The 112,034-nt window shown below is 60.3% G+C and carries 107 protein-coding genes and 1 pseudogene (1 of these 108 running past the window's edge); 56 read left to right on the forward strand and 52 right to left on the reverse strand.

Features of this window, described 5'->3' with window-relative positions; translation table 11 throughout:
- Window positions 1-442: 442 nt before the first annotated feature.
- Window positions 443-760: a PTS system regulator TmaR gene (tmaR, locus tag G5154_RS09510; protein WP_005336024.1), complete on the forward strand. Its 318-nt coding sequence runs from the start codon at window positions 443-445 to the stop codon at window positions 758-760.
- 208 nt (window positions 761-968) lie between these two features.
- On the forward strand, window positions 969-4,052 hold the full coding sequence (locus tag G5154_RS09515; protein WP_421250720.1) for a transglycosylase domain-containing protein: 3,084 nt from the start codon (window positions 969-971) through the stop codon (window positions 4,050-4,052).
- 108 nt (window positions 4,053-4,160) lie between these two features.
- On the opposite strand, the gene yidA is transcribed toward G5154_RS09515, so the two are convergent.
- The 4 genes from yidA to G5154_RS09535 form a co-directional block, all read right to left on the reverse strand.
- Window positions 4,161-4,970, reverse strand: coding sequence for a sugar-phosphatase (gene yidA, locus G5154_RS09520; RefSeq protein ID WP_421250721.1), 810 nt, complete (start codon window positions 4,968-4,970; stop codon window positions 4,161-4,163).
- Between the two features lie 114 nt (window positions 4,971-5,084).
- The gene (locus G5154_RS09525; RefSeq protein ID WP_421250722.1) at window positions 5,085-6,752 is read right to left on the reverse strand and encodes a DUF342 domain-containing protein; all 1,668 of its coding nucleotides are present in this window, start codon (window positions 6,750-6,752) and stop codon (window positions 5,085-5,087) included.
- A 255-nt stretch (window positions 6,753-7,007) separates the two neighbouring features.
- The gene (locus tag G5154_RS09530; RefSeq protein ID WP_337073172.1) at window positions 7,008-8,156 is read right to left on the reverse strand and encodes a CinA family nicotinamide mononucleotide deamidase-related protein; all 1,149 of its coding nucleotides are present in this window, start codon (window positions 8,154-8,156) and stop codon (window positions 7,008-7,010) included.
- Between the two features lie 53 nt (window positions 8,157-8,209).
- On the reverse strand, window positions 8,210-9,448 hold the full coding sequence (locus G5154_RS09535; RefSeq protein WP_216980032.1) for an HD-GYP domain-containing protein: 1,239 nt from the start codon (window positions 9,446-9,448) through the stop codon (window positions 8,210-8,212).
- A 144-nt stretch (window positions 9,449-9,592) separates the two neighbouring features.
- Here G5154_RS09535 and metA point away from each other — a divergent pair, with 144 nt between their 5' ends.
- Entirely contained in the window at window positions 9,593-10,540 is a 948-nt protein-coding gene (gene metA / locus G5154_RS09540) for a homoserine O-acetyltransferase MetA (protein WP_042053667.1), read from the forward strand.
- Here metA and G5154_RS09545 read toward each other — a convergent pair whose 3' ends face one another.
- Window positions 10,541-11,059 carry a cyclin-dependent kinase inhibitor 3 family protein gene (locus tag G5154_RS09545; RefSeq protein WP_266134717.1) on the reverse strand — a complete coding sequence of 173 codons (519 nt, stop codon included), beginning with the start codon at window positions 11,057-11,059 and terminating at the stop codon, window positions 10,541-10,543. It lies immediately after the preceding gene.
- Between the two features lie 143 nt (window positions 11,060-11,202).
- Between G5154_RS09545 and G5154_RS09550 the strand changes: the two genes are divergently transcribed.
- On the forward strand, window positions 11,203-11,673 hold the full coding sequence (locus tag G5154_RS09550) for an Lrp/AsnC family transcriptional regulator (protein ID WP_005336001.1): 471 nt from the start codon (window positions 11,203-11,205) through the stop codon (window positions 11,671-11,673).
- Window positions 11,674-11,764: 91 nt separating this feature from the next.
- Here the strand turns inward: G5154_RS09550 and G5154_RS09555 are convergent, their stop codons facing one another.
- Entirely contained in the window at window positions 11,765-13,729 is a 1,965-nt protein-coding gene (locus G5154_RS09555) for an LTA synthase family protein (protein ID WP_337073173.1), read from the reverse strand.
- 257 nt (window positions 13,730-13,986) lie between these two features.
- On the opposite strand from G5154_RS09555, the gene G5154_RS09560 reads away from it, so the two are divergent.
- The 3 genes from G5154_RS09560 to G5154_RS09570 all read left to right on the forward strand — a co-directional run bounded on the left by G5154_RS09560 (window position 13,987) and on the right by G5154_RS09570 (window position 18,192).
- Window positions 13,987-14,244, forward strand: a complete 258-nt coding sequence (locus tag G5154_RS09560) for a DUF2442 domain-containing protein (protein WP_337073174.1) — start codon at window positions 13,987-13,989, stop codon at window positions 14,242-14,244.
- A gap of 246 nt (window positions 14,245-14,490) precedes the next feature.
- The gene (locus G5154_RS09565) at window positions 14,491-16,458 is read left to right on the forward strand and encodes a TonB-dependent copper receptor (protein ID WP_421250724.1); all 1,968 of its coding nucleotides are present in this window, start codon (window positions 14,491-14,493) and stop codon (window positions 16,456-16,458) included.
- Between the two features lie 108 nt (window positions 16,459-16,566).
- Window positions 16,567-18,192 (forward strand): alpha-amylase family glycosyl hydrolase, encoded by a 1,626-nt coding sequence (locus tag G5154_RS09570; RefSeq protein ID WP_421213300.1) that lies wholly within the window; start codon window positions 16,567-16,569, stop codon window positions 18,190-18,192.
- Between the two features lie 63 nt (window positions 18,193-18,255).
- On the opposite strand, the gene G5154_RS09575 is transcribed toward G5154_RS09570, so the two are convergent.
- Together G5154_RS09575 and G5154_RS09580 are read right to left on the reverse strand one after the other, a co-directional pair.
- Window positions 18,256-18,795, reverse strand: a complete 540-nt coding sequence (locus G5154_RS09575; protein ID WP_203118327.1) for an MgtC/SapB family protein — start codon at window positions 18,793-18,795, stop codon at window positions 18,256-18,258.
- Window positions 18,796-18,822: 27 nt separating this feature from the next.
- Entirely contained in the window at window positions 18,823-20,265 is a 1,443-nt protein-coding gene (locus G5154_RS09580; RefSeq protein WP_421244081.1) for a RimK family protein, read from the reverse strand.
- 187 nt (window positions 20,266-20,452) lie between these two features.
- Here G5154_RS09580 and G5154_RS09585 point away from each other — a divergent pair, with 187 nt between their 5' ends.
- Genes G5154_RS09585 through G5154_RS09595 form a run of 3 tightly spaced genes read left to right on the forward strand, consistent with a single transcriptional unit; the run spans window position 20,453 to window position 21,978 of the window.
- Window positions 20,453-20,917, forward strand: coding sequence for a GNAT family N-acetyltransferase (locus G5154_RS09585; protein WP_421250725.1), 465 nt, complete (start codon window positions 20,453-20,455; stop codon window positions 20,915-20,917).
- A gap of 11 nt (window positions 20,918-20,928) precedes the next feature.
- The gene (locus G5154_RS09590; RefSeq protein WP_421250726.1) at window positions 20,929-21,174 is read left to right on the forward strand and encodes a DUF3624 domain-containing protein; all 246 of its coding nucleotides are present in this window, start codon (window positions 20,929-20,931) and stop codon (window positions 21,172-21,174) included.
- 57 nt (window positions 21,175-21,231) lie between these two features.
- Window positions 21,232-21,978, forward strand: a complete 747-nt coding sequence (locus G5154_RS09595; protein WP_104016563.1) for an SDR family oxidoreductase — start codon at window positions 21,232-21,234, stop codon at window positions 21,976-21,978.
- Window positions 21,979-22,039: 61 nt separating this feature from the next.
- On the opposite strand, the gene G5154_RS09600 is transcribed toward G5154_RS09595, so the two are convergent.
- Window positions 22,040-23,512 carry a C69 family dipeptidase gene (locus G5154_RS09600; RefSeq protein ID WP_216976082.1) on the reverse strand — a complete coding sequence of 491 codons (1,473 nt, stop codon included), beginning with the start codon at window positions 23,510-23,512 and terminating at the stop codon, window positions 22,040-22,042.
- 471 nt (window positions 23,513-23,983) lie between these two features.
- On the opposite strand from G5154_RS09600, the gene G5154_RS09605 reads away from it, so the two are divergent.
- Complete coding sequence (locus G5154_RS09605) at window positions 23,984-24,439, forward strand: hypothetical protein (RefSeq protein WP_033115559.1); 456 nt, start codon at window positions 23,984-23,986, stop codon at window positions 24,437-24,439.
- 187 nt (window positions 24,440-24,626) lie between these two features.
- Here G5154_RS09605 and G5154_RS09610 read toward each other — a convergent pair whose 3' ends face one another.
- Window positions 24,627-25,208: a hypothetical protein gene (locus G5154_RS09610; RefSeq protein ID WP_421250727.1), complete on the reverse strand. Its 582-nt coding sequence runs from the start codon at window positions 25,206-25,208 to the stop codon at window positions 24,627-24,629.
- A 237-nt stretch (window positions 25,209-25,445) separates the two neighbouring features.
- Between G5154_RS09610 and G5154_RS09615 the strand changes: the two genes are divergently transcribed.
- Window positions 25,446-26,597 (forward strand): iron-containing alcohol dehydrogenase, encoded by a 1,152-nt coding sequence (locus tag G5154_RS09615; protein ID WP_421250728.1) that lies wholly within the window; start codon window positions 25,446-25,448, stop codon window positions 26,595-26,597.
- A gap of 89 nt (window positions 26,598-26,686) precedes the next feature.
- On the opposite strand, the gene G5154_RS09620 is transcribed toward G5154_RS09615, so the two are convergent.
- From G5154_RS09620 to G5154_RS09635, 4 genes are all read right to left on the reverse strand, one after another.
- A complete protein-coding gene (locus G5154_RS09620) occupies window positions 26,687-27,145 on the reverse strand; it encodes a methylglyoxal synthase (protein ID WP_005363178.1) in 459 nt (152 codons plus the stop codon).
- 88 nt (window positions 27,146-27,233) lie between these two features.
- Window positions 27,234-29,339 (reverse strand): DUF885 domain-containing protein, encoded by a 2,106-nt coding sequence (locus G5154_RS09625; RefSeq protein ID WP_421250729.1) that lies wholly within the window; start codon window positions 29,337-29,339, stop codon window positions 27,234-27,236.
- A 202-nt stretch (window positions 29,340-29,541) separates the two neighbouring features.
- Complete coding sequence (gene bfr, locus G5154_RS09630) at window positions 29,542-30,021, reverse strand: bacterioferritin (protein WP_042053647.1); 480 nt, start codon at window positions 30,019-30,021, stop codon at window positions 29,542-29,544.
- 142 nt (window positions 30,022-30,163) lie between these two features.
- Window positions 30,164-30,370: a bacterioferritin-associated ferredoxin gene (locus tag G5154_RS09635; RefSeq protein WP_216980044.1), complete on the reverse strand. Its 207-nt coding sequence runs from the start codon at window positions 30,368-30,370 to the stop codon at window positions 30,164-30,166.
- Between the two features lie 136 nt (window positions 30,371-30,506).
- On the opposite strand from G5154_RS09635, the gene G5154_RS09640 reads away from it, so the two are divergent.
- Together G5154_RS09640 and G5154_RS09645 are read left to right on the forward strand one after the other, a co-directional pair.
- Window positions 30,507-30,818: an HlyU family transcriptional regulator gene (locus G5154_RS09640; protein ID WP_335828513.1), complete on the forward strand. Its 312-nt coding sequence runs from the start codon at window positions 30,507-30,509 to the stop codon at window positions 30,816-30,818.
- On the forward strand, window positions 30,815-32,881 hold the full coding sequence (locus tag G5154_RS09645; RefSeq protein WP_421260180.1) for a tRNA(Met) cytidine acetyltransferase TmcA: 2,067 nt from the start codon (window positions 30,815-30,817) through the stop codon (window positions 32,879-32,881). The genes G5154_RS09640 and G5154_RS09645 overlap by 4 nt, the downstream gene beginning before the upstream one ends.
- On the opposite strand, the gene G5154_RS09650 is transcribed toward G5154_RS09645, so the two are convergent.
- Window positions 32,868-33,587 (reverse strand): SDR family NAD(P)-dependent oxidoreductase, encoded by a 720-nt coding sequence (locus G5154_RS09650; protein ID WP_335828515.1) that lies wholly within the window; start codon window positions 33,585-33,587, stop codon window positions 32,868-32,870. The two genes, G5154_RS09645 and G5154_RS09650, sit on opposite strands and share 14 nt — an antisense overlap.
- Window positions 33,588-33,790: 203 nt before the next feature.
- On the opposite strand from G5154_RS09650, the gene G5154_RS09655 reads away from it, so the two are divergent.
- The 3 genes from G5154_RS09655 (at window position 33,791) to G5154_RS09665 (ending at window position 36,093) form a co-directional block, all read left to right on the forward strand.
- Window positions 33,791-34,807, forward strand: coding sequence for a chemotaxis protein (locus tag G5154_RS09655; protein WP_100644989.1), 1,017 nt, complete (start codon window positions 33,791-33,793; stop codon window positions 34,805-34,807).
- Between the two features lie 174 nt (window positions 34,808-34,981).
- Window positions 34,982-35,461 carry a hypothetical protein gene (locus tag G5154_RS09660; protein ID WP_005354955.1) on the forward strand — a complete coding sequence of 160 codons (480 nt, stop codon included), beginning with the start codon at window positions 34,982-34,984 and terminating at the stop codon, window positions 35,459-35,461.
- Between the two features lie 17 nt (window positions 35,462-35,478).
- On the forward strand, window positions 35,479-36,093 hold the full coding sequence (locus G5154_RS09665) for a superoxide dismutase (RefSeq protein WP_421250731.1): 615 nt from the start codon (window positions 35,479-35,481) through the stop codon (window positions 36,091-36,093).
- Window positions 36,094-36,177: 84 nt separating this feature from the next.
- On the opposite strand, the gene G5154_RS09670 is transcribed toward G5154_RS09665, so the two are convergent.
- The 9 genes from G5154_RS09670 to G5154_RS09710 form a co-directional block, all read right to left on the reverse strand.
- A complete protein-coding gene (locus tag G5154_RS09670; RefSeq protein ID WP_421260181.1) occupies window positions 36,178-37,125 on the reverse strand; it encodes an ElyC/SanA/YdcF family protein in 948 nt (315 codons plus the stop codon).
- 186 nt (window positions 37,126-37,311) lie between these two features.
- The gene (locus tag G5154_RS09675; protein WP_421260182.1) at window positions 37,312-40,071 is read right to left on the reverse strand and encodes a collagenase; all 2,760 of its coding nucleotides are present in this window, start codon (window positions 40,069-40,071) and stop codon (window positions 37,312-37,314) included.
- Window positions 40,072-40,287: 216 nt separating this feature from the next.
- Window positions 40,288-41,715: an o-succinylbenzoate--CoA ligase gene (menE, locus tag G5154_RS09680; protein ID WP_421250734.1), complete on the reverse strand. Its 1,428-nt coding sequence runs from the start codon at window positions 41,713-41,715 to the stop codon at window positions 40,288-40,290.
- Window positions 41,708-42,637 (reverse strand): o-succinylbenzoate synthase, encoded by a 930-nt coding sequence (gene menC, locus G5154_RS09685; RefSeq protein ID WP_335865351.1) that lies wholly within the window; start codon window positions 42,635-42,637, stop codon window positions 41,708-41,710. The genes menE and menC overlap by 8 nt, the downstream gene beginning before the upstream one ends.
- Window positions 42,637-43,497: a 1,4-dihydroxy-2-naphthoyl-CoA synthase gene (gene menB, locus G5154_RS09690; RefSeq protein ID WP_042081860.1), complete on the reverse strand. Its 861-nt coding sequence runs from the start codon at window positions 43,495-43,497 to the stop codon at window positions 42,637-42,639. The genes menC and menB overlap by 1 nt, the downstream gene beginning before the upstream one ends.
- The gene (locus G5154_RS09695; protein ID WP_258224330.1) at window positions 43,490-43,615 is read right to left on the reverse strand and encodes a hypothetical protein; all 126 of its coding nucleotides are present in this window, start codon (window positions 43,613-43,615) and stop codon (window positions 43,490-43,492) included. Before G5154_RS09695 ends, menB begins: the two co-directional genes overlap by 8 nt.
- A complete protein-coding gene (gene menH, locus G5154_RS09700) occupies window positions 43,608-44,405 on the reverse strand; it encodes a 2-succinyl-6-hydroxy-2,4-cyclohexadiene-1-carboxylate synthase (protein WP_421250735.1) in 798 nt (265 codons plus the stop codon). The genes G5154_RS09695 and menH overlap by 8 nt, the downstream gene beginning before the upstream one ends.
- Entirely contained in the window at window positions 44,365-46,113 is a 1,749-nt protein-coding gene (gene menD / locus G5154_RS09705; RefSeq protein WP_421250736.1) for a 2-succinyl-5-enolpyruvyl-6-hydroxy-3-cyclohexene-1-carboxylic-acid synthase, read from the reverse strand. The genes menH and menD overlap by 41 nt, the downstream gene beginning before the upstream one ends.
- Before the next feature lie 32 nt (window positions 46,114-46,145).
- The gene (locus G5154_RS09710; protein WP_216980054.1) at window positions 46,146-47,468 is read right to left on the reverse strand and encodes an isochorismate synthase; all 1,323 of its coding nucleotides are present in this window, start codon (window positions 47,466-47,468) and stop codon (window positions 46,146-46,148) included.
- Window positions 47,469-47,676: 208 nt separating this feature from the next.
- On the opposite strand from G5154_RS09710, the gene G5154_RS09715 reads away from it, so the two are divergent.
- A complete protein-coding gene (locus G5154_RS09715) occupies window positions 47,677-48,582 on the forward strand; it encodes a 1,4-dihydroxy-2-naphthoate polyprenyltransferase (RefSeq protein WP_421250737.1) in 906 nt (301 codons plus the stop codon).
- A 75-nt stretch (window positions 48,583-48,657) separates the two neighbouring features.
- Here G5154_RS09715 and G5154_RS09720 read toward each other — a convergent pair whose 3' ends face one another.
- Entirely contained in the window at window positions 48,658-50,052 is a 1,395-nt protein-coding gene (locus tag G5154_RS09720; RefSeq protein ID WP_421250738.1) for a PepSY-associated TM helix domain-containing protein, read from the reverse strand.
- A 268-nt stretch (window positions 50,053-50,320) separates the two neighbouring features.
- Here G5154_RS09720 and G5154_RS09725 point away from each other — a divergent pair, with 268 nt between their 5' ends.
- A complete protein-coding gene (locus G5154_RS09725; RefSeq protein WP_421250739.1) occupies window positions 50,321-50,725 on the forward strand; it encodes a hypothetical protein in 405 nt (134 codons plus the stop codon).
- Here the strand turns inward: G5154_RS09725 and G5154_RS09730 are convergent.
- Window positions 50,722-51,012: a YkgJ family cysteine cluster protein gene (locus G5154_RS09730; RefSeq protein WP_216980058.1), complete on the reverse strand. Its 291-nt coding sequence runs from the start codon at window positions 51,010-51,012 to the stop codon at window positions 50,722-50,724. The two genes, G5154_RS09725 and G5154_RS09730, sit on opposite strands and share 4 nt — an antisense overlap.
- A gap of 88 nt (window positions 51,013-51,100) precedes the next feature.
- Window positions 51,101-52,480, reverse strand: coding sequence for an ATP-dependent RNA helicase DbpA (gene dbpA, locus G5154_RS09735; RefSeq protein ID WP_005335919.1), 1,380 nt, complete (start codon window positions 52,478-52,480; stop codon window positions 51,101-51,103).
- 542 nt (window positions 52,481-53,022) lie between these two features.
- On the opposite strand from dbpA, the gene G5154_RS09740 reads away from it, so the two are divergent.
- Window positions 53,023-54,228, forward strand: a complete 1,206-nt coding sequence (locus G5154_RS09740; RefSeq protein WP_005341473.1) for a NupC/NupG family nucleoside CNT transporter — start codon at window positions 53,023-53,025, stop codon at window positions 54,226-54,228.
- Between the two features lie 64 nt (window positions 54,229-54,292).
- Here the strand turns inward: G5154_RS09740 and G5154_RS09745 are convergent, their stop codons facing one another.
- The 4 genes from G5154_RS09745 to G5154_RS09760 form a co-directional block, all read right to left on the reverse strand.
- Window positions 54,293-54,793, reverse strand: a complete 501-nt coding sequence (locus G5154_RS09745; protein ID WP_421250803.1) for a metal-dependent hydrolase — start codon at window positions 54,791-54,793, stop codon at window positions 54,293-54,295.
- 89 nt (window positions 54,794-54,882) lie between these two features.
- A complete protein-coding gene (locus G5154_RS09750) occupies window positions 54,883-55,443 on the reverse strand; it encodes a cytochrome b/b6 domain-containing protein (protein ID WP_421250740.1) in 561 nt (186 codons plus the stop codon).
- A 44-nt stretch (window positions 55,444-55,487) separates the two neighbouring features.
- On the reverse strand, window positions 55,488-55,757 hold the full coding sequence (locus tag G5154_RS09755; protein WP_005341469.1) for a PepSY domain-containing protein: 270 nt from the start codon (window positions 55,755-55,757) through the stop codon (window positions 55,488-55,490).
- 109 nt (window positions 55,758-55,866) lie between these two features.
- On the reverse strand, window positions 55,867-56,319 hold the full coding sequence (locus tag G5154_RS09760; protein WP_421250741.1) for a YaiI/YqxD family protein: 453 nt from the start codon (window positions 56,317-56,319) through the stop codon (window positions 55,867-55,869).
- Window positions 56,320-56,459: 140 nt separating this feature from the next.
- Here G5154_RS09760 and zntB point away from each other — a divergent pair, with 140 nt between their 5' ends.
- Entirely contained in the window at window positions 56,460-57,425 is a 966-nt protein-coding gene (gene zntB, locus G5154_RS09765; RefSeq protein WP_421213313.1) for a zinc transporter ZntB, read from the forward strand.
- A 13-nt stretch (window positions 57,426-57,438) separates the two neighbouring features.
- Window positions 57,439-57,951 (forward strand): mechanosensitive ion channel domain-containing protein, encoded by a 513-nt coding sequence (locus G5154_RS09770; RefSeq protein ID WP_181269319.1) that lies wholly within the window; start codon window positions 57,439-57,441, stop codon window positions 57,949-57,951.
- A gap of 173 nt (window positions 57,952-58,124) precedes the next feature.
- On the opposite strand, the gene G5154_RS09775 is transcribed toward G5154_RS09770, so the two are convergent.
- Window positions 58,125-58,538 (reverse strand): hypothetical protein, encoded by a 414-nt coding sequence (locus G5154_RS09775; protein ID WP_005341466.1) that lies wholly within the window; start codon window positions 58,536-58,538, stop codon window positions 58,125-58,127.
- 262 nt (window positions 58,539-58,800) lie between these two features.
- Between G5154_RS09775 and pulA the strand changes: the two genes are divergently transcribed.
- Window positions 58,801-62,835 carry a pullulanase-type alpha-1,6-glucosidase gene (gene pulA / locus G5154_RS09780; protein WP_421250742.1) on the forward strand — a complete coding sequence of 1,345 codons (4,035 nt, stop codon included), beginning with the start codon at window positions 58,801-58,803 and terminating at the stop codon, window positions 62,833-62,835.
- 210 nt (window positions 62,836-63,045) lie between these two features.
- Here pulA and G5154_RS09785 read toward each other — a convergent pair whose 3' ends face one another.
- Window positions 63,046-65,499: a zinc/cadmium/mercury/lead-transporting ATPase gene (locus tag G5154_RS09785; protein WP_421250743.1), complete on the reverse strand. Its 2,454-nt coding sequence runs from the start codon at window positions 65,497-65,499 to the stop codon at window positions 63,046-63,048.
- Window positions 65,500-65,683: 184 nt separating this feature from the next.
- On the opposite strand from G5154_RS09785, the gene tpx reads away from it, so the two are divergent.
- Window positions 65,684-66,184 (forward strand): thiol peroxidase, encoded by a 501-nt coding sequence (gene tpx, locus G5154_RS09790; protein ID WP_021230929.1) that lies wholly within the window; start codon window positions 65,684-65,686, stop codon window positions 66,182-66,184.
- Between the two features lie 58 nt (window positions 66,185-66,242).
- Here the strand turns inward: tpx and G5154_RS09795 are convergent, their stop codons facing one another.
- On the reverse strand, window positions 66,243-67,070 hold the full coding sequence (locus G5154_RS09795; RefSeq protein WP_421250744.1) for an ABC transporter substrate-binding protein: 828 nt from the start codon (window positions 67,068-67,070) through the stop codon (window positions 66,243-66,245).
- Window positions 67,071-67,209: 139 nt separating this feature from the next.
- Between G5154_RS09795 and G5154_RS09800 the strand changes: the two genes are divergently transcribed.
- Window positions 67,210-68,430: a DEAD/DEAH box helicase gene (locus tag G5154_RS09800; RefSeq protein WP_421250745.1), complete on the forward strand. Its 1,221-nt coding sequence runs from the start codon at window positions 67,210-67,212 to the stop codon at window positions 68,428-68,430.
- A gap of 2 nt (window positions 68,431-68,432) precedes the next feature.
- On the opposite strand, the gene G5154_RS09805 is transcribed toward G5154_RS09800, so the two are convergent.
- The 3 genes and pseudogenes from G5154_RS09805 to G5154_RS09815 form a co-directional block, all read right to left on the reverse strand.
- The gene (locus G5154_RS09805) at window positions 68,433-69,218 is read right to left on the reverse strand and encodes a hypothetical protein (protein ID WP_421250746.1); all 786 of its coding nucleotides are present in this window, start codon (window positions 69,216-69,218) and stop codon (window positions 68,433-68,435) included.
- Window positions 69,215-70,532: pseudogene (locus tag G5154_RS09810) on the reverse strand (sphingomyelin phosphodiesterase). The gene G5154_RS09805 and the pseudogene G5154_RS09810 overlap by 4 nt, the downstream one beginning before the upstream one ends.
- A 194-nt stretch (window positions 70,533-70,726) precedes the next feature.
- Entirely contained in the window at window positions 70,727-71,557 is an 831-nt protein-coding gene (locus G5154_RS09815; RefSeq protein WP_421250747.1) for a CPBP family intramembrane glutamic endopeptidase, read from the reverse strand.
- 120 nt (window positions 71,558-71,677) lie between these two features.
- Here G5154_RS09815 and G5154_RS09820 point away from each other — a divergent pair, with 120 nt between their 5' ends.
- Window positions 71,678-72,415 (forward strand): substrate-binding periplasmic protein, encoded by a 738-nt coding sequence (locus tag G5154_RS09820; RefSeq protein ID WP_421250748.1) that lies wholly within the window; start codon window positions 71,678-71,680, stop codon window positions 72,413-72,415.
- 67 nt (window positions 72,416-72,482) lie between these two features.
- Here G5154_RS09820 and G5154_RS09825 read toward each other — a convergent pair whose 3' ends face one another.
- Window positions 72,483-72,779, reverse strand: coding sequence for a hypothetical protein (locus G5154_RS09825; protein ID WP_005348860.1), 297 nt, complete (start codon window positions 72,777-72,779; stop codon window positions 72,483-72,485).
- A 53-nt stretch (window positions 72,780-72,832) separates the two neighbouring features.
- Window positions 72,833-73,207 (reverse strand): YacL family protein, encoded by a 375-nt coding sequence (locus G5154_RS09830; protein WP_026034971.1) that lies wholly within the window; start codon window positions 73,205-73,207, stop codon window positions 72,833-72,835.
- A 209-nt stretch (window positions 73,208-73,416) separates the two neighbouring features.
- On the opposite strand from G5154_RS09830, the gene G5154_RS09835 reads away from it, so the two are divergent.
- The 7 genes from G5154_RS09835 to G5154_RS09865 all read left to right on the forward strand — a co-directional run bounded on the left by G5154_RS09835 (window position 73,417) and on the right by G5154_RS09865 (window position 80,844).
- Window positions 73,417-74,532: a sugar diacid recognition domain-containing protein gene (locus G5154_RS09835; RefSeq protein WP_421250749.1), complete on the forward strand. Its 1,116-nt coding sequence runs from the start codon at window positions 73,417-73,419 to the stop codon at window positions 74,530-74,532.
- A gap of 118 nt (window positions 74,533-74,650) precedes the next feature.
- Complete coding sequence (locus G5154_RS09840; protein WP_005340326.1) at window positions 74,651-75,913, forward strand: GntP family permease; 1,263 nt, start codon at window positions 74,651-74,653, stop codon at window positions 75,911-75,913.
- Between the two features lie 9 nt (window positions 75,914-75,922).
- Window positions 75,923-77,056: a glycerate kinase gene (locus G5154_RS09845; RefSeq protein ID WP_421250750.1), complete on the forward strand. Its 1,134-nt coding sequence runs from the start codon at window positions 75,923-75,925 to the stop codon at window positions 77,054-77,056.
- A gap of 232 nt (window positions 77,057-77,288) precedes the next feature.
- Complete coding sequence (locus G5154_RS09850; protein ID WP_216976857.1) at window positions 77,289-77,852, forward strand: NnrU family protein; 564 nt, start codon at window positions 77,289-77,291, stop codon at window positions 77,850-77,852.
- Window positions 77,853-77,910: 58 nt separating this feature from the next.
- Window positions 77,911-78,447, forward strand: a complete 537-nt coding sequence (locus G5154_RS09855; RefSeq protein ID WP_076495785.1) for a glutathione peroxidase — start codon at window positions 77,911-77,913, stop codon at window positions 78,445-78,447.
- Window positions 78,448-78,529: 82 nt separating this feature from the next.
- Entirely contained in the window at window positions 78,530-79,465 is a 936-nt protein-coding gene (locus G5154_RS09860) for a LysR family transcriptional regulator (RefSeq protein ID WP_162515184.1), read from the forward strand.
- A gap of 182 nt (window positions 79,466-79,647) precedes the next feature.
- Entirely contained in the window at window positions 79,648-80,844 is a 1,197-nt protein-coding gene (locus tag G5154_RS09865) for a NupC/NupG family nucleoside CNT transporter (RefSeq protein WP_005357935.1), read from the forward strand.
- Between the two features lie 101 nt (window positions 80,845-80,945).
- Here G5154_RS09865 and G5154_RS09870 read toward each other — a convergent pair whose 3' ends face one another.
- The 5 genes from G5154_RS09870 to G5154_RS09890 form a co-directional block, all read right to left on the reverse strand.
- Window positions 80,946-81,365, reverse strand: coding sequence for a DUF4426 domain-containing protein (locus tag G5154_RS09870; RefSeq protein WP_331379216.1), 420 nt, complete (start codon window positions 81,363-81,365; stop codon window positions 80,946-80,948).
- 43 nt (window positions 81,366-81,408) lie between these two features.
- Complete coding sequence (yggU, locus tag G5154_RS09875) at window positions 81,409-81,711, reverse strand: DUF167 family protein YggU (RefSeq protein ID WP_021230942.1); 303 nt, start codon at window positions 81,709-81,711, stop codon at window positions 81,409-81,411.
- Window positions 81,711-82,262, reverse strand: coding sequence for a YggT family protein (locus tag G5154_RS09880; protein ID WP_047436998.1), 552 nt, complete (start codon window positions 82,260-82,262; stop codon window positions 81,711-81,713). The genes yggU and G5154_RS09880 overlap by 1 nt, the downstream gene beginning before the upstream one ends.
- Window positions 82,263-82,273: 11 nt before the next feature.
- Entirely contained in the window at window positions 82,274-83,098 is an 825-nt protein-coding gene (gene proC, locus G5154_RS09885) for a pyrroline-5-carboxylate reductase (protein ID WP_421244053.1), read from the reverse strand.
- A gap of 142 nt (window positions 83,099-83,240) precedes the next feature.
- Complete coding sequence (locus G5154_RS09890; RefSeq protein WP_421250751.1) at window positions 83,241-83,942, reverse strand: YggS family pyridoxal phosphate-dependent enzyme; 702 nt, start codon at window positions 83,940-83,942, stop codon at window positions 83,241-83,243.
- A gap of 39 nt (window positions 83,943-83,981) precedes the next feature.
- Between G5154_RS09890 and tapT the strand changes: the two genes are divergently transcribed.
- From tapT to G5154_RS09910, 4 genes are all read left to right on the forward strand, one after another.
- The gene (tapT, locus tag G5154_RS09895) at window positions 83,982-85,016 is read left to right on the forward strand and encodes a type IVa pilus ATPase TapT (protein ID WP_421250752.1); all 1,035 of its coding nucleotides are present in this window, start codon (window positions 83,982-83,984) and stop codon (window positions 85,014-85,016) included.
- A gap of 28 nt (window positions 85,017-85,044) precedes the next feature.
- Window positions 85,045-86,154, forward strand: coding sequence for a type IVa pilus ATPase TapU (tapU, locus tag G5154_RS09900; protein WP_201937783.1), 1,110 nt, complete (start codon window positions 85,045-85,047; stop codon window positions 86,152-86,154).
- 47 nt (window positions 86,155-86,201) lie between these two features.
- On the forward strand, window positions 86,202-86,975 hold the full coding sequence (yaaA, locus tag G5154_RS09905; protein ID WP_201937767.1) for a peroxide stress protein YaaA: 774 nt from the start codon (window positions 86,202-86,204) through the stop codon (window positions 86,973-86,975).
- A gap of 194 nt (window positions 86,976-87,169) precedes the next feature.
- Entirely contained in the window at window positions 87,170-87,595 is a 426-nt protein-coding gene (locus tag G5154_RS09910) for a hypothetical protein (RefSeq protein WP_005340360.1), read from the forward strand.
- Between the two features lie 359 nt (window positions 87,596-87,954).
- Here G5154_RS09910 and G5154_RS09915 read toward each other — a convergent pair whose 3' ends face one another.
- Window positions 87,955-88,446, reverse strand: a complete 492-nt coding sequence (locus tag G5154_RS09915) for a methylated-DNA--[protein]-cysteine S-methyltransferase (protein WP_216980070.1) — start codon at window positions 88,444-88,446, stop codon at window positions 87,955-87,957.
- Between the two features lie 25 nt (window positions 88,447-88,471).
- On the reverse strand, window positions 88,472-88,888 hold the full coding sequence (gene arfB, locus G5154_RS09920; protein ID WP_021230947.1) for an alternative ribosome rescue aminoacyl-tRNA hydrolase ArfB: 417 nt from the start codon (window positions 88,886-88,888) through the stop codon (window positions 88,472-88,474).
- 201 nt (window positions 88,889-89,089) lie between these two features.
- On the opposite strand from arfB, the gene glnK reads away from it, so the two are divergent.
- The 5 genes from glnK (at window position 89,090) to G5154_RS09945 (ending at window position 94,485) form a co-directional block, all read left to right on the forward strand.
- Window positions 89,090-89,428: a P-II family nitrogen regulator gene (gene glnK, locus G5154_RS09925; protein ID WP_005341406.1), complete on the forward strand. Its 339-nt coding sequence runs from the start codon at window positions 89,090-89,092 to the stop codon at window positions 89,426-89,428.
- Between the two features lie 258 nt (window positions 89,429-89,686).
- Complete coding sequence (locus tag G5154_RS09930) at window positions 89,687-90,694, forward strand: Fe(3+) ABC transporter substrate-binding protein (protein WP_257690845.1); 1,008 nt, start codon at window positions 89,687-89,689, stop codon at window positions 90,692-90,694.
- 39 nt (window positions 90,695-90,733) lie between these two features.
- A complete protein-coding gene (locus tag G5154_RS09935; RefSeq protein ID WP_421250753.1) occupies window positions 90,734-92,359 on the forward strand; it encodes an ABC transporter permease in 1,626 nt (541 codons plus the stop codon).
- 82 nt (window positions 92,360-92,441) lie between these two features.
- Window positions 92,442-93,476 (forward strand): ABC transporter ATP-binding protein, encoded by a 1,035-nt coding sequence (locus G5154_RS09940; RefSeq protein ID WP_421250754.1) that lies wholly within the window; start codon window positions 92,442-92,444, stop codon window positions 93,474-93,476.
- A gap of 103 nt (window positions 93,477-93,579) precedes the next feature.
- Window positions 93,580-94,485, forward strand: coding sequence for a Dyp-type peroxidase (locus G5154_RS09945; protein WP_040067425.1), 906 nt, complete (start codon window positions 93,580-93,582; stop codon window positions 94,483-94,485).
- 90 nt (window positions 94,486-94,575) lie between these two features.
- Here G5154_RS09945 and argR read toward each other — a convergent pair whose 3' ends face one another.
- Window positions 94,576-95,046, reverse strand: coding sequence for a transcriptional regulator ArgR (gene argR / locus G5154_RS09950; protein ID WP_005340378.1), 471 nt, complete (start codon window positions 95,044-95,046; stop codon window positions 94,576-94,578).
- Window positions 95,047-95,249: 203 nt separating this feature from the next.
- Here argR and G5154_RS09955 point away from each other — a divergent pair, with 203 nt between their 5' ends.
- The 6 genes from G5154_RS09955 (at window position 95,250) to G5154_RS09980 (ending at window position 100,207) form a co-directional block, all read left to right on the forward strand.
- Window positions 95,250-95,990, forward strand: a complete 741-nt coding sequence (locus G5154_RS09955; RefSeq protein WP_416033002.1) for an ATP-binding cassette domain-containing protein — start codon at window positions 95,250-95,252, stop codon at window positions 95,988-95,990.
- A 24-nt stretch (window positions 95,991-96,014) separates the two neighbouring features.
- Window positions 96,015-96,752, forward strand: a complete 738-nt coding sequence (locus G5154_RS09960; protein WP_019445594.1) for a transporter substrate-binding domain-containing protein — start codon at window positions 96,015-96,017, stop codon at window positions 96,750-96,752.
- Between the two features lie 3 nt (window positions 96,753-96,755).
- Window positions 96,756-97,406 carry an arginine ABC transporter permease ArtQ gene (gene artQ / locus G5154_RS09965; protein WP_421250755.1) on the forward strand — a complete coding sequence of 217 codons (651 nt, stop codon included), beginning with the start codon at window positions 96,756-96,758 and terminating at the stop codon, window positions 97,404-97,406.
- 3 nt (window positions 97,407-97,409) lie between these two features.
- Window positions 97,410-98,072, forward strand: coding sequence for an arginine ABC transporter permease ArtM (gene artM, locus G5154_RS09970; protein WP_005348902.1), 663 nt, complete (start codon window positions 97,410-97,412; stop codon window positions 98,070-98,072).
- Window positions 98,073-98,294: 222 nt separating this feature from the next.
- Window positions 98,295-99,230, forward strand: a complete 936-nt coding sequence (gene mdh, locus G5154_RS09975) for a malate dehydrogenase (RefSeq protein WP_108541556.1) — start codon at window positions 98,295-98,297, stop codon at window positions 99,228-99,230.
- 392 nt (window positions 99,231-99,622) lie between these two features.
- Window positions 99,623-100,207, forward strand: a complete 585-nt coding sequence (locus G5154_RS09980; protein WP_041202422.1) for a tetratricopeptide repeat protein — start codon at window positions 99,623-99,625, stop codon at window positions 100,205-100,207.
- 99 nt (window positions 100,208-100,306) lie between these two features.
- Here the strand turns inward: G5154_RS09980 and hmpA are convergent, their stop codons facing one another.
- A complete protein-coding gene (gene hmpA / locus G5154_RS09985; protein ID WP_421250756.1) occupies window positions 100,307-101,500 on the reverse strand; it encodes an NO-inducible flavohemoprotein in 1,194 nt (397 codons plus the stop codon).
- Between the two features lie 111 nt (window positions 101,501-101,611).
- Between hmpA and G5154_RS09990 the strand changes: the two genes are divergently transcribed.
- On the forward strand, window positions 101,612-102,082 hold the full coding sequence (locus G5154_RS09990) for an Rrf2 family transcriptional regulator (protein WP_005340388.1): 471 nt from the start codon (window positions 101,612-101,614) through the stop codon (window positions 102,080-102,082).
- Window positions 102,083-102,122: 40 nt separating this feature from the next.
- Here the strand turns inward: G5154_RS09990 and G5154_RS09995 are convergent, their stop codons facing one another.
- Both G5154_RS09995 and G5154_RS10000 read right to left on the reverse strand, forming a co-directional pair.
- On the reverse strand, window positions 102,123-103,403 hold the full coding sequence (locus G5154_RS09995; RefSeq protein WP_005341388.1) for an HlyC/CorC family transporter: 1,281 nt from the start codon (window positions 103,401-103,403) through the stop codon (window positions 102,123-102,125).
- A gap of 34 nt (window positions 103,404-103,437) precedes the next feature.
- Window positions 103,438-104,229: a cytochrome C assembly family protein gene (locus G5154_RS10000; RefSeq protein ID WP_041233962.1), complete on the reverse strand. Its 792-nt coding sequence runs from the start codon at window positions 104,227-104,229 to the stop codon at window positions 103,438-103,440.
- A 205-nt stretch (window positions 104,230-104,434) separates the two neighbouring features.
- On the opposite strand from G5154_RS10000, the gene ffh reads away from it, so the two are divergent.
- From ffh to rplS, 5 genes are all read left to right on the forward strand, one after another.
- Window positions 104,435-105,811, forward strand: a complete 1,377-nt coding sequence (gene ffh, locus G5154_RS10005; protein WP_421250757.1) for a signal recognition particle protein — start codon at window positions 104,435-104,437, stop codon at window positions 105,809-105,811.
- 182 nt (window positions 105,812-105,993) lie between these two features.
- The gene (rpsP, locus tag G5154_RS10010; RefSeq protein WP_216952849.1) at window positions 105,994-106,242 is read left to right on the forward strand and encodes a 30S ribosomal protein S16; all 249 of its coding nucleotides are present in this window, start codon (window positions 105,994-105,996) and stop codon (window positions 106,240-106,242) included.
- Window positions 106,243-106,266: 24 nt separating this feature from the next.
- The gene (rimM, locus tag G5154_RS10015) at window positions 106,267-106,788 is read left to right on the forward strand and encodes a ribosome maturation factor RimM (protein WP_421250758.1); all 522 of its coding nucleotides are present in this window, start codon (window positions 106,267-106,269) and stop codon (window positions 106,786-106,788) included.
- 34 nt (window positions 106,789-106,822) lie between these two features.
- Window positions 106,823-107,572, forward strand: coding sequence for a tRNA (guanosine(37)-N1)-methyltransferase TrmD (gene trmD, locus G5154_RS10020; RefSeq protein WP_005340400.1), 750 nt, complete (start codon window positions 106,823-106,825; stop codon window positions 107,570-107,572).
- A 32-nt stretch (window positions 107,573-107,604) separates the two neighbouring features.
- Complete coding sequence (gene rplS / locus G5154_RS10025) at window positions 107,605-107,952, forward strand: 50S ribosomal protein L19 (protein WP_005313505.1); 348 nt, start codon at window positions 107,605-107,607, stop codon at window positions 107,950-107,952.
- A 108-nt stretch (window positions 107,953-108,060) separates the two neighbouring features.
- Here rplS and G5154_RS10030 read toward each other — a convergent pair whose 3' ends face one another.
- On the reverse strand, window positions 108,061-108,384 hold the full coding sequence (locus G5154_RS10030) for an isoamylase early set domain-containing protein (protein ID WP_005348910.1): 324 nt from the start codon (window positions 108,382-108,384) through the stop codon (window positions 108,061-108,063).
- Window positions 108,385-108,464: 80 nt separating this feature from the next.
- Window positions 108,465-109,139 (reverse strand): DNA mismatch repair endonuclease MutH, encoded by a 675-nt coding sequence (mutH, locus tag G5154_RS10035; RefSeq protein WP_005341375.1) that lies wholly within the window; start codon window positions 109,137-109,139, stop codon window positions 108,465-108,467.
- 733 nt (window positions 109,140-109,872) lie between these two features.
- Here mutH and rppH point away from each other — a divergent pair.
- Window positions 109,873-110,400 carry an RNA pyrophosphohydrolase gene (gene rppH / locus G5154_RS10040; RefSeq protein ID WP_005341374.1) on the forward strand — a complete coding sequence of 176 codons (528 nt, stop codon included), beginning with the start codon at window positions 109,873-109,875 and terminating at the stop codon, window positions 110,398-110,400.
- Between the two features lie 14 nt (window positions 110,401-110,414).
- Window positions 110,415-112,034, forward strand: partial view of a phosphoenolpyruvate--protein phosphotransferase gene (ptsP, locus tag G5154_RS10045; protein ID WP_421250759.1) — the 5' portion only. Its footprint extends 660 nt past the window's final position; 1,620 of the gene's 2,280 nt are visible here — the first part of the coding sequence; its start codon is at window positions 110,415-110,417; its stop codon lies off the right edge, out of view.

The raw sequence follows: 112,034 nt of genomic DNA on the forward strand, positions 1-112,034 counted from the left end.
GGGGTCGCGGGTTCGAGTCCCGTCCGCTCCGCCACTAATTTGAAGGCCTTCCCGATTGGGAAGGCCTTTTTGCTATGTAAGGTTTTCACCGTGACCTCCAGATTTGCACACCAGAATCAACACAAAGCCCGGGTTCATAACCGGGCTTTGTATTTTTAGCGTGTTAAACAGCCAGTGTTAGCATTTATCTGCAGGAAGAGAACTAAAACCCTGTCACCTCCACCATTTTCTATCTATATCAACCCCTTATCTGATGGATTACTGGCCATTTTAACTGGTTTACTTTTGGCCAAACTCTGTTCATGGCGCGCGATTAGGGTTGTATCTCGCTTATAACTCGGTAGAGTAAGGGCATCTTGAGTTTGCCTGTCCCGCGCCGAGTTTGCCGGGTTCCAGGTGTAACTTGGCCAGTTTTTATCAACCTTAAGTCAGTGGTATCGATATGGAACAAGTAAACAAGTCCACCTTCAGCGATGTACTGGAATATGTGCGTATGTCCCGTCGCCAGAACAAACTCAAGCGTGAAATTGCGGATAACGAGAAGAAGATCCGTGACAACCAGAAGCGCGTACTGCTGCTCGACAACCTGAGCGACTACATCAAGCCGGGCATGAGCATTGATGATGTACAGGCGATCATCGCCAACATGCGTGCCGACTATGAAGAGCGCGTGGATGACCACATCATCAAGAACGCCGAGCTCTCCAAAGAGCGTAAAGAGCTGAGCACCAAACTGAAGGGCATGAGCTCTCACAAATAAGCGTTGCGCTTTCGCTTAAGAGACACCGGCCACTGGCCGGTGTTTTGTTATCAGCTCGGATCTCTGCCACTCCTGCAACAATCGGCTCCCCTTTTTAGAATTGCCCTGTTACCATCACCACAAAGCGGTCAATAGTTTCAAGCCATTGACTTGAAAAGACTAAGCTTGAGTGAAACACAATAAATTGCGCAACCATGGTGGGGCTGATATGGGCGCATCAGAACAGACGGATTTGACACAAGTGGCATCTCAAGATTCATCTGTCCAGACCTCGGACGGGAACCCAAAGCGCAAGCGTCGTCCCTGGTGGCGTTGGCTGTTCTGTTTTCTCTTTTTATTGTGCCTGGGGGCGGTGATCGCTCTGGTTGGCTATGAGATGAAAACCTCGAAGCTGCAATCTCAGGAGATTTCCCGCTATGCCGCCAAGCTCACGTATCAGGTCGAACCTGGTCAGAGCAAGCAGATCGCCTTCCCTGAGGATGGCCCGTTCGACAAGCGGCTCGGCTATGTGCAACTGCCGATGATGCAGGAGCGTTTGCTGCAGCGGGGCTATGAAGTCAGCAAACAGGTGCATTTCTCCGACGCACTCTATGACTATGCCAGTCGTGGCTTCTTCGTGCCCTATACCGAGAAGGTGCAGGCCGGTTTGACGCTGCACGATTGCCGCGCCGAGCCCTTCTATCAATTCAAGTATCCGACCCATCACTATCCGGATTTTGATTCCATTCCGCCGCTCGTCATCCAGTCGCTGCTGTTTATCGAGAACCGCGACTTGCTGAGCAACGAAGAGCCGTTGGCCAACCCGGCGGTCGACTGGCCCCGTTTTGCCAAGGCCGCGCTCTCTCAAGTGGGCAAGGCGCTCGATATGCAGGATCAATCTGCCGGTGGCAGTACCCTGGCGACCCAGGTGGAGAAGTATCGCCACTCGCCGGATGGCCTGACCCTGTCGCCGACCGAGAAGATCCGTCAGATGGCCTCTGCCAGCGTGCGGGCCTATCGTCTCGGGCCGGAAACCCTCGAAGCGCGTAAGCTGGTTGCTTGGGCCTACCTCAACTCGGTGCCGCTCTCGGCTGCGCCGGGATATGGTGAAGTACATGGTCTGGGAGATGGCCTCTGGGTCTGGTTTGGTGCCAATGTCGATGACGTGAACCGTCTGCTGGATCCCGCCCGCAACCAGAATGCGCCGCTGGCCGAACAGGGGCTTGCCCTGCGTCAGGTGGTCTCGCTGATGATTGCGCACCGCCGCCCCTCTTACTATCTGGCTCAAGGGCGAGAGGCGCTGGCTACCCTGACCGACAGCTACCTGCGCCTGTTTGTGCAGGAGGGGATGATCACGCCACCTCTGATGGAGGCGGCGCTCAAGGCCAAGATTACGTTCCGTGACTTCCTGCAGTCCCCGGCTATCACCCGGGTGAACAATAACAAGGGATTGCAGGTTGCCCGTACTCGCTTGAGCCGCCAGCTCGGGGTGCAGCTCTATGACCTCGACCGGATGGATCTGACCGCCGATACCAGCCTCAACATGCCGTTGCAGAACGAAATCTCCCGTTATCTGCAACAGCTGGCCGACCCGACGTTTGCCGCCCAGGTAGGGCTGTTTGGTGAGCGCCTGCTCTCGCCGGAGAAGACCGGCGATGTGCGCTACAGCTTCACCCTGTTCGAGAAGTCGCCGGAAGGGTTCAAGGTGCGGGTGCAGACCGACAACACCGATCAGCCGTTCGATATCAATGAAGGCTCCAAGCTGGAGTTGGGCTCAACCGCCAAGTTGCGGGTGCTGACCACCTATCTGGAGATCGTGGCTGAGCTGCACGACAACTATGCCGGGATGCCGGTCGAGAATCTGCGCAAGCTGGCCGCCGTCTCTCAGGACAACCTCAGCCGTTGGGCCATCTCCTATCTGATGACGGCTCAGGACAAGAGCCTGCCTGTAATGCTGGAAGCGGCGCTGGATCGCAAATACTCCGCCAGCCCCAACGAAGGGTTCTTTACCGGTGGCGGCATGCACACCTTCAACAACTTCCGCCGCGAGGATAACAATCGCATTCCGACGTTGCGTGACTCTCTGCGTGAGTCGATTAACTTGCCCTTTGTGCGGCTGATGCGCGATATCGTGCGCTACAGCCTCTACAAGGAGGGCAACCGTGCCCAGTTGCTGAAGGATGACAAGGATCCCCGTCGTCAGGAGTATCTGGCCAAATTTGCTGACAAAGAGGGCCAGACCTATCTGCTGCGCTTCTGGCGCAAATATCGCGGCAAGACCCCCGAGGAGCAGCTCGATACCTTCCTCGACGGTCTCAAGCCGAGTGCGGTACGTCTGGCGGCGGTTCACCGCTACCTGATGCCGGAAGCCAGCGAAGCGGCTTTTGCTGCCTTCCTGGCGGAGCGGTTGCCGCGGGAGAAGCTGAGTGCCAAGCGGATTAATCAGCTCTATGTGAGCTATGGCCCGGGCAAGTATTCACTGCCGGATCAGGGCTACATCGCCCGGGTTCACCCGCTGGAGCTGTGGTTGCTGGCCTATCTCAAGGAGTTTGACAAGGCAACCTTTGCCGATGCCGTTGCTGCCAGCCGTGACGAACGCCAGGAGGTCTACAGCTGGTTGTTCAAGACCCGTCATCGCAGTGCTCGTGATAGCCGGATCCGCACCATGCTGGAGGTGGAAGCGTTTCTCGATATTCATCAGCGCTGGGCCAAGCTTGGTTATCCGTTCGACCATCTGGTGCCGTCCTTGGCGACCGCCTTGGGGAGCTCCGGTGATCGTCCGGCTGCACTGGCCGAGCTGATGGGCATAATCCAGAATGGTGGCATCCGTTCGCCGACCCTGCGGATCGAGCACCTCTCGTTTGCCAAGGGGACTCCCTTCGAGACCGAGTTTGAGCCACAACACACCGAGGGAACCCGAGTGATGCCGGCAGAGGTGGCGGCAGCCCTGCGCAGTGCGCTCTCCAAGGTGGTGGAAGGGGGCACAGCAAGACGTATCGCCGGTGCTTTTACTCTGCAGGACGGCACTGTGTTGCAGATGGGGGGCAAGACCGGCACCGGTGATAACCGGATTGAAACAGTAGGCCGTTATGGCAATGTGACCAGCTCGCTGGCGCGCAACCGAACCGCGACCTTCGTTTTCTATCTGGGGGATGATCACTTCGGTACCCTGACCGCCTATGTACCGGGTAGCCAGTCCGACAAGTTCCGCTTCACATCTGCACTGCCGGTGCAGGTGCTCAAGGGCATGGCTCCCCTGCTGATGCCTTACCTGCAACCAGGTTCCCATACCCAGTGTCTGGCGAACCAGTGAAACGAGCGAATTACCGCTCATCACGCAGGTAACTGACCAGAAAAACGGGGAGGCTGACAGCCTCCCCGTTTTCATTTCCTAATCGGGCGCAGCGGCGATCGATTGCGATCAGGTGTTCAGTACGAACTGCTCGATCACCTGGGCCACACCATCTTCATCGTTGCGGGCAGTGGTGTGCTGGGCGAGATCCTTGATCTCGTCGGTGGCATTCCCCATCGCAACCCCGAGGCCAGCGTACTCGATCATGTGGCGATCGTTACCCGCATCTCCGACGCAGATCACCTGAGCGGCGGTCAGGCCAAGGTGCTCGGCCAGCGCGGCAACGCCGGTCCCCTTGTTGCTGTGCTTGTTCATGAACTCGAGGAAGAAGGGGGCGCTCTGTACCACGGTATAGCGTTCATAGAGCTCTGCGGGCAGTCGCTCGATGGCGCGGGAGAGCTGGGGCGGCTCGTCGATCATCATCACCTTCATGATCTGCTCGTCGGCAGGCAGGGTGGCGAAGTCGATCAGATTGATCGGCATGCCGATCAGGCGGGATTCGTGCTCGGTGTAGGTGCTGACACGGGGGCTGATCAGGCCACGGGTGACCGAGAAACCGTGGACGTTCACCTCCAGCTCGTCGGCCAGTTTGGCGATGGCGCTGGCGTCACTGCCGGTCAGCAGCTGGCTGCGGATGATGCGCTGATCGGCAACCTGTTGTACCAGGGCGCCGTTGTAGCAGATGACGTAGTCATGCTCTGAGGTGAGGCCGAGTTCTTCCAGATAGCGGCTCATGCCTTCCAGTGGACGGCCAGAGGCCAGCACTACGGTTACCCCTTTGGCGCGCGCGGCGCTGATGGCGGCGTGGGTGCGGGGAGTAATTTGGCCCTGCGGGTTGAGCAGGGTGCCATCCATATCCAATGCGATCAGCTTGTACATCTCTCACTACCTGAGTCTGGGTGGCCCGCCCGGTGGGGCCAAGGAAGTGGCGAGTGTAGCGAAAATCGGCGTCGGGATCACGGCCGGCACAGCGAGCTGCCGGTGTCGGTTGATCTATTTGTGCCCCTCGTAAGGGGTCATCTCCAACGTGTCATCATGAATGGTCAGACGGGTGGGGCCTCGGGTGATGGTAACCTTGCGTTTAAAGCAGGCCATCTCGACCTCGATGCCGGAGAACAGATGCTGGGTGGCAATGACCTCCATTTGCGCCATCAAGTTCTGCATATCTTCATTGTTTGCCGTGATCTGTTCGTGGATGAGGGTCAGCTCCGCCAGCTGGTGATCGCGGATTGGTTTGAGCTTGCGCAAGGTATCAGGATTGCGTTTATCGCTGGGCAGTTGCAGCAGTTTCATCACCAGTGCCTTGATCTTGTCGAGCTGAGCCTGACACTCCAGCTGGCGCAACTTGAGTTGGTGTTCCTGTTCCTTGTGGGTGAAGTAGCCACCGAGGATCTGCAGCCGGGTATGGTTGGCGGCCTCGGCCCCCAGGCTGGGGGCCATGATTAGACGATTGGCAATGCTGGTTCCACCCAGCAGATTGCCTTTACGCATGTTAGTGTCACCCACCTTGATATCCCGTCCACTGCGGGTGTAGCAGTGGCTGAGCTGGCTCTGGATTTGTATATCTCCACCCGCTTCCAGCTGCGCGTATTGGGCATAGCTGGCGTGGATCTCCCCTTGGGCATTGAGCTGGCAAAGGTACTCTCCCTGCTCGTTGCGGCGGCCAATGATACCGTGCCGTACCGTAATGCTGCCCCCTGCTTCGATCCAACCTCCTTCGATAAATCCACCGATGACGATGTCACCGCTGACCCGTATTTTCATGCCCGGGTTGACGTCGCCGCTGACGATTAATCCCCCCTCAAACGCAATGTGGCCGTGGCGGGCATCCACCTGCTTGACACTGAGTACCTCGTCCACTTTCATACCTGCTTTCTCCTGGCAGGGCAGGCCAGCCCTACTGGCGATCAACAAGTCGGGATCGTCGGGGGAGATGAAGGTTCCCTCGCCAGCACTCATTGGACTGTCTTTACCATCCTTGGCAGGCAAGTCCTGACCTGTCACGGTAAAGCCGGGCACCCCGACGGTGGCAGGATGGCGGCGCATCAGCTGGGCCCCTGCCTTGACGGTGACGATGGAACCAAGATCTCGCAGATCGACTTTGCCATGCTCCAGTTCTTGCGGCTTGAGGATCCGCTCGGCCGGTGTCTCCACCAGCCGCTCATAGCGAGTGTCCTGACCATTGACGGCAGGCTGGCCGTTGGCAATCACCAGCTTGAGCTGACTGCCGGGGGCGGCCTCCTTGGCTGACTGGATGGCAGCGGTGAGCAGTTGCTCACTCACCCCCTGTTTGATTTCGCTGATGGCGATCGTCTCTTTCAGCTGTTCCAGCGTCACATACTTGCCCCCCCAGTCGGCAGTGATCTGGGCGATGGCGCTCATGCGATCCTTCTCCACTATTACGGCGAGTCGGGCATCCTGACGCTTGCCGATGGGGATGGGGTTGGCAGGGACGGGGGCGGCAGGGTTGGTGAGCAGGGTATTAAGCAGGCTGATTGCCTGTTTGATCCCCTCGGGCAGCGGCTGATAGCGGCGACAGTTGGAAGCGAGCAGCAGAGCCTGCACATCCTGTTCCGTGACAGGTTTGGTGAGACCGGCGGCAATCCGCAGGCAGACCAGTTCCATATCGCTTGATAGCAGCAACCACTCTTTGCTTAACACCGCATCTCCTTGCTGGATGAGAACGGAACGCTCTGCTCGTTCCTCTACTGTCATTTAATCTCTCAATGATTAATAAAGCGAGTCGCCAACCCTGAGAGTGGGCAGTATTCAGATATTTCCTCTGAATGGTCAATGAATTGAAGTCAAATCGGTGATGGCGGCCAGATAAATGTGGGCGCTGTTTGGAAACGGAGTGAAAAGACGGATCGCAGCGCCAGCGACATAGGGTTGCTGGCAGGGGAGTGGCGGTTCTTATCAGCTGCGCTGGGCTGTTCTGGCCAGGGTGAGGTAATCGCCGAGCACCGGCTCACCCAGCATATGGCGGCGCAGCATGTCGAGGGCGGCAAAGGCGAGGATCTTGCGGCGACTCTCCGGGTCGGGGTGGCTGACCTTGACCGTCTGACCGACGTGTTTTCCATCGGCGCTTAGTAGCAGTGGTACACCCTCAGTGCCCTCTCGCCCTATGGTCAGTTGCAGGCCCGCATCGGCGGTCGGCAGTTGCGCCAGCTCATCGGCCAGTTGCGTACTGAAGTTGGCCTCCAGCCTGGGATGGCCGTGACAAAGCGCCAGCAGGGCGCCGCCACTCTCTCCCTCCAGCAGAGCCAGCGGTTTGCCTTGCAGCAGCGCCAGGATCTGCTGCGCCGGTTCCGTATCTCCGCTGCCAACCAGCCAGGGACGGATCGTATCCAGCAGTCGGCGCTCGGCACTCTCCATGTCAGCGGTACTGGCGTCGTGGCCGATCAGTTTCAGCTCGATAAGGGGCATGGAGGAGCGGTAACCCAGCTCGATGCCGGCTGGCCAGGGTTCGGCATCCAGCATATCGCTGAGCGCCGACTCCGAGACGCCGAAGGTGTAAAAGCGACGCAGCTCGGTATCGATCTGCGCACCGGCCAGCTGTTTGAGGCGCGGCAGAATTTGCTCGCGCACCATCTGTTTGAACTCGAACGGCACGCCCGGGGTGAAGAAGAGCTGACTCTGGCCACTTCGCACCACAAAGCCGCAGGCGGTGCCGACCGGGTTGTCGAGGATCTCGCTCCCCTGTGGCAGCCATGCCTGTTTGGCATTGCTTTGTGCCATGGGGCGGCCACGGCTGGCGTAGCGCGCTTCGATGGTAGCGAGCCATTCGGGGAAGAGGGTGAGTGGCTGGTCAAAGGCTTCAGCTGCCGCCTGAGCGGTCAGGTCATCGGCAGTGGGCCCGAGTCCGCCACACACCAGCACCACCTCGGCGCGGCTGGCACTCTCTTGCAGCACCGTTTTCAGGTCGGTGAGGTTGTCCCCTACCGTCAGGCGACGGCGCACCTGCCAGCCCTGCTCCAGCAGCAGAGCGCTGAGCCAGGCCGCGTTGGTATCCACCACCAGACCCGTCACTATTTCATCTCCGGTACTGATGATCTCGATACGCATGGCTGGCTCCTTGGATTAAACGGGTGGCAACGGTTGGCCTCGGGCCAACACAATCAGGCTTTGTTGTGCTCGAAGTAGTAGCTGATCCGGGTACGCGGATTGAGGTACTCGAACACGGCGGGCGGCAGCCGTTTGGGGTGGATCACCTTGGCGATCGACAGTTCGGCTTGCTGCAGGTCGATGATGGCGGCTTCCTGACGGGGAATGCGCGGATCGTAGACCAGCACCGAGGGGTAGAGCAGGCGGGAAGCGTTGACCGACATCACCAGTCCCACCTGACCGTTGGAGAGCTGCACCACGCTGCCGGGGGGGTAGATCCCCATCAGCCGGATCAGCATGCTGAGGTACTCCGGATTAAACTGCGCCTTGCGCTGCTTGTAGAGGCCGCTCAGGGCCGAGTAGGGTACCTTGGCCTGCATGTGGCAGAGGTTATCGTACTCGTTGATCAGTGACACCATCTGAGTCAGCGGATCGAGCTGGCCACCCTTGAGCCCTTCCGGCCCGCTGCCATCGAGATATTCGTGGTGATGGAGCACGATCCCCTTCGCCTCGGCCGGGAAATCCTTGGCCAGATTGAGCAGATCCAGCCCGTAGCGCGGGTGCTGGGCCATCAGGTTTTGCTCCGGCTTGGTCAGCGGTTCGGTCTTGCGCAGGATCTGGCTCGGGATCTTCAGCTTGCCAATATCGTGGAACAGCGCCCCCATGCCGACTTGACGGATCTCGTCGGCCGTCATGCAGCACTCCTTGGCCAGCAGCATGCTGAGCACGCTCACATTGAGGGAGTGGAAGTAGAGGTTGTTGCCATCCTCGCTGTCGGAGACCAGATGGAGCACCATCTCGTCCACCGAGAGCAGTTGCTCGGTCATGGCGTTGACCAGCTCCTGTGCCTCGCCGATGGCATTGAGGGGGCGGGACTGGATCTTGCTCATCACGCTGCGCACCTGTGCCAGCGACTGCTGGAACTGCTTCTCGCACTGCTGCAAATTGCGGCGATACTGTTGCAACTGCTCTATACGCTGATCCTTCTCCTGCTGCATTCGGGCTTGCCGCTGTGCGGCGTCTGCGCTCTCTTGTTGCTGAGGCTGTACCTGATTGAGGGGCTTGGGCGGAACGTCGCTCTTGTCGGGAATGATGGTAACCAGTTTCAGGCCGAGACGGCGGATCAGCTCGATCTCTTCTTCACTTTTGATCTTGAAGCTGGAAAACAGGAATGGGTGTTCACGCCACCCCAGTGGCAGGGATACATAGTTGCCGACTTGCAGTCGATCTACGGAAATCTTGATACCGGTCATTATCTTGGATGCAGGGGAGATACTGAGCCGTATGCTAGTCAAAGGTGGGGGTGAATACAAAAGGTATCTGATGACAGTGCGTGAGCTTTATTATAGGCTTCTGGATGTCCAGACATATTTACCGATGCAGTACAGGGAGTAAGCATGCCGATCAAGATCCCGGATCAGTTACCCGCCGCCGAAGTGCTGGGGCAGGAGAACATCTTCGTGATGACGGAATCCCGGGCCGTCACCCAGAACATCCGCCCGCTGCGGGTGTTGATCCTCAATCTGATGCCCAAGAAAATTGAGACCGAGATCCAGCTGATGCGGATGCTCTCCAACTCGCCGCTGCAGGTGGATGTGGATCTGCTGCGCATTGATGACAGGGAGTCAAAGAACACACCTCAGGCCCACCTCGAGAACTTCTACCACGACTTCGAACAGGTGCGTGGCAACAACTACGACGGCATGATCATCACCGGGGCGCCGCTTGGGCTGGTGGAGTTCGAGGAGGTGGTCTACTGGCCGCGCATTGTCGAGATCATCGAGTGGTCCCATCAGCACGTGACCTCCACTCTGTTTCTCTGCTGGGCGGTGCAGGCGGCGCTTAAAGCCTTGTATGGCATGGAGAAGCAGACCCACGGCGAGAAGCTCTCCGGGGTTTATCGCCACCACCGCCTCGACGAGCATGAGCCGCTGCTGCGCGGTTTCGACGACGAGTTTGTCGCCCCCCACTCCCGTTATGCGGCGTTTGATGGCGATCTGATCCGTGCCCAGACCGACTTGCAGATCTTTGCAGAGTCAGAAGAGGCGGGGGTTTATCTGGCTGCGACCAAGGATTGTCGTCAGGTGTTTGTCACCGGGCACCCGGAGTACGATGCTTTGACACTGGATGGGGAGTATCAGCGTGATCTAGCGGCGGGGCTCGACCCGGCCATTCCGGTCAACTACTACCCGAATAACGATCCGAGCCGGACGCCGCGCGCCAGCTGGCGCAGCCATGGTCATCTGCTGTTTGCCAACTGGCTCAACTACTACGTCTATCAGCTCACCAGTTATCGGGTGGAGGATATCGGCAAGGTCTTCACCTACGACCAGGGGGGCAAGTAGTCAGTCGCCCTGCTCCAGCCGCTCGGCCAGCTGGTCGAGCCATTGGCGGTGGCAGGCCAGGATAAACGCCTTGGGTCTGTGGGCCTTGATGGCGGCCATCGCCTCTTGCTGTGGCTGGCCGAGGGTCATCAGCAGCGCGGCGGCGACCAGACCGGTACGACCGCTGCCCCCTTTGCAGTGGATGACCAGATGTTTGCCATCCCCCAGCAGCTCGCGCAGCTGTGGCAGCGCCTGTTGCCAGGCAGCTTCGAAGGCGGCATCGGGGGCCAGATCATCCTCGATGGGCAGATGGAACCAGCGCATCCCTTCGTGCTCGACCTGCTGGCCGAGCTGCGCCAGTTCGAGTCGGATTAACTCGGCGCTTGTCATCAGGGTCACCACTCCGTGGGCACCGGCCAACCGCAGTTGATCGAGCGCCAGAGTCAGCGGCACCTGCTGGGTGCCGGGGCAGGGGGTCAGCAGCAGCTGACCGTCGACACGGGGAACTTCAAGGCTCCAGAAGGGGTGATACGGGTGCATGGCGGATCCTCGCGTGGTGGCCGCAGGGTTGCGGCCGGTGAATGGCGCCAAGGATAGGCGGGGCAGGGGGGATGTCAATGGCCGTTGTGTTTGCCCCGGTTTACGGGCAGAGTCTAAAAAATTGAGCGGTTCAAGGAGTTAAGATGAGAAACCTGGATCAACTGGATTTGGATATCCTGGCCCATCTGTTTCGGGATGCGGGCATGACCAACAAGGATCTGGCCGCGCTGGTGGGCGTTGCCCCCTCCACCTGTCTGGAGCGGGTGCGTAAGTTGCAGCAGGATGGCGTGCTCAAGGGAGCGCACTGTGAAGTGGATTATCAGGCCCTCGGGGGTCACATTCAGGCAATGGTCTCCCTGCAGCTGGCCCGCCACAGCCGCCAGATCATCGATGCTTTCCGCGATGCCATTCTGGCGCTGCCCGAAGTGATCAGCCTGTTCCACATGGGGGGCAAGGATGATTTTCTGGTGCACCTCTGTGTCTCCGATACCGAGCACCTGCGCAACTTCGTCTTCGATCACTTCACCTCCCGCGAAGAGGTGGTGCACCTCGAAACCTCGCTGGTATTCGAGCACAAGTTCAGCCGCTCCCTGCCCTGCTTTCCCCAGCCATAACGGCCTGTGGGCCGACGGTATGGATAGATGGAAAAAACCGCCAGCTGGCGGTTTTTTCTATTCTGCTATGGGTTGAAGCAGCACGAGCGGCTCAATTGGCGGCGGTGCGTTCATCCTTGGCCGTCTGATAGAGGCTCTTCTGATAGGCCATGCTGCCCCACAGGGCAAGACCGAGAGCATCCTCCTTCAAGGCGTCCGGCTGCGCCGCCAGAGTCAGCTTCTCGCTGGCATTGTCGTAGACATAGCCCTCTGCTGCCCGTTCCGGTTGCAGGATCACCACATCCTTGCCGCGCATCAGGGCGAAGTTCTTGTCGTACTGCATGATGGCGCGCCCCGGCCAGTCGGCGGGCATGCGCGTCAGATCCTTGCCGAGCATGGGGTAGTCGGCACTGATCCCCATCAGGGAGAGCAGGGTCGGCGCCATGTCGATCTGGCTGACGATGCGCGGATCCTTCTTCGGTGCAATGCCGTCACCGACGATGACGCCGGGGATATGGAATCGGGGGATGGGCACCAGGCTGGCGCCACCGACCCGGCTGTCGTGGTCGGCGATGACCAGGAACAGGGTATCCTTCCAGTAGTCGGACTGTTTCGCCCTCTTGAAGAACTCGCCGATGGCGTAATCCGCATACTTGGCCGCGTTGTTGCGGGTTTGTTTGGGCTGCTCGAAGAGTTCGATGCGGTTGTCCGGGAATTCGAACGGATCGTGGTTGCTGGAGCTGAACACCAGACTGAAGAAGGGTTTGCCCTCCTTGTGCAGCGCGTTGAAGGTGTCGTCGGCCTTGGCCATCAGATCCTCGTCGGACGCGCCCCAGGAGCCCTTGAACACCGGATTGTCGAAATCTTTCTGCTCGATGATGGTGGTGAAGCCGTTGCCGAGGAAGAAGCTGCGCATGTTGTCGAAGTGGCTCTCGCCGCCGTAGATAAAGCTGGTGTCGTAACCCCGTTGCTTGAGCAGATCCGCGATGGTGAAGAAGTTGGTCTGGCTCTTGCCGAGTTTGACCACCGCCTGCGCCGGGGTCGGGGTGAAGCCGGTCAGTACCGCTTCGATACCGCGTACCGAGCGGGTGCCGGTGGCGTAGAGCTGCTCGAAGGCCCAGCCTTGCTGCGACAGGGCATCGATGTTGGGGGTAAGCGGCAGGCCGCCGAGAGAGCCGACAAACTGGGCGCCCAGGCTCTCCTGCAGCAAGATCACCAGATTCTTCGGCTTGCCCTTGAAGCTCGCCTCGTTGAAGGTCTGGCTGGGTAGCAGATCGGAGTTGAAATCACTGGACGGACGGCCACTCTCTCTGCGCATGACCTCGAGCACTTTCTGCTCCGTCATCTTGCCGTAAAAGCGGCTGGCATCCTCCTCGGCGCCCATCTGCTTGATGGCAAAAAAGAGAGAGTAGGCGGAGTTGACGGTCAGTGCGTTGACCAGCGGATCCTCGGCAAAAGCGACCATGGCCGGGTTGAGGGCGCGGTGGCCGAGGCTGGAGCGGGCACCTAGAAAACCTATGGCCAGAATGAGCAGGGCGAATGCCGGACGCAGGTACCAGCGGGGGAAGCTGAGGCCACGTACCAGACGGCCGCTCAGCCACCATCCACCGGCCAGCACGGCACCACTGAAGAGCACCGCCAGCAGTAGCTCAGCCTTGCGGCCCGCCCATAGCATGGCGAATACCTCTTTCGGATAGATGAGGTACTCCACATAGAGGCGATTGGGGCGCACGCCATATTCGGTGATAAACGAAGGGGTGGATATCTCGAGGAACAGCATCAGCCAGAGTCCGACAGTCAACCAGACGCGCATCAGTTGCATCCAGCCGCGACCGATGGTGTGGGGGCCGGCCAGCAGCAGGGTTAGCATAGCGGGGACTCCCCAGACCCAGCAGAGGGTCGCAAAATCGACCCGGATCCCTTGCAGCAGCATCTCCTGCCAACCGGCCACGGCATCCACCCGTTCCAGTTGCCAGAGACCGAGGGTGAGCCTGCTGAAAGAGAGAGAGAAAAGCGCGAAAACGCAGAAGACGGCAAAGGGCCAAAACGGGCCGAGTCGCTGTTTTAGTACTGTCATCTTTATTCCTGATTAAGACTGAAGACGTCTGTCCACAGACGTGTTTACTTGCTGTGAGCTTATGACAGATCGAATTGGTTAAGGTTGCATTCAAGTTTGTTAAAAGTCGAAACCAGCACATTTGTCATCTAAAAATGTGATGTCGCACAGCGAATGAGCACAGCATAACCAGCTGGATAAAATGTGACCCGCAGCGCGAATAGGGGTGGGATCGCGATTTATAATTGCCGCGAATTATCTCAATCGGAGCCGAAGGGATGCCGGTCTTTATCGATGTCGAGTATGTGCAGGGATGGCGCCTGTTTCTGGTGTTATCGGACGGCACCACAGGCGTGCTGGATCTGACCCCCTGGCGCATCCAGCCGCTGTTTGCAAAGCTGGAGAGCGAGCGTCACTGTGCCCGGGTCTTTATCAATCGCTACCATCAGCTGGAGTGGCCCGTCGGATGTACCTTGTCTGCCCACGAGGTCTATCACCTCATCTCTCCCATCGATGAGCGAGAAGCCTTCAGTTAATCCCCATTTTTTGTGAGCCAATGCCAGATTACTGTTACTGGAATGTTTGCCTGTTTGCCTTTCTGAGTCAACTTGGGTAAAACCTGCGCAACATTTTGCCAACTAGTCTTCGCTTCACCTGACAGAGGCTTGCCGCTTTCGCGCCGCAGGCCTTTTTTGCGGCTTGATGGTAAACCTTTCTGTTACTGAAAGGTTTGGTCGGTTGAATGAAAAAAATAAAATAAACAAATACATAAGGACAAATGTATGGCTTGTCATATGCGCACTCCTCTTGCCCTGCTGGTGGGCGGGCTCGCCTGTCACGGTGCTGCCGGTCAGGAAGCGGTTCAACAGTTGGATCCTATGGTGGTGGTGGCAACCCGCCCCGCCAGCACTCTGGAGGTGACGCTGGACCCCAAGAAGCCCGGTTCCCCCATGCCCGCTGCCGATGGCGCCGGTTATCTCAAAAACGTCACTGGCATGAGCATGGTGCGCAAAGGGGGGCTCGGTGGCGATCCCGTGCTGCGGGGGATGGGGATGTCCCGCCTCAACGTGCAGATGGATGGCGGTATGTTGGCTGGTGGCTGTGGTGGCCGGATGGACCCGCCCACTGCCTATGTGTTCCCCCAATCTTTTGACCGGATCAGAGTGCTCAAGGGGCCGCAATCCCTCGAGCAGGGGGCAACCCTGGCGGGAACCGTGCTGTTTGAGCGGGACCGGCCAGAGTTTATGGCACCGGGCTTCAAGAGCGACGCCTCGGCCCTCTTTGGCAGCTTCGGCCGCGATGACCAGATGGTCGACATGACGGCAGGCTCGACCGATGGTTATCTGCGTGGTCAGTTTACCCACTCCGACAGTGACGATTACCGCGATGGCCACGGTGACAAGGTGCGCTCCTTCTATCGCCGCGAGAACGGCACCGCCCAGCTGGGCTGGACGCCAGGGGAGCACACCTGGCTGGAATTCACCGCCGAGCGCAGCAATGCCCGCGCCGCCTATGCGGACCGCACCATGGATGGCCCTATGTTTGACCGCGAATCCTTCGGGCTGAAGCTCAAGCAGGAGGAGATCACCACTCACTGGCAGCGCAGCGAGCTGACCCTGTGGGACAACTACATCGACCACATCATGGACAACTTCAGTCTGCGGCCAAACAGCGGCATGAAGATGCTCTCCAACCCGGATCGCCGCAACACCGGCGGGCGTTGGGCCAACGACATCGCTCTGCCAGCCGACTGGTTGCTGACCGCCGGGCTCGACAGCAACCGGGATCAGCACCGCAGCCGGGGCGGCGTCGACTATGCCACCAAGGATCGCCAGCGCACCCTGCGTTTCGAGCAGCAGGGCGGTTTTGCCGAGCTGGGGCGCCAGCAGGGGGCCCACAGCTACAAGGGGGGGTATCGTCAGGATCGGGTCGAGACAACCCGTTATGGTGCGGGTGATCAGACCCTCTACAGCGAGACCGAGCACCTCGACAGCGGTTTTGGTCGCTATGAGTACCAGTGGTCGCCCCGCTGGTCCAGCTATCTGGCGTGGGGACAGGCAGAGCGGGCGCCGGACTACTGGGAACGCAGCAAGGACAGCACCCCGTTCACCCTCAACCCGGAGCGCAGCCGCCAGTGGGACGCAGGGCTGGCCCTGCGCAGCCGCGAGCTGGATCTGACCCTCTCCCTCTTTAGCGCCAACATCAAGGACTACCTGCTCTATAACAACAAGTCGAACAAGGTGCGCAATATCGACGCCCAGACCCGCGGTGGCGAAATGGAGGGGCGCTGGCAGTTTGCCGAGCAGTGGCGTCTCGATGGCGGCCTGGCGGTGGTCTACGGTGAAAACCAGAGCGACAACAAGCCGCTGGCCCAGATGCCGCCGCTCGATGGCAAGTTGGCGCTGGGCTGGCAGCCAGCCGAGGCGTGGAATCTGACCCTGTTGGGCCGCGCCGTGGCCGCGCAGGATCGGGTCGATGTGGGCTCCGGCACGGTCGCCGGTCAGGATCAGGGTGAGACCCCGGGCTTCTTTACCATGAACCTGAGCGGTGCCTGGCAGTTTGCCAAGGGGTGGCAGCTCTCGGCCGGGGTAGACAACCTGTTCGACACCTTCTACTACGAGCACCTCTCCAAGTCGGTGCACAGCAGTCAGGCCGGGTTGGGCTATGAGCAGGTGGGGCGGATACCGGAACCGGGCCGCGCCTACTGGCTCTCGGTCAGTTACCGCTTCGCCTCGGTCGGTGTGCTCTAACCAGTTGAGTCAGATAACGTTTTCAGTCACAGACACCGCTGTGTGAGCATCGTTATCATGGTGAAAACAGGCGTATCAGACGCCTGCTCTCACAGCGGGAACACAACAATGAAACAGGGAACGTTACGCTATGGCGGCCTGCTCGGGGCCGCCCTGTTACTGGCGGCTTGCGGCGGCAGTGGTAGTTCGGGCGGGGAGAGCACGCCCCCCGTGGTCAATCCGCCGGTCACCCCGCCGCCGGCCACCGCCAGCCGCGCCTGCTACGGCAATGATCAGCCGGCCTGCAACCTGCGCACCTATCAGGTGATGGTGGAGTCGTTTATCGACGGCGACGACAGCGCCAACTATGGTGTCGGCTACGGCCCCTCCCAGCACAACGGCGATCTGCAGGGGATCATCGACAGCCTGGACCACATCAAGAGCCTCAACGTCAACGCCATCTGGCTCACCCCGGTGTTTGATTCCTGCGCGGGGCAAGGCGGTGACGACAAGCTGGATGCCACCGGCTACTTCGCCTGCGACTTCTTCAACGTGGACCCTAACTTCGGCAGCAACGTCCAGCTCAAGAAACTGGTAGACGGTGCGCATCAGCGCGGCCTCTACGTCTTCCTCGACGGGGTGTTCGGCCACGTCAACAAGGTGGGGGTGAGCAAGCCCTCGCCCGAGGGACGGCTGCCCGCCCTCAAGAGCGGCGGTGCCGGTTATCCCGGCCAGCTGGTGGATTACAGCCAGCCCCAGAGTCTCGCCTACTTCAAGGAGGTGGCCCGCTACTGGGTCGAGCAGTACGGCATCGATGGCTGGCGCCTCGATCAGGCCTATCAGCTTGGGCTGGATGATTGGCGCGCCATTCGCAGCGAGGTGGAGCGGGTCAGCGCGGCGCGCAAGAACGCCGGCCAGCAGTGGGGTACCCTCGGCTACATGGTGGGTGAGGTGTGGAAGGGCGCCGACGAGATCCGCGCCCAGGCGTATGGGCCGAGCGACAACCCGGCGCTCTCTTCGGCGTTCGACTTCCCGTTGCGCTACGGCCTGGTGCAGGCGCTGGCGGTGGAGGAGTCCGGCAAGGGGGGGCAGGGGGCCAGCGTGCTCGACGCCAGCTGGAACAAGGTGGAGAACTACCCGGATCACGCCATGCCCAATCTGATGCTGGGCAACCATGATCTGGTGCGCTTCGGCGATCTGCTGGAGCGCGGCAACTTCAATCCGGCGGACTACTGGCAGCGCCACAAGGCGGCCTTCAGCTTCCTGGCGGCCCGCTCCGGCCCCATCACCCTCTACTACGGCGAGGAGTTTGGCGACGAGGTGCCGGACTTTGCCCAGCAGGTGGGGGGCGACTGTGCCGCGCAGGGGCTCTGTGACGATCACGTGGCCCGCAGCGATGGCAAGGTGCCAGGTGCCACCGGCTTCGTGCCGAGCAGCGAGCAGAGCGAGCTGAAACAGTGGCTCAGCCAGTTGCTGGCCCTGCGCGCCGCCCACCCCGCCCTCTATCAGGGGGAGCGGGTCAAGCTGGTGGCCGAGGGAAGCGTCTATGGCGACATCAAGCAGACGGCGGCGGAGCAAGTAGTCTACCTGCTCAACGTCTCCGGCACGCCCCAGAGCTATGCTGTGCCGGCCAGCAAGTTGCGCAGTGGCAGCGCGCTGGTGGATCTGCAGAGCGGCGAGCGCCTGGCCATCGGCGGCAGCAGCGTGACGGTGGAGTTGCCACCCCTCACCGGTCGCTTCCTGTTGCTGCAATAGTGCGACCTCGCCCCAACGCAAAGGGCTCCATAGCGGAGCCCTTTTTTCATTTGCGACGCCGTCCTACTTCTCGATGCTGCTGCCCAGCTCATCCGGGCGGGGAGCGGCTGGCGGGTGACCATTGCCGTTGCCATTGCGCCAGCTCTCCAGCCGGTTGTGCACCCCGCGGCGCAGGCTCTTGAAGCTGGTCTCCAGATAGTCGACGCCGACCAGGATGGAGAGGGTGACGCCGGTGAGCAGCAGCGCCTGATGGAGCATCTGCATACCGATGAGGGCGCCGAGGGCGGCCAGCATCCAGACGGTGGCGGCGGAGGTGACCCCCAGCACCTGACCATCCCGGGTCATCATCACCCCGGCACCGAGAAAGCCGATGCCGGTGATGAGCTGGCCCAGCACCCGTGCCTGATCGGCGCTCTGGGGGCTGAGGGCGGCGCCGATGGCGAGAAAGCAGTAGGTGCCGAGGATGATGAGCGAGGAGGTGCGTATGCCGACCGGCTTGCCGCGCAGCTGGCGCTCCAGCCCTACCAGAGTGCCGCACACCAGACAGACCAGGATGTTCTCCCAGCCAAGGGGTGCAATGTCCCACCAATCAGTCGTCATCATATCCACCTCTGCAATCGATGCTTGTTGTTATCCGGCCGCGCTCTGCCCCCGGTTCTCCAGCCGCTGGCGGAAGGCACGGGCCAGTCGCTCGTAGAGATCCTGCGCCTCCTTGTCTTCAATATCGCCACGTATCCAGGGATTGTCGATGATTTCCAGCAGCACGCAGTCGCGCCCCTGCTGGCGCAGGTCGACCCCGAACAGGCCGTTGCCGAGCTGATGGACGGCGCGGCGGGCGGTTTGCAGCACCCGTTCCGGTACCTCGTTGAGCGGCAGCGCCTCAATGCGGCTCATGTCGAGAGGGTGTTTGCGGCGGCGAATGCGGTTGCCGGGCTCGGGCCGGAAACGGCGGCAGGCAAACAGCGGCGAACCGTCGAGAAAGCCGATGCGCCAGTCGAACTCGGCGGGGATCCGGCTCTGCACCAGCAGCAGGGCGGAGCGGGCCAGCCCCTCGTCCAGCAGGCGAGCCAGCTGCTGCTCGTCGCTGGCCATGGCCAGATCTCGCCCCTGCGCCCCGTCGGGCACCTTCACCATCAGTGGCAGGCCGAGCCGTTGCACCAGCTCGTCCACGTGGTGGCGGCCGCGGCGGGTCACCACCATGGTGGGCGGCATGGGCACGCCGCTGCGCACCATCAGCTCGTAGAGATAGAGTTTGTTGCTGCAGGCGAGGATGGCGCGGGAGCTGTCGATCACCGGCATCTTGAGCTGCTCGGCGCGGCGGGCAAATTCGAAGGTGTAGTGGCCGACCGCCGTCTCGGAGCGCAGCCAGAGGGTATCGAACTCCGGCAGCCGCTCGATGGCTGACGGCGCCAGGATCTCGGCCCGGATCCCCTGCGCCGCGGCCGCTTTGATAAAGCGCTCCAGCGCCACTGCATCGCTGCTGGCGCGGCCGTCGTTGGGGTCGACCAGAATGGCGAGTTGGTAGAGTGGCGCCGCCTGCTCCTCGTCGCCGGTGCCCACCAGTGCCTGGGCGTGGTGCAGCATCAGCTCTTTCTCGCTCGGGCTCAGCGCCAGCGGTGACAGGCTCTGCTGCTGGCGCACCGACCAGCCGTGGCGGCCGCGCTTGAGGGTCAGCTCCTGCAGCGGCAGCTGGCTGAGGCCATAGTAGTAGCGGGCCAGCCCCGCCAGCTCGCTCAGTTCGCTCTGGCCGAAAATGGCGCGTACCCGGATCCTGTCTTCGCTCTGCTGGGCCAGCCAGCCCTGCAATTTTCGCCACAGCTTGGCCGGTGGCTGTTGGGGCTGCAACTGGCTGATGGCCTGCAAACCCGGCAGACAGTGGTGGCCGCGGGCCTGGGCCAGCAGCGAGCAGTAGTAGCCGGCGCTGAGGTGTTCCAGATTGCGGCAGAGGTTGATGATGCGGGGGCGGCCGCCGGTGGTGGGCACCCCGTGTTGCAGATAGGTGCGGGCGGTCAGCAGATAATCGGCATGGCAGGGCCAGTCGCCCAGCTCTTCGACGATGACGTAGGTACTCATATTTTTCGGCTCCACAGATGAAACTGCCTTAAGCGGCAGGATCCCCAGTGGGCTTCGATGCACCGACAAGCACGACAATGGCGCGAGGGGAAACAAGAGGTTACAGTGCCTAATATTCTGCCTTGGTAACTTGTGATACAAGTCGCATTTTTGGTGCTGAGGATAAATAACCGAACAAGGACTCCCCGTGTTGACCGTCCGCGCCGCCCGACCCAGCGATCTGGGCGCCATCGTTAAACTGGAACGCTACTGTTTTCCTCCCGAGGTCGCCTTTGGCCGCAGTCGCTGGCACTATCTGCTCGCCCAGGCCAGAGGCCGCACCCTGCTGGTGCTGGATGAGAAGGAGCAGTTGATGGGCTATCTCTGCCTGCTGGAGCACAAGGGGTGGGATCGCCTCATCGTGCAGACCCTCGCCATCCGCTGGACCATCCGTCGTCAGGGCTGGGCGCGGCGCCTGCTGGAGCAGGTGATCCGCGAAGGGCAGGAGGCTGGCTGGGGGGCGATCCGGCTGGAGGTCGGCGATGCCAACGCCGAGGCACTGGCGCTCTATCGGGGGCTGGGGTTCAAAGCCACCCAGCGGCTGCCCGACTACTATGGCCCGGGTCAGCATGCCCATCGGCTGGTGCTGAAGCTGGCCGGAGAGAGGAGATAAGAGGAGAGGGGATGAGCTGCGACAACTGTCTTGCCACCGCCATCAGGGCCAAGCTGGGGCGCTGCCCGGTCTGCGCCGGCCAGACCTTTGCCATCGGCATGGTCGGCTGGCTGGTCTGGTGGTGGTTTGGTGCCGACACTTCGGTCAACGCCCTCACCGCCCTGCTGTTTGCGCTGGGGGGCTCGGCACTCTTTCTGCTCCATCTGGCGGTGTTTGTCTGGCGCAAGGCGACCGGACGTGAATTGAGCGATGAATAAGTCAGATTGGTTTCAACAACATAAATAACAATATCGGTTGAGATAATGGAGGTTCAGATGATAGCAATGGTAACGGGCGCCTCGTCCGGGTTTGGTGAGTCCATCAGCCGCCAGCTGGTGCAGGCGGGCTACAAGGTGATCGGTACCGGTCGTCGCGCCGAGCGGCTCGCTGCGCTGGCTGACGAGCTGGGCGCGCAGTTCCTGCCGCTGGCGTTCGACGTGCAGGACAAGGCGGCCACCCGCGCTGCCATCGCTGCTCTGCCAGCCGAGTGGAGCGAGGTGGATCTGCTGGTAAACAACGCCGGTCTGGCGCTGGGGCTGGAGCCGGCCCACAAGGCGGATCTGGAAGATTGGGAGCAGATGATCGCCACCAACATCAGCGGTCTGACCCTGCTCACCCGATTGCTGCTGCCGGGCATGGTGGCGCGCAATCGCGGTCACGTCATCAATATCGGTTCGATTGCGGGCACCTACCCCTATCCGGGTGGTAACGTCTACGGCGCCACCAAGGCGTTCGTGAAGCAGTTCAGCCTCAACCTGCGCGCCGATCTGGCGGGTACCGCCATCCGCGTCACCAACGTGGAGCCGGGCCTGTGCGGCGGCACCGAGTTCTCCAACGTGCGCTTCCACGGTGATGATGCCAAGGCGGCCTCCGTCTATCAGGGGGTGGAAGCGATCCAGCCGGAAGACATCGCCAATACCGTGCTCTGGGTGAGCCAGCAACCGGCCCACGTCAACATCAACAGCATCGAGATCATGCCGGTGGCGCAGACCTTCGGCCCGCTCAATATCAGCCGTCGCTGATCGCCGCATTGGCTGAAACAAAAGAGGCTCCCTTAGGAGCCTCTTTGCGTTGGCGAACCGATTACAGGCTCATGATCTTCTTGAACTCCTCCGGCGAATACTTCTTCTCGGTGCGCTTGGTGAGATCCGTCATCAGCTTGTAGCGCAGCGTTTTGGCCATCTGATAGGTCTGCTCCAACTGGCCATAGGAGTAGTCGGCGGCTAGCCCGATGGCGGTAGCCTTGTCGCTGGCATAGGCCTGCTTCAGGCTCTTGTCGAGCAGGGCTACCTCCTTGTAAAGCTTGCTGCTCTCCTTGCTCCAGACGCCGCGCAGCAGCGGCAGGTACTTGTCCGGATCGGCGCTGGCCAGCGCGGTCAGGCTGCGGAACTGCCAGTAGGCAGAGTCATCGGAGTAGCTGTCGCTGCCGGTGCGATAGGGCTGGGGGTAGGATTCCAGGGTGTTGTATAGCGGCACCATCACAGATTCGGCCAGCACGCCGTAGCTCTGCCAGATCAATCCCTGCAGCTCTTTGGGCATCTCCTTGCGCAGCTGGATGACGTGGGATTCCAGCTGGCGATCGATGCGGATCGGCCGCTCAGCCTTGCCCGCCAGCGGCGTGCCCTCATAGGTGGCGCTCAGCAGTTTGGCCACGTCCGGCACGGCGATGGGATCATCCGGCTTCATAAAGAGCGGATATTGCGCCTGCCGGGTCGGCTGCGGATGGCTGGCGGTCAGCATTTTCTGGCCGAGCCACTCCCGATCCACGTTATACGGGTCAGCGATGACCCCGAACGCCTTGGCGAAGTTGAACTCTTTCGGGTCGGCGTTATCCAGCAGTTTGTGCTCGCGTACAAACTCCAGCAGCTTGGGCGAGTGCAGCACATCGGCGCTGTCGAGATTGACGCCGTGGATGCGCAGGCCGTTGGCCACCATGGCGTAGCTGTCGTCCGGCACCCGCACCGCAATCCAGTGGTGGCCGGAGCCGATCTCCATCAGCCAGGCCTCGTTCACATCCGCCAGATAGAGGCTGTTGCCCTCACCGGCGCCATATTGCTCCACATAGCTGCCGAGCAGCTCGACCCCCTCTTTGGCCGTTTTGGCCTGCGGCAGGATCAGGGTCGGGATGATGGCTTCAATCACTCCCTTCTCGATCAGCGGATCGGCTTTCTGGGCCTTGTCGTTGACCTCGGCACTGGTGGTGGCCGAAATGGCGACGTTGAACTCGTTGATGCCGCGCTCCTCGTAATACTTGCCGTCGGGGTCGCTGGCTGTGGCATCCCAGTCACGAATGGCGGAGTAGGCGAAAAACGCCTTGGGCATCGGCACTTCCAGCCCGTTACCCAGTTTCCAGACCTTGCCCTCGTTCTGCTGCGCGGGCCGGAAGGCGAGGTACTTGTTCCAGTTGTTGACGCCAAAATCCTCGTTTCTGGCGATCATCACGCTGCCATCGGCACTGGCCCCCTTGCCGACGATAAGGCCGGTACAGGCGTCGGCACTGGTGCCAAGCAGGGTGAGCAGGGTGGCGGAGAGAAGACTCAAGGTGTGTTTTTTCATCGTTATGCCCGAAAGGTTGCGGTGAGTGAGAGTCAGACGAGGGGATGAGGTGTGGGGAGGCCGCAACTCCGAACTGGCAGCGGAGTGCGCTCGGCAGATTGGTCTGCCTGTTATTGGTTTTACGAACAGATCATCCATGACACGGCTGGCTGGTTGTGATGTGCGCCAAAATTGTATGCCTCGCTGGTTGTTTGTTTTGTGATCGACGGAGCGTTCCTGCGGTTTATAGGGTGCAGCGTTTTTGAGGCAGCGGTATGTGTCGGAAATTGGGGGAAAGCAGCGGATGAGTCATGATTCTGACGCTGCGTCGGGGCTGTAACCGCTGGCAAGCTTGCCAGCGCGGGGATCTCGACCAATCTAACAAGTTGGCCTGTAACTTGCTGGTTTTATTGTCAAAGGTGGGGCCAGACCCCATACCGCCGCATTCAGTCGGCCCGCTCCGGCGGGTCGGCACACAGAACGGGAGTCTTCATGGATATCAAACCCTACAGCCAGCAGCTTGCCCAGAGCGCCTCCAACAACCGCGCCCTCGCCACCCTCAACAGTGCCAGTAGCGGTGGTCAGGGTGGTGGCTGGGAGGAGATGGTCAGCCTCTCCACCCAGCGCATGACCGGTCAGGCCCAGCAGGTGCTCACCTATGAACATCTGGCCAAGAACAGCAAGTTGCCGCCGGCGCTCGACATGAGCTCCGACAAGGGGGGCGTGGTGCAGCAGCTGGTGGATAAGGCACTCGGGTTTGATCGCAAAAAATTCAACGAGATAGAAGACAAGCTCAAGGCTATCGCCGACAACAAGAAGCTGACCCCGGAAGAGCGGGCTGAGCAGAGCAAGCCGCTCAATGAGCAGAAAGATGCGATGCTGAAAGAGGCAATGGATCGCCTGACCGGCAAGAAGAGCTCATCCAAAGATGAGGCCAAAACCGCCTGAGGGGTTGCCGGCACGACTCAAACGGCAATTCGTGGCTAGGGGGGCAAGCACTTGCCCCTGTCGGGGTTAAGTGAACTGCGCCATGCAACAAGCTGCGCAGTAAAAAAGGGAGGGCAGATGCCACTCCCTTTCTGTTTGAGCAAGAGCGGGGCTGGAACAAGTCAGCCACGCTATCTCTTTTCAGGCGCTATTTCTTTTCAGGTACTATGCCAATCCCCACTGCCTGGGTCTGGACGGCCTTGATCTGATCCCCCTGGGCGATCAGGGCAAGCTGCGCCGGGTCGTGTACCTTGAGCATCAGGGTGTGATCCACCCCTTTGACCGTGATGGTCTGCTGCGCCTTGTCGACGGCGATGACATCACCATAGAGGGTCACTTTTCTGGCCACGCCGGCTCCCGGTTTCTCACCTGCTCCGGCCTTGTCGGCAGCCACCTCCACGATCCGCTGTCTGACGCCCGCCCCGCCCTTGATGAGCTCCAGATCCAGCATCTGCAGATATCTGAGCGCCACCGTATCGCCCACCTTGAGGTTGGCCAGATTGGTGACCTGTTCACCGGCGATGATATCGAACGCTTCACTGGCGGCATTGGTCAGGCTCACCTTGCGACTGGCAATGTCGATGGCGGTCACCTTCGCCTGGGCGTATACGGCCTCCACTATGTTGGCCTTGCCGGGGGCCGTGGCGACGTCGGCGGTGACCTCGGCGGCCTGCGTCAGCGTGGTTGAGAGGGAGAGCAGAGCGGCAATCCATGCATGTTTTAGTTTCATGTGTCAGACCTTGTGAGCAAAGGAGTTGGAAGGGGCAGCGCCGGGATGGAGCAAGGCAGCACTCCCAGCTCCCGAAGAGACCATAGCAAAGCTGCCAGGAGACCATAGCAGAGCCGTCGCTCTTTATTTCGCAGGCAGCCTGCTCAATATGCAATTTGATAGCCGGCTCCCGTTTTTTGACCTGTCGGGATCGTGGGCGCACAATGTCCCCGCATTGATCAAGTCGAGGAGCCCGCCGTGTACAACTTCCAATATGCCAATCCGACCCGCATCTGTTTCGGCGAGGGGCAGATCGCCTGCCTGCCCGAACTGATCCCGCCCGGCAGCCGGCTGCTGGTGCTCTACGGCGGTGGCAGCATCAAGCAGAACGGGGTGTATGAGCAGTTGACCCGGGCGCTGGAGGGGGTGACGTGGCAGGAGTTTTCTGGCATCGGTGCCAACCCCAGATTCGAGCTGTTGATGGAGGCGGTGGCGCAGGTGAAACGCGAGCGCATCGACTTCTTGCTGGCAGTCGGGGGCGGCTCGGTTGTCGATGGCACCAAGTTTGTTGCGGCCGCAGCCTGCTACGAGGGGGATGATCCCTGGGATATCTGCGGCAAGCAGGCGAGCGTGCACAAGGCGCTGCCGATGGGCTGTGTGCTGACCCTGCCGGCGACCGGCTCCGAGAGCAATCCCACCTCGGTGGTGAGCCGGGGAGATGTGAAGATCTCCTTCAGAAGCCCGCTGGTGCAGCCGCAGTTTGCGGTGCTCGACCCGACCACTACCTACAGCCTGCCGCCGCGCCAGACCGGCAACGGGGTGGTGGATGCCTTCGTCCATATCGCCGAGCAGTACCTCACCTTCCCGGTGGGAGGCGAGGTGCAGGACAGACTGGCGGAGGGGCTGCTGCAGGTGCTGGTGGAGAACGGCCCCAAGGCGCTGGCGGAGCCGACCAACTATCAGGTGCGGGCCAATCTGATGTGGGCGGCCAGTCTGGCGCTCAACGGCCTTATCGGTTGCGGGGTGCCACAGGATTGGGCCTCCCACGCCATCGGCCATCAGCTGACGGCGCTTTACGGGCTCGACCATGGTCAGAGTCTGGCGGTGGTGCTGCCCGCCCTGCTGCGGGAGCGGGCTGCGCAGAAGCAGGAGAAACTGGCCCAGTTTGCCGAGCGGGTGTGGCATTCGACCCGCGAGGACAAGGCCCTGCGCATCGAGGAGACGATCATCCGTACCGAGCAGTTCTTCCAGAAGATGGGGCTGGGCACCCGGCTGGCCGACTATGGCCTCAGCGAAAGCTGCATTCCGGCGGTCTGCTCCAACCTCAAGCGGGTGGGGCGCACTGCGCTCGGTGAACAGCAGGATATCGATCCGGATCGGGTGGCGCGCATTCTCGCCCGTGCGCTATAAGCCTGCGCCGGTTTGTTTCCCTGGCTGATTCATTTTCCCAATTAAAGAGGGCCGCTTGTTGCGGCCCTCTTGCATGACGGGTTAGCCGATCACTCGGTACGCGCCTTGAGGTAGCCGGCGTAGTCCGGGATCTGCACGCTGAACGCCTGGCGCATGTGGGGGCTGTCCATGATGAAATCAGCGGTCGCCTCGTTGGTGGCGACCGGGATGTTCCAGACTGCCGCGAGGCGCAGCAGCGCCTTAACATCCGGATCGTGGGGCACCGCATTGAGGGGATCCCAGAAGAAGATCAGCACGTCGATCTTGCCCTCGGCGATCAGGGCGCCGAGCTGCTGGTCGCCCCCCATCGGGCCGGAGAAGAGGCAGGTGATGGGCAGTTGCGCCTTCTTGCCGAGCATGGTGCCGGTGGTGCCGGTCGCATAGAGATGGTGGAGCTTGAGCTCCTCCTTGCGGCGCATCACCCAGTTCAGCAGAGGGGTCTTCATGTTGTCGTGAGCCACCAGTGCCACCCGTTTGTGGGGTGCCATCTCGCGTGCAATCTGTTCCATGGAAATCGTCCGTAGCATTGTTATTGGCAGAGAGCCGTATCCTAATCGAAAGCGGCGCCCATTGCCTTGCCGGGCGCCGTAACTGTGATCACTTCGACTGTTCAATCCACTGCTGGTTCTTCTGCTCCAGCACCGAGATGGGCAGCATGCCGTATTCCAGCACATGGTGGTGGAACGCCTTGAGGTCAAAGCCTGCGCCCAGCGCCTGCTCGGCCGACTCCCGCATCCGGATCAGCGCCAGCTGGCCAGCCTTGTAGGAGGTCGCCTGGCCGGTGTAGGCCATGTAGCGCGGCACCTCGGAGCTGATATCCCCCGCCCCCAGCGCCGAGTTCTCCTTCATGTAGTTGACGGCCTGGTCGTGGCTCCAGCCATACCAGTGAATGCCGGTATCCACCACCAACCGCATGGCCCTCAGCATCTCCTCGTTGAGGCGACCGAAGTACTGCAGCTGGTTGTTGAAGGCGGACGATCCCTCGACCTTCACGTCCCCCACCTCCGGATCATAGAGACCGCGCCCCTGATAGAGCCCCATGTCGTGATCCGCCAGGTATTCGGTGTAGAGCGCCCAGCCCTCCGCATAGGCGGTGTAGGAGGCGTTCGCCACGTACTGCGGGAAGTCGGGATCCTTCGCGGCCAGCTCCTGGGCGATGGTGATCTGGAAGTGGTGGCCTGGCGCCGCCTCGTGGGCCAGCAGGGTGCTGATGTTCCAGCTCTGCAGACCATAAGGGAAGTAGGTGTTGAGGAAGAACTGCCCCTTGCGGCCGGTCTGCGGGTTGCCGTCCTGATACCAAGCCACCCCGCCGTATGGCGCATCTTCATAGGAGACGGGCACCACCTCGTAATCCAGCTTGGGAATGGTACGCTCGGCATCGAAGAAGTCCGGCAGCACCAGCGCCGCCTTGCTCTTGAAGGCGTTGTACTCCTGCAGTGCCCGCTCGTGTTCGGCCAGCGCCTGTTGCTGCGGCCCGCTCAGGGTCGCCCCGGCTGCATTGTCCGGGTTGAGGCCGGCAGACCAGACCGCCAGCGGATTCTGGTAGAAGAAGGCCGGCTCGTTCAGATAGCGGAAGAAGGCGTAGATCTGGCCGCTCTGCTTGCTCTGGGCCACGTCGTCGCTGTCACACTTGCCGACGGTATGGCACACCTTGACCATGGCGCCGAAGATCCGCTCCACCTCGCTCAGCCCCAGCGCATGCACCTGCTCCGGCGTCATGTCGGTGGTGGTGTGCTTCTTCAGCAGCCAGCGATACCAGTCGCGCCCGTTGGTCATGCCGCAGAAACCGTCGTCGCACTCGCCGCTGCCAAGGCGCACCGCATAGGCGCCGCCATGCTGGTAATCCAGGTAGTCGCGCAGCGCCAGATAGCGGCCGTTGATGCTGTCCAGCACCCCCTTGTACTCGCTGCGCAGCGCCTCGTCCGCCTCTCCCGGCAGTTGCTGCCAGCCGAGATAGGCGCCGGCGATCGCCTCCCCATCCAGCTTGCTGTTGAGCTGGGCCAGCAGCCGGTCCACCAGCTCGTCCGGCAGGGTGTTGCCCTGAGCGCTGCCCAGTTCGAACTGGTGCTTCACCTCGGCAAGGTAGCCGTTATAGGCCTTGAGCCAGGTGAGGTGCTCCTGATACCAGGCCAGTGGCGCGGTAGCGGCCCTCGCCTTGCTCACCGGAACCGGGGCTGCGGCCGGGCGATCGATATCGCGCCGCCAGGCGGCATCCCCCGGTGCGACCCGCTCGGCCGAACTCTGCTCGAAGTAGTCGAAGCCACCCTCGACGGTGCGGGCGGCCCTGCCACTGGCCGGGGCGGCCCCCACCTCATCGGCCAGATCCACCACCCGGTTGCGGAAGTGATGGATCGGGATCTGGGACTGGGGCAGATCGTAACCCGCCAGGTTGATCTGCAGATCCCAGCGGATCATGTCGTAGAACAACCGGTCCCGTTCGCTCAGCACGCTCACGTCCAGAGCATCCAGCCGCTTGAGCAGGGCGTTGTCGAGGGCCTTGCGCTTGGCGATGCTAGCGGCATCGATGGCAAAACCGTAGGGGTCGAGCGCCTGGCCTTCGCGCAGGGCCTCGTCCATGGTCTGCATCAGAGAGGCCTTGGCGGCGGCGGGATCCGCCGGGGCGTTGGAGCTGTTGTCGTTGCAGGCGGCAAGAGAGAGGGCAATGGCGCAGGCTAGCGCGAGCTTGTTGGGTAGGAAGTGCATGATGTAGTCCTTTCACATGTTGTTATTGTATGTCCCTGTGAGGGGCTCCAATAGTGCAACTCCCAAGCGTCTGTTTTTGCGATCTGATTAACAAAAATACGCTTATTTTTCATGCTGATAAGTGGTGTGAAAAGCTATGCAGCCAGACATTAAAAAACCCGCCGTAGCGGGTTTTTTAACCGTTTTTTCATGCCATAACTATTCAGGATGAACTGTGGTGCAGTTGCGACTGCTGGTAGTTCTCCAGCCCGATGCGATCGATGAGATCGAGCTGGGTCTCCAGCCAGTCCACGTGCTCCTCCTCGTCTTCCAGGATCTCCTGGAACAGGTCGCGGCTGATGTAGTCTTGTACCGACTCGGCATAGGCGATGGCTACCTTGAGGTCGGGGATGGCATCCATCTCCAGCGACAGGTCGCAGCGCAGCATCTCCTCCACCGTCTCGCCTATGCGCAGCTTGCCCAGATCCTGCAAGTTGGGCAGTCCTTCCAGAAACAGCACCCGTTTGACCAGCTCGTCGGCGTGTTTCATCTCATCGATGGACTCGTGATACTCCTTGTGCCCGAGCGCCTTGAGGCCCCAGTCATCGTAGATGCGGGCATGCAGAAAATATTGGTTGATGGCTATCAGCTCATTGGCCAGTACCTTGTTGAGGTGGGCAATGATCTTGGGATCTCCTTTCATCGACAGTGCTCCTTGGTTCGTGCCTGAGGCTGAGATCCTTAGAGCTTAGTCCAGAAAAGTGACAACAAGAGGTCCAGCGAGCTAGCTCGCCTGCGGAAAGGGATTGAAAAGACGGGCCGGTTTTACCGGCGACAGGCCCTGCTCAGGCCACCTCGTAGTAGAGCGGCGCCTGTTCCAGCTCGGCCTTGTCCAGTTCGGCGGCGATGATCTCCATGGTCATGCGCACGCATTTGCCACACTGGGCGCCCACCTCGAGCGACTGCTTGAGCTGGCGGAATTCGCTTTTACCTGACTGCACCGCCTTGCGGATCTGGGTATCTGTGATGCCGCGGCACAAACAGACGTACATGATGATTACCTCTTGTGGAATGACATGAAATCTAAATGAGAATGGTTCGTAGTGCAAATAACCGTTGGTAATAAGATCCCCCGCTTGCCAGCCATCAACCCCTTGGTGACAATGCCCTGTCACTGAGGAAAACATCATGCTCAAGAAACTGTTCACTGCCCTGTTTGGCGGCCAGCCCGCTGTGGTCGCCGAAGTCACTCCCACCGAATATGCCGGCTATCTCATCTACCCCGAGCCAATGGCGGAAGGGGGCCAGTACCGGTTGGCTGGCCGCATCACCAAAGAGCTGGACGGCGTGCTGCAAACCCACCGTTTCATCCGCTCCGATCTGTTTGTCAATCCGGCCGATGCCGAGCGTTTCATGGTGCAGAAGGCCCACACCTTTATCGATCAGATGGGAGATCGCATGTTCGAGCCCCGCAAACCGGCTGACAGCCAGGCTTCATGACTCTGCAAGAGGTCGCCTTGCTGCGCGAGGCGCTGGCCCGCGCCGGTGAGCGGCGCCTGATCTGGCTGGAGGGGGAGGAGGCCGACTGCATTGCCCGCGCCCAATCCCTGCTCGGTGAGACCGTCTTCTGGCTGGGTGCCGGGCCCGAGTGTTATGCCCCGCAACCCGCCGCCAAGGCGCTGCAGCGGCTCGGTCAGGAGTGCGACACGCTGGTGTTCAACGCCTTCAGCGGCTTTCACCCCGATGCGTTCGGGGCGCTGGCTGGCACTCTATGCGCTGGTGGCTTGCTGTTGCTGCTGACCCCGCCCAGAACACAGTGGCCTGCATGGCCGGATCCTGACCGGATCCGGCTGGTGGCCCAGCCGGAGGAGGCGGGCCGGGCCGGCCACGGCTTTATCGCCCGACTGGTTCGGTTGCTGGAAGGTGATCCAGCCCTCTCTCTGGAGCCGCCGGTTTGCGCGCAGCCGTGGCAACCGCTTGGGCCCGAACGCAGGCTGAGCAGCGATCAGGCACGGGCGCTGCCCGCCATCCACAAGGTGTTGCACGGCCATCGTCGTCGGCCACTGGTGCTGAGCGCCGACCGCGGTCGTGGCAAGAGTGCGCTGCTGGGGCTGGCTGCCGCCGAGTTGCTGCGCCAGCAACCCTCGCTGAACATAGTGGTGACGGCCCCCTCACAGGCAACGGTAGCGACCCTGTTTGCCCACGCCGCTCGCGGGCTAGATACTACGCCTGAACAGCTGACCGGACTGAGCTACTGCTCGCCGGATCGGCTGGTGCACGAGGCGATGAATCCCGATCTGCTGCTGGTGGATGAAGCGGCCGCCATTCCGACCCCGCTGCTCGAGGCCATGCTTGCCCGCCACAGTCGCATCGTGTTTGCCACCACCGAGCACGGTTACGAGGGGACGGGGCGAGGTTTTCACCTGCGCTTCAAGCGTGTGCTCGATAGCCAGACCCCGGAGTGGCAGGAGATCCGCCTCTCTGAACCCATTCGCTGGAGTGAGCGTGATCCACTGGAGCCGCTGATTTTCCGCCTGCTCGGCCTCAATGCCGAAGTCGCAATGCCCTTGCCGCCGACCAGCCCGAGCTGGCGTCTGGTCAATCAGGAGGCGCTGGAGAGCGACGAGACGTTGCTCAACCAGCTGTTCGGCCTGCTGGTGCTGGCTCACTACCAGACTACGCCGAGCGATCTCAGATCCCTGCTGGAGAGCCCGGATCTCGACATCCATCTGCTGGAGCAGGACGAGAGCCTGCTGGGTGTGGCCTTGGTGGCGCGGGAAGGGGAGATAGAGCCCGAGCTGGCCGAGGCGATCTGGGCCGGTCGCCGCCGTCCGCGCGGCCATCTGCTGCCCCAGTCGCTGCTGGCCCACGCCGGTTTCAAAACGGCGGGGGGGCGCAGATACGCCCGGGTGATGCGTATCGCCATCCATCCCGAGCTGCACCGGCACGGACTGGGTTCGCTGCTGCTTGGCAGGCTTGAAGAACATTATCGTCAGGTGGGGATCGATTACCTCGGTTCTGCCTTTTCGGCCAGCGCCGACCTGCTCCCTTTCTGGCGCAAGGCCGGGCTGGAGGTGCTGCGCATCGGCCTGCAGCGGGATGCCGCCAGCGGCTGCCACGCAGCCCTGCTGCTAAAGGCGCTGAAACCCGAGCATGAGACCGAGTTGAATCAGTGGCAGCTGCGTTTTGTACGCCAGCTGCCGACCCTGCTGGCGGGTGAGCTGAAAGGATTGGAGCCCGAGCTGGTATGGCAATGCCTGCAAGGCAGCACCGTCACCGCGGCTGAGCTTGGCGAGTTCGAGCGTGACGAAATTGAGTGCTTTGCCCTGCATCACAAGCCGTTCGAACTGAGCCAATCCAGCTTGCAGCTGTGGCTGGCGCGCAATCTGGCTGTGCTGGGTTCACTGACTCCTGAAGAGCGTTATCTGCTGATTGCCCCCATCTGGCAATATGCCGACTGGGGAAGACTGGCTGCGAGGTTGCAACTGGCGGGCAAGCCCGCCGTGATCAAGAGGTTGCGGGCGCTGCTGGCGCGTCTCCTGATCTCCTCTACCACTCGATAGGTTTGCCCTGCCAGTCGAGAAAGCTCAGCTCGCCATCCGGTTGCAGCCGGCTCATCAGGTTAATCAGATGGTCGGCTACCAGTTCGGGACTCTGCACATTTCCTGGCGGTACATTGGCGTGAAACGGGCGAGAGAGTTGGGTATCCACTGTGCCGGGATGGAAGGCCAGCAATTTGACGCCGGGGGCCCGCCGGGCCAGCTCGATGGCGGCACACTTGAGCAGCATGTTGAGGGCGGCCTTGGATGCACGATAGCCATACCAGCCGCCCGCTCGGTTGTCGCCAATGCTGCCGACACGAGCGCTGAGAACGGCTAAAGTGCAGGGCTCGCGGCCAAACAGCGGTAACAACTGGCTGATCCAGCGCAGCGGCAGCAAGGCGTTGGTCTGGTAGAGGCGGGTCATGGCATCCAGATTGATTGCTTCTAGTCGCTTCTCTGGCTGGATCTCCCCCTGATGCAGTATGCCGTTGCAGATCACCACCCTGTGCGGTTTCGGTGCAAACTCCGCGATTCGGGCTACCGCAGTTGCCATCTGCTCATCGCTGTAATCACAACATAGCCAGTGCAGAGCCGGCGACGAGAGGCCCGCAGGTGCGGGCTGACGGCTGATGGCAATCACTGGCCCGACACCAGCCGCCAACCAATGTGTCACCAGAGCTGCCCCGGTCCCGCCAGAAGCGCCAATCACGATTATGCCTTCACTCATCTCAGGCTCCTTGTGAGTGCATGATGGATTTCACCATCCGCCAACTTTGTCCTGATTGGCAGATACGCTCGTGCCAGCCTGCGGGATCAAGCGGTTAACGCTGCAATCTTGCCGAGATCCGAGCTACTGGGCGAATTCCATTCCTATACTGAGGGAAAACCGCAGCAGAGTGCTGCCTGCGCAACCAGAACATGAGAGTCACCATGATGGCCAAAGACGGGGAAGAGCGTAAATCCATTCTGACCGAGAGCGGCACCAACGAGCTCGAGATCATCGAATTTCACCTCAAGAAGCAGCTGCCGGACGGGCGCGAAAAGATCGCCTACTACGGGATCAACGTTGCCAAGGTGCGCGAGGTGATCCGGGTGCCGGAGACTACAGATTACCCCAATGCCCAGCGCCACATGGTGGGGGTATTCTCCCTGCGGGATCGGCTGATCCCGCTGGTGGATCTGGCGGGCTGGCTTGGCATCAAAACCAACCCGGATCCCAGCCACAAGGTGGTGATTGTCACCGACTTCAACAAGATGGCCAACGGCTTCCTGATCGACAGTGTCAGCAGGATCCACCGAGTCTCCTGGGAGGATGTGGAGTCCCCCAGCCAGTTTCTGGAAGCGGGTGAAAACGACTGTGTGGTGGCCGTGGTCAGGCGCGATGGCAACCTCATCATGATCCTCGATTTCGAGAAAATCATCGCCGACATCAATCCCGAACTTAGCATGGAGAAGTACGACGTCACCCAGGACCGCAAGGTGCTCATCGACGATCGCATGATGGCGCTGCGCCAGGGCAAAACCATTCTGGTGGTGGACGACTCGGCCTTTATCCGCAAGATGATCGAGACCACCCTGCGCACCGCTGGCTACAACGTGATCACGGCCAAGGACGGGGGAGAGGGACTGGAGATGATGACGGATTTCGATCGTCTGGCCCAGGAGGAGAGAATGCCGGTGACCGGCTTCGTCAATGCGGTGATCACCGATGTGGAGATGCCGCGCATGGATGGCATGCACCTGCTCAAGCGGCTGCGGGACACCCCCTCCTACAAGGAGATGCCCATCGTGATGTTCTCCTCCCTGATGAGCGATGACAACCGTCAGAAAGCGCTGCAATTGGGGGCCAACGATACCATCACCAAGCCCGAGATAGGGCGCATGGTGGGGATGATGGATCACATGCTGCTGGGAATTGCCCCGCCTTCGCCCGCCAACAACATCTGACCTGCCATTAACTTCCAATTGGCCGGTCGAATCCACTGACCGGTGCCTCAAGCGGCCACTCCTTGCCAAGGGGTGGCCGCGCTGTTTTGGCTATTTGCTGCGATCCCGACGCCCCTTGTCTCCCGGATACGACTCGTGTAATGATAATTATTATCATTTGTTGGTGTGAAGCATATGACAGCAACCTGGGTGAAGGGGTGGGTCGAGTCGACCGAAGGTGGCAGCAGCATGAGTCACTGGAAACAGCAGACCCGAGAGGGTAATCGGCTGTTTGACTGCGGCGAGTATCATCAGGCGTTGGCTCATTATCAGCAGGCGCTCTGGCTGGCTCGTCAGCAGTTGGTTCAGTGGCACGACGCGGATGAGGCGGTGGCTGCGCTGGTTGTGGCTCACCACAATCTGGCGGATCTGCTGGTGGCCATGACTCTGCCCGATCGCGCCGCCGACCTGCTCTGCTATGTGCACGACTGCCTGCTGGCGACCTGTCACTCCCCCGCTTGCTCCTCTCGCCTGCGAGAGGCTGCATTGCGCCATACCCGCACAACTCGTGCCGAGTTGCTGACGTTCGTACAGCGCCACGGCAGCCACGCCGGGATCATGCGTTCGCTCGGTCACTGCCTGTGTCAGAGCGAGCCCTCATCCCGGCTCCATTAATCCGAACAGAGGTCATCATGAGCCATACTCTGCCAGCCCTGAACTATGCCTACGACGCACTGGAACCCCATATCGATGCACTGACCATGGAGATCCACCATAGCCGTCATCACCAGACTTATATCAATAACCTCAACGCCGCACTGGAAACGGCGCCCGATCTGGCCGCACTGCCGGTAGAGGAGCTGCTGAGCCGCTTCGACACCCTGCCAACCGCCCAGCAGGGAGCGGTCCGCAACCATGGCGGCGGCCATGCCAACCACTCCCTGTTCTGGCTGGTGATGAGCCCGCAGGGGGGCGGTGAGCCGGGCGGTGAGCTGGCTCTGGCCATCGAGCGGGAATTGGGGGGATTCGATGCCTTCAAGCAGGCTTTCACTCAGGCGGCTCTGAGCCGCTTTGGTAGTGGCTGGGCCTGGCTGGTGGTGGACAAGGCGGGCAGATTGCAGGTGGAGAGCAGTGCCAACCAGGATAGTCCCTTGATGCATGGCCATACCCCGATCCTGGGGCTGGATGTGTGGGAGCACGCCTACTATCTCAAGTACCAGAACAAGCGTCCTGACTATATCGCAGCCTTCTATCAGGTGGTGGATTGGGCCGAAGTGGCCCGCCGCTATCAGGCGGCGCGAGGCTGACCTGGTCGCTGGGAATGGGTGTGCAGGCTCACCGCTACAACCCGCGCTGTAATAACAAGACCCGCCAGTTGGCGGGTCGTCTGTTTATGGTGTGGCAGTGCTGACGCTGGCGGCTGAAGGGGTCATCGGCAATGTGGGCAAGGCCGTGCTGGACGCCTCTGCGGCGGTTTCCATCGCGGGTTGGGCGGGAGTGACCAGCTCAGTCGTTGCCGCTGCGGATACAGCAGGAGTGACTTGTTCAGTCACGGCCGAGGCAGATGGAGTAGCCGACTCGGTGGCAACCGCGGCAGAGACTGCCGCTGGCTTGGCCTCATCCACCGCCGGTTTGGGTTGTTTGAGGCAGGGTTGCAGGCTGCCGATGGTGCTCAGTGACTGGCAAGGCACAGGCAGACCGACGGGCACTGGCTCTCCGAGAAATTTGGGCCCCTTGTCCAGCACGTAGAGATCGACCAGCCCCATCAGGCGGGCAAAGACTTCCCGCACCCGGGTGCGGATCCCCTGATAGGCGCTGGGATCCTCGGCATTGAAGCCAACCGCATCGATACCGAAATGGCGGGCGATGAAAATGGCCCGCTCGTTATGAAAGCCCTGGGATACCACGGTAAAGCGCTCCTGACCGAACACCTCCTTGGCGCGAACCACTGAGTCTAGGGTGCGGAATCCGGCGAAATCCATATAGATTGCGGAAGCGGGGATACCCGCCTTGATCAGGGCGCGACGCATCTGGCGTGGCTCGTTGTACTGCACGGTGGCGTTGTCACCGGAGACGATGATGAAGTCCACCTTGGCATTGTTGTAGAGCTCGGCCGCCGCCTTGATGCGGTATTTGAAGTAGTGGTTGGGGCCGCCACCGGAGAGATATTTGGAGGTACCCAGCACCACCGCAACCCGGTTGTAGGGCACCTCGTCCACCTGATCGTAGGTGTAGTGGCGGGCATCCGAGACGATCCATTCGCTATAGGCCAGCACCGAGGCAATCAGTGCCAGCAGTATCAGCAGGCAGGCGAGGAGGATCTTGGCAAACTTCTTCATGCGTGGTGCGGTCAGGGTCTGAAAAGGGGGTGGCTCTCGGCATTCTATTACAACTCGGCCGCCGGCGTCAGGCTTGATAACGGGCGGGCACCTCATTCGGGCAGAGGTTGTCGCAGCAGAGGTCGGGAAAGCGGGAGGATAAAGCGAGGGGCTGCGGTGGCAGCCCCTCTGGTCGGTGAAGGTCTATCAGTGGGCGGAGTCGTTACCCTTGCAGGCGTCTGACTCCTTGTTTGCTTGCCACCAGGGCAGCAGATCCCGGGCGAGCCATGCCTGATAGGCGTCGCTGTCGTTGGCGATCAGCCGGTCCAGCTCCCCTTCGAAGTCGCTCATCGCCTGCTGCCGATCCGGATTGCGCAGCGCCTGTGCCAGCGTCAGCCAGCTGGCGCCGCGACCGGTGTCGTTAAGGAAGCGGTGCACGGTATAGGACCAGGAGTAGACCATCTCGCCACCTTGGTCGTAGTCAAGGTGGAGGATAGCCGCCAGTGTCGGACGCTGGTTGGCGGGGCGGTTTGCCACGTTATCCAGACCCCGGGCAAAGCACTGGCCGTGGGCGATGTACTCAGCAATCCCCTCGGCCCACCAGGTGGTGCGGTTGAGCGGATAGTGGCCGAAGCTGCCGTACTGGTTGAAGCGGCCATCCAGATAGTGAACGTACTCGTGGCGCAGGTTCCACACCTGGAAGGCAGGGCGTTTCCACTCTGCCTCATAGGCGAAGAAGCGGGCCTGATTGCCGGGACGAGCTGGATCCCCCTCGATGTAGATGCCGCCATTGTCAGTGGAGACACCAAACAGCGCGCTGCCGTAGCGGCCCCAGTCGGCGGAGGAGTTGAAGATCACCAGCTCCAGCGCCTCGTTGTGATCATCGGCCACCGGTTGCCAGCCTGTCTCCATCTGCTGGTGGAAGCGCTGCTCTTCATCACCCAGCTCGCGGCAGATCCCTTCGGCCTGAGCCTGGGTCAGATCCTGAGCACGCAGACGCAGGGTTGGCGAGCAGGTGTGCTCGAACGGCAGAATATCTTCCATGCGGATCGGGGTACAAAGCTCGGCGAACTCACCGCTGACACAGGCTTCGCTGGTGCGATCCGTGTAGGTGAGGTAGTAGCTGGAGAGGGTCAGGGAGACCTCTTCCAGCATGGCAGCCGGATGCTGTCCACCCGGGATCAGCCCTTGCTGGCGCATGATGGCGATGACATCGCGATCCAGCTGCTGGCGATAGGCGATCGCCTTATCCAGGCTGGTGTGATGGAGATAGCGCATCATCTGGTAGAGGCGGCTGTGGGCATCGAGGATGTTGTTGAAGATAAAGAGATCCCGTGAGCCATCGCGCTGTTTCCAGAGGGCCAGCTCGCTCAGGCCCAGTTGCAGCAGGCTCTGGCGCAATGCCGCCTCCTGTTGCAGCACAGCTGCGCTGAAGTCTGCCTGCTGACCGTAAGAGGCGCTCTGATCGACCAGATTGAGCAGCTCGAACAGGCCATCGGCCCAGGGTTTGTGGCCATTGATCTGTGCCGCATGTTGCACCGCATAGCCGAGCGCCTGGTTGAGCTGGGCCAGCATGGGGGCGGCACTCTGGCGGAAGGCGGCTTGGCCAAGTTGTCCCTGCGCCGCTACGCTCCAGGCTTCCAGCACTGTGCCAGCCTGATCCTGTGGTTCGGCACCCAGCAGCAGGGGGTGGTTGAGCAGATCAATCATTACCCCGGCTAGAGCCCGGGCGGCCTGATCACTCTCTTTGCCAACGCCGCCATGGTAGTTATGGGCGCGCACATAGTAGAGCAGCTTGTCCATTGCCGGATGGGTCGGCTGGTTGGCCGCCAGCAGGGCACGCATGCCGCGAACCACCGCCATCAGCTTGGCGTCATCGTGGCCGTAATCCGCCTGCCAGGCAGGGCTGTTCTGGCCGCTCACGTCGGCCACCAGTTTGGCGGCATCGCTGTCGAGCAGATCCACATCGGGCTGCTCTGGCTCGGAGCAGAGACGACCGTTGGCGCGGCGGCACTCCAGCTGCTCCTCCTTGCTGGCCAGCACGATGGGGCGATTGAGCACCCGACTCTCCTGCCACGCTTTGCTCTCTGGCAGGGGTTGCCACTCGCCGCCAGCGACCGGGTATTGGTAGCCGCTATCTTGCAGCGTTACCTGAACCTCGCTGCCTGCAGGGATCACCTGACGGCAGATGCGATAGCGGATGGTGTTGCTCCCCTCCTTGCGTTCCTGCGGCTCATCACACTCCTGCTGAGGCGTGAGCTGATCCAGCTGCCACTGATAGCGGCGCCAGACGTGGATCTCGCTGACCTGAGCGGCAGCCTGACTGCCTGCCACCGGTTGCAGACGGAAAAAGATCTGCTCCAACCGGCCATCCCGCTCACTCGGGGTCTCTTCAAGTACCTGCAACTGCTGCCAATCCTGCGGCTGATAGTGCCACTCCGACTCGGTGCAGCGGCCCTGCGCGTTGAGTTCGCAGCGATCCAGCTCCCTTTCGCTCTGACCCAGGATGATGGCTTGTGGCAGCGGCAGACGATCCTGCCGCTGGGCGGTCGGCGTGCCCGCCAGCTGCTCCCAGCGACCCTGCTTGAGGCCATAACCAAAGTCATAACTGCTGGCGGGAATGAGCTTGCCCGCCGGAATCCGATCTTCACAGCGTACGAAGCGGATCTGCCAGCCCGCATCTACCTTGAGCTGCGGCTCGCCACACTGCTGTTCGGCCAGTGCGGCGAGATCGCTGCTCTGCCAGTCGAAGCGACGGTAGACCCTGAGCTGCTGATAGGGGGCGTTGCTGCTGCGCGCCTTGAGCTCGTAGGTGATCTCGGTGATGCGCGCAGCCAGTTGCCGGCTCGATTCGCCAGTCAGCTGATACTGTCGCCAGTCATTGGGGGAGTAGTTGGCTTGCGCCGAGGATGTAGCCAAAAGCAGGGGGCCTGCCAGCAGCAGCCACCCGGTACCTGAACGGTTCATTTTTATCCCTTTGTTGTTTGTGTATTGTCTTGCGAGTAATCGCAAAGCAATCTAAATGGTTCCAAAGGGATATCAACTTTCAATTTTAGGCCATATAAATCAATAAGATGTCATGGCCTAGCATCTATGCGGATTATCGGGAGCTGCCGCCGCAGTGAAGACTCACATGTTTCCTTTTCTGTTTTCAGAGCAGATCGGTAAATTGTGAGTCCGATCTCATTCAGCTTGTTGTGCCCGAGTGGTCAGCTGTCGGGCAATCTTGCCCAACTGTTGGCGTGAGGGTTTGAGATTGCCGCCAAGATCGGGCCAGGGGAGCCAGTGGTCGGGCACCATAAAGCCGGGCAGGGCGCTGCGGATCCAGGCTGCCAGTTCGGAGTCGGGAACCGGTCCGCCGTGCCAGTCGATAAAGGCGGCGGGGCGTTGCCCCCATTCGTCGCTCGGTACCGGCACCACCAGCGCCTGGGCGACGGTGGGATGATCCACCAGTCGCTGTTCTATGGTCTCGGGCTGGATATTCTCACCGCCCGAGATAAAAAGGTTGTCGAGCCGACCCTCTACCAGCAGTTCCCCTGCCGCAGTGAACCTCCCCTTGTCGCGGGTATGAAACCAGCCTTCGTTATCGAGGGGCAGTTCCAGCTCGCCATCTCGGTAGTAACCGGCAAACAGGGTGGCGCCGCGCACGCAGATCTCCTGCTCCCTGATGCACACTTCCCGTCCCGGTAGCGGTTTGCCAACTACGCCTGCATCGCCGGGGATAGCGGTGCAGACCTGACTGCCCATCTCGGAGAGACCATAACTCACCTTGGGTTCGAGCCCCATGGCGCAGAGGCGGCTCACCAGCGGCTGCGGGATGGCGGCGCCACCGAGCAGCAGCTCACGAAGGCGGGTACGGGCGGGGTCAAAGCCCTCTGCCAGCAGGCGCCAGAGCTGGGTCGGCACCAGCGAGAGGTGAGTGATGGGCTGGCACTCCAGCCGCTCCTTGAGGGAGCGTTCACGTTGATCCAGTACCAGAGTTGCGCCCGCCAGAAAGACCCGAAACAGGATGGCGTAGCCGCCGACATGGAACAGTGGCAGGGAGAGCAGCCAGCCGGACTTCTCATCGAGGGGAATGAGGGTGGCAGAGCCGCGCGCCGAGGCAAGGTGGTTGCAGAGCCGGTGCACCACCGCTTTCGGCGTACCGCTGGAGCCCGAGGTGAGGATCATGTTGTTGAGCTGGGTCGATTCCAGCGGCCATGTTTCCTCGCTTGCCGGCAGTTCGTGCGTGAAGTCGAGCTGCAAGGGCTGCCAGTTGCCTGCCGGGATCTCCCCTGCCGACCAGAAGGCATCGGCATCGAGTTGTACCGCCAGCTCGCGCTGCTTTTCGAGAGGAAAGGCGGGGTTGAGCGGGCAGAACACCACACCGCTGCGCACGCAGGCCCACGCCAGCAGCACATCTTCCAGCGCACCGCGCACCACCGCTACCAGATGATCGCCACGACGCACTCCGGCTTGTTCCAGCTGTTGGCACAGGCTGTTGAGGCGAGCATCGAGCTGGCGATAACTGAGAGGCGAGGCGGTGTGGATGGCAATGTGGTTCGGGGCTGTGATTGCCCGGTGGCGTACCGGGCAAGGCGTCTGTTCGGGTGAACGGGAGGGGTCAATCACGGTAATACAGTTGCTCCAGTCGGCTCAGATCCGGTTTGCCATCTTCCCCCAGCAGATTGCCAGCCATCCAGCGGCGGGTATCCAGACCCGGCGCCTGTTCCGGCGCCCATTCGCCTGCCAGATGAAAGAGCTGGTTCAGGCCCAGATCCGATTCGAAGCAGGAGGAGATGATCACCTTGAGCCGCAGTTCGCGGGCGCGGGCGATCAGCGCTTCGCAGTTGGCGAGTGAACCGAGCAGGGTAGGCTTGAGCACCAGCGCGCGCAGTTGCGGGATCGGCTCCCACGGCTTGCCTTGTGCCAGCAGTTCGTCCAGCGCCACCGGCATGCCGGTGCGGTTGGCGACAAAGGCGATGTCGGCAAAGTTGGCGCAAGGGTCTTCCAGATATTCGATGCGATTCGGGTCGAGGTGGCCGCAGAAGGTCCACGCCTCCTCGCGAGTCCAGCCCTGGTTGGCATCCAGTACCAGCTTGAGGGAGGGGAGGCGGTCGCACAGCAAGCGGATCAGCGCCAGCTCGTCACGCATCGGGTAGCGTGCCACTTTCAGCTTGGCCTTGCCGGGTGTGCGGTGCAGCCACTCTTTCCAGTTGCGCAGTAGCTCCTGGGGGGAGCCTTGAATGAGGGGATAGGGCTCCGGCAGCGGGTTGCTCTGTTCGGGCCATGTCCGGCGCGCGCAGTCGAGGCCAAATTGCACCGACGGCAGCACGGGGTTCGGGGTATCGCCGGCGGCCAAGACCGCCAGCGTGGCAAGGGCTTCTGCCTCTGCCTGTTGCAGGCTCTCTTTCGAGAAGCCGGGCAGGGGGGCGATTTCCCCCCAGCCGTCGTTGATGCGCACCAACAGCCCCTCTCGCGCCACCTCCACCTTGCCGTGAAAGGTCAGTGGCTGGGTAAAAGGCAGTTGATAGCGATACAGGGCGAGTGTCATCAGGGGTTCCGCTTGTATTTGGAGAAGTCGGGGCGACGCTTTTCGTTGAAGGCGTTGCGGCCTTCCTGACCCTCTTCGGTCATGTAGAACAGCATGGTGGCATTGCCCGCCAGCTCCTGCAAGCCCGCCTGACCATCACAGTCAGCGTTGAGCGCTGCTTTCAGGCAACGCAGCGCCATCGGGCTGTTTTGCAGCATTTCGCGGCACCAGCGCACGGTTTCACGCTCCAGATCCGCCAGCGGCACAACGGTGTTGACCAGACCCATGTCGAGGGCTTGCTGGGCATCGTACATGCGGCAAAGGAACCAGATTTCGCGGGCCTTTTTCTGGCCGACGATGCGAGCCATGTAGGAAGCACCCCAACCACCATCGAAGGAGCCTACTTTCGGGCCGGTCTGGCCAAACTGGGCGTTGTCGGCGGCGATGGTCAGGTCACACATCATGTGCAGCACGTGGCCGCCACCGACCGCGTAACCGGCCACCATGGCAACCACAGGTTTCGGGCAGGTGCGGATGTCGCGCTGGAAGTCGAGCACGTTGAGGTGGTGAGTCCCCTCGTCATCGCGGTATCCACCGTAGTCGCCACGGATCTTCTGGTCGCCGCCGGCGCAGAAGGCTTTCTCGCCAAAACCGGTCAGGATGATGGTGCCGATCTGATCGTCATAACGGGCATCGGCCAGCGCCTGCAGCATCTCTTTGACGGTGCGGGGGCGGAAGGCGTTGCGTACCTGGGGACGGTTGATGGTGATCTTGGCAATGCCATCGTTGGACTTGTGATAGAGGATGTCCTCGTAACCGGCGGAGCAATCCTGCCACTCAACCGGAGCGTACAGTTCCGCTTCCGTCATTGCTTCAATCATGGTTTTTTCCTTCTGATCTGGGAGAGTGCAGTTGAGCACCGAGTTGAACACTGAGTTGAGCAATCCCGGCATGTTGAACAGGTGCATACAGTTCAGCTTCCGTCATTGCTTCAATCATGACTCGTCTCTTCTTGTTGGTTGACCCACTCCGCGAGGAGTCGGGCAAAGTTATCAGGCTGATGGGCGTGCAGATTATGGCCGCCATCCAGCACCAAGTGGTTGATTCTGCGATCCTGGTTCGCCAGCTGGCAAGCCAGCTGATGGAATTTGTGATCCCGCTTGCCACTCACCCAGGTGACCGGCAGCTGGCTCGCCATGAGCCAGGGGGCGAGATCCGGCTGCTTGCCGAGCGAGGTGGCGCGCAGCATGGTGGCGATGCCCTGACTGTCGTTGCCAAGGCGGCGGGCGATCTGGCTGGCCCGGGCCGCATCGTCAAGATCGGCAAACACCCCTTGCCGGTACCAGTCTGCCAGCACGTCAGCCAGGGGCTCCTGCTCGAAGCGCCGCGCCCACTGTTCATCGTGCTGGATGCGGGCGGCTCGCTCACTGGCCGGTAGCCCCGGGTGGCAGTTCTCCAGCAGCAGCCCCCGTAGCCCGGCGGGCTCGCGGCTGGCGTGATAGAGGGCCAGTCGCCCGCCCAGCGAGTAGCCGACCAGCAGGTAGTGCTCGATACCGCGACTGGCTAGCTCGCGGCACAGCCACTGGTGACTCTGCTCGAAGTCGTTGACCCGCAGCTCGTGATGCTGGCCGTGACCCGGTAGGTCGAGGGCGATGCAGTGGATGGCGGGCAGCCGGTCGATCACCGGTTGCCAGTCGCCGCCATCCCCCAGCAGGCCGTGCAGCAGAACCAGCGGCATATTGGCATCTTTATTCGCCACGGATGGCGGCCCCCAGCGCCTTGAGATCATCGGCCACCTGCTCGCTCGGTACCCTGATCTCGATCAGGGTAACGCCACCCTTGAGGGCCAAACCGTACTCCTGCTCGAACTCGGCCAAGGTTGTCGGAGCGCGGTAGGCGAGGCCAAACATGGCGGCGGCATGTTCAAAGCCGAGGCCGTGGGGCAGCCGATAGTAGCTCTCCAGCAGCTCCCCTTCGGTGGGCACCGGCAACATGCGAAAGATGCTGCCGCCATCGTTGTTGAGCAGGATCACCACCAACGGCTGGCTCGCCTTGCTGAGCAGGGCCAGGCTGTTGAGATCGTGCAGGGCGCTCAGATCGCCGATCAGCAGGGTGGTGGGTTGGTTGCTGCTTTGCGCAAATCCGTAAGCGGTGGCGATAAGGCCATCGATGCCGGAGGCGCCGCGGTTGGTCATCACCCGGCTCGGCCCCTTGCCCGTTTCGCCGAGCATGTCCATCAGTCGGGCTGGCATGCTGTTGCCGACAAAGAGCTGCCCCTCGATAAGGCGATTGATGCGATGGCAGACTCCGAGCTCGGAGAAGCGATCGCAGGCAGCGGCTATCGCCTGACCGACCGGTTGCAGCAGAGTTGGCAACCGATGCCAGGGAGCCTTGCTGGCCGTGACCGGATGGGCAGAGGCAAAAGCGCTGGCACTGCAGAGTAGCCGGTTGCGCAGCCGGTAGTCGGGATCGAGCCGCGCCGGTTGCGGATCCACCAGCCAGTAATCCTGCCATGAATGGTGTTTTATGAACTGGCCAAGCCGCTTGGAGACAAGCCGCGCGCCAAATTGCAGCAGCACCTCGGCGCGGCCCAACTCGGCGACAAATTCAGGGTCGTTGAGCGCCAGATCCATATGGATTAGGTTGCGGCTATCGAAACGGATCTGGCTCTGCAGATCTGCCAGCAGCGGCCAGCCGAGTTGCTCCGCCAGCGCGGCGGCGGCCTGTGCCTGATTCGGGTCGGTAATGCGGCCAGCTACAACGATGCCGCGCTGTTGCCGAAAGGTTTCCCACTCCGCCTGAGGTGGGCAGGTCGGCTCGTTTTGCTGCCACGGGCTCCAGGGCTTGTGCGAGCCGAGCCAGTCACCGAGGGGGGCCAGATAGTCGGAGAAATCCTGATAGTGCTCCCCCGGGTAAAGGGGCTCCGGGTACATGCAGTTGAAGTGCACCACCCCGGGGGTGAGCGCCTGTTTGGCCAGCGCCTGATCCACCGAGCTCAGCACAAACGCCGCCGGAATAGTCGGGGTGGGGCTCGGCAGGTTCTGCTGATAGACGGGGTAGCGGCCGAAGATCCCCTGCTGGTCGATCGCCTGATTGGCGCCGTTGTCGATAAGCTCGTGAGGGCGATCGGCGGAGAGAATAATCAGCGGTACGCCGGTGAGCTGGGCCTCTGCCACGGCGGGCCAGAGGTTGGCTACCGCGGTGCCCGACGTCATGATCACCGCCACGGGCCGGTTGCTCCCCTTGGCAAGACCCAGCGCCATAAAGCCGAGACCGCGCTCGTCAAAGTGCAGGTGACGACGAAAGCCCTGATGGGCGGCGGCTGCCATTGTCAGCGGCGCAGAGCGGGAACCGGGGGCCAGCGCGATGTCGCGCACCCCGAGGCGAAAGAGCTCCTCCAGCAAGAGGGAGGACCAGACGTGGTTGAAGGTGGCGTGCTGGCTCGAAAACGGGGGGCAGGAAAACTCTTCGCTGGCAGGCTCTTTACGGGTGGGCATAGGGGCTCTCGTAGCGTGAAAAGGGTGAATGACTATCCCAGCAGGGAGAGCACATTGGCGATCTTGTTGTCGAGCTCGGCCCACTCGGCGACAGGCTCGGAACCGGCGACAATGCCGGCACCGGCAAACAGGGTGACGCTGCCCGGCTGAATGCGGGCGCTGCGAATGGCGACCGAGAACTCGGAGGTCTCCCTACTCAGCATGCCGCAGGCACCGGCGTACCAGCCCCGATCGTAGGGCTCGAACTCGCGGATAAAGGCGAGCGCCGCCTCGCGCGGGGCACCGCCCACCGCAGGAGTCGGATGAAGGGCATCGAGCAGCTGCCAGTCGCAGACGCCGGGCTTGAGCTCGGCCTCAATATCGCACTTGAGGTGTTGCAGCAGCCGCAGTTTCAGAATGCGTGGCTCGGTCAGGGTGGCATCGTGGGTCAGTGGCGCCAGTCGGCTGAGGATGTCGGCATGTACCAGCCGGTTCTCCAGCCGGTTCTTGCTGTCGGCCAGCAGCTCGGCGGCCAGTTGGGCATCCACCTCTTCATCGCCGGAGCGGCGAATGGTGCCCGCCAGCGCCTCGGTAAAGAGGTGGCGATCTTCCCGGCGGTAGAGCCGCTCGGGGGAGCAGGCGATAAAGGCCTGCTCGGGGGAGAATTGAAAACCGAAGTGGAAGCAGTCCTGGGCGTGGCGGGCCCACTGGTCGAGCATGGCCCAGGGATTGATATCCGCATCGTGGTTCGGACTGGTCAGCACGCTCTCCCGCGACAGCACCACCTTGGGGGTGTGGGCCTGAAAATCGGGGGCGGTGACGCGCTCCACCAGCGTCTGCCACTGGGCGGGGCCGGGGCAATCCTGTCGCTGCCAGGGCTGCTTTTGCAGGGCGGGCAGCGCAGCTTCCGGACGCAGGGCATCGAGGGCGGCTTCGGCCGCCTGCAGTTCGGCCTCGAGATTGTTTTCATCCAGCCAGAGGTTGAGGCAGAGACTGACGCACTCACCACGGCGCACCAGCTCGATGCGGGGCAGCACGAAACGGCAGGGGCCAAACCCTTGCCAGCCGGACTGGGCCGGATCGAACGCCAGTCCACCATAGTAGCGAGGGCTGTCGTCATGATGCTGGTTGGCTGTGTTCGTGCACACCTGCTTGATGGCGTGCGGTTCGGTCAGTTCATGGATGGCGCCCAGCGCGACATACTCGGGACGAGCCTCTCCACGGGCCTGCCAGTAGATGCGGGGATAGAGGGTTTGCGCCGCGAGCCAGCCCAGAAAGGAGCGGATTTCGATCGCCACTCGCAACCGTACGAAGCCGCTGACGTTGCTGTGACGCAGGGCGTCCAGTTGTTGCTTGATATGGGTCTGAGCCAACATGGATTCTTGTCTGAGCCGGGTAGTAACGAGCGATCCGGTAGCTGGATGCCGTAGGTTTATGCCAAAGGGCGATGATTTCCTATATATTATCTGCCCATTCGTCCATGTAAATCGCCCGCGGGAGCTTCACTCTCCGGGGTCAAGTATACCCAAATCCTGTTCGATAACCCTTAACACGATCAATATCCGATTGTTTGGCCATCACAAAATGACAAATACCTTCTCTGTTTGGTTGCTGGCGGCGCGTTTGCGAACACTGCCGCTCGCCTGCTCTTCCATCCTGCTGGGCTCGGGGCTGGCTGCCAGTCGTGGCGCCTTCGATGGCACCATCATGGCGCTCTCCCTGCTGACCGCCATCCTGCTGCAGATCCTCTCCAATCTGGCCAACGATTACGGCGATGCGGTCTCCGGCGCCGACAACGGTGAGCGGATCGGCCCGCAGCGGGCGGTGGTCTCCGGTCTTATCACCAAAAAGCAGATGTGCGTGGCGATGGGGCTGACCGCGCTGGCGGCGGTGGCCAGTGGCCTGATGCTGCTGGGCTGTGCCTTCGGCGGCCAGTGGCTGCAGATTTTGGCATTTGTGGTGCTGGGTGGCGCGGCCATTGTCGCGGCGGTGACCTACACCGTCGGCAAGACCCCTTACGGCTATCGCGGGTTTGGCGATATCTCGGTGTTCCTCTTCTTCGGTCTGCTGGGGGTGCTCGGCTCCTACTACCTCTTCACCAAGAGTCTGGAGTGGGATCTGCTGCTGCCTGCCACCGCTTGTGGTCTGCTGGCCACCGCCGTGCTCAATATCAACAATGTGCGCGATATCGAGACCGACGCCGCCAGCGGCAAGATCACCCTGGCAGTGCGCCTTGGCCGCAACCGTGCCATCGCCTATCACTGGGTGTTGCTGGGGGCGGCGCTGCTGGCAACCATCGCCTTTATCCTGATCCAGCCCGCCAGTTTCTGGCCGTGGATCTTCCTGCCCGCCATGAAGCCCCTCAGCGATGCGGCGCGCACCTTGCGCGAAAGCTACGATGGCGAGGTGCTGACTGGCGCCCTCAAGAAGACCGCCATCAGCGCGTTTCTGTTCAGTCTGCTGCTCTCTATCGGGTTGGCGCTCTCCTGACTGCTGGTCGCAGCTCGCCAAGGCGAACAATAAAAAGGGCTCCCGATATGGGAGCCCTTTTTGGTTTTGGCCGGTTTAGCTGGCGCGCGCCACCCTGAGAGGGCGGCGGGAGAAAATCAGGGTATCCAGCAGCCAGATGGCGACCATGGAGGCGCCCACCAGCGGGAAGGCGATCCCCAGCAGGATCAGCAGGGCGATGGCACCGCGCATCGGCGGGAGTTTGGCAGGCAACGGCGGCGCGGCGAGACGGCCCTGCGGACGACGGCACCACCAGATCCACAGACCACTCACGGCGCTGGCCAGCACCATCAGGCAGATAAGCAGCATGGCCAGCTGATGGGGCCAGCCGTAGAGCTTGCCCATGTGCAGCATGACGCCACTCTCTACCGTCTTGGCGACCGGGCCGTAATCCTGCCAGCGCACATCGGCCAGCACCTTGCCGCTGTATTGATCGACATGCAGGGTGGCGTCGTTGCGCGGATCGTCGGCAAACAGGGCGATGGTGTAGACGCCGGTGGCGCCGACCGGCGGGGTGATGCTGTAACCCGGATGGACTCTCCGCTCATGGGCGATCTCGACGACCCGTTGTAGCGCAATGCGCTGGCTCGCCATCACCACTCCCTCATGCTCGCCATGGTTCATGGCACCGTGATCGTGTCCCTCATCGACCGGCTGCGAGCTGGGCATAGGGGTGTTCTCCACCGCCCAGGGAACGGTCTGCTCGTGTGCCTGATTCAGGGTGCGGGCCAGCGGCGCCGATTTGGGCACCTCGTTCCACATGGCGGCGGGGAAGCGGTTCCAGACAGCGGCAAACTTATCGCCCCAGAAGCCGGTCCAGGTCATGCCGCTCAGCAGCAACAGCAGCAGGAAACCGGCGCCCCAGAAGCCGACCACTGCGTGCAGATTTCGCCACCAGAGGCGTCCGCGCTGGTTCACTCTGGGCCAGAGGATGCCGCCCACCCCGGGCCCTTTGCGTGGCCACCAGAGGTAGAGACCGCTCAGCAGCAGTACCAGCCCCCAGCCTGCGGCGAGTTCGATCAGCCGATCCCCCGTGGTGCCGAGCAGCAGGTCGGCGTGCAGGGAGCGAGCCACTGCTTGCAGATTCCACTTGTTATCCATGGTGCCGAGCAGGGCGCCGCTGGCGGGATCGAGGAACAGGGTAAGCTCCTGCTCGCCCCGATTGACGATGAACTGGGCGCTCTGCTCGGGAGCGACAGGCGGCAGGTATTTACGCAGGCTGGCATCGGGCATGGTCATCATCGCCTTGGCCAGCAGTTGGTCGGCACTCAGTGTCTGGCTGGCGGGGGTGACCTTCATCAGCTCGGGGTACATCAGGTTGTCGAGCTGGGGTTTGAACAGATAGACGATCCCGGTCAGTGACAGCAGGATCAGGAAAGGGGCGACAAAGAGACCGGCGTAGAAGTGCCAGCGCCAGATCCGTTGGTAATGACTCGAGTCCCTGTTTTTCATTGCACATCCTTGTTGGAGCACCAAACCTTTCGGTTGGTGGAATGTTTGTGGCGGCGCGGATAATAGCAGTAACGTTTCGTTAACTGCAATCACACATCTTGAGATCGGTTCGGTGCGGGATGTCGGTAACATGAGGTGCCAACGGTTTGCCGGATAGGATGAGCACGCTTTGGGAAAAGCCTGTTTGCTGCTGGACTTTTCCTTATAAATTATTACCTTGTGGTAACAATTTGCAGGCGATGGTGGTGGTAACGGAATGGGAGCAGTCATGCAGCCACATGGGCAATTCGACATGGAGCGCAGGGGCCAGATGCTGATCTGCCGCCCGCGTGGCCCCTTCAATCTGGCAGGCGCCGTGGCCTATGAAGCGCGTTTTCGTCACGAACTGGCCGGACTGATGGATAGCCCCTGGGGGATTGTCGAGGTCGCGACCGAGTTCGAAGCGGCCGGGCCCGAGGTGCTGGCCCGTTTTCGCCGCCAGTTTGGCTGGTGTGCCGAGAACGGCTGTCTCTTTCTGGCGGTTGTGCTGTCGGGGGGATTCAAGCGCTATCTGGCCGATCAAATCTTCAAAGGCTTGCCGTTTCGGGCTGTGCGCTATTTCGAGCAGGAGGGGGCCGCCATTCGCTGGCTGGAGCAGGAGCTATCGCTCTGCGCAGTGAGCCGCTCAATTTAACCGAGATTGATAAACCACTTGTCCCGCTCGTCGATGCAGTCGGGTTCCCCCATCTCGAATTCACGGCAGATCAACGGCCGTACCTCGTAGATACGGCACATCATGGTGTTGCGGTCGAGGGCGGCGCACCAGCCATCGTCCAGCCGGCGCATGACCGGTATCTCGCCTTCCCGTTCCAGTACATAACGGTCCGGCACGCCAGTATCGGTAAAGAGCATCACTTCGAGGCGGCAGCAGCAGGCTTCGCAGTTCTGGCAGCTCACATCGGTCTGGATTGCTTGGGTCATGGGGCCTGTCTTGCCGCATGGCGGCATCGGAGATATGAAACAGGCGCCTGTCAGGCGCCTGTGGTCTGGCTAAAGGCTTGCAAAAACCTTAGCCCAGTTTGCGGGCGCGGTAGCTGCGACCCTTGATCTTGCCTTCCTGCAACCGCTTGAGGGCGGCGCTCGCCACGCTGCGCTTCACCGCGACGTAGGAGTACTGCTCGGAGATCTGGATCTTGCCCACATCGGCGCCGGCAATGCCGCCTTCACCGGTCAGGGCACCCAGAATGTCACCGGCCCGCACCTTGGTCTTGCGGCCTGCATCGATGGAGAGGGTCACCATCTGCGGGGCGATCGGCTTGATGTCGCGACCGATGCTGTCGAGATCACCCAGCGGCATCGGAGCCTGCTGGTACTCTTCGATAAAGTTGACGCGCTGGGCCTCGTTCGGCTGATAGAGGCTCAGGGCCAGACCCTGCTGGCCGGCGCGGCCGGTACGGCCGATGCGATGCACGTGCACTTCCGGATCATAGGTCAGCTCGTAGTTGATGACGGCGCCCAGCTCCTTGATGTCGAGACCGCGGGCCGCCACGTCGGTGGCCACCAGAATGGTGGCGCTGCCGTTGGCAAAACGCACCAGCACCTGATCCCGCTCACGCTGCTCCAGGTCGCCGTTCAGCGCCAGCGCCGAGAAGCCCTTTGCGGCCAGATGGTCGGCCACGTCGTTACAGGCGCGCTTGGTGTTGCAGAACACCACGCAGGAGCTGGGCTGGTAGTGGCTCAGCAGCCAGGTGAGGGCGTCGAGGCGCTGGCCGGCGGGCACTTCGTAGAGCTTCTGTTCGATGGCGCTCCCCTCGTGCAGGGACTCCACGCTCACCTCGACCGGATTGCGCTGCACGCCGCGGCTCATCTGGGCGATCCCTTCCGGATAGGTCGCGGAGAAGAGCAGGGTCTGACGCTGCTGGGGGGCATAGCTGATGACCCGGTTGATATCTTCGCCAAAGCCCATGTCCAGCATGCGATCCGCTTCATCCAGCACCAGCGTCTTGAGGCCGGATAGCTCCAGCGTGCCTTGCTCCAGATGCTTGAGAATACGACCCGGGGTGCCGACGGCAATGTGGGCACCAAAGCTCAGGGTGGCGGACTGCGGTGCGGTCGGGGTGCCGCCGCACAGGGTGACCAGCTTGACGTTGGGCAGGGCGCGCGCCAGACGACGGATCTCCTGAGCCACTTGATCCGCCAGTTCTCGGGTCGGGCAGAGTACCAGTGCCTGCACTTCGAGGCGGTTGACGTTGAGCTTGGCCAGCAGGCCGAGACCGAAGGCGGCGGTCTTGCCGCTGCCGGTTTTTGCCTTGGCGATCAGGTCTTTGCCATCGAGTACCAGGGGCAGGCTCTGGGCCTGGATCGGGGTCATTTGCAGGTAACCCAGGCTGGTGAGGTTCTCTTGCAGGGCGGGGGAGAGATTGAGGCTGCTAAATTCGCTGTTATTCACAAAAGGACTCTATTTCGGAGAAAACGGGGATGCGCGAGCGCTAAGGCTGCGCATCATACCAGAATGTGACACCGGATGTGGCGGATTTTTGAACGGTCAGCGATGGGGGAACATATGGGGTCATTTGTTGCCAGATTGGTTGTGAGCAATATGTGAAAGGATATCGGGGTAATTATTCAAACATGCATGTAATTATTTATTGAGGATAAACGTTTGCTATTTCTGTTGTTTAAATATAATGATTGAAAAATATTCAATTGGCGAGTGCGGCATTAAATATAATGTTGCGAAAATGATGTCGAGATATTTTGGAGGGCCGTAAAAATGCCATTTTAATTGTGTAATATCATGTTTTTTAATGAATTTGTCGTCGTCAAAGTTGTGCGATTAATATCAGGTTGTTGCGTAATTAATTTAAAAACGTTTGTATTATCCTGCATGCATATTATTACACGGGATTGTGATGACTCTCTGATTTTTAAATGTGCAAATGTCTATGATGGCGCCGGTCGAAAATTACAATTCACTCAGGTGCTACAGGTATGGAATACGTTCACTTTGTGCTCGGACTGGTTATGGTCCTCGCTCTTTCTCTGCTGGCTAACCGCCACAACTGGAGACAGATCAAGCTGCGTTATATCGGCCAACTGCTGGTGGTCGAACTGGCGCTGGCCTGGTTCATGTTGAACTCGGAAGTGGGTCTGGCTGTAGTAGGTGGCTTTGCCGCTGGCTTCACCAAGCTGATGGAGTTTGCCAAGCAGGGAACCGACTTCGTATTTGGCGGCATGATGAATGAAGGTTCATTTACCTTCTTCCTGATGGTGTTGATGCCCATTGTCTTCATCTCCGTACTAATCGGTATTCTGCAGTATATCCGCCTGCTGCCGCTGGTTATCCGCGGTATCGGCACCGTGCTGGCCAAGATCAACGGCATGGGCAAGCTGGAGTCCTTCAACGCCATCAGCTCGATGATCGTCGGTCAATCCGAGAACTTCATCGCGCTCAAGAAGATCCTGCCGCACCTGAACGAGAAGCAGATGTACACCCTGGCGGCAACGGCCATGTCCACCGTCTCCATGTCCATCGTCGGTGCCTACATGCAGCTGATCGAGCCGCGTTACGTGGTGGCTGCGCTGGTGCTCAACATGTTCAGCACCTTTGTCGTGCTGTCGCTGATCAACCCCTACGAGCCGGACAATACCGTGACCGATGCCAAGGCGCTGGCCGAGGGCGACGAGCACCATACGCCGAAGAGAGAGAACTTCTTCGAGATGCTGGGCGAGTACATCATGGCCGGTTTTTCCGTGGCCGTTATCGTGGCGGCCATGCTGGTGGGCTTTATCGCCCTGATTGCCCTGGTCAACTACCTGTTCGAGCTGGCGTTTGGTGTCAACTTCCAGTACGTCATGGGCTACCTCTTCTATCCAATCGCCTGGATCCTGGGTATTCCGAGTGGTGAAGCGCTGCAAGCGGGTTCCATCATGGCGACCAAGCTGGTGACCAACGAGTTCGTGGCCATGATGGATCTGGGCAAGATTGCTGCCGAGCTCTCCCCGCGTACCGTCGGCATCCTCTCCATCTTCATGGTCTCTTTCGCCAACTTCAGCTCCATCGGCATCATCGCCGGTGCAGTAAAAGCGCTGAACGAAGAGAAGGGCAACATGGTTTCGCGCTTCGGTCTGAAGCTGGTCTACGGTTCAACTCTGGTCAGCCTGCTCTCTGCTGTTATCGCAGGCATCATGATCTGATCTTCTAGTGGCATCTGCCACGGTTTGAGCCCCTGACCTCGTCAGGGGCTTTTTTGTTGCTGGCTTACAGGCGCCAACCGCACCACCAGCCGGCAACCAGCAGGGTGAGGGTGCAAAAGCCGGTTTCGATGGCGCCGCCACTGCGCAGCGGCCAGCCCGGCAGCCGGTAACGGCGTTTGATGGGCCAGAAGAGCGGAATGCCTGCCGGGGTGAGCCAGTCCCCCAGCAGATGGCTGAGGTAGCCGACGATAAGGGCATCCTTGACCCCCATGGGCAGAGTGCCCGGCGGCAGACTCTGGTTCAGCCCCCAGACAGCGGCGGTGACCGCCAGCAGACTGTGAGTGAAGCCGCGATGGCCGAACAGCCGCGACAAAGGTTTCGAGATCCACGGCAGTCGCTGCCCCTGCACAGATTTGGGGTGGTCGAGGTCGGGCAACAGGGCGCTGGCCAGCGCGGCAGGGATGGTTTGCCACAAGCTGGCATCGGCCAGGGCCGGAGTGAGCTGCAGTTTGTGGGCGATCAGGGTGCAGGTAACGGAGAAGAGCAGGTGCCCTTGGGCGGTCATGATGATTACGGCGTAGATAAGATGGCGGCGCATCTTACCAGTGTCGCGGGCTATTGCAGCAAAAAACCGGGTCCCGATGGGTCGCCCGGTTATTCACTGCGCGGATCTTCCACCCTGATGTCAACGGGCACCCGTTTTTTACCCAGCACCATGGCACGCAACAGATCACTGTGGGTTAGGCGATCAGTCAGGATCACCACGGTTGCATGGATGCCAACAGCGGCCATCAGGGTGTTGGCAATGATACCGTGCAGCTCCTCCAGCCACTCCTCACCCCAGAAGGCATCCCAGGTGGTGAGCCAGCCTGTGATGACTGTGCCAATCAAAGAGAGTAGCAGTAGCCAGATCATCAGTGCTCCGAGCGGGTTGTGGCCGAGGTAGTAGGGGTGGCGCCCACGGGCCAGCTGGAGAAGGTAGTGGCGGACCCGAGCCGGTGTCGGCCACCACTGGCCGAAGCGAGCGTAATGGGAACCGACAATCCCCCACAGCAGGCGGATGATGAGCAGGACTCCTACTGCGTAGCCGGCATATTTGTGGGGCTTGCTTCCCTCTTCCAGTACGAAGAAATTGAGCAGGCAGAGGGCGACGGTCGCCCAGTGGAACACCCGGATGAGGGGATCCCACACTTTCACTTCAGATGAGGTTGTCATGGCAAGACTCCATGGAGGGGCCACCAGAGCGGCCCGTCACTGCGTTATTCGTCGATCTCTTCTTTTACTTTCTTCAGATCGGTCGGGTCGAAGTAGATCTCGACCTTGCGCTTCTCCTTGTCCCAGCCGTAGATCTCGTAGCAGTTGGTTTTGGTGACCTTGAACTTCTTGATGTCGTAGCCCATCGCCTTGATCTGCTGCTGGGCGTCGGCCTCGCTCAGCCACTTGCTTTGGTCGGTCTGGGTGCATTGGGGATCAGCCAGGGCTGCGCCGCTCAAAAGGGGGATCAGTAACAACAGGGGGGTCAGTTTCATTGCTTGCTCCTTGCGGTTGATGTTGCAACAGCGACAAGGTTAGGCGGCAAGACTTAAGAGAGCGTTAAGAGGGATAAGAGATTTTCCCCAGCTTGCGCCGGGGAGAGGCTTATTCAAGCTTGCCTTTGACCAGCCACTTGTCGAGGGCGTTGGCAAAACTCTGTTTGTCGGCGGCATTGAAGGGGGCCGGGCCGCCGGTCTGCACGCCGGCTGAACGCAGCTCTTCCATAAAGTTGCGCATGCCGAGCCGCGCCTTGATGGTCTCGCGGGTGTAGATCTCGCCGCGGGGATTGAGCGCCTCGCCACCGGCATCGATCACCCAGGAGGCGAGGGGGATGTCACCGGTGATCACCAGATCGCCGGGCTGAACCTGCTGGGCGATGACATGATCTGCCACATCGAATCCCTTCTCCACCTGCTGGGTTTTGATGAAGGGCGAGGGGGGCACCCGCAATCCCTGATTGGCCACCAGGGTAGTGACGACCTGGGCGCGGTGGGCGGCACGGTAGAGGATCTCCTTGACCGGAATGGGGCAGGCATCGGCATCAACCCAGATGGGCATGGCATGGTTTCCTGTAGTGAAAGCGGATAGAAAACGAGAGTGGTCATGTTAACACAGGCCTCCCCTTTCCGGCGCGGGGCTGAGTCGGCCCCGCCTTTGGTGTAAGCTGGGGCCAGCACATGAAACGAGAAGGAGACGAGATGGATCGGGTGCCCGGTGAAGTGATTTATGCCCTGACCCTGGATGGCAAGGGTGGCATGGCGCCGCTGACGGCGGGAAGCGAAGTCCCGGCGGCGCATCCCGGCTGGCTGCATCTGGATTACGGCAATCCCGATTCGGCGCGCTGGCTGTTGCAGACCCCCTTGCTCAGCGAGGCGGCCAGGGAGTCGCTGCTCGGCCAGAGCAATCGTCCCAAGCTGGTGCGGATGGGGGAGACGGTGCTGCTGATCCTGCGTGGCATCAACCACAACAAGGATCACAGGCCCGAAGAGATGGTGGCGCTGCGCATCTTCATCACCCCGGATCTCATCATCAGCAGCCGTCGTCGTCCGCTGCTCTCCGAGCAGGATGTGTTCAACCAGCTCAAACTGGGTGGTGGCGCCGATACCCCGGCCGACTGGCTGGTGGAGATCTGCGATGCCCTGACAGATCGGGCGGGGGAGTTTGTCGAGGAGCTGCACGACAAGATCCTCGATCTGGAGGAGATGGTGCTGATGCGCGACCTGCCCGCCAATGGCCGCTTGGCGCTGATCCGCAAGCAGCTCATCATGATCCGTCGTTACCTCTCCCCCCAGCGGGATCTGGTGGCACGGCTGGCCAACGAGAAGATCAGCTGGCTGGATGAAGATGACCGGCGGCGTCTGCTCGATATCGCAGATCGGCTGCGGCGCTGGCTCGATGACCTCGATGCCGGGGTGGCGCGCACCGCTGTGCTGGCAGACGAGATCAACAATCTGATGGCGGAGGCGACCAACCGCCGCGCCTACCAGATGTCGGTGATGGCGCTGCTCTTTTTACCTGCCAGCTTCCTGACCGGCCTGTTTGGCATCAACCTCGGCGGTATCCCCGGGGCCGAGAATCCGACCGCCTTCTGGGTCTTCTGCGGTTCGCTGGTGGCGCTGGCCAGCGGGCTGGCTATCTGGCTCAAACATCGGCGCTGGTGGTAAGGAGGCATAACCCATGTGGCAATCAATTGGCCTGACCCTGCTGCTGTTGCTGGGGCATACCCTGATCCGGCGGCTTATTCACAAGAGCCTGCTGGCGCTCGGTCAGAGCAGGCAGGTGAGCGAGAACCGGGTGCTCTACGTGGCCCATGTGTTCCACTTCCTGCTCGGCTGCGCCACCCTGCTGGTGCTGGCTGGGGTATGGGGGCTCGACTTCTCCCGACTGGTGGTGCTCGCGTCCTCCTTCTTTGCGGTACTGGGGGTCGCCATGGTCGCCCAGTGGTCGATCCTCTCCAACATCACCGCCAGCATCACCATCTTCTTCGCCTTCCCCTACAAGATTGGCGACCGGATCCGCATCCTCGACAAGGATGATTCGGTCACCGGCGTCATCACCGAGATTGGCCTCTTCTATGTGCGGGTGCGTGATGACAACGGCGATCTGGTCACCTATCCGGCCAACCTGATCCTGCAAAAGCCGGTCAGAAAGCTGGAGGGCAAGGTGGCGGAACTGCTGCAGCCGGAATAGAAAGTAACCGGAATAAGAAAAAGGCTCCTCTGGAGCCTTTTTGCTGTGTGGCAGGTGCCGACGGTACGTCGCGAAGACGCCCATCCGTTGAACCTTACTTCGACAGGAACAGGCTATTGTAGATGCTTGCTGCGGCCACAATAGCCAGAACGGGTCAACAGTTGGCTCTGCTGCTAGATCTCCTGTTGTGCAACATCTGCCTGTGGCTTGTGTTGCCAGATTGCCCCGAGCAGCAACTTGAGCAGCAGTCCGGGCGGGTTGTCCAGCAGCTTGCCGGACTCCAGCAGCAGCTGACCATCGGCGCGAAACCCGAGGCTGGCATCAATAGTGCCATCCTCCGAGACCACCTGGATCAAACCATTGAGGGCAGAGCGCTCACCGGGTTGACAGCGCAGCCGCAACTGGCGGGGCTCCCCCAGCAGAGTGAAGGCGCGGCTCAGCGGGGGGGAGTCTTCATAATCGGGCCAGTTGAAGAAGTGATACTGCTCGGCCAGGGCGCCAGCCTGCTGGCAGAACTGGTCGAACAGCTGACCGATTGCCTGATACTCCTGATCGAGTCGTCTTGCCTGCTCTTCAATCCGTTTCATTGTTTACTCCTTGTCTATCCACTTGATCAGACATTGCTTTTCTGACCCCGTGACTGCCGCTTTCCAGATATGAGGCCAAATGGCCGCGAGGTCTGTGAGCCGGATCGAAGTTTCAGTCTGAAAACGTTATCTTGTTGAAACTGGATGGTTTTTTTGCCCTGTTGCTCACATTTGAATCGATTGCCGCTGATTAATATGGCACCGCCTGGCAATGACCGGGTGCTCGACTATCGAGACTAACTACAGCGGGAATTATAAAAATATGGATATGAAAAAGACCAAAGTGGCGCTGGTAACAGCCTCACTGCTCGCGCTTTTGTCTGGCTGTAATGGCAACAGCACATCTACTTCTACACCTGAACCTTCTGACGGACCTGTCGCTCGACTGCCCAAAATGGATCCCCCAAAGGAGCTGCTGCAAGCTGGCCCCAACGAGGTAGTCATTGCGCTGGTGGACACCCAGGCGGCAGCCAAGAGTGCCAAGACACCGTTTGACAGCCACAGCCTGCATCTTTGGAATAACGATGCCTGCAATGCAACGGCAGATAGCGGCCTGAACAGCGGGTGGGATGACAAGAGCAAGACACCTGCCACTGCCGACAACTTTGGTCCGGCCTGGGTCGTACCGCTCAGCAAGGTGGAAGGGTGCATCAACTTTATCGCTCGCAACGGCGATCTGGCCAACCTGACCGGCAGCGATATGAAGGTGATCTTCAGTGAGCACCCGGATCGCACCGTGGCCATCGTCGCGGGCAAGAAGGATCTGTTTGGCAGTCGTGCCGAAGCCTTTACCGCGGCCTTCGGCGTGGCGGGGGCCAGTGCCCATCTGATCGATGGCAATACCCTGATCTGGCAAGGGGGCAAGGACAAGCCTCACGTGCGCCTTTATTACACCGACTCGGGCACCATCAAGGCCAATGCCGATGGGGTGTTCGATTTCCCCTATATCAGCCTGACCGCGACCAGCCTGACTGCCGAGCAGCAGGCCAAATATCCGCACCTCAAGGATGCGGCCGCCTTCGCCCTGCCCGCCGGCAAGGACCTCAAGACCCTGCTCAAGGGTGAACTGGTGGCTATCGGCACCGATGCCGACGGTATCCTGCAGGGGGCGACCCTGGTGCAAAGTGCTGGTGCCCTTGATGCGCTCTATGCCCCAGAGGCGACCAAGCTCAGCTATGGCGCCGTGGTGGAGGGTAACCGGGTGACCTTCCGTCTCTGGGCGCCGACCGCCAAGTCGGTCAAGTTGGCCCTCTACAACGCTAGCCACCAGAAGAGTGGCGAGGTGGCCATGACCTTCGATAGCGCCAGCGGTAGCTGGAGTTACGAAGGGGGCAGCGAGCTGATCGGCCAGTTCTACCGCTACGACATGGAGGTCTACCATCCGCTGAGCCGCAAGGTCGAGCACTACGAGGTGACCGACCCCTATTCGCTCAGCCTCGCGATGAACTCCGAGTTCAGTCAGGTGGTGGATCTCGACGATCCGGCCCTGAAACCGGAAGGGTGGGACAGCCTCAAGGCGCCCCACAGCCAGCAGAATCCCGCCGACATCACCATCTATGAAGCCCATGTCCGCGATCTGACCGGCAACGATGATTCCACCCCGGTGGAGCACCGTGGCAAGTTCCTCGGGCTGACCGACAGCGACAGCGTGCCCGTCACCCACCTGAAATCCCTGGCCAAGAGCGGCGTCAGCCACCTGCACCTGCTGCCGGTGTTCGACATCGCCACCGTCAACGAGGATCCGGCCAAGGTGGCCAACATCGGCGATGACTTCAGCAAGCTGTGCGAGGTCAATCCCGAGGTCAAGAACTCCCGGTTTGCCAGCCACTGTGGTGGTGGCGAGACCATTGAAGCCGTGCTCGGTGAGCTGCAAGCCAGCGACAGCAAGGAGAACCCTGTGGTGCAGGAGCTGTACGGCTATCTGCGCGGCGTCGACTCCTTCAACTGGGGTTATGATCCCTACCACTACACCACGCCGGAAGGCTCCTACGCTACCAACGCCGAGGGCACCAAACGTATTCTGGAGTTCCGCGAGATGGTCAAGGCCATCAAGCAGAACATCGGTATGAACGTGGTGATGGACGTGGTCTACAACCACACCAACGAATCCGGGCTCGGCCCCAAATCGGTGCTCGACAAGATAGTGCCCTGGTACTATCAGCGCCTCAATCCGGAGACCGGCTCGGTGGAGAACTCCACCTGCTGCTCCAACACGGCGCCGGAACACGCCATGTTTGCCAAGCTGATGGATGACTCCCTGGTCACCTGGGCGCGCGACTACAAGATCGACGCCTTCCGCTTCGACCTGATGGGCCACCATCCGAAAGATCAGATGGTGCAGGCGCTGGCCGCGGTGAAGAAGGTCAATCCCGAGATGTACTTCTACGGCGAGGGGTGGAACTTCGGCGAAGTGCAGGATGACAAGCGCTTCGTGCAGGCTACCCAGAAGCATCTGGGTGGTACCGGTATCGGCTCCTTCTCCGACCGCTTGCGCGATGCGGTGCGCGGCGGCAGTCCGTTCGACGGTGGCGATACCATTCGCAAGACCCAGGGCTTTGGCAACGGTGCCTTCGTCGATCCTAACGAAATGAGCAAGGTGGATCTGGCGACGGCCTTGCACCAGTCCGATCTGGTGCGGCTCGGCATGGCGGGCAACCTCAAGGAGTTCGTGCTGACCGACAAGGATGGCATGCCGAAGAAAGGCGCCGAGATTGACTACAACGGTCAGCCTGCCGGTTATGCCCAGGATCCGGTGGAAGTGCAGAACTATGTCGACAAGCACGACAACCAGCCCCTGTTCGACAACCTGATCTACAAGGCACCTGCCGGAGCCGATCTGGTACGGATGCAGGGAGTATCGCTGGCGACCGCCATGCTGGGTCAGGGCATTCCCTTCACCCACGCCGGTGTCGAGCTGCTGCGTTCCAAATCCATGGAGCGGGACAGTTATGACTCGGGCGACTGGTACAACAAGGTCGACTACACCCTGGGCGACAACAACTTCGACAAGGGGTTGCCGCGCAAGGACAAGGATGGCGACAACTATCCACTGATTGAGCAGGTGCTCGGCAAGCATGCCAAGCCGGGCTCGGCCGAGATGGCGCAGATGGTGAGCTTCTATCAGGAGCTGGCGGAGCTGCGCAACTCCTCCCGCCTGCTGCGTCTGGGCAGCGGCGCCGAGGTGATCAAGCGGGTCGACTTCCGCAATACCGGCCCGGATCAGGTGCCCGGCCTTATCGTCATGACGGTGGATGATGGCGTCAGTGCCGGGGCGGATCTGGATCCGGCCATCGATGGTCTGGTGGTGATGATCAACGCCAGCAACCAGAGCCAGAGCATCGGCGACTTCCGTGATGGCAACGATCAGCCCATCGATCTGAGCGGTATGGTGCTTAGCAGCAAGCATCGCGCAGTCGACAGCATCGCCAGCGGCGCCGCCTATGACAACGGCCAGCTGACGCTGGGGGCCTGGTCTGCCGCCGTGTTCGTCAAGCCGCAGTCTGGTGCACAGGGCGCGGGCCTGCCGGTCAGCAAGAAGACCGACTTGAGCACCCTGCCACCGTTTGGCAACACCGCCGTTTATCTGAAGGGGTTCCTCGGTGAATGGGGTGAGACCAACCAGATGACCTTCAGTAGCAACTTCATGTATGAATTCACCACGGAAGTACAGGCTGACAAGCTGGGCTCAACCGAGGTGAAGATTGCAGATGCCAGCTGGGGGCCGGTCAACTATGGCAGCTGCAACGCCGGTGACAAGCTGGTGGTCGGCACTCCGCTGACCCTTTGCAAGGGTGGGGATACCGGCAACATCGGGCTCGATCTGGCCAAGGCGGGCAGCTACAAGTTCGTGTTTACCGCCATGAACAAGGACAAGCCCACCCTGAGCGTCAGCTTCACCGAGCCGGTGCAGAGTTGCAAGGTACTGGACACGGTGGCGGGCAATCCGCTCGGCTACAACCTGTTCGTCAAGGGTGAGCTCTCCGGCTGGGCCGCTCAGCCCCAGTACCAGTTGAGCTACAAGGGGATGGACGGCGATCTCGCCATCTATCAGGCAGCCTTCAACTACACAGGCAGCACCGAGTTCAAGGTCGCCAACGAGGACTGGAGCAAGGAGTACCTGCTCAACGGCGGCGGCGCGCTGAAGGCGGAGACGGGCTACCCGTTCGCCTTCTCCGAGGCCGGTAGTGCCAACAACAGCATCACATTGCCGCAAGGGCTGTGGAGTGTGTTGGTGAAGGTTGACCCGGCTGGCGTCAAGGCAGGTACTGCCGTCATTCAGGAGTGCAGTGCCAAGTAAGCAACCCATTGAGTCCGGGGGATGGCTCGGCGTCCCCGGGTTGAATTCCACCTTGCCAAGGGTGGGATAACTCCGAGAGAGTAAGCAAAGCGCGACTGCCGACCGGCAGGCGCGCTTTTTCTTTTACGGGGTGCCGTGAGAGAAATGAGAGGAAAAAGAAAAGCCGTCCCGGTTGGGGGACGGCTTTTGGCTGGGATGCCATTGGCTGGCTTAGCGCTTGCGCAGCAGCCGCAGGGCGTTGGCGGTCACCAGCGCGGTGGCGCCGGTATCGGCCAGCACCGCAATCCACAGGCCGGTGATGCCGAGCAGGCTAGTGACCAGAAAGATGGCCTTCAGCCCCAGCGCCAGCGCAATATTCTGGTGAATATTGGCCAGTGCCGCCCGCGACAACCGGATCATCGCAGCTATGCCGCCGAGCTGGTTGTGGGTCAGCGCCGCATCGGCAGTCTCCAGCGCCACGTCGGTGCCGCCCCCCATGGCGATGCCGATACTGGCCCGCTTCATGGCGGGGGCATCGTTGATGCCATCGCCGATCATTGCGACCTTTTGCGTCAGACCGAGCTTGGCGATCTCATCGACCTTGCCCTCCGGCAGCAGGCCGGCACGCCAGCCCATGCCCAGCTCGGTGGCGATCGCCTCGGCGGTGCGGGGGTTATCCCCGGTCAACATGATGCTGTTGAGCCCGAGTCGGTTGAGCTCTTGCAGCGCAGCAGCCGCTTCCGGCCGGATCTGATCCCGCAGCGCTAGCAGGGCGACCGGCAGCGCCTGGTCGCCGCTGCTCTGGCAGAGCACGACCACCGTCTTGCCCTGCCGCTCCAGCGAACCAATCCGGGTTTGCTGTTCCATATTCAGGGCCGCCACCCGGCTCGGTGCCAGCAGTTGCCACAGTTCACCGTTGATGCGTCCCTCAACGCCCATGCCCGGCAGGGCGCGCAAGTCGCGGGCTTCTACCTGAACTAGCCCCTGCTCGTTGGCAGCGGCCACCACGGCGCGGGCCAGCGGGTGGTGGGAGCCCTGCTCGATGGCAGCCGCCAGTGCCAGCAACTCGGCCTCCGGTTGGCCATTGAGGCTCACCAGTTTGGTCAGTTGCGGCTTGCCCAGGGTCAGAGTGCCTGTCTTGTCAAAGGCGACAGTGTCGATATGGGCCAGTCGCTCCAGTGCGGCACCACCCTTGATCAGGGCCCCCTGACGGGTGGCGGCGGCCAGCGCCGAAGTAACCGCTGCCGGGGTGGAGATGACCAGCGCGCAGGGGCAGCCGATCAGCAGCAGCGCCAGCCCGCGATAGATCCACTCGTCCCAGCTCTGGCCGAAGGCAAGGGGCGGCACCAGCACCACCAGCAGGGCAACCAGCATCATGGCCGGGGTATACCAGCGGCTGAAGCGGTCGATAAAGCGCTCGATGGGGGCGCGCTGGCTCTCCGCTTCCTCGATGAGGTGCAGAATGCGGTCGATGGCGTTGTTGCCGGGTTCGGACACCACCTCAAGGTGCAGCACCCGATCGGCAGCCAGACTACCGGCCGGCACCTTGTCCCCCTGGCGACGTTCCACCGGAATGGATTCACCGGTCAGGGCGCTCTCGTCAAACGCCCCGAGCTCATCGAGCAGGCGGGCGTCGGCAGGTAGACGGGCACCCGGGGCGATTTCGATAATGTCGCCGGGACGCAGCTCATCGGCGCCGACCTCTTCGCGCACCTCGCCCTCGACAGTGGTACGGATGCGCAGCGCCTTGTCAGGCACCAGCGCCATCAGCGCGGTCACTCCAGCCCGGGCGCGTCCGGCGGCGTAGGCCTCCAGATGTTCACCCAGCATAAAGAGCAGCAGCACCATGGCCGCTTCCGCGGTTTCGCCGAGGAACAGGGCCCCCACGGCGGCCACCGTCATCAGGGTCTCGATGGCGAAGGGGGAGCCGCTTTTGGTCAGCGCCCACGCCTTGCGGGAGATGGGCCACAGACCCCAGAGGGTCGCCAGGGTAAAGAGTGGCTGACCGAGCTCTTTCGGCAGCAGGGCGGCGACCAGCATCAGGCCGGCTAGTGACAGGGGCTGCCAATATTTGCCCAAAAAGTTACCGAATAGATTGCCTTGCAGGGGCGGTTGTGAAGCTTGCTTGCGGCCAGCTGCCTGCTTGTCAGCACTTTCCCCCTTGAGCTGGAAACCGGCGGCCAGCACGGCGGCGGTGACGGGATCGGGTGAGAGGCCGGGGGCCAGATCCACCACCAGCTTCTCGGTGGCAAACAATACGCGCGCCTGTTGTACGCCGCTCACCCGGCTGACGGCGGTCTCGATCTTGCGGGCGCAGCTGGGGCAATCCATCCCCAACACCTGCCAGCTGTGGCGGCTGTTGCCTTGCACCGGCGCAACCAGCGGGTCGGCAGGGGGCATATCGTGCTCATGCTCATGCTCATGCTTATGATCGTGAGCTGGCGATAAGGGGGCGCTGCAGCACGCTTGAGCGTGACAGCTTCCTCGGGGAGGCTCTTCATCCCCGGGGGATTCATTGCCGTCACGGGATGTGTGCTCATGAGGCGTCTGGGTTGAACAGCAACTGACGGGCGTGGTGTTGTCGCAGCAGTGGCTATCGTGGTGATGTTCACTCTGGCCGGGGGCCGCCTTGCTGACGGCCTTGATGGGGGCGGCGTGCTGATGATTGCAGCAGGATTTGCTCATGATGAGTCCCTCTTGATGGATCCCGCCCCTGCGAGATCCCTGATTATTGAGGGGGAGTCTAAACCTTGGTGTTAAGTCCAAGGTCAACCCCTTTATATCCCTTGTCTTCGAGGGTGTTTGTCTGGTCCTGCCGCCCCTATACTGATCACCCGGATTTTTATTACATCAATAAAGGACATAACACATGAGCAACTCAGTCACTCTGCAAGGCAACCCGGTTTCCGTCGCTGGTCACTTCCCGGTCGCCGGTGAGCAAGCCAAGCCCTTCTCCCTGGTGGCCAAGGATCTCTCCGACGTGACCCTGGCAAGCTTTGCCGGTCAGCGCAAAATCCTGAACATCTTCCCGAGCGTCGATACTCCCACCTGCGCGACCTCTGTGCGCAAGTTCAACGAGCAGGCCAGCGCGCTGGATAACACTGTCGTGCTGTGTATCTCCGCCGATCTGCCGTTCGCCCAGTCCCGCTTCTGCGGCGCCGAAGGTCTGGACAAGGTAGTGACCCTCTCCACCCTGCGCGGTGCGGCCTTTATGGAAGATTACGGCGTTGCCTTCTCTTCCGGCCCGCTGGTCGGGCTGACCGCTCGCGCCATCGTGGTGCTGGATGGTGATAACAAGGTGCTGCACAGTGAGCTGGTCGCAGAAGTGGCCGACGAGCCGAACTACGCCGCTGCGCTGGCCGTGCTGTAAGGCTGCAAGCCATAAAAAATCCCGCTTCGGCGGGATTTTTTATGGGGAAATGGGCTGCTCAGTGCGTTGCGGGTTGGGTGGACGCTGGCTCCGTCTTGGCGGGAGGAGATGGTTGCCACTCCACATAGGGACGGTGGATCTTATTGTAGATCTCGGCCAGTTTGCCGCTTGCTGCCAGTTGGTCGATGGCGTTGCGGAGAAATTCGTCCATCTCATCACCTGCAGCCCCTTTCTGGATGATGAAGACATCTTCGAAATCACCGAAGAATTCCCGGCGAACATTGGTCAGCCCCAGATGCTTCAGCATCAGGTCGGCCTCCTCTTGCGCCCAGATAAAGGCGTCGATACGGCCGCGTGAGAGCTTGCGCAGTGACTGCTCGATACTCATCGAGCGCTGCACCGGGAAGGGCATATAGTCGGGAACCGCCTCGATCAGCAGATCCCGTTTGCTGGGCACTATGCCATAGGCCATATCAGTAGTGACCGGATTGGCGGTATTGCTGTAAATCACATGGGTCACCTTGCCGAAACTACGAGTGCTGAAGCTATAGGGCAATATCTCGGCATCTTTGAGGTTGCGGATGGCGGGCAGCCCCAGGTCAGCCTTGCCGGCGATTACCCCCGCCATGGCGCGGGCGATGGGGTAGATGGTGATCTTGATGGTCACATCGGGGTAGAGATCATCGATGGCATGTACCAGATCGACAAAGGGACCTGTCTTGTCGGCATTGATCAGCCCCGGCAGCTCGCCAAGGTGAGCATTGAGAACGCGCACAGGTTTGGGGTGCTCGGTACCCGTATCGCTCGCCGTCGTCTGCGACAGGCCGAGCGTTGCGCTGCCGAGCAGGGTGGCCACGAGTAGCAGAAGGGGGAGGTGTCTGGTCATAGCTGGCCTCTCTTGGCAAGGTGTCAGGTGAAGTGTAGTCAGCCTGCACCGTTCGGTCGGCCCATGATGGATAGGGTTTTACTTCTCGGCCCCCGCTCACTAGACTTCGCCTCCCACTTCTCTTTGTTAACGTAGCGCCATGACCTTTAGCGAACTTGCCCTCCATCCCGCTCTGCTTGCCTCTTTGCCCGCCACCTTGCAGACGCCGACCCGCATCCAGCAGCTGGCGATTCCGGCGGCGTTGGCGGGGCAGGATCTGCTGGCACTGGCCCAGACCGGCAGCGGCAAGACGCTGGCGTTTGGTTTGCCGCTGCTGCAACGGCTGGATCCTGCCTCCAGCCAGGTGCAGGGTCTGGTGCTTGTGCCAACCCGCGAGCTGGCGATTCAGGTCACAGCCGCGCTAAAAGAGGGCGCTGGTGCGTTGGGGCTGCGCATCGTTACTCTCTGTGGTGGTGTAGCGCAGGAGCGGCAACAGGCCGAACTGGCACAGGGGCCACAGCTGCTGGTCGCCACTCCGGGGCGGATGCGGGATCTGCTGACCCAGCAACTGTTGGGGCTGGATGGTCTGCAACTCTTGGTGCTGGATGAGGCGGATCGTCTGCTGGAGATGGGCTTTGCACCCGACATCAAGGCGCTGCTCGGCTTTATTCCGGTGGATCGCCAGACCCTGCTCTTCTCCGCCACCTTGCCTGCCGAGCTGGAGGCGCTGGCCAACGGCCTGCTGTGCGAGCCAGCCCGTATCGAGGCTAACCCCCTCAACAGCGTGGTGAACGAGATCGAAGAGCGACTCTATCTGGTCAACAAGAGCAGCAAGGTGCCGGCGCTCATCAGCTTGCTCAAGGAGCAGGCGTGGCCGCAGGTGCTGGTCTTTATCAGTGCGAGGGATGATGCCGACGGGGTGGCCAGAAAGCTGGCCAAGGCGTGCATTGCGGTGGCCGCCCTTCATGGCGAGAAGGAGCAGGCGGTGCGCGAGCAGGCGCTCGGCGATTTCAAAGAGGGCAAAATTCGGGTGCTGGTGGCCACCGACCTGATGGCGCGTGGCATCCATGTGGAGGCGCTGCCGGTGGTGATCAATCTGGATCTGCCCGCCAGCGCCCCTGTCTATGTACACCGCATTGGTCGTACCGCCCGGGCTGGCCGCGAGGGGCTGGCCATCTCGCTGGTTTGTCATGGCGAGAGTGACATGCTGCAAGCCATTCGCACCCTGACCGGCCGCGAGCTGCCGTTGGGCGATCTGGCGGGATTCCCGGTCACTGACCAGCCTGCCAGCGGGGAGGGCAAGCGCCCCCCTCGTGACAAGCAGGCCAATCGCCGTACTCAGGCCAAACGCAGCGTCAAGCAGTTCAAGGGCAAGCGCTGACCTCAGGGTTTGCCTTGCTCCCGCGCGAAGAAGTCACGACGCCACTGGCTCAATACCTCCTCCTTGTGCTGTTGCCACAGCGCAGGATCCATCTGCTGTTGGCTGATCGCCAGTTGCTGCTCCAGCTCGGCCAGCTCTCGCTGGTAGCGGCTGCGTTGATCCAGCTGCTGCTGACGTGCCCCGGCAAACGCCAGCGTGGCTTCGACTTTCTCTGCGGGCAGGAAGTGGCGGGCCAGGGTGGCCAGCTCCTCATCTCCCCACAGCTGACGAGCTTGCTGCAGGCGGGCATCTGGGTTGAATAGCTCCACCGCCAAATCCGGATGATCCGCTGCCCACCGATCCTGCAAGCGGCTGAGGGCGTCCAGCCGCTCGGCCAACGGTAACTGCTCGCTCTCCTGCGCCAACTGATCCAGCGCCAGGGCATAGCGCTCCTGTAACCGGATCAGACTCTCCCCCTCGCTCAGCCACTCGGCCTCTGTTGCTTCCAGATTGCTTACACGCTGCGCCAGCGGCAACTCGCTGTCGCTGATCTCGCTGGCAAGCTGGTTGATCAGTTCATCCGGCATCGCCTGCCAGCTGCTGGGCACTTCTTTGCTTTTGCCATCTATCCCCTCAGCGTTTGGCATGCGGGGAGGCGGGCTCCCCGGTTCTGTTGGCAACTGCACATCGGCCAGAGAGGGCGTAGCCGACCGTTCTGGTGATATCGGGGACGGCTCTTCCTGCCAGCCCAGATTCACCAGCAAAAGGGTCAGGATAGCCAGTGCCAGTATCCCGTAACGGCGAGTCATCGGCTGATCTCTCCCTTGACCGGGAAGTGGTCTGAGAGGTTGCTGGCAGGCCAGAGGCTGCCATCGCTGCTGCGCGGGATCCAGACCGTGTTGAGGTTGTGGCTGGCGTTGCCGTACTCCCGGCTCACCACCAGATAGTCCAGATACTCGACGTTGGCGCCACCGGAGAGCGGGCCACCGGCATAGGGGTTGATCCTGGGATCGAAGGTGGCTTCGGTATAGCCGCCATAGGCGGGTTCATGGGCGTTCAGATTGGCCAGCATGTTGGCGTAGTCATCGGCAAACTTGCGTTTGTTGACGTTGAAGTCGCCGCCGTAGATGACGGTGTCCGTGGTCGGGATCTTGAGGCTGGCAGCCAGAGAGCGGATCTGACCGAACTGGATCTGGCGCAGCTTGCGCGCCTCGTCGGTGTCGAAGCTGGCGGTGTGGGTGGCGAACAGGTGCCACGCCTTGCCCCCCTTGATCACCTCGGCGTACATCACCCCCTTGTCGGCGAAGCAGTCGGTGCCTGTGCACTGGGGATAGACCAGCTGGGCCTCTCGCACTATGGGATAGCGGCTAACGATCACCACGCCGCCGTCGTGGACGTTGACCCCGGGCTTGTCGAGCACCTTGGTCTGATAGGGATACTCTTTCGCCAGCGCCTGCAAAAAGCCCTCGCGGCGGCCATCGAACACCTCTTGCAGCAGCAGGGCGTCATAACCCTTGAGATAATCAGGCAGCAGGGTCAACCGCTCACCGATGCTGGAGGCGATGACCGGCAGCGCCCAGACGTTGTAGCTGGCCACCTTGAGCCTGTTTTCTGCCGGTTCCGGTTGCTCCCGTTTTTGGGGGGGGCGTGATCATATAGTGCAGATCGTCGTAGCGGCCGGTGAACTTGGCGGCAAAGGCCAGCTCTTGTGGCCCCGCAACGCGATGGATCGCCCTATCGTTTTGCCAGCCGGATGCGCTGGTCGGCGTCTCGCCACCGTGCTGCAAGGTGGTGTTCCACCAGGTTCCCTCCATCAGCTGGTTGAGGCGATAGACATCGCCACCCGCTGTGGTCACGCGGGTTTCGAATAGATAGCTCTTGCCCGCCTTGACCCCCTCATAGCGATTGAAGCTGAGTACCATGGCGCTCTCCCACGGGCCCAGCTCGGTGCGGTGCTGGCTCCACTGACAGCCGGGTTGCAGCTGGCCGCTGCCGCTTTGGCGGATGTCGATCTGAAGCGGTTCAGGACTGTTGTTGGTGAGGTAGACATCGGTATCGGCCAGTGCCAGTTGCGGGAACTGGCTGACCAGCAGCAGGGCGGCATAACTGAGGGTTTTCTGCATCACAGGATCCTTTTGGTTGCAGGGCAATGGAAAGTGACTGTTATGGCGAATGCAGAGGTCAGTTTGTTTACACTTTGGTTACAAGTAAATGAATTGGTTTTGTTTGGAGCTTTGTTGAGGAGTAAAGCGAGCGAGGCAGCACGCTTAAAGAGAGAGGAGCGAGGGAAGGCGCCCGTGTCAGGCGCCTTCAGGAGCTAGTGCTGGGCCAGCGGGTAGGTGAAGAGCGCCAGATGGGCGAAGTTGAAGGCGAAGTGGATCAGGATGGCCACGGAGAGTCGCCCGCTGAGCTGGAAGGCCAGGCCATAGCAGCAGCCTGCCAGGGTCGCAAACAGCGCTAGCAGTGGGCCACCGGGCAGGTGGATGGCTCCGAATAGTAGCGCGGCCACGACGATGCCAATCCAGGGGCGGTAACGCTCGGTCAGCCCCTGCTGGATCGCGCCGCGAAACAGCGCCTCTTCTGCCACACAGGTGAACAGCAGATTGTTGAGTGCAAACAGCCACCACCAGTGGGGCAGACCCACTTCCGGTTTCAGTGCCCCCAACTGCCAGGCGATGACCAGCAGGGCACCCAGCGGCAGCAGCAACAGGGCCAAAGGGCGCCAGCGGATTGCGCCCCCCTTGCCCAGCAGCATCGGGCAGGCCAGCAGCAAGCCAAAGAGCAGCAGCGGTTTGTCGAGGTTCAGATACATGTTGAACGGCACGCTGGCGGGGCCTGCCAGCGCCTGATCCAGCACCTTGAGATTGTTGAAGCCGGGGATCAGGTGCAGGGTCAGTGCAATTGCCCAGAGGATCAGCACCACTCTGGCCGCCATCGCCCAGCGGGCGGGGAGGGTTGGCGCACGCCACGCCAGCAGTAATCCTGCGACCGAGACCAGCAGGGCGGGTAGCGTCATTCGGTCAAGCCACAGTGCCAGCAGCAGGGAGAGTCCCAGCAGGGCAAAGGCGGGAAGACGCTGGCGGAAGAGGGCAAGCAGCACGGCCAGCGCCAGCGCGCCCCAGATAAATGAGTCGGGGAGGGGTAACATTGGATCTCCTTGATCGAGGCAGGCGGCAACCTTAACAAGTGGGCGTCAGCAGGACAACCGCGCAGGAGGTGGTCGGATCCCTTCTCTATACTCATCAACAGGGTAAAGGGAGAGCACCTGATGAAGCACTGTCTGTGGTTGTTGTGTTGTTGGTGTGTCTGGCTGCAGGCCGCACCCTTGCTGCTGGTGACCGGTGAGTTTACCCCCTATACCGGCAAGGCCCTGCCTGAAGGCGGCGAGAGCACCCGGCTGGTGACGGCCCTGCTGCAAGAGGCCGGGTATCGAGAGCTCCAGGTCGACTACCTGCCTTGGCCCCGCGGCTATCAGTTGATCCGCAATGGGTTGGTCGCGGCCACCTTCCCCTACGCCTGGACTGCCGAGCGGGCCAAGCTCTTCCACTACAGTGCTCCCATTCACATAGATCGCCTCTCCTGGTTCACCTATCGGGGGAGCGAGGCCATTCAGGCTGGTCGCTGGCAAGGGCTGCGAGTCTGCATTCCGCTGGGGTGGAGCACCAGCCATGCCGACGGGGTGATCAAGCGTTTCGGGCTGGATCTGCAGCGCCCCAAGACCCTGGCACAATGTCTGCAGCTGCTGGATCGCAAACGGATCGATCTGCTGCCGATGAACGAGACGGTGACCCGGGATGCCAGCCGTCAGCTGTTTGGCGACCCCTGCCATCTGCAGGCATTGCCCCACTTTCGCCAGAGCGATACTTTTTATCTGATCATTTCACGGCAGTACCCGGAGGCCGCGAACCTGCTTGAGCGCTTCAATCATGCCCTGGCTGCCGCCCGTGCCGATGGTCGCTATGACCAACTGGTCTCCCGAGCCGGAAAGGGGATCGATTGCCGTTGAGAGTACCTAGGCGGAAAGCAAAAAGCCGGAGCAGTGGCTCCGGCTTTCTTTATGCCTTCAGGGGGGATTAGCGGCCTGATTCGGCGATCACGCGGGCGATGATATCGGCGCGCTTGCCGGCTTCCAGTTCGCCCAGGGCGATCAGGCCAGCCTTGAAGATGACGTTCTTCGGCAGGCTGACATCGTCCAGCGTGGCGATCGCTTCAACGTGCATGCCGTTCAGACGGCTGGCATCGCGTGGGCTCAGGTTGACCTGAGTGTTCATCACCTGCTTGCCTTTCTTCTTGGCAGGTGCAGCCGCTTTCTTGGTGGATTCCTGTTCTTCGTCTTCCGGCAGTTCGTCATCAAAATCGTAAATAGACATAGTCAATCCTGTTGAGTTAGGCAAAAGGGCACGTTTGCCCGACATTGGGTCAATCAGCCCATATCCTCGTTACGGATAAAGGCGCGCCAGGAGGTAAGCACCTGGGCAAAATCTTCCAGCCCGCACATGGCCAGCTGTTCATCATCGTAGTAGGCGAGATCGTCAAGATCCTCACCCAGCTCGATATTGAGGGCGTTGGCTTTCACCTCCGCCTCTTCATGGGTCAGCAGCAGGGAGTAGTCACCGCCGTTGAGCCGGTATTCGACTCGGGTGCGGTTGGAGAGCTGATCAATGATGGAGAAGAGCTCGTCGAGCTTCTCCTCATCCTTGCCAACCTCGTCGATCAGCCACTGACCGATGGCTTCATGGCCCATGGAGAACCGGGCGCGATAGCCACCAAACGGGTCGCGGCGAAATTCATAATCCATAGCACAGTCCAGATCGGAGGGATGGGCCATCACGGGCAGGCGGGTGCAAGCACGCAATTCCTGCTCCATGGCGGGGCACACATCGGGTAAAGTGGCCTATTCTAGCGATCCCCCTCTCGCTTGTCTTGATGATGTGGCATCTTTGCGCCCATGTGCTCTGAATCGCCCCATGGTGGCGCCGCCAGATCAGCCCCTTGTCCGGAGATGTTATGCAGCTAAACGATAACCTTGCCCGCCAGATCGTCGCACGGGCGATGAAGATCCTGTCGTTCTCGGTCAACGTGATGGACGAACACGGCCTCATCATTGCGTCCGGCAATCCGGAGCGGATTCATCAGCGCCACGAAGGGGCTGTGCTGGCGCTGACCGAAAACCGGGTGGTGGAGATCAGCGAAGCGACTGCCCTGCAGCTCAAAGGGGTGCGACCCGGCATCAATTTGCCCATCTCCTATCAGGGGGAGCTGATCGGGGTGATCGGTATCTCTGGCGATCCGGAGGAAGTGCGTGCTTACGCCGAGCTGGTGCGAATGACGGCAGAGCTGATCCTGGAGCAGGCGGCGCTCACCGAGCAGTTGCAGTGGGACAAGCGCCACAAGGAGGAGCTGGTGTTGCAGCTCATTCGTGGTGAGGGGCGAGTCGATCAATTGCAGCAGGCGGCCCGTTTTCTCGGACTGGAGTTGGCCCAGCCTCGGGTGGTGGCCGTGCTGGCGCTGGAGGAGGCGGATCCGGCGCGTCTGCGGGAGCTGGTTCATCAGCTGGAAAATCCGGAGCGGGACAATCTGGTCGCCATCAACGGGCTCGACGAGATAGTGGTGCTCAAACCGGCGCAGTTGAGTGAGGGCGTCTGGCAATCGGCGCAGGAGCGCAGCCGGATCAAGCAGTTGCTGGCTCGCATTCCCCACTTCAAGGTGCATATCGCGGTGGGCGATTACTTCGCCGGGATCGACGGGCTGGCGCGCTCTTATCAGACGGCGCGAGATACCCTGCGCCGTGGCATGCGGCAGGCGCCGCGCAAACAGGTCTACTTCTTTGAGGACTACCGTTTGCCAGTGCTGCTGGGCAGTCTGGCGGACTCCTGGCAGGCGGATCAGCTGCGCACACCGCTGCAGAAACTGTCCCAGGAAGATGGCAAGGGGGTGCTGCAGAAGACCCTGCGCCACTATTTCTTGCAGGATTGTGATCTGCATCGCTGTGCCGAAGCGCTGTTCATTCACCCCAATACCCTGCGCTATCGGCTGGGGCGGATAGAGCAGATAACCGGGTTGAATTTCAACAAGTTAGACGACAAATTTTTGCTCTATCTCGGCCTTAATCTCGACTTGTGATTGTGAAGTTGGACAAAAAACCACTTTTACATGACGCAATTTTTGGTTTGTAAGCCAAAGCATTCTGATTGCAGATCTCCATAATGGCGGCCATTCACTCCCATTGAAGGTGTCCGTCATGATCCCGGTTACAGCCCTTGGCGCCATCGCAGCGCTCTCCATCGCCATCATCCTCATTTTGAAGAAGGTGCCGCCCGCTTACGGCATGATCGTGGGGGCTTTGGCCGGTGGCCTGATTGGCGGTGCCGATCTGACCCAGACCGTCGCCCTGATGATCGGCGGTGCCCAGGGGATCACCACTGCGGTGATGCGGATCCTGGCGGCCGGTGTACTGGCGGGCGTGCTGATCGAATCGGGCGCGGCCACTACCATCGCCGAGACCATCGTCAAGAAACTTGGTGAAACCCGCGCCCTGCTGGCACTGGCGCTGGCGACCCTGATCCTGACTGCAGTCGGCGTATTCGTGGATGTGGCCGTTATCACGGTCGCCCCCATCGCGCTGGCCATCGCCCGCCGTGCCGACCTCTCCAAGGCGGCCATTCTGCTGGCGATGATCGGCGGCGGCAAGGCGGGCAACGTGATGTCCCCCAATCCCAACGCCATTGCCGCGGCTGACGCCTTCCATCTGCCCCTCACTTCGGTGATGGCGGCGGGCATCATCCCGGGTCTGTTCGGTCTGGTGATGGCCTACTGGTTGGCCAAGCGTCTTAACAACAAGGGCAGCAAGGTTGCTGCTGATGAAGTGGTGAGCTTTGCCGGTGCCAAGTTGCCGGGCTTTGCCGCCGCCATCAGCGCGCCGCTGGTCGCCATCCTGCTGCTGGCTCTGCGGCCGGTCGCCGGTATCGTGGTGGATCCGCTGATTGCACTGCCCCTCGGTGGTCTGGTTGGTGCCCTGATGATGGGTAAATTCAGCAAGGTGAACCAGTTTGCGGTCTCCGGCCTCGCCCGCATGGCGCCGGTTGCCATCATGCTGCTGGGTACCGGTACCCTGGCGGGCATCATCGCCAACTCCGGCCTGAAAGATGTGCTGATCAGCGGCCTGACCGCCTCCGGTCTGCCTTCTTACCTGCTGGCGCCCATCTCCGGTGCCCTGATGTCGCTGGCAACCGCCTCGACCACCGCCGGTACCGTGGTGGCCTCCAACGTATTCAGCTCCACCCTGATTGAACTTGGCATCAGCAGTCTGGCCGGAGCGGCCATGATCCATGCCGGTGCCACCGTGTTTGACCACATGCCCCACGGCTCCTTCTTCCATGCCACCGGTGGCAGCGTCCACATGGGGGTGGGTGAGCGCCTGAAACTTATCCCATACGAAACCGCAGTCGGTCTGACCATTGCCACTGTCTCCACCCTGATGTTTGGCGTGTTTGGCCTCGCCTAAGGAATTGATATGAAAATTGTTATTGCCCCCGATTCATTCAAGGAGAGTCTGAGCGCCATGGCGGTGGCTGATGCCATCGAGGCCGGTTTCAAGCAGGTGCTGCCGAACGCCACTTACGTCAAATTGCCGATGGCCGATGGCGGTGAAGGTACGGTGCAATCGCTGGTTGATGCCACCGGTGGCCGCATCCTGCCGGTCGAAGTGACCGCGCCCCTTGGCAACAAGGTACAGGGTTTTGTCGGTCTGCTGGGTGATGGCGAGCGTGCCGTCATCGAGATGGCCGCCGCTTCCGGCATCCATCTGGTCGCTCCCGAGCAGCGCAATCCGCTGCTCACCTCCAGCTTCGGCACCGGCGAGCTGATCCTGGCTGCGCTGGAGATGGGGGTGAAGCACCTCATCCTCGGTATCGGCGGCAGCGCCACCAATGACGGCGGTGCCGGCATGATCCAGGCGCTCGGCTGCAAGTTGCTCAAAGCGGATGGTGCGCCTATTGCTCTGGGTGGCGCAGGTCTCAGTGAGCTCGCGACCATCGATCTGAGCAGTCTGGATCCGCGTCTGGATGAGCTGGTTATCGAGGTGGCGTGTGATGTGAACAACCCGCTCTGTGGCCCGAAAGGCGCCTCTGCGGTGTTTGGCCCGCAAAAGGGGGCGACCCCCGAGATGGTGGCACAGCTCGATGCTAACCTCTCCCGTTATGCCGATTGCATTGAGCAGGCCCTTGGCAAGCAGGTGAAGGATATTCCGGGGGCGGGTGCCGCCGGTGGCATGGGTGCCGCGCTGGTCGGTCTGCTTGGTGCCGAGCTCAAGCCCGGAATCCAGATCGTCATCGAAGCCCTGAAACTGGCCGATGAAGTGGCCGATGCGGATCTGGTCATCACCGGCGAAGGGCGCATCGACAGCCAGACCATCCATGGCAAGACGCCAATCGGTGTCGCACGCTGCGCCAAGCAGTTCGGCAAGCCGGTGATCGGTATCTCCGGTTGCCTGACCGACGATTGCGGTGTGGTACACGATCACGGGCTGGACGCGGTATTCGCCGTAGTCAACCGCGCCATGTCTCTGCCGGAGGCGCTGGAGAGCGCCAGCACCAACATTCAACTCACTGCGCGCAACGTAGCGGCGCTCTATCAGCTCAAGGGCTGATCCGGTTCGGCCGATGCGCCCCATCGGCCACTCAATATCCCCGTTTGGGGCATCTCCCATCCCGCGAGATGTCTGACTGCCCTGGCACTTATTTGCCGATCCATCGTGATCGGCTCTTTTCTTTCTGCTCCTTTGTCTTGCCACACTTTTGACTCCATGGGTCAGCACGGTTTTGATAGGCGCAAATCTCCCTTTACGGCATAGTGGTCGTACCAAGTACAAGGAGAGACTCATGTTCCTGCTGACCCTGGGGGTTGCGCTGTTTACCCTGATCCATCTCTACCCCTGTTTTGCGGTGGCCCATCGGGCGCGGCTGCGCGAGCGGCTGGGGGAGAATCGCTACAAGGGGCTCTTCTCCCTGTTGTTGTTTGTCGCCATCGCCTGCATCATCGCCGGTTGGCGCTCGGCCAGCTCGCTGCCGCTCTATTTCCTGCCGGAGTGGGGGCCGATGACCATGACGGTGATGATGCCCTTTGCGCTGATCCTCTTCTTCTCCGGCCAGGGGCCCAACCATCTGCGGCGCTGGCTGGTGCATCCCCAACTGCTCGGTACCCTGCTCTGGGCGGTGGCTCATCTGCTGGTCAACAGCGAGGCGCGCTCTCTGGTGTTGTTTGGCGGCATCGGGCTCTGGGCGCTGGTGAGCATGGTCTGGATTTCGGTGCGGGACTGGCAGCGATATCCCCGTCCGGCGGCCAACTGGACGGGCACCGGCATCAGCGTCGGGGCGGGCCTGGCTGCCACCGCGCTGCTGGTGTTCTGGGGCCACGGCTGGCTGACCGGCATTCCATTGCATTGAGAGTGAACTGCGGCTCTGGTAACCGCGTATGATGGACAAAACAAAAGGAGTCTTGGCGATGAAATGGTTCACTCTGTTGCTGTTATTGGGGGCCGGTGCGGCCTCTGCGGCGTGCCCCGATTATTTCAATGTGGAGATGCGGGAGCTAAACAACTCTCAGCGCCACAATCTCTGTCAGCTGACCGAGGGCAAGGTGGTGCTGGTGGTCAATACCGCCTCCTATTGCGGCTACAGCGGCCAGTTCCGCGATCTGGAGCAGCTCTACCAGAGCTACAAGGATAAGGGATTGATTATTCTAGGTTTCCCCTCCAACGACTTCTGGCAGGAGGCGGGCAACGAGACCAAGACCGCCGAGGTGTGTCGCCGCGACTATGGCGTCACCTTCCCGATGTTCAATCGGGTAGCGGTGCGGGGCTCCGATGCTGTGCCACTGTTCAAGGGGCTGGCGGCGGCCGCTGATGGGGATGAGCCGAACTGGAACTTCCACAAGTATCTGGTGGGGCGCGATGGCAAGCTGATCGCCAGCTACGGCGCCAACCAGAATCCGGCTGACGACCCCCTCAAACTGCAGATCACCCGGGCGCTGGGGCTCTGACCCTACCCCTTGGCGGGCGGCTCTGGAATAATGGGCTACCGCCACTCAATCCGGTTATCCTGTGCTGCAACGTCTTCCTCAAATGGTGATCTTCGATGCGCTGGTGCGCGAGCAGGGGATCTCTGCCGCCGCCCGTCGTCTCGGGGTCTCCAAATCCCATATCAGCAAGCAGCTGGCGCTGCTGGAGACCACCCTTGGCGCCCAGCTGGTGCAGCGCACCACCCGCCGCTTCGTCCTGACCGAGCTGGGTCAGGAGTATGCCCGTCACTGCCATGCGCTCGTGGCGGTGGCGCAGGAGGCTGACTCCATGATCGCCGAGCGGCGCGGCAAGGTGAGCGGTGTGCTCCATCTCGGGGTGGGCCAATCCTTCGGCCGCTTGCACGTCATTCCTCATCTCAAGGCGTTTCAGGATCGCTATCCCGAGCTGGAGCTGGAAGTCTCGCTGTTCGACCATAGAACCAATCTGGTAGATGAGGGGCTGGATCTTTGGCTCACCACCTATGAGGACAAGCCGGAAGGGCTGGTGGGACAGCGGCTGGCCGACATTGGCTTCGTGGTGGCGGCTTCGCCGGATTACCTGCTGAGCCACGGCACGCCGCTCCATCCCAAGGATCTGGCCCAGCACAACTGCATCACTTACCAGAGTCGGGAGCGGCGCTATCACCAGTGGTCGTTTCGCCAGGGCAAGGAGCGCCAGACGGTGCAGGTGGCGGGCAACTATCGGGTGGATATGGCGGAGGCGGTGCGGGATGCTGCACTGGCCGGGCTCGGTATCGCCTATATTGCCAACTACTTGCTGGACAAGGAGTTACAGAGCGGCAAGCTGATCCCTGTGCTGCCAGGGTGGCGACCGAACCAGCAGATGGCGGTACACGCCGTTTATGCCCGGCGCGAACATCTGGATCCCAAGATCCGCCTCTTCATCGATTTCCTCAAGGCCCGCTTTGGCCCCGAACCCTATTGGGAGCAGCGACTTGCCCCCTGGCTCGGGGGGAAATTGTCCGGCAGTGAGGAATAATTGTTTCCATATAAGAACTCTCGATTTCTCCTGATACTAAAATCGAACCAAATCAGCCAGTTGGCGCAACCGATATCGTGCAAACGTTTTTTCTAACAGGGTTGTAACCAAGCGGACTTGCAGTGACGGGGGGAGAGGCGCAGAATCCGCGCCCATCTTTTGCCCCACCTGATGGAGTCCCTATGATTGCCCTGCTCGGCATCCTGAGTATCCTGGCGCTTGCCGTCATCTGCTCTGATAATCGTCGTCGTATCCCGTTGCGAACAGTTGGTCTTGCCCTCTGTCTGCAAGTCATGTTTGCCGGTCTGGTGCTCTGGTTGCCTGCCGGTCAGCACGTGCTGAACGGGGTCAGCGAGAGCGTAAGCAGCGTGATCGGTTATGGTCAGGAGGGGATCGCCTTCCTGTTCGGTGATCTGGCCAAGTTCAAGCTGGGCTTCATCTTTGCCTTCAACGTGTTGCCGGTCATCATCTTCTTCTCTGCGGTGATCGCCATCCTCTACCACATCGGCATCATGCCGCGGGTGATCGCCCTGCTGGGTGGTGGCTTGCAGAAATTGCTGGGCACCGGCCGTGCCGAGAGCCTCTCCGCCACTGCCAACATCTTCGTCGGCATGGTGGAAGCGCCGCTGGTGGTCAAACCCTACCTCTCCAAGATGTCCGATTCCCAGTTCTTCGCTGTGATGAGCTGTGGTCTCGCCTCCGTCGCCGGTGGCACCCTGGTGGGCTATGCCAGCCTCGGGGTTGAGCTGAAATACCTGATCGCGGCAGCCTTCATGTCGGCCCCTGCCGGTCTGGCGATGGCCAAAATCCTGGTGCCGCCGGGAGCTGAAGAGGTCGATCACCATCAGGATGTAGAGATCCCCCGCGCCACCAACGTGATTGAAGCGGCGGCCGATGGTGCCATGTCTGGCCTCAATATTGCGGTGGCGGTCGGTGCCACCCTGCTGGCCTTCGTTGGTGTGATCGCCATGCTCAATGGCCTGCTCGGCTGGGCTGGCGGTCTGGTAGGGCTGGATCTGAGCTTCCAGATCATTCTGGGCTGGCTGTTTGCCCCCGTCTCCTGGCTGATCGGTGTGCCCTGGGATCAGGCACAAGCTGCTGGCGCTCTGATCGGTACCAAGATCGTGGTCAACGAGTTCGTCGCCTTTATCGGTCTGGTGCAGGATCAGACCCTGAGCGAGTCGAGCAAGGCCATCGTGACCTTCGCCCTGTGCGGCTTTGCCAACATCTCCTCCATGGCGATCCTGATCGGCGGTCTGGGCTCCATGGTGCCGGAGCGCAAATCCTTCATCGCCCGTTACGGCATGCGCGCCATTCTCTCCGGCGTGCTGGCGAACCTGATGAGCGCCTGTCTGGCCGGTCTGTTCCTCGCCCTGTAACCGCGGCGGTACGGAATAGATGTAACAAGGGCGCCCTGATGGCGCCCTTGTAATATGGATAAAATGAAGCCCCGGCTTTGGTCGGGGCTTCTTGTTGGTGCTCAGTCGACGTAGAAGGTCTGCTGGAAGCTGAGGTTCTGTTGCTGCCCACCGCCCATGATCTTGAGGGTGAACTGATAGGTATCTTCGTTGCGGTAGGGGAGGGTCGCCAGATAGTAGATGGCGTCGCCCTCTTTTACCTCCTGAAAGTTCAGGGGGCGGATGGTACCGGTCAGGTTCTTGGCCTCACCGGTGATCCCCACGGCTTGCGCCACTTTCTGCTTGTCCTGTACCGCGATATTGATGATGGCGTTGTAGCGGCTGCGCTCAAGTCCATACGCCTTGGCGACCTCTGGTGTGAGGAAGCTGGAGTTGAAGGCGTTGTAGTGCACCAACCAGGGCCCCAGCTCCTTCATCTGTTCTGCCTTGAGCGGCAGGGTCATCAGCAGTGCCAGCAGGCCACTCATCCAGGCTGTTTTCATCTGTCATCCCTCTCATATCTACGGTTGGCGCAGGCCGATGCATTCAGCCTTGCGTGTCATTCAGCAGTGCACTCACTTCTTGCGGCAACTGTTTGGGGCTGTCTATGGCAACGGTTTTGTGTCGCCCCAGCTCGCCCCGCACTATGGTTACCTGGCCCTTGGCCACTTTGAACTGCTTGGCCAGAAACTTGATCAGATGGCTGTTGGCCTGGCCATCGACGGGCGGCGCCGTGATGGCCACTTTCAGCTCTTCGCCATGCAATCCGATGATCTGATCCCGACTCGCCTTGGGCTGGATCACCAGATGCAGTACCAGTTCATCCCCTTGTTGCAGGACGGCTGGCATCAAATCATCCACCACAGCTGGCCGAACAGGTCACCCAGCAGGTAGTTGATGGCTTGCAGGCCGATAAAGGCGACCAGCACCGAGAGATCCAGTCCGCCCAGTGCCGGCAGTACGCGGCGGATAGGGGCGAGGAATGGTTCGGTCAGCTGATGCATCACGTATTCGATGGGGTTGCGGCCCTGGCTGACCCAGCTCAGGATGGCGCGGATCAGCAGTACCCAGAAGATCATCGAGCCCGCTTTCTTCAGCACGGTCAGCGCGGCAAACAGGCTGATGCTGAGCCAGTCCGCCAGCAGTACGTTCATGCTCTTGAGCAGGGCCAGCTTGGCGAAGGCGATGGCCAGCGCCAGCACCACGGAGGCGAGATCGATGCCGCCCAAGCCCGGGATCACCCGGCGCAGCGGGATCACCAGCGGATTGGTTAGCTTGACCACCATCTGGCTCATCGGGTTGTAGAAGTCGGCGCGGGCCCACTGCAGCCAGACGCGCAGCAGGATCACCATCAGGTAGAGATCGAAAACGGTGTTAATCAGAAAGTAAGCAGTGTTCATCTGGGCTCCTGTTAGAAGAGGGTTTCCATTTCGGTGGCGCGAGCAACGGCCGCCTGCATGGCTTGCGCAGTCAGCGGCATCAGCCCCTGCTGCTGGAATGTCTTGATGGCTTCGGCTGTGGTGCCGCCCTTGCTGGTGACCTGCTCACGCAGGGTTTGCAGCGCCAGCTCGGGGTTCTGCTCCACCATGGCGGCTGCGCCCAGCGCGGTCTGCTGCACCAGCAGGCGTGCCTGATCGGGCGAGAAACCCATCGCTTCGGCCTCTTCGGCGATCGCCTGCATAAAGAGGAAGAAGTAGGCCGGAGCACTGCCTGCCGCGGCGATGACGCCGTTGATGCCAGATTCCTGCTCCACCCAGAGGGTCTTGCCGACCGCCTGCATCATCTGCTCGGCAAAGTCGCGATCCGCGGCGGCAATATGTTCGGGTGCATAGAGACCGGTCATGCCCAGACCCAGCAGGGCCGGGGTATTGGGCATGGTGCGGATGATGCGGTCGTGGCCACCGGCCATCTCGCCAAGGCGCGCCACCTTGATACCGGCCGCGATGGAGATGAGCAGCTTGCCCTCAAGGGAGCCCAGCTCTTCAACCAGTGCTGCCAGCATGCCGGCCATCAGCTGCGGCTTGACTGCCAGCACGATCACTTCGGCGTCTCGGGCCGCCTCGGCATTACTCTGGGTGATGCGAATGCCGTAGTCGCTCGCCAGCGCCTCCAGCTTGGGCAGACTGGGGTTGGCAGCAGTGATCTGCCCGGCGGGATAACCCGACTTGACCAGTCCGGCGATGATGCTGCGGCTCATGTTGCCCGCGCCGATAAAGGCCAGCGTTCTATGCTGCATCAGATGCTCCTGTAGCATATGGGGTCGCGGCGAGGTTGGCGCTGCCTGCACCACCTGACGCCAGAATTCGGTGTTCCATCAAACGCTCCTGTTGATGAAGTCGCGGCAAGAGGCGGACGTATGGGTTATCCGCGGGCCTTGCCTATGAGTAGTCACGGGCGCCGAAGATGGCGGTGCCGACCCGCACCATGGTGCTGCCGTGGGCGATCGCCAGTTCAAGATCCTCGGTCATCCCCATCGAGAGGGTATCCACCGTGGGGTATTGTCGCGCAAGCTCGGTGAACAGAGTCTGCATACGGGTCATTTGGGCGGCCAGTACGCCCTCGTCGCTGGTGTGTTCGGGAATGGCCATCAGCCCCCGCAGCACCAGTCGCTCACTTTGATAGACCAGCTCGGCAAGGCGGAAAATCTCTTGTTCCGACGTTCCGGATTTGCTGCTCTCTCCGCTAATATTGATTTGCAGACAAACATTTAGCGGTGCCATTGTAGTTGGGCGCTGGTTGTTGAGGCGGTCGATCAGCTTGTCCCGATCCACGCTCTGCACCCAGTCAAATCGTTCGGCGACCAGCTTGGATTTGTTCGATTGCAAAGGGCCGATAAAGTGCCACTCTATGTCGCTATATTCCGGCTGCTGGCGCAGGGTATCGATCTTGGCCGCTGCTTCCTGTGCGTAGGATTCGCCAAAGCAGCGCTGACCTGCAGCATGGGCAGCCATGATGGCCTCGACCGGCTTGGTCTTGCTCACGGCCAGCAGGCGGATCTGCTGCAGGTTGCGGCTCGCCCGTTCGGCGGCCTGGGTAATACGTTCCTTTACCTGAAACAGGTGCTGGGCAATCTGGTTCATATTTCGTTAGTGATCTTGTGATGGGAGAATGACAAGTCTATGGATATCACAGAGTTATTGGCTTTCAGTGTAAAGCATAAAGCCTCGGATCTACACCTCTCGGCCGGGGTTCCCCCGATGATCAGGGTTGATGGTGAGGTTCGCAAGATCAATTTGCCCGCCCTGGAACACCGGGAAGTGCATGGCCTCATTTACGACATCATGAACGACTATCAGCGCAAGGAGCTGGAAGAGAACTTCGAGGTCGACTTCTCGTTCGAGGTGCCCAATCTGGCCCGTTTCCGGGTCAACGCCTTCCAGCAGGCGCGCGGCTCGGGCGCGGTATTTCGTACCATCCCCAGCACTGTGCTGAGCCTCGAGGATCTCGATGCGCCGGAGATCTTCCGCAAGATCGCCGAGTTCCCGCGGGGTCTGGTACTGGTGACCGGCCCGACCGGTTCCGGTAAGTCGACCACCCTGGCGGCCATGGTCAACTACATCAACGAGAACTTCCATCACCACATCCTCACCATCGAGGACCCCATCGAATTCGTCCACGAGAACAAGCGCTGTCTGGTGAACCAGCGGGAAGTGCACCGGGATACCAAGAGCTTCAGCAACGCCCTGCGCTCGGCACTGCGGGAAGACCCGGACATCATTCTGGTGGGCGAAATGCGCGACCTTGAGACCATTCGTCTGGCCATGACTGCCGCCGAAACCGGCCACCTGGTGTTTGGCACCCTGCACACCTCGTCGGCGGCCAAGACCATCGACCGTATCATCGACGTCTTCCCCGGCGCGGAGAAGGACATGGTGCGCTCCATGCTCTCCGAATCCCTGCGGGCGGTTATCTCCCAGACCCTGCTCAAGCGTATCGGTGGCGGTCGGGTGGCGGCTCACGAGATCATGATGGGCATTCCGGCGGTGCGTAACCTGATCCGCGAGGACAAGATTGCCCAGCTCTACTCGGTGATCCAGACCGGGATGACCCACGGCATGCAGACCATGGATCAGAGCCTCAAGCAGCTGGTTAGTCGTGGCGTGGTGGCATCCCTTGATGCCAAGGCCAAGGCCGTGGATCCCAACAGCATTTAAGAGACTCGCACCCAGGGAGGGATAGATGATGAATCTGGATGATCTGCTGAGCGAGCTGGTCGAGCGAAAGGGATCGGATCTGTTTGTGACGGTGGGCTCGCCGCCCACCCTCAAGGTAAATGGCCATCTGGTGTCGCTGGGGGGTGAGGCGCTCGACAAGAAGGGGGCACTGACGCTGGTCAGGGATACCCTCAGCAGCGATCACTTCGAGCGCTATATCCGCACCAAGGAGGCCAACTACGCGATCTATCGCGAGGCGCTTGGCCGTTTTCGGGTCAGCGCCTTCTGGCAGCAGGAGCTGCCCGGCATGGTGGTGCGGCGTATCGAGACCCGCATTCCCACCTTTGAAGATTTGCAGCTACCCAAGATCCTGCAAGAGGTGGCGATGGCCAAGCGGGGGCTGGTGCTGTTTGTCGGCGCCACCGGGGCGGGCAAATCGACCACCCAGGCGGCGATGATCGGCTATCGCAACCAGCATGCCGATGGTCATATTCTGACGGTGGAAGATCCGGTGGAGTTCGTCCATCAGCATGGTCGCAGTCTGGTGACCCAGCGGGAGGTGGGGATCGACACCGAGTCGTTCGATGTAGCACTGAAAAGCTCGCTGCGTCAGGCACCGGACGTGATCCTGATCGGCGAGATCCGAAGTCAGGAGACCATGGAGTTTGCCCTTCAGTTCGCCGAGACTGGCCATCTCTGTCTCGCCACTTTGCATGCCAACAACGCCAACCAGGCGCTGGATCGCATCCTCCATCTGGTGCCGCAGGAGAAACATCGCCAGTTTCTGTTCGATCTCTCCTTCAACCTCAGAGCCATTGTCGCCCAGCAACTGGTGCCGAGTGTCGATGGTTTGCGGCGCAGTGCGGCATTCGAGATCCTGCTCAATACCCCGCTCATCACCGACATCATCCGCAAGGGAGAGATGCACCGTCTCAAGGAGGTGATGACCAAATCTGCCGAACTGGGCATGCAGACCTTCGATCAGGCGCTTTTCAGCCTGTTCTGCGCCGGCCAGATTGGCTACAGTGAGGCCCTCGCCCATGCCGACTCGGCCAACGACCTGCGGCTGCTGATCAAGCTCTCCGGTCGCGAGCAGCTGGGGTCCGGCACACTGGAAAATGTGACGCTGGATGAATGAAACATGGGGCCGATCCGCTGTTCGGCCCCTCGCCAGAAAGGAACGTTATGCTGATTGTGGTTTCCCCGGCCAAGACGCTGGATTACGAGTCACCGCTGGTGACCCCCCGTTTCACCCAACCCGAGCTGCTGGATCACTCCGCCGAACTGATTCGCCGGGCCCGCCAACTGAGCCCTGACCAGATCGCCACTCTGATGAAGATCAGCGACAAGCTGGCCGGTCTCAATGCCGCCCGTTTTGCCGAGTGGCAGCCAGATTTCACCCCCGCCAATGCCCGTCAGGCGCTGCTGGCTTTCAAGGGGGATGTCTACACCGGTTTGGCGGTGGAGGATTTTAGCGAGGCCGATTTTGACTTCGCTCAGGCACACCTGCGGATGCTCTCCGGCCTCTACGGCGTGCTTCGCCCCCTCGACCTGATGATGCCCTATCGACTGGAGATGGGGACCAGGCTCAACAATAGTCGCGGCAAGGATCTCTACCAGTTCTGGGGGGAGGTGATCACTCACCATCTCAATGACGCGCTGGCTGCGCAGGGGGATGAAGTGCTGATCAATCTGGCCTCCGACGAGTATTTCAAGTCGGTACGACCCAAGAGCCTGAAAGGGCGGATTGTCACACCGGTGTTCAAGGATGAGAAGAACGGCCAGTTCAAGATCATCAGCTTCTACGCCAAGAAGGCGCGCGGCATGATGGCTCGCCACATCATCAAGCACCGTCTGACCGAGGTGGAGCAGCTGACCGGTTTCAACGCCGAGGGCTACTACTTTGTGCCGGAAGAGTCGGACGCCAATACCCTGATGTTTAAACGCGCCGAAAATTAATTACAAAAAGAGGGAACCAATCTTTCGACCCGCGGGTCTGAATATTTGAATCCTCTGTTGTAAGCACTTTTTATTCGCCGACGTTTGATACGTCGGCTTTTTTATTGCCGTTTTTATTGTCCATCGATTGCCTTCGCCGGGACTATGTGGTTCAGATAGACTCAAGACAGGGAGCGAGTTGTCGTGAGGTGAATATGGAACAGAAAAATGCCATTCGGCAGGTTGCCGTCCCTTGGGCTCCGTCCCGCCAGCTCCCGCCCGGTCTGGTTGTGGCCGAGTTGCATCAGGATCTCTGGAGCGACTCCCTGACCATCATGCTGGGGCGGGCGCGCAGCATCGATCTACCCCCGCAAATCCTCTGCAGGGTCTATTTTCGCCATATTTATGCCCTGCGGGTCATCGAGGATTGCGATCTGGCTGAGGGGAAGGATAGCCACGCCATCGAAGAGCAGATCCAGCTCATCACTCCATCCCGTTTTGCCAGCTGGTTCCATCAGGAGTCGGACGGCCTGCATCTGGATGAAGATCTGCAGCACTATCGCATCTCCACTTGGGATTACTGCGCCGATGTGCTGACCTCTTCTGCGCCAGAGCTGCAGTTCCTGCCCCAGAGCGAGTAGCCAGCGATAACGCCAGAGGCCAAGGGGGATCCTTCGCCTCTTGTCTTTGTGGAGGTGCAGAGCGTGCGATGCTCAGGTCACTCAGTCAGAGGGTGGCCTGTTGTGTTGCCACAAAAAAAGCGCCTCAGAGGAGGCGCGGGGAAAAAGACAGATTGGAAGCGTCACATGGGTGCTACTTGAATCAGCGAATGAGCCGTGCCATTCAAGTATGGAGCCATCATGCCAAGCTCAATCTGAAGTAGTTCTGAGGCGATTCTTCATCTTCTGTTCATCTTGTCAGCAAGGCGTGGCCACTGATTGAAAGCCTTTTCATTCTGGTCGCGATATTGTCCCGTTCCTCTCCGGGGACGCTCATTGTCTCATGGGGCCAGCTCGAATGTTGTGCCTGCCTGTTCCAGTGCCAGCAACCAGCGCTTGATGGGAATGCCGCCAGCATAGCCGGTTAGATCGCCGCTGCGTCCGATCACCCGATGGCAGGGTACTATGATGCTCAGCGGATTGCGCCCATTGGCAGCGCCCACAGCCCGCACCGCCTTGGGATTGCCTATCGCCTGGGCAATCTCGAGATAGCTCACGGTCTCGCCATAGGGGATATCGCACAAAGCGTTCCATACCGTTTGCTGAAACGGGGTGCCCTTCGCTGCCATGGGCAGATCGAACTGCTGCAACTTTCCGGTGAAATAGGCGGTGAACTGGGCAAGATAGGGCGCCAGCGCCTTGTCATCCCGTTGCCAGTCAGCTTGCGGCATGACTGGTCGCTCCCCGTGCATGAACTCCACGTGGCGCAGTCCATCCTGATCGATGGCGACCAGCAGGGGGCCGCGGGCGCTGTCGCAAAAACTGTATCTCATCGGCTGACATCCTTTGGGGGTTGGCTCAGTCCAGAACTGGTTTGCCGCGGGCGGACTTGATATCCCCCTTGCGCTTTTTGGCATCGACCCGTTTGCGCTGGGAGCTGCGGGTCGGCTTGGTGGCATGGCGAGCCTTGGGGCGCCAGGCTGCTTTCTTCAGCAACTCCACCAGACGGCTCATCGCCTCCTTGCGATTCATGTCCTGGCTGCGATGGCTCTCGACCCGGATCAGGATAAAGCCATCGTGTACCCGGCTATCGCTCAGCTTGTCGAGACCCTCCTTGTAGAGGGGCGTCAGGCTGGGAGAGTTGCGGTAATCGAAGCGCAACCAGACGGCGGAGTCGGTCTTGTTGACGTGCTGTCCGCCGTTGCCCTGTGCCCGCATGGTCTGAAATTGCAGCTCATGCCAGGGAATCGTGACGCTGTTGGAGATAACTAACATGCTGTTTTGCTCTTGTTTGGTGCATACCCGCTGACCGCTGCAGCATGGTGCCTCATTATGGGGCGTGCTGGCCGGTTATGGGGATGTGCCTGACGAATGGCGCAGGCATTAAACTCTATCTATATGAAATAAAACAATAAAAATACTTGGCACAAGAATTGAAACCCGATTCATGACACACCATGGATTGGGAGCAACCAGATGAAGCTGATTAGTGCGATTATCAAACCGTTCAAGTTGGACGATGTCCGCGAGGCTATTGCCAACCTGGGGGTGGAAGGGCTGACCGTGTCCGAGGTCAAGGGATTTGGCCGCCAGAAGGGACACACCGAATTATACCGGGGAGCCGAGTATCAAGTCGACTTCCTGCCGAAGGTGAAGCTGGAGATTGCTACCGCCGATGATAACGTGGAAGGGGTGATCGAGGCGATCTGCAAGGCGGCCTATACCGGCAAGATCGGCGACGGCAAGATTTTTGTCTACGACTTGCTGCAAGCGGTGCGCATCCGCACCGGCGAGAGTGACGACGAGGCGCTGTGATGAACCGCATCCGTGACGTACAGATTTGTTGACCTCCCGATGTCGGGAATTCCCGATGGCGTGAGCTCTTATTGAAGCCTGATCAACACAACGTTTTGCTCAGAAGAGGCCAGATGGGATTCCATCCGGCCCTTTTCATTTATGGGCGATTAAATATGTGATGTGGCGACGGCGAGCTTTCTTGATCCGCTTATAAGATGTATGCAGAATGCAAACGGAAATCGTTATCACTCTGTATAGCTAATCAAGGAATGGATGATGAAAATGAAGATGTTGGCACTGGCTTTCTCTGCGTTGGCAGCTCAGTCGGCATTGGCGGCCGGGGAAGTGAATGTCTACTCCAACCGGCAGGATGAGCTGATCAAGCCCATCATCCAGCAGTTCGAGAAGGAATCTGGCATCAAGGTGAACGTGGTGTTCGCCAAAGAGGGATTGAACGAGCGTCTGGAGCGGGAAGGCAAGCTCTCTCCGGCCGACCTGATGCTGACTGTCGATATCAGCCGTCTGACCGATCTGGTGGACAAGGGGCTGGTGCAGCCGGTAGACAGCAAGATCCTGCAGGAGAACATCCCCGCCATCTATCGTGATCCGGAGAATCGCTGGTTCGCCCTGACCACCCGGGTTCGCGCCATCTACTCCAGCAAGGAGCGCCTCGGCAAGCTCGATACCATCAGCTACGAAGATCTGGCCAAACCGGAATTCAAAGGGAAAATCTGCACCCGCAGCGGCAAGCATGAGTACAATGTGGCGCTGGTCTCCTCCATGATTGCCCATCACGGCATGGCCGAGACCAAAACTTGGCTGGAAGGGGTCAAGGCCAACCTGGCGCGCAAGCCGCAGGGCAACGACCGGGATCAGGTCAAGGCGATCAAGGATGGTATCTGTGACGTGTCACTCGGCAACAGCTACTATCTGGGCGCCATGTTGAAAGATCCTGCGCAGAAGTCCTGGGCGGATGCGGTCTATATCAACTTCCCGAACCAGGCTGACCGCGGTGCCCACGTCAACGTGAGTGGCGTGGCCATGACCAAGTATGCCAAGAACAAGGCAGAGGCCCAGAAGCTGATGGAGTTTCTGGCAGGTGACACCGCCCAGCACATGTATGCGGACGTGAATGCCGAATATCCGGTCAAGGCTGGGGTCGAGCCTTCCGCCATGGTCAAGTCCTGGGGCAGTTTCAAGTCTGACCCACTACCGGTCAGCGATTACGCCCAGCACCGCAAGGACGCCTTGCAGTTGCTGGATGAAGTGAAGTTCGACTTGTAATCAGATGGGGCCAACGGCCCCATCAACATCTGTGGTCTCATGAAAAATTTTGGATGGATGACCGGCAGCTGGGCCATCGCCCTGCTGCTGGGTTTACCGGTTATAGCCCTGCTTTTCTCTGCCTTCTCGGCTGAGGGGGCGCTGTTTCGCCACCTCGCCGATACCGTGCTGCTCGATTATCTGGGCAATACCCTGGGGCTGGTGGTCGGCGTGGTGCTGCTCAGCCTGCTGTTTGGCGTGCCCACCGCCTGGCTGGTGGCCATGTGTCAGGTGCCGGGGCGCCGTGCCCTGCAGTGGGCCTTGATGCTGCCAATGGCCATGCCCTCCTATATCGTCGCCTACGTCTATACCGACCTGCTCGACTACTCGGGCCCGCTGCAGGCCGGGTTGCGAGCACTCTTTGGCTGGAACAGCCCGGCCGATTACTGGTTTCCGGCCATTCGCTCCCTTGGCGGCGCCGCCTGGGTGCTGGCGCTGGTGCTGTTCCCTTATGTCTATCTTCTGACCCGCGCCTCTTTTCTCGAGCAGTCAGTCAGCCTGATCCACTCCAGCCGCCTGCTCGGCTGCACCCCGTGGCAGAGCTTTCGTCGCCTCAGTCTGCCGCTGGCGCGCCCCGCCATCATGGTGGCGGTATCGCTGGTGGCCATGGAGACGCTGGCAGATTTTGCCACCGTCCACTTCTTTGCCATCAACACCCTGACCACGGCGGTCTATGACACCTGGCTCGGCTACGGTAGTCTGGCCACCGCGGCGAAACTCTCCTGCTTGATGCTGCTGGCTGTGGTGCTGCTGATCGCGCTGGAGCGCCGCTCGCGCAGTCGGCAGCAGGTGTTCCAGAAGTCCATGGGCCATGAGCAGCCGCTGCGCTATCCGCTTAAGGGGATGAGTCGCGCTCTGGCCGCTCTCTGGTGCTGGGGGCTGGTGCTGGCCGGTTTCGGCCTGCCGTTTGTCATCCTGCTCGATTACGGGGTGCGCTACTTCGAATTGTCGTGGACGCCGGAGTTTGTCCGCTTTGCTGGCAACAGCTTGGCTATCTCGGCGCTGACCGCTCTGCTGGCGATGGGCATCGCCCTGCTGCTCGGCTTCTTCCGTCGCCTCGATGGCGGGATAAAGAGTTTGTTGCCCCTACGCATAGCCGCCATGGGCTACGCCATGCCGGGCACCGTGCTCGCCATCGGGGTGCTGGTACCGCTCACCGCCCTCGACTTTGCCATCAACGATCTGGCCGAGTGGCTCGGGCGTCAGGGCCCAGGCTTGTTGCTGACCGGCACCATCACCGCCATCGTGTTCGGCTATCTGGTGCGCTTCGTGGCCATTGCCATCGGCTCGGTGGAGAGCAGCATGGGCAAGATCTCCCCCAGCCTCGACATGGCGGCCCGCTCCCTAGGGCAGGGGGATGGCGGCATGCTGCGCCGGGTCCATCTGCCGCTGGTGCGCCGCGGTCTGTTTGCCGGTGCCATGCTGGTATTCATCGAATCCATGAAGGAGCTGCCCGCCGCTCTGCTGCTGCGGCCGTTCAACTTCGATACTCTGGCGACCCACGTCTACCAGTTTGTCTCGGATGAGATGCTGGAGCGCGGTGCGCTGGGAGCCATCGTCATCGTGCTGGTGGGGCTGTTGCCGCTGATCTGGGTCAACCGTAGTCTGGACACACCGGGCCACTGAGTCGCCGCGTCGGTCAATGAAATTGCATGCGGTGTGCTGAACCGAAAGGCAGCGCGCCGCCAGAAACGAGAGGAAGTCAGCCTTGTCCTGTTTGCAGGTTGAGAATGTCAGCTGCCGTTACAACGGCCGCAATGTGTTGGAGCAGCTCTCCCTGACGGTGGCAGACAACGAGATTGTCTGCCTGCTGGGGGCAAGTGGCTGCGGCAAAACCACGTTGCTCAAGGCCATCGCCGGGCTGCTGCCGTTGGCAGAGGGCTCGATCCGCCTCGGCGATACCCTGCTCGACGGGCCGGGTGCCAGCGTGCCGCCCGAGGCGCGCAATATCGGGATGATCTTTCAGGATTACGCCCTCTTCCCCCACCTGACGGTAGCTGACAACGTCGGCTTTGGCCTGACCAAACTCGATCGCCGCGCCCGCCAGCAGCAGGTGGACGAGGCGCTGGCGCTGGTCAATCTGCAGGGGCTGGGGGATCGTTATCCACACCAGCTCTCCGGTGGCCAGCAGCAGCGGGTGGCCATCGCCCGGGCGCTGGTGTGCAAGCCGCGGCTGATGCTGCTGGATGAACCTTTTTCCAACATCGATACCCAGGTGCGGATGAAGTTGATCCTCGAGATCCGCGCCCTACTCAAGCAGCAGGGGATCGGCGCCATCTTCGTCAGCCATAGCAAGGAGGAGGCGTTCGCCTTCGCCGATCGGCTGGCGCTGTTTCGCGCCGGTCACATCGAGCAGGTGGGCCAGCCGGAGCAGCTCTATCGCCGCCCGCAAAGCTGCTTCGTGGCGGAGTTTCTCGGCGGGGTCAACTATCTGGCCGCCGAGGTGGTGGACAGCCACTGCGTGCGGACGGCGCTCGGGGTCATCTGTGGCAGTGAGCCTCATGGCCGCGCAGTGGGTGAGCAGTTGCAGCTGATGCTCAGACCTCAGCAACTGCTGCTGGAGAGCGCCGTAGATGGGGAGCTCAAGGTGGTGGAGCAGCAGTTCCTCGGCCACCACTGCCGGGTGCTGTTCGAGTGTGGCGATCTGCAGCTGGAGGCGAGCATTGGCGAGCCTCTTGATGGGATGCGGGCACGGATCAAGGTTTCCCCCCATGGGCTGGTGTTGTTTGACCCTTTGCCCTGAACGCGTGATATCGTCGTGAAATCAAAGAACTGGATCCACTCTGGTTTATAATCGCGCAACGCAAATAGCCCGTAACGCTAACGCCTACTCAGGGGAGAGATATATGAAAGCCCAAGCCGGGATCTGCGCAGAGCCGAATCTGCACGCCCTCTATCTGATGTTCAATCGTACCGGTGATGCCGCCGAACTGGTCGGCCGTCTGGCCAAACTGCCCGCCCTGTGGCAAGCGGTGGCTGCCGATTTCCCCGATGCCGGTTTCAGCGGTCTGGTTGCCGTTGGCGCCGATGCCTGGGATGGTCTCTATCCTGCCGCCCGTCCGCCCCAGTTCCGCAGCTTTATGGCGCAATCCGCCAACGGTCAGGAAGCGCCCAACACCCCGTTTGATCTCTTTATTCAGCTGCGCGCCGATCGGGTGGATGTGCTGCACCATGCCGGTCACCGTGTGATGGCACTGCTGGCCGGACTGGTAGAGCTGGCCGAAGAGGTGCGCGGTTTCCGCAATCTGGATTGCCGCGATCTGACCGGTTTCGTAGATGGCACCGAGAACCCGCAGGATGAACACCGTGCCGAAGTGGCGCTGCTGGCTGATGGCGAGTTTGCCGGTGGCTCCTACATTCACGTCCAGCGCTGGGTCCACGCCATGAGCGACTGGGAGAAGCTGGCGCAGAAAGAGCAGGAAGACATTATCGGTCGCACCAAGCCCGACAATATCGAGTATGAGTCTGCCGCCAAGCCGCTGACCGCCCACATCAAGCGGGTCAACCTCAAAACCCCGAAAGGGGAGTCCATGGAGATCCTGCGCCAGAGCATGCCCTGGGGCACCATGACCGAGCAGGGACTCTACTTCATCTCCTGCTGCCGCACACCGCAGCACTTCAACGCCATGCTGGCCAGCATGTACAAAGGCGAGGGCAGCCACTTTGATCACCTGCTGCGCTTCACCAAGGCAGTGACCGGTGCGGCCTTCTTCGCCCCATCTGAAGGTTTTCTGATGGCGCAGGGCAAATAAGCCCGCCTGACGAAGACTCAGAAAACAAAAATCCCGGCCTTGGCCGGGATTTTTCGTTCTGGCGTGACCGCTATGATGCGGTAGCGGCCATTACGGGGTCTGTTCGAACAGCTCGAGGGCGGAGAGGTAGAGCTCTTCGATATCGGTGTCGCTGGTCGGGGTGATGAAGATGGTGTCATCACCGGCGATGGTGCCGAGGATCCCCTCTGCCTTGCCGAGGGAATCGAGCAGGCGGGCGATCAGCTGGGCTGCGCCCGGGCTGGTGTGGATCACCACCAGTGCGCCGTTGTGATCGACGTCCAGTACCAGATTCTTGAGCGGGCTGGAGGTGGTGGGCACTCCCAGCTCCACCGGCAGGCAGTAGACCATCTCCATCTTGGCATTGCGGGTGCGAACGGCGCCGAAGCGGCTCAGCATGCGCGATACCTTGGACTGGTTGATGTTTTCGAAGCCCAGTTCTTGCAGGGCAGTGACGATTTCTGCCTGGGAGCCAAAGCGCTCTTCTTTCAGCAAGGCTTTAAAGGCCTTGGCCAGTTTTTCTTGCTTGTCGTTATGTTTCATCTTGGTCTCACGAATGAGGAGGTGTGGCGGCCTGTTTCAGAGCCAGGCGGCAGATACGAACAGCGTGGCTATTTTGCATTCATATGCCGTTTTTTGCAAGGAAGCGGCGCTTGTTCTGCATATTGATTCAAAAATGGCTTGCATCAACCTTTATAAGGGATAGAATCAGGACGAAATTTTGAAAACTTATTCAATTGGGCTGTATGGGTATTGAATTAATAGGTGTCGAGAAGTCCTGGCACAAGGTGCCGGTTCTGCAACAGGTCAGCTTTCGGACATCGCCCGGTGAAACCTTGGTGTTGCTGGGCCCGAGCGGTGCTGGTAAGAGTTCTCTGCTACGGATGATGAACCTGCTGGATACCCCGGATGCGGGTGTTCTGCGGATTGGCGAAAGTGAATTTTCTTTCCCGAACTCCCTCTCTGCTGCCGAATTCAACCGCCAGTCCCAACTGCTGCGTCGCAAGGTGGGGATGGTGTTCCAGCAGTACAATCTCTGGCCACATCTCACCGTGATGGAGAATCTCATCGAAGCGCCGGTCAAGGTGCTTGGCATGAGCAAGGAGGCCGCCATCGAGAAGGGGGCCTATCTGCTGGCCCAGCTGCAACTGGCCGACAAGCGCGATGCTTGGCCTGCCCGTCTCTCTGGCGGTCAGCAGCAGCGGGTGGCCATTGCCCGTACCCTGATGATGGACCCGGAAGTGCTGCTGTTTGACGAGCCGACAGCAGCCCTCGATCCCGAGATCACCAAAGAGGTGGCCGAGATCATCCGCAACTTGAGCCAGACCGGCATTACCCAGGTGGTGGTGACCCACGAGGTCGACTTTGCCCGCAAGGTAGCCAGCCAGGTGATTTATCTGGAGAAGGGGCGGATCATCGAATCCGGCACCGCTGCCATTTTCCAATCCCCGCAAACCAGCCGGTTTGCCGAATTCTTGATGCATTGATATTGAATCGATAAGGAAGCTGTCATGAAAAAGAGTCTGTTGTTGGTTGCTGCCATGGGCCTGTTGAGTACCTCAGTCATGGCCAAAGAGATCAAGTTCGCCACCGAGGCCACCTACGCACCGTTCGAATACCTGGATGACAAGAACGAGTTTCAGGGTTTTGACATCGATCTGGCGCGCGCCATCTGCGAGCAGGCCAAGCTAGAGTGCAGCTTCCACAATCAGGCCTTTGACAGCCTCATCCCCAGCCTGAAATTCCGTCGCTATGATGCCGCCATCGCCGCCATGGACGTGACCCCGGAGCGCTCCGCTCAGGTCGACTTCTCCGACATCTATTACGAGAATTCGGCCGTATTCGTCGCCAAGAAAGGGGCCTTCAAGGGGCCGGAAGAGATGGTCGACAAGACGGTCGGCGTGCAGAACGGTACCTCTCACCAGTCCTATCTGGTGGATAACTGGGTGAGCAAGGGTCTGCTGACCGTGCCGTACGCCAGCTACCAGAGCGCCTTCCTCGACATGATGAATGGCCGTACCGACGGTGTCTTTGCCGATACTGCCGTTGCTGCCGACTGGCTGAAGCAGCACAAGGAGTATGCGGTGGTGGGTGCGCCGGTGACTGATGCCAAGTACTTCGGTACCGGCTTTGGCATCGCGGTCGCCAAGGGCAATCAGGAGCTGCTGACCCAGCTGAACAAGGGGCTGGCCGAGATCAAGGCCAACGGCACCTATCAGAAAATCTTCGACAAATACTTCGCGCAGTAAGCCATGTTGAGCCTGTTGTTGGATGCAGCCTGGATGACCCTCGGGCTGGCCCTGGCATCACTGGTCGGGGGCATGGTATTGGCACTGGCGTTCAGTGCCGCCGAGCTCAGCAAGCAGCGTGCATTGGTGTGGCCGGTGGTCACCCTGACCACGCTGATCCGTGGCCTGCCCGAGTTGCTGGTGGTGCTGTTCATCTACTTCGGCTCGACCCAGGTGTTGTTCCTCATCACTGGCGAGTATGTGGAGTTCAGCCCGTTTGCCTGTGGCGTGCTGGCGCTCTCCCTGCTGTTCGCCAGCTATGCGACCCAGACCCTGCGGGCGGCGCTCAATGCGGTGCCTTCAGGTCAACGGCTGGCGGCGCTGGCGCTGGGTTTGAGCAAGAGCCACATCTTTTTTCGCATCGTGTTGCCGCAGGCGTGGCGCCACGCCTTGCCGGGCCTCGGCAACCAGTGGCTGGTATTGCTGAAAGATACCGCGCTGGTGTCGCTTATCGGGGTCAACGAGATGATGCGTCAGGCGCAGATGGCCTCGGCCAGTACCTATGAACCTTTTACCTGGTATGCTGCCGCAGCCCTCATCTATCTGGCTATCAGTCTGGTGAGCGAGTACGGCCTCGGGCTGGCTGCCCGCTACACCCGCCGCTACGGAGGCTAACTGATGCAAGAGTATCTCGTCACTTTGCTGGGCGGTCTGGTTACCACGCTGGAGCTGACCCTGTTCAGTCTGCTGCTGGGGATTGTGCTGGCGGCCCTGATGACCTGGGTGCTGGAGCTGCGCCTACCGGTGGCGACCCAGCTGGTGCAGCTGTGGGTGCTGCTCTTTACCGGCACGCCGCTGCTTATCCAGATCTTCCTGATTTACTACGGGCCGGGCCAGTTTGAGTGGCTGAAAGCCAGCCCGCTCTGGCCGTTGCTCAAGCAGCCCTGGTTCTGCGCCGTGCTGGCGCTGGGTCTCAACACAGCGGCTTATTCCACCCGGTTGTTCAAGGGGGCGCTTGATGCCATCCCGGCCGGTGAAGTAGAGGCGTGTCGTGCGCTTGGCTTTAACGGCCGCCAGACCTTGTGGATGAAGGTGCGCCACGCCGCCCGTCATCTGGTGCCTGCCTACTCCAACGAGGTGATCCTGGTGCTCAAGGGGAGCTCCCTCGCCAGTACCATCACCATCATGGACATCATGGGGCTGGCGCAGGGGTTGAACGCCCAGACCTACGATACCCTGGCGGTGTTCGGGGTGGCTGGCGGGCTTTATCTAGCGATGAACGGATTGTTAACAATTGGTTTTCGCTGGTGTGAAAAACGGGCGTTGGCATTCCAATCCTGAGATCCCTCAGATCTACCTCTTTATGGTCAGGACAAGTGCAGAAAAACTGTGCTTCTCCTCCAACTTTTTGTATTTCCCTCCAATTTTTGCTCCCGCATGTTTCGTGGCTCACAGAACCCGTGACTGCAACTGTTATCAGATTGTTTTTTATGGGGGGATCCATTAAGGTTGGGCGCACAACAACAAACAACCTTAAACCTACGCTTAAACATGGAGTTGATCATGAAAGTTGCCGTTCTGGGTGCCGCTGGTGGCATCGGTCAAGCCCTCGCTCTGCTGTTGAAAAACCGTCTGCCGGCTGGCTCCGAGCTGAGCCTGTATGACATCGCCCCGGTCACCCCGGGTGTGGCCGTTGACCTCAGTCATATTCCTACCGACGTCGCCATCAAGGGCTTCTGCGGTGAAGATCCGACTCCTGCGCTGGTTGGGGCTGATGTAGTGCTGATCTCCGCCGGTGTGGCACGCAAGCCGGGGATGGATCGCTCCGACCTGTTTAATATCAACGCCGGTATCGTCAAGAATCTGGTCGAGAAGTGCGCGGCCACTTGCCCGAAAGCACTGATCGGCATCATCACCAACCCGGTCAACACCACTGTGGCCATCGCCGCCGAAGTGCTGAAGAAAGCCGGTGTCTATGACAAGCGTCGCCTGTTCGGCGTTACTACTCTGGACGTGATCCGCGCCGAGACCTTCGTGGCCGCCGCCAAAGGGCTGAACATCGACAAGGTACGCGTCAACGTGATCGGTGGTCACAGTGGCGTCACCATTCTGCCGCTGCTCTCCCAGATTGAAGGCGCCTCCTTCACTGCTGAAGAAGTGGCTGCAATGACCAAGCGTATCCAGAATGCTGGCACCGAAGTGGTGGAAGCCAAGGCCGGTGGCGGTTCCGCAACCCTCTCCATGGGTCAGGCGGCTTGCCGTTTTGGTCTCTCCCTTATCAAGGGTCTGCAGGGCGAAGCCAACGTTGTTGAGTGCGCCTACGTGGAAGGCAATGGCGAGCACGCCACCTTCTTCGCGCAGCCGGTACTGCTGGGCAAGAACGGCGTCGAAACCGTACTGGATTACGGCAAGCTGAGCGTCTTCGAGCAGGAAGCGATGGAAGGCATGCTGGCTACCCTTAAAGCCGATATCCAGCTGGGTGTCGATTTCGTCAAGTAAGCGGGTCAACCGTGCCAACAAGGGAGCTTCGGCTCCCTTTTGTATTGATGAGATCCGCCCGGCAGGCTAAGGGGATGGGGCTTGGTGCCGATAACAGAGTGCAGCAGGAGATCTTTATGATGAAACCCCTTACCCTTCTCGTTCTTGTCGGTGCATTCACCGCGCCTCTCTATGGTGCCGAGGCGGTATCGGCTGCCGTATCGAGCGATGCGCCTGCAGCAAGTGCATCGGCACCGACCGCAAGCAGTGCTGCGGTGGCGGCCCCTGTCTCTGCTGCTAAGCCTGCGCCCTCTGAGGCTGTCCCCGTCTTGCTTCCGGCTGAGCCGGTCACACCCGTTGCCAGCAGTGGCGAGGGGGCCGCGCCGCTGCCAAAACCGGCGGAGCCTGCCGCTGTGGTTGCGCCTCCCGCACCTCTGGCCGCAGGCGAGTTGCAGGCGGTGCCGCTCTATCGTCAGGACGAGCTGCTCAACTGGATTGAGCAGGGGCGTCACCTCACTCAGGTGAAGCAGGATCGTTGTCAGCTGACTCAGGATATCGAAGCGCGCGCCTCGGTGATGAAGATCCCGGCCTATCAATTCCTCTGGGGGGATATGCTGGCGTGGGGTGTCTGTACCAAACCCAATGCCGAGCTCGGGGTGCAATATATGTGGGAGGCGGCCAATCAGGGGTTGGCGCCAGCGCTGGAGCAGCTGGGCCGCTACTACTGGAAAGGAACTTTGGTGCAGAAGGATTTGGTACGAGCCGAGACCCTGATGCGTGAGGCGGCCAGCCTCGGTTTTCTGCGGGCCCGCATCGAGTGGGTCGAGATGCTGTTGCAGGGGATGGGCAGTCCGCTCGATTATGAGGACGCCTATCGCTGGCTCCATGGCTCCGTCATCGGTGACAAGGCGCTACACCAGAAGGCGGCTAGTCTGCTCAACCGTCTTGGCAACCGGATGCCGGCCAACGTGGTGGCCCGCGCCAAGGCAATGCACTGATCCAAAAAAATGACCCACAGGTCTGCACCTGTGGGTCCGGTTCCAGCCGCCGTGCCATGACAGGCCGGAACCTCCCTCTGTTATATGGCTGCCCGCGCCTTAGAGATCTTGATGGGGGCCAAAAACTTCGTAATGGAGCTGCCCGGCTGGTACTCCAGCCGCCAGCAGCTGCCGCTTGATCTCCTGCATGAAGCCGACGGGGCCACAGAAGTAGTAGTGGGCCTCTGGCGTGATGCGCTCCGTCACTGCAGTCAGATCCATGGTGCCGGCCAGGTCGTAATCTTCACCTTGTACATCACTGGCCTCCGGCTCCCGATACCAGATCCGACTCAGCAAGTTGGTATGTTGGCGGGATTTTTGCTGAATATCCTCCCGGAAGGCGTGTACAGCGCCCTGTTCGCAGGCGTGTAGCCAGGTGACATCAGCCTGATGGCCGCTCGCCAGCAGCTGGTTGAGCATGCTCATCATCGGCGTCACGCCGACACCGGCGGAGAGCAGTACAACCGGGGTATGGCTGTCGGCTTTCAGATAGAAATCACCGGTGGGGGGCATCACCTCGATCTTGTCACCCACTTGTAGGTGATCGTGCAGCAGGTTGGAGACCTGACCCTGTGGCTCGCGTTTGACGCTGATGCGGTAATCCTGTCCATTGGGTGCATCGGACAGCGAGTATTGGCGGATCTCCTGATATTCCAGCTCGGGGTGAACCAGCTTGATGCTGAGGTATTGGCCCGGTTTGAAGGTCAATACCGGCTTGCCATCTTCCGGCGCCAGCAGGAAGGAGGTGATGAGGGCGCTCTCGGCCCGCTTCTCCTTGATGATGAAGGTGCGGGTTCCTTGCCAGCCGCCATCCTGGCTTGCCTTCTCCTGATAGATCTCTCGCTCGCGGCCGATGAAGATGTCTGCCAGCACGCCATACGCCTTGCCCCATGCCTCCAGCACCTCGTCGGTGACCGCACTTCCGCCCAATTCTTTGAGCGTGGCCAAGAGATGACTACCTACAATGTGATATTGTTCCGGCTGGATCAGGAATCCGGTATGTTTGTGCGCAATCCGCTCGACCGCACCGGCGAGCGCTCCCAGATTGTCGATATTCTTTGCATACGCGGCGACTGCATTGAACAGGGCCAGCGGCTGGCCGCCACTGCGTTGGTGGGCCAGGTTGAAGATATCTTTCAGCTCCGGGTTATGGCTGAACATCCGTTGGTAGAAGTGCTGGGTGAGGGCAGGGCCTGCCGATTCGAGCAGCGGGATGGTGCTTTTGATGACGGCAACGGTGGTTTGATCTAGCATAGAGGCCTCGCTCTAATTGAACATATAAAATGTCACTTAATAAGTGGCATCCTAGATGTTTATTTGATTTGAATCAATACTCCACTTTTCGCATCGCGCTAATCAGGTTTTATGAGACTAACCAGTTATACAGATTTCGGATTGAGAGCCCTGCTCTATCTTGCCACCCTGCCGGAAGGGGAGTTGTCGAGCGTTGCCAAGGTATCGGCCCTGTATGGTGTTTCCCGCAACCACATGGTGAAGGTGGTCAATCAGCTGGTGAAGCTGGGCTATCTGCAATCCCAGCGGGGCAAGAATGGCGGTATTCGTATGGCTTGCGATCCCGCCACCATCAATATCGGGCAGGTGATCAGGGCGCTGGAAGGCAATCTGGACGGCATTGACTGCGGCTCGCCCGCTTGCCACATCGTCTCTGTCTGTCTGCTCAAGAGTGCGCTGAAAGAGGCGATGGATGCGTTTCTGGCGGTGATGGACAGCTATACGCTGCAAGACCTGCTGGCCAACCGTGACGAGCTGCAACGGGTCTTCGGCGAGTTGATCCCGACGCTGGTGCTGGAGCCGGATGATGAAGATGAGCAATGACTATGAGCAATAGAAAAGGGCTGCCACTGGCAGCCCTTTTTCAATCTTGCGAATCCGATTCCGCCCGGTACGATGCCGGCATGATCCGCGCCATCTTCACCATGTTATTCTCTACATCGAGGATCTCGATAGGATAGCCAGCAAGCCGGATACCTATGTTGGGCTGGGGGATCTCCTCCAGATATTCGAGGATCAGACCGTTGAGGGTACGCGGGCCGTCGATGGGCAGGTGCCAGTTCATCTCCTTGTTCAGCTCACGGATGCTGGCTGAGCCTTCCACTAGGAAGGAGCCGTCCGGTTGGGGATGGATCTCGTCGCTCGGCGCTGGCGTCATGGAGGTGGTGAAGTCCCCCACGATCTCTTCCAGAATATCGTCCAGGGTGATCAACCCCTGAATATCGCCGTATTCGTCGACGATCAGGCCAATTCGCTCCTTGTTGCGCTGGAACTTGGCCAGCTGCACGTTAAGTGGGGTTCCTTCCGGAATGAAGTAGATCTCGTCCACTTCCCGCAACAGACTCGATTTGTTGAACTGGTCCCTGGCTACCAGCCGCAGGGCATCGCGCGCGTGTAAAAAGCCGACAACGTCGTCGATATTGTCGCGATAGAGGAGGATCTTGGTGTGAGCGCAGTGAGCCAGCTGGCGCTGGATGCTTTTCCAGTCATCGTTGATGTCGATGGCGTAGATATCGCTGCGCGGTACCATGATGTCTTCGACCAGCATCTTGTCGAGATCAAGGATGCTGAGCAGCATCTCCTGATGACGCTTGGGGATCAGGTTGCCTGCCTCGTTGACGATGGTGCGCAGCTCCTCGGTATTGAGGGAGTCATCCTTGTGGGGATTGATCTTCAGCATCTTGAGCAGGCCGCTGGTGATGCCGTTGATCAGCCAGACCAGCGGCGAGAGCGGCACCATCAGTCCCTTGAGGATCCAGGAGGCGGGATAAGCGATCTTCTCCGGGAACATGGCGGCCAGCGTCTTTGGTGTCACTTCACCGAATACCAGAACAACCAGTGTCAAGCCGAAGGTGGCGATGGCGACCCCGAGATCACCAAACAGCCGGATACAGACGATGGTGGCGATGGCAGAGGCGAGGATATTGACCAGATTGTTGCCGATCAGGATCAGTCCCAGCAGGCGATCGGGGCGGGCGAGTAGTTGCTCGACGCGACGTGCGGCTTTGTGTTTGGTCTGTGCCAAGTGCCGCAGCTTGTAGCGGTTGATGGACATCAGACCGGTTTCGGAACTGGAGAAGAAGGCGGATAAGAGGATCAAGATAACGAGAACAATCAGTAATGTGCTCGTTGAGATACTGTCCAAAAAGGGCTCCTGTTGGGTGGTATGGCTAAGTATGTCAGCTCAACAGCACTTCTTTGACGAAGCGGCTGCCAAAGTAGGCAAGGGTCAGGATGAAGCTGCCGATCAGACTCAGCGTGATGACTTTGCGACCGCGCCAGCCATAGGTGTGGTGACCCCACAAGAGCAGAACATATACACACCAGGCCAGAATGGAGAGTACCGCCTTGTGTGATTTGCCTTGGGCGAACATATCTTCGAGAAAAAAGAGGCCGGAGGCGATGGAGAGGGTCAGCAGCAGCACCCCCGCAGAGATAAGCTGGAACAGCCGCTTCTCTACCGTCATCAGTGGCGGCATCGCTGGCAGGTTACTGATTTTTCTAGATTTAAGCTGCTTGTCCAGACAGGCAAGCTGCAACGCAAACAGGCAGGCGATCATTAATACCGCATAGGCCATCAGGGCGAGGCCAATGTGCAGCAGCAGCTGGGGATGGGCCTCCAGATGGGTTATGTAGCGACCCGGGATCAGGGCACTGGCAGCCAGCAGTAGGGCCGAGAAGCTGTACACTACCGGCAGCAGGATCCAGCCGTTGAAGCGACGAGTGACGCAGGTCATGAAGCAGCTGATGATGAGACTCACCAGCGAGGCGACGTTGAGCATGCTCAGGTTTTGACCTGAATGGGTCACCATTACTTCACTGGCAACAGACGCACCATGGGCGACCAGCGCCAGTCCTACGCAAGCAAACAGGGGGGCGTGCCCGACTTGTTTGGCATTGAGCAGCAGGTGCAGTGAGGCGATGATGGCCAGCAGATAAAACGCCAGGGCCAGAACAGAGATCACGATCATAACCAGGTCGTTGTTACACAAGCATTTAGGGATACAAGAGGAGCAGTATACCTTGCACAAGATGTGCTCGCCAGTTGTGCAATGGCCGATCTGCCCATATATAGGGACGAAGCATCGATGAGTGGCTCCGCGGTGAATAATCGTCCTCGCGGCTGCTCTGGGTTATAATGCCCTCCATTTACAACGCCAAGAACCGGAATGCGTCATGTTTGAGAATTTGACTGAACGACTCTCGCGCACCTTGCGCAATGTCAGTGGCCGCGGCCGTCTGACCGAAGAGAACATCAAGGAAACCCTGCGCGAAGTCCGCATGGCGCTGCTCGAAGCGGATGTCGCCCTGCCGGTGGTGCGTGATTTCGTAGCTCGCGTCAAGGAGCGTGCCGTCGGCCAGGAAGTGGCCAAATCCCTGAGCCCGGGTCAGGCGTTCATCAAGATTGTGCACGGCGAACTGGTCACCGTAATGGGTGAGGCCAACGAGCAGCTCAATCTGGCTGCCCAGCCGCCCGCCATTATCCTGATGGCCGGTCTGCAGGGTGCCGGTAAAACCACCACGGTCGGCAAACTGGCCAAGCTGCTCAAAGAGCGCAACAAGAAGAAGGTGCTGGTGGTCAGTGCTGACGTTTATCGCCCAGCAGCGATCAAGCAGCTGGAGACCCTGGCGGGTGACATCGGCGTCGACTTCTTCCCGAGTGACGCCAGCCAGAAGCCGGTCGACATCGCCACCGCCGCCATCGATCAGGCGCGCAAGAAATTCTATGACGTGGTGATCGTCGATACCGCCGGCCGTCTGCACGTCGATAGCGAGATGATGGCCGAGATCCAGGATCTGCACGCCACCATCAAGCCGGTCGAGACCCTGTTCGTGGTGGATGCCATGACTGGTCAGGATGCTGCCAATACCGCCAAGGCATTTAATGAAGCACTGCCCCTTACCGGTGTGATCCTCACCAAGGCGGACGGTGACGCCCGTGGCGGTGCCGCGCTGTCGGTACGCCATATCACCGGCAAGCCGGTCAAGTTTATCGGTATGGGCGAGAAGACCGATGCACTGGAGCCGTTCCACCCTGATCGCCTCGCCTCTCGTATCCTCGGCATGGGCGATGTGTTGTCGCTGATCGAGGAAGTCGAGCGTAACGTCGATAAAGAGAAAGCGGCCAAGCTGGCCAGCAAGGTCAAGAGCGGTAAAGGCTTCGATCTCGAGGACTTCCGCGAGCAGTTGGCCCAGATGCGCAACATGGGCGGCATGATGGGTATGCTCGACAAGCTGCCGGGCATGTCCGGCCTGCCGGACAACATCAAGGATCAGATGGATGACAAACTCACCGTGCGGATGGAGGCCATCATCAGCTCCATGACGCCGAAAGAGCGTGCCTATCCCGACCTCATCAAGGGCTCTCGCAAGCGTCGCATCGCTGCAGGTTCCGGCATGCAGGTGCAGGACGTGAACAAGCTGCTCAAGCAGTTCACAGAGATGCAGCGCATGATGAAGAAGATGTCCGGCAAGGGCGGCATGCGCAAAATGATGAGCCAGATGAAGAACATGCTGCCACCGGGATTTGGTGGCGGTCGCGGTCCGTTCTGATTATCCGGAGTTAGGTATTGAGCGAGGGTCTGCGAGTTGCAGGCCCTTTTCATTGCAGCCCTGCGCAAAAAATGGCTGGCTTAGTTGCAATTATTACGAATCCAAGTAGAATTATGCGGCTTATTTTAAGCTAGGGTCCGCGTGTTTGCGGGCCTTGTTCATTAGATGTTAATGAGGACGATATGGTAACCATTCGTTTACAACGTGGTGGCGCGAAAAAGCGTCCGTTCTACCAGGTAGTAGTTGCTGACAGCCGTAACGCCCGCGACGGTCGTTTCATCGAGCGCGTTGGTTTCTTCAACCCGGTTGCTTCTGGTCAGGCTGAAAAGCTGAACCTGGACCTGGCTCGTATCGAGCATTGGGTTGCTACTGGTGCCGCTGTTTCTGAGCGCGTTGCCAAGCTGATCAAAGACGCTGCCAAAGCTGCTTAATCAGCCAAACGGTAAGGAGTTAAGGTGGAAAAACCTGTAGTTCTGGGCACCCTGGGGACCGTTTACGGCATCAAGGGCTGGCTTAAAGTGAACTCCTTCACCGATGTTGCCGAAGCGATTTTCGATTACAACCCCTGGCTGATTAATCAGAACGGGGCGTGGCGTGAAATTCGGGTTTCATCCTGGAAACGTCACAACAAGGGTCTGATCTGCAAACTCGATGGTATCGATGTGCGCGAAGATGCCCTGGCATTGACCAATGTCGAGATCGGCGTACCCGCTGATCTATTGCCTGCGTTGCCTGATGGCGAGTTCTACTGGCGTGACCTGATTGGTTGCTCGGTAGTGACCACCAAGGGATATGACCTAGGCAAGGTGACCGAATTGATGGAAACCGGCTCCAACGATGTGTTGGTGGTTGAGGCCAATGTAAAAGATGCCTTTGGTGCAAAGGAGCGGTTGATTCCGTTCCTGGAAGAGCAGGTGATCAAGAATATTGATCTGACTGCTCGAACAATCGAAGTTGATTGGGATCCTGGTTTCTAGTTTCCCGCGCTAACACGGGTGCCGGAGGTTTCTTATGTGGATTGGGGTCATTAGCCTCTTCCCTGAAATGTTCCGAGCCATTACCGAGCACGGGGTAACGGGTCGGGCCGTCAAGAGTGGCCTGCTGCAAATTGAGTGCTGGAACCCCCGGGAGTTTACCCACGATAAACACCGTACGGTCGATGATCGTCCTTATGGTGGTGGGCCCGGCATGTTAATGATGGTTCAGCCGCTGCGTGACGCGATTCATGCAGCCAAGCAAGCGGCGGGAGACGGGGCGAAAGTCATCTATCTCTCTCCTCAGGGACGCAAGCTGACTCAAGCGGGCGTAACCGAGTTGGCGACGAATCAGAAACTGATTCTGGTAGCCGGTCGATACGAAGGTATCGATGAACGCGTGATACAAACCGAAGTCGACGAAGAGTGGTCTATCGGGGATTACGTGTTAAGTGGTGGCGAGTTGCCTGCCATGACCCTGATCGATGCGGTTTCGCGTCTGGTCCCTGGGGTTTTGGGTGATCAGGCCAGTGCCGAGCAGGACTCCTTTACGGATGGCTTGCTGGATCATCCCCACTACACTCGGCCGGAGGTGTTGGATGGATTGGCGGTGCCCGAGGCGCTGACAAGCGGCAATCACGAAGTGATTCGACGCTGGCGTCTCAAGCAGTCGCTCGGACGAACCTGGCAAAGAAGGCCGGAACTTATTAACAACCTAGCTCTGACTGACGAGCAAGAATCACTTCTTGCCGAGTATGTCCGCGAAGTGCGTGACAGCGTTAAGTAGAGTTTTCAGTTTATCCTAGGTAAGGAAAGACAATGAGCAAGATTATTCAGCAGCTTGAACAAGAGCAACTGCGTACCGACATCCCGGCTTTTGCCCAGGGCGACACTGTACGTGTTCAAGTTCGTGTTAAAGAAGGTGGTAAAGAGCGTCTGCAGGCTTTCGAAGGCATCGTTATTGCCAAGCGTAACCGCGGTCTGCACTCTGCTTTCACCGTTCGCAAGATCTCCAACGGCGAAGGTGTTGAGCGTGTATTCCAGACTCACTCTCCGCTGATCCACAGTGTAGAACTGAAGCGTCGTGGTGATGTTCGCCGCGCCAAACTGTACTACCTGCGCAACCTGTCCGGCAAAGCTGCTCGTATCAAAGAGAAGCTCAACTAATTCGATTCGAATTGGTGTCGGTATGTCGGCAAATAGCTCGACAGGTAGTGAAAAGGCTCGCCAATGGCGAGCCTTTTTTGTATCCGTCTATTGGCTATCTGGGAGCCGTTACTGGATGACCCGAACTACCGAGTTGTCGCGCCCGAAGGGGCCTGGCACATAGTCATCCGCTGCCCAGTCATTCTCGTAGAGGGTTTCCCCTGCCGGTGTGATGAGCTGGTAGCAATATTCGAAGTATCCCGGGCCGTCGGTCGGCAGATTGAGGGTGGCTTTGAACTCGCCGCTCTTCATGCGTTTCAGCTCGACCGGTTGCCACTGGGTGAACTCGCCGATCAGCATCACCTGTTCCGCTCCTGCAGCCGCCTCTTTCTCTACGGCAAAGGTCACCTTGACCTCGGGCTTGGACTTCAAAAACTGTTTGATCAGTGGCATGACGCCTCCTTGTCTGTGAGTTAAAAATGGCTCCTGTCTATTTTTATACCACCATATGACAAAGATGTTGATAAGGCAGATCAAGTCGGCAAGGCAAAATAGCGTTGCAGCAAACTGTGGGTGAAGTCGATCTTGAGATAGAAGCCGCGGGGCAGGGTCATGATGGGTTGACCATCGCGGCCGATGGCGCGAGTCAGCGCCTTGTTGTTGGCCGCCTTGGGCCGCAGTTGCATCACCTGGCCGTGGCGGGCGCTGATCTGCTCCACTTCTCCCAGCACTATCATGTCCATCAGCTCCTCCCAGTCCTGACGCAGTAGTCGATCTTCCTCTTCATTCGGGCTCCACATCAGCGGCATGCCGACCCGCCGCTCGCCAACCGGGATCTCGCGACTGCCTTCCACCGGGATCCAGAGCACCCGGGAGAGCTTGTTGCGCACGTTGGACTCCTCCCAGCGCTGGCCGCTGACGCCGATCAGCGGGGCGACGCAGACGAAGGTGGTCTCCAGCGGTTTGCCTTGAGGATCCACGGGGATCGTCTTGAGTTCGATCCCCAGCTCCGGGAAGTCCTGTTCCGGCTTGCTCCCTGCGCTGGCTCCCAGTTGCAGCTCGATCAATTGACCGACCCAGCCCTTGTCACGGCGCAGGTCTTTGGGCACCACGGCGCCAGCCTCGGCGGCCAGCTGCGCCAGCGTGAAGCCCGCCATGGCATAGGCGCGGCTCAATAACTCCTGCTCGGATCGGGGATTGCTTGACATAGTTGGCTCCATCTTGCTCGCCATATTCTAACAGGGGAGGATCCCGAGAAGGATCGCTGTTTTTATAACCGATCCTGAGTGGATAAGAACAAATGCAGAAAATTTAGGGGATGACATCTCATCATTATGATTTTAAAGGATTTTGTCTATTTTATCGAGCACTCTTCCAAGTCTGGTTTGACCTCGAAATAGTTGTCCAAGGGTTTGTGCATGATGTTACACACAGTTATCCACAGAAATCTTGGATAAGTGGATGAAAGTGGGTGGAGTCGCGGGTATGTTACAAAAAATTGTGAATGCCACCCCATTTTTACAGGGTTAACGGGGTAGATATTGTGCCACTCCTGTGGATAATTTCGCCGAGGTGGATCTTTGAGCAGTTGAACTTGTTCACAATCCGGATCATGGATCTGGCGCGTGGAGTGACATGGATCTAGATCCAGTTGTCATGTCCTAAAACAATGTAAAATAATAGTTTTTTATATGTCATGTTGCATGTTGATGCGGAGAGTCACTTTTCGCGTACAGTTAAAAAGTACTGTATATACCCGTTTGCTAACAGCTTTATACACAGTCTGGGTGGGCAACTTGGGGGAGCGGATCCTTGGATTTGTTTATAAGTATGTTTGAAATTGAAAGTTATTCATGAAACAGGGGATTCACTCCTTGTTTGCTGCCACGGGGTGAATGTGGAACAATCTCCTTATAGATTCAGCCTTTATAAGGTGATCACGTGATTGATGGCGACGGATTTCGTCCCAATGTCGGTATCGTGATCTGTAACCGTGAAGGACAAGTGTTGTGGGCTAAACGCTATGGGCAGCACTCCTGGCAGTTTCCGCAGGGGGGGGTTGATGATGGTGAAACGCCAGAGCAGGCCATGTATCGAGAGCTGTATGAGGAGATTGGCCTCAAGCCCGAAGATGTGACCATCATGGCCACCAGTCGTAACTGGCTAAAGTACCGTTTACCCAAACGTCTTGTCCGCTGGGACAGTTCACCGGTCTGTATTGGCCAAAAACAAAAATGGTTCCTGTTACAGCTGAATCCGGGCAAGGAGTCGCAGATCCAGTTCGGCTGTCATGGCCATCCCGAATTTGACGACTGGCGTTGGGTCAGCTTCTGGTACCCGGTGCGTCAGGTCGTTTCGTTCAAGCGGGAGGTTTACCGCCGGGTCATGAAAGAGTTTGCCCCGCTGGCGATGCCAGTGCCGGTAGTGCAGGTCAACAAGAAGGATGGGCGGCGCAACCGCGCCCGTTAAGGAGCACAGATTAGTTGTTAACGGAACTGAGACGTATCGTCGAGAGCATGGCCGAGGCCAATACCCTCGAGCAGGCCTTGCAAGCATTGGTGAGCCAGACCCGGCACGCCATGGCAGTGGACTGCTGCTCCGTCTATGTCTCGGAACCCGAGGTGCGCCGCTATCGCTTGGCGGCTACCGACGGCTTAGCCCCGTCCGCGGTCGGCAAGGTCACTCTGCCCTACGAGCAGGGCATCGTCGGTCTGGTGGGTCAGCGGGAAGAGTTGATCAACCTGGCTGATGCTCCCGCGCATCCCAGTTTCAAATTCCTGCCCGATGTTGCCGAAGAGGCGTTCCGCTCCTTCCTTGGTGCCCCCATCATGCATCAGCGTCAGGTGGTCGGCATTCTGGTCGTGCAGCAGAAGGAGAGCCGCCGCTTCGATGAGGGGGAAGAGTCCTTCATGGTCACCCTGGCGGCCCAGCTGGCTGCGCGGATCGCCCAGGCGCAGGCCAAGGGGTGGCTGCAGAAGACCGACTGGAGCAAGCCGTTACGCGGTATTGCCGGTGCCAGCGGCATCGCCATGGCCAAGGCCTGGGTGTGGCGGCCCCGCAAGGCGCTCTCGTCCATTACCCCGCGCAAGGATGAAGACCATGCCAGCCAGCTGGCGCGGCTGGAGCTGGCGGTTGAGGAGGTGCGGCACGACTTGGAGAGTCTGGCGCTGCGTTTTCGTGAGAGCTACAGCCAGGATTCGGTGGCGATCTTCGACATCTACCTCCATCTGCTGAACGATCCTGGCTACATCAAGCCCATTCGCAACAAGGTGAGCAAGGAGCACTGGACTGCGGTATCTGCGGTCAAGCTCATCAGCGATCGCTTGATCGAGCAGTTCAAGGGGATGAAGGATCCCTACCTGCAAGAGCGCTCCACCGATGTGAAAGATATCGCCCAGCGGCTGATCAGCCGACTGGTGCAGAACGAGCCGGAGCATATCTCGATCGGTGAGCCTGTGGTGCTGGTCGCCGACGAGGTGACGGCCACCATTCTGGCGGAAGTGCCCCGCGAGTATCTGACCGGGGTGGTCTCGCTCAAGGGGGGGACCAACTCCCACGCTGCCATTCTGGCCCGTGCCATGGGTGTTGCCGCCATCATGGGGGTCGATCTGCCCCTTGGTGACATTGGTGGTCGCATGCTGGTGGTCGATGGCTATAGCGGTGATCTCTTCATCGAGCCCAATCAGCTGATCCTGACCGAGTATCGTCAGCTGCTGAGCGAAGAGCGGGCGCTCGATACCCTGGTGCGCAGCGTCGACAACCTGCCATCCGAAACCGCCGATGGCACCAAGGTCTCCCTACTGCTCAACGCAGGTCTCAGTGCCGATACCGAGATCTCCCTCAACCAGCTGGCGGACGGGGTGGGTCTCTATCGCACCGAGATCCCCTTTATGCTGCAGGAGAGCTTCCCCTCCGAGTGGGAACAGACTGCCCGTTATCGCGGCATTCTGGAGACCTACCGCAACCGGCCGGTCTGCATGCGGACGCTGGATGTGGGCGGCGACAAGCCGTTACCCTATTTCCCCATCGTCGAGGAAAACCCCTTCCTTGGCTGGCGGGGGATCCGGATCACCCTGGATCACCCCGAACTGTTTCTGGTGCAG

This window comes from Aeromonas sp. 600527, from assembly GCF_049175415.1.
Classification (GTDB): domain Bacteria; phylum Pseudomonadota; class Gammaproteobacteria; order Enterobacterales; family Aeromonadaceae; genus Aeromonas; species Aeromonas veronii_A.

Coding starts and splice junctions, on each gene's coding strand:
- pulA (WP_421250742.1), top strand. CDS start 58,801: ATGGATATGAAAAAGACCAAAGTGGCGCTGGTAACAGCCTCACTGCTC.
- G5154_RS09575 (WP_203118327.1), bottom strand. CDS start 18,795: ATGATGACGACTGATTGGTGGGACATTGCACCCCTTGGCTGGGAGAAC.
- G5154_RS10030 (WP_005348910.1), bottom strand. CDS start 108,384: ATGCCACTGATCAAACAGTTTTTGAAGTCCAAGCCCGAGGTCAAGGTG.
- G5154_RS09750 (WP_421250740.1), bottom strand. CDS start 55,443: ATGACAACCTCATCTGAAGTGAAAGTGTGGGATCCCCTCATCCGGGTG.
- G5154_RS09650 (WP_335828515.1), bottom strand. CDS start 33,587: ATGAGTGAAGGCATAATCGTGATTGGCGCTTCTGGCGGGACCGGGGCA.
- hmpA (WP_421250756.1), bottom strand. CDS start 101,500: ATGCTAGATCAAACCACCGTTGCCGTCATCAAAAGCACCATCCCGCTG.
- zntB (WP_421213313.1), top strand. CDS start 56,460: ATGGATCGGGTGCCCGGTGAAGTGATTTATGCCCTGACCCTGGATGGC.
- G5154_RS09800 (WP_421250745.1), top strand. CDS start 67,210: ATGACCTTTAGCGAACTTGCCCTCCATCCCGCTCTGCTTGCCTCTTTG.
- menB (WP_042081860.1), bottom strand. CDS start 43,497: ATGATTGAAGCAATGACGGAAGCGGAACTGTACGCTCCGGTTGAGTGG.
- menH (WP_421250735.1), bottom strand. CDS start 44,405: ATGATCTCAAGGCGCTGGGGGCCGCCATCCGTGGCGAATAAAGATGCC.
- G5154_RS09820 (WP_421250748.1), top strand. CDS start 71,678: ATGAAGCACTGTCTGTGGTTGTTGTGTTGTTGGTGTGTCTGGCTGCAG.
- G5154_RS09775 (WP_005341466.1), bottom strand. CDS start 58,538: ATGAAACGGATTGAAGAGCAGGCAAGACGACTCGATCAGGAGTATCAG.
- arfB (WP_021230947.1), bottom strand. CDS start 88,888: ATGTTAGTTATCTCCAACAGCGTCACGATTCCCTGGCATGAGCTGCAA.
- G5154_RS09550 (WP_005336001.1), top strand. CDS start 11,203: ATGAGAAACCTGGATCAACTGGATTTGGATATCCTGGCCCATCTGTTT.
- glnK (WP_005341406.1), top strand. CDS start 89,090: ATGAAGCTGATTAGTGCGATTATCAAACCGTTCAAGTTGGACGATGTC.
- yaaA (WP_201937767.1), top strand. CDS start 86,202: ATGCTGATTGTGGTTTCCCCGGCCAAGACGCTGGATTACGAGTCACCG.
- G5154_RS09595 (WP_104016563.1), top strand. CDS start 21,232: ATGATAGCAATGGTAACGGGCGCCTCGTCCGGGTTTGGTGAGTCCATC.
- tpx (WP_021230929.1), top strand. CDS start 65,684: ATGAGCAACTCAGTCACTCTGCAAGGCAACCCGGTTTCCGTCGCTGGT.
- G5154_RS09675 (WP_421260182.1), bottom strand. CDS start 40,071: ATGAACCGTTCAGGTACCGGGTGGCTGCTGCTGGCAGGCCCCCTGCTT.
- G5154_RS09910 (WP_005340360.1), top strand. CDS start 87,170: ATGGAACAGAAAAATGCCATTCGGCAGGTTGCCGTCCCTTGGGCTCCG.
- mutH (WP_005341375.1), bottom strand. CDS start 109,139: ATGTCAAGCAATCCCCGATCCGAGCAGGAGTTATTGAGCCGCGCCTAT.
- artM (WP_005348902.1), top strand. CDS start 97,410: ATGCAAGAGTATCTCGTCACTTTGCTGGGCGGTCTGGTTACCACGCTG.
- G5154_RS09760 (WP_421250741.1), bottom strand. CDS start 56,319: ATGCCCATCTGGGTTGATGCCGATGCCTGCCCCATTCCGGTCAAGGAG.
- G5154_RS09590 (WP_421250726.1), top strand. CDS start 20,929: ATGAGCTGCGACAACTGTCTTGCCACCGCCATCAGGGCCAAGCTGGGG.
- G5154_RS09830 (WP_026034971.1), bottom strand. CDS start 73,207: ATGGATTATGAATTTCGCCGCGACCCGTTTGGTGGCTATCGCGCCCGG.
- G5154_RS09930 (WP_257690845.1), top strand. CDS start 89,687: ATGAAAATGAAGATGTTGGCACTGGCTTTCTCTGCGTTGGCAGCTCAG.
- G5154_RS09865 (WP_005357935.1), top strand. CDS start 79,648: ATGATTGCCCTGCTCGGCATCCTGAGTATCCTGGCGCTTGCCGTCATC.
- G5154_RS09560 (WP_337073174.1), top strand. CDS start 13,987: ATGCCGGTCTTTATCGATGTCGAGTATGTGCAGGGATGGCGCCTGTTT.
- G5154_RS09710 (WP_216980054.1), bottom strand. CDS start 47,468: ATGTTGGCTCAGACCCATATCAAGCAACAACTGGACGCCCTGCGTCAC.
- menC (WP_335865351.1), bottom strand. CDS start 42,637: ATGACACTCGCCCTGTATCGCTATCAACTGCCTTTTACCCAGCCACTG.
- G5154_RS09960 (WP_019445594.1), top strand. CDS start 96,015: ATGAAAAAGAGTCTGTTGTTGGTTGCTGCCATGGGCCTGTTGAGTACC.
- G5154_RS09725 (WP_421250739.1), top strand. CDS start 50,321: ATGCAGCCACATGGGCAATTCGACATGGAGCGCAGGGGCCAGATGCTG.
- G5154_RS09610 (WP_421250727.1), bottom strand. CDS start 25,208: ATGAAACTAAAACATGCATGGATTGCCGCTCTGCTCTCCCTCTCAACC.
- G5154_RS09720 (WP_421250738.1), bottom strand. CDS start 50,052: ATGAAAAACAGGGACTCGAGTCATTACCAACGGATCTGGCGCTGGCAC.
- G5154_RS09915 (WP_216980070.1), bottom strand. CDS start 88,446: ATGAGATACAGTTTTTGCGACAGCGCCCGCGGCCCCCTGCTGGTCGCC.
- G5154_RS09730 (WP_216980058.1), bottom strand. CDS start 51,012: ATGACCCAAGCAATCCAGACCGATGTGAGCTGCCAGAACTGCGAAGCC.
- G5154_RS09655 (WP_100644989.1), top strand. CDS start 33,791: ATGATGGCCAAAGACGGGGAAGAGCGTAAATCCATTCTGACCGAGAGC.
- G5154_RS09990 (WP_005340388.1), top strand. CDS start 101,612: ATGAGACTAACCAGTTATACAGATTTCGGATTGAGAGCCCTGCTCTAT.
- G5154_RS09640 (WP_335828513.1), top strand. CDS start 30,507: ATGCTCAAGAAACTGTTCACTGCCCTGTTTGGCGGCCAGCCCGCTGTG.
- G5154_RS09645 (WP_421260180.1), top strand. CDS start 30,815: ATGACTCTGCAAGAGGTCGCCTTGCTGCGCGAGGCGCTGGCCCGCGCC.
- G5154_RS09745 (WP_421250803.1), bottom strand. CDS start 54,793: ATGACCGCCCAAGGGCACCTGCTCTTCTCCGTTACCTGCACCCTGATC.
- G5154_RS09890 (WP_421250751.1), bottom strand. CDS start 83,942: ATGAACCAGATTGCCCAGCACCTGTTTCAGGTAAAGGAACGTATTACC.
- G5154_RS09515 (WP_421250720.1), top strand. CDS start 969: ATGGGCGCATCAGAACAGACGGATTTGACACAAGTGGCATCTCAAGAT.
- G5154_RS09880 (WP_047436998.1), bottom strand. CDS start 82,262: ATGAACACTGCTTACTTTCTGATTAACACCGTTTTCGATCTCTACCTG.
- G5154_RS09840 (WP_005340326.1), top strand. CDS start 74,651: ATGATCCCGGTTACAGCCCTTGGCGCCATCGCAGCGCTCTCCATCGCC.
- G5154_RS09670 (WP_421260181.1), bottom strand. CDS start 37,125: ATGAAGAAGTTTGCCAAGATCCTCCTCGCCTGCCTGCTGATACTGCTG.
- G5154_RS09785 (WP_421250743.1), bottom strand. CDS start 65,499: ATGAGCAAATCCTGCTGCAATCATCAGCACGCCGCCCCCATCAAGGCC.
- G5154_RS09665 (WP_421250731.1), top strand. CDS start 35,479: ATGAGCCATACTCTGCCAGCCCTGAACTATGCCTACGACGCACTGGAA.
- artQ (WP_421250755.1), top strand. CDS start 96,756: ATGTTGAGCCTGTTGTTGGATGCAGCCTGGATGACCCTCGGGCTGGCC.
- G5154_RS09530 (WP_337073172.1), bottom strand. CDS start 8,156: ATGCGTATCGAGATCATCAGTACCGGAGATGAAATAGTGACGGGTCTG.
- G5154_RS09755 (WP_005341469.1), bottom strand. CDS start 55,757: ATGAAACTGACCCCCCTGTTGTTACTGATCCCCCTTTTGAGCGGCGCA.
- rplS (WP_005313505.1), top strand. CDS start 107,605: ATGAGCAAGATTATTCAGCAGCTTGAACAAGAGCAACTGCGTACCGAC.
- G5154_RS09795 (WP_421250744.1), bottom strand. CDS start 67,070: ATGACCAGACACCTCCCCCTTCTGCTACTCGTGGCCACCCTGCTCGGC.
- yidA (WP_421250721.1), bottom strand. CDS start 4,970: ATGTACAAGCTGATCGCATTGGATATGGATGGCACCCTGCTCAACCCG.
- G5154_RS09835 (WP_421250749.1), top strand. CDS start 73,417: ATGCAGCTAAACGATAACCTTGCCCGCCAGATCGTCGCACGGGCGATG.
- bfr (WP_042053647.1), bottom strand. CDS start 30,021: ATGAAAGGAGATCCCAAGATCATTGCCCACCTCAACAAGGTACTGGCC.
- G5154_RS09580 (WP_421244081.1), bottom strand. CDS start 20,265: ATGAGTACCTACGTCATCGTCGAAGAGCTGGGCGACTGGCCCTGCCAT.
- G5154_RS09855 (WP_076495785.1), top strand. CDS start 77,911: ATGAAATGGTTCACTCTGTTGCTGTTATTGGGGGCCGGTGCGGCCTCT.
- G5154_RS09935 (WP_421250753.1), top strand. CDS start 90,734: ATGAAAAATTTTGGATGGATGACCGGCAGCTGGGCCATCGCCCTGCTG.
- G5154_RS09825 (WP_005348860.1), bottom strand. CDS start 72,779: ATGTCTATTTACGATTTTGATGACGAACTGCCGGAAGACGAAGAACAG.
- G5154_RS09565 (WP_421250724.1), top strand. CDS start 14,491: ATGGCTTGTCATATGCGCACTCCTCTTGCCCTGCTGGTGGGCGGGCTC.
- yggU (WP_021230942.1), bottom strand. CDS start 81,711: ATGCCAGCCGTCCTGCAACAAGGGGATGAACTGGTACTGCATCTGGTG.
- G5154_RS09555 (WP_337073173.1), bottom strand. CDS start 13,729: ATGACAGTACTAAAACAGCGACTCGGCCCGTTTTGGCCCTTTGCCGTC.
- G5154_RS09845 (WP_421250750.1), top strand. CDS start 75,923: ATGAAAATTGTTATTGCCCCCGATTCATTCAAGGAGAGTCTGAGCGCC.
- tmaR (WP_005336024.1), top strand. CDS start 443: ATGGAACAAGTAAACAAGTCCACCTTCAGCGATGTACTGGAATATGTG.
- rpsP (WP_216952849.1), top strand. CDS start 105,994: ATGGTAACCATTCGTTTACAACGTGGTGGCGCGAAAAAGCGTCCGTTC.
- G5154_RS09625 (WP_421250729.1), bottom strand. CDS start 29,339: ATGCACTTCCTACCCAACAAGCTCGCGCTAGCCTGCGCCATTGCCCTC.
- G5154_RS09535 (WP_216980032.1), bottom strand. CDS start 9,448: ATGACCGGTATCAAGATTTCCGTAGATCGACTGCAAGTCGGCAACTAT.
- G5154_RS09605 (WP_033115559.1), top strand. CDS start 23,984: ATGGATATCAAACCCTACAGCCAGCAGCTTGCCCAGAGCGCCTCCAAC.
- G5154_RS09620 (WP_005363178.1), bottom strand. CDS start 27,145: ATGGAACAGATTGCACGCGAGATGGCACCCCACAAACGGGTGGCACTG.
- G5154_RS09860 (WP_162515184.1), top strand. CDS start 78,530: ATGGTGATCTTCGATGCGCTGGTGCGCGAGCAGGGGATCTCTGCCGCC.
- G5154_RS09570 (WP_421213300.1), top strand. CDS start 16,567: ATGAAACAGGGAACGTTACGCTATGGCGGCCTGCTCGGGGCCGCCCTG.
- G5154_RS09805 (WP_421250746.1), bottom strand. CDS start 69,218: ATGACTCGCCGTTACGGGATACTGGCACTGGCTATCCTGACCCTTTTG.
- G5154_RS09955 (WP_416033002.1), top strand. CDS start 95,250: ATGGGTATTGAATTAATAGGTGTCGAGAAGTCCTGGCACAAGGTGCCG.
- G5154_RS09545 (WP_266134717.1), bottom strand. CDS start 11,059: ATGCACCCGTATCACCCCTTCTGGAGCCTTGAAGTTCCCCGTGTCGAC.
- argR (WP_005340378.1), bottom strand. CDS start 95,046: ATGAAACATAACGACAAGCAAGAAAAACTGGCCAAGGCCTTTAAAGCC.
- mdh (WP_108541556.1), top strand. CDS start 98,295: ATGAAAGTTGCCGTTCTGGGTGCCGCTGGTGGCATCGGTCAAGCCCTC.
- G5154_RS09660 (WP_005354955.1), top strand. CDS start 34,982: ATGACAGCAACCTGGGTGAAGGGGTGGGTCGAGTCGACCGAAGGTGGC.
- ffh (WP_421250757.1), top strand. CDS start 104,435: ATGTTTGAGAATTTGACTGAACGACTCTCGCGCACCTTGCGCAATGTC.
- G5154_RS09695 (WP_258224330.1), bottom strand. CDS start 43,615: ATGATTGAAGCAATGACGGAAGCTGAACTGTATGCACCTGTTCAACAT.
- G5154_RS09740 (WP_005341473.1), top strand. CDS start 53,023: ATGGAATACGTTCACTTTGTGCTCGGACTGGTTATGGTCCTCGCTCTT.
- G5154_RS09945 (WP_040067425.1), top strand. CDS start 93,580: ATGAAAGCCCAAGCCGGGATCTGCGCAGAGCCGAATCTGCACGCCCTC.
- G5154_RS09600 (WP_216976082.1), bottom strand. CDS start 23,512: ATGAAAAAACACACCTTGAGTCTTCTCTCCGCCACCCTGCTCACCCTG.
- tapT (WP_421250752.1), top strand. CDS start 83,982: ATGGATATCACAGAGTTATTGGCTTTCAGTGTAAAGCATAAAGCCTCG.
- trmD (WP_005340400.1), top strand. CDS start 106,823: ATGTGGATTGGGGTCATTAGCCTCTTCCCTGAAATGTTCCGAGCCATT.
- tapU (WP_201937783.1), top strand. CDS start 85,045: ATGAATCTGGATGATCTGCTGAGCGAGCTGGTCGAGCGAAAGGGATCG.
- G5154_RS09715 (WP_421250737.1), top strand. CDS start 47,677: ATGACAAATACCTTCTCTGTTTGGTTGCTGGCGGCGCGTTTGCGAACA.
- G5154_RS10000 (WP_041233962.1), bottom strand. CDS start 104,229: ATGATCGTGATCTCTGTTCTGGCCCTGGCGTTTTATCTGCTGGCCATC.
- G5154_RS09870 (WP_331379216.1), bottom strand. CDS start 81,365: ATGAAAACAGCCTGGATGAGTGGCCTGCTGGCACTGCTGATGACCCTG.
- G5154_RS09815 (WP_421250747.1), bottom strand. CDS start 71,557: ATGTTACCCCTCCCCGACTCATTTATCTGGGGCGCGCTGGCGCTGGCC.
- metA (WP_042053667.1), top strand. CDS start 9,593: ATGCCGATCAAGATCCCGGATCAGTTACCCGCCGCCGAAGTGCTGGGG.
- menD (WP_421250736.1), bottom strand. CDS start 46,113: ATGCCCACCCGTAAAGAGCCTGCCAGCGAAGAGTTTTCCTGCCCCCCG.
- proC (WP_421244053.1), bottom strand. CDS start 83,098: ATGCAGCATAGAACGCTGGCCTTTATCGGCGCGGGCAACATGAGCCGC.
- G5154_RS09770 (WP_181269319.1), top strand. CDS start 57,439: ATGTGGCAATCAATTGGCCTGACCCTGCTGCTGTTGCTGGGGCATACC.
- G5154_RS09850 (WP_216976857.1), top strand. CDS start 77,289: ATGTTCCTGCTGACCCTGGGGGTTGCGCTGTTTACCCTGATCCATCTC.
- G5154_RS09635 (WP_216980044.1), bottom strand. CDS start 30,370: ATGTACGTCTGTTTGTGCCGCGGCATCACAGATACCCAGATCCGCAAG.